Source organism: Terrabacter sp. Ter38 (assembly GCF_024519435.1).
Classification (GTDB): Bacteria; Actinomycetota; Actinomycetes; order Actinomycetales; family Dermatophilaceae; genus Terrabacter.
This window is the reverse complement of the sequence record NZ_JALJRZ010000007.1, coordinates 1-115,343: the sequence shown is the minus strand read 5'-3', so window position 1 is coordinate 115,343 and position 115,343 is coordinate 1. Positions and strand designations below refer to the sequence as shown.

The 115,343-nt window shown below is 72.0% G+C and carries 104 protein-coding genes, 1 tRNA gene and 1 riboswitch (1 of these 106 running past the window's edge); of the genes, 13 read left to right on the top strand and 92 right to left on the bottom strand.

Annotation, left to right across the window (positions count from 1 at the left end):
- The 18 genes from NR112_RS15305 to NR112_RS15220 all read right to left on the bottom strand — a co-directional run.
- Positions 1 to 675 carry the 5' portion of a branched-chain amino acid ABC transporter permease gene (locus NR112_RS15305; protein WP_256795168.1) on the bottom strand. Its footprint begins 315 nt before the window's first position, so 675 of the gene's 990 nt are visible here — the first part of the coding sequence; its start codon is at positions 673 to 675; its stop codon lies beyond the left edge, outside the window.
- Between the two features lie 112 nt (positions 676 to 787).
- Complete coding sequence (locus NR112_RS15300; protein ID WP_256795167.1) at positions 788 to 1,930, bottom strand: branched-chain amino acid ABC transporter substrate-binding protein; 1,143 nt, start codon at positions 1,928 to 1,930, stop codon at positions 788 to 790.
- Positions 1,931 to 2,081: 151 nt separating this feature from the next.
- On the bottom strand, positions 2,082 to 2,783 hold the full coding sequence (locus NR112_RS15295) for an ANTAR domain-containing response regulator (protein WP_374512547.1): 702 nt from the start codon (positions 2,781 to 2,783) through the stop codon (positions 2,082 to 2,084).
- A gap of 104 nt (positions 2,784 to 2,887) precedes the next feature.
- Positions 2,888 to 2,970, bottom strand: a tRNA-Leu gene (locus NR112_RS15290).
- A gap of 136 nt (positions 2,971 to 3,106) precedes the next feature.
- Complete coding sequence (gene pyk, locus NR112_RS15285) at positions 3,107 to 4,564, bottom strand: pyruvate kinase (protein WP_256795166.1); 1,458 nt, start codon at positions 4,562 to 4,564, stop codon at positions 3,107 to 3,109.
- A 183-nt stretch (positions 4,565 to 4,747) separates the two neighbouring features.
- Positions 4,748 to 6,205: a glutamate synthase subunit beta gene (locus tag NR112_RS15280; RefSeq protein WP_256795165.1), complete on the bottom strand. Its 1,458-nt coding sequence runs from the start codon at positions 6,203 to 6,205 to the stop codon at positions 4,748 to 4,750.
- Positions 6,198 to 10,763, bottom strand: coding sequence for a glutamate synthase large subunit (gene gltB / locus NR112_RS15275; RefSeq protein WP_256795164.1), 4,566 nt, complete (start codon positions 10,761 to 10,763; stop codon positions 6,198 to 6,200). Before gltB ends, NR112_RS15280 begins: the two co-directional genes overlap by 8 nt.
- A 202-nt stretch (positions 10,764 to 10,965) precedes the next feature.
- Positions 10,966 to 12,036 carry a prolipoprotein diacylglyceryl transferase gene (lgt, locus tag NR112_RS15270; RefSeq protein ID WP_256795163.1) on the bottom strand — a complete coding sequence of 357 codons (1,071 nt, stop codon included), beginning with the start codon at positions 12,034 to 12,036 and terminating at the stop codon, positions 10,966 to 10,968.
- Positions 12,033 to 12,833, bottom strand: coding sequence for a tryptophan synthase subunit alpha (gene trpA, locus NR112_RS15265; protein ID WP_256795162.1), 801 nt, complete (start codon positions 12,831 to 12,833; stop codon positions 12,033 to 12,035). Before trpA ends, lgt begins: the two co-directional genes overlap by 4 nt.
- Positions 12,830 to 14,089 carry a tryptophan synthase subunit beta gene (gene trpB / locus NR112_RS15260; protein WP_256795161.1) on the bottom strand — a complete coding sequence of 420 codons (1,260 nt, stop codon included), beginning with the start codon at positions 14,087 to 14,089 and terminating at the stop codon, positions 12,830 to 12,832. Before trpB ends, trpA begins: the two co-directional genes overlap by 4 nt.
- A gap of 2 nt (positions 14,090 to 14,091) precedes the next feature.
- Positions 14,092 to 14,919, bottom strand: a complete 828-nt coding sequence (gene trpC / locus NR112_RS15255) for an indole-3-glycerol phosphate synthase TrpC (protein ID WP_256795160.1) — start codon at positions 14,917 to 14,919, stop codon at positions 14,092 to 14,094.
- A gap of 5 nt (positions 14,920 to 14,924) precedes the next feature.
- Positions 14,925 to 15,194 carry an HGxxPAAW family protein gene (locus tag NR112_RS15250; protein ID WP_256795159.1) on the bottom strand — a complete coding sequence of 90 codons (270 nt, stop codon included), beginning with the start codon at positions 15,192 to 15,194 and terminating at the stop codon, positions 14,925 to 14,927.
- Positions 15,195 to 15,252: 58 nt separating this feature from the next.
- The gene (locus NR112_RS15245; protein WP_256795158.1) at positions 15,253 to 15,858 is read right to left on the bottom strand and encodes a Trp biosynthesis-associated membrane protein; all 606 of its coding nucleotides are present in this window, start codon (positions 15,856 to 15,858) and stop codon (positions 15,253 to 15,255) included.
- The gene (locus tag NR112_RS15240) at positions 15,855 to 17,438 is read right to left on the bottom strand and encodes an anthranilate synthase component I (RefSeq protein WP_256795157.1); all 1,584 of its coding nucleotides are present in this window, start codon (positions 17,436 to 17,438) and stop codon (positions 15,855 to 15,857) included. The genes NR112_RS15245 and NR112_RS15240 overlap by 4 nt, the downstream gene beginning before the upstream one ends.
- A 105-nt stretch (positions 17,439 to 17,543) precedes the next feature.
- The gene (gene hisI / locus NR112_RS15235; RefSeq protein WP_256795291.1) at positions 17,544 to 17,927 is read right to left on the bottom strand and encodes a phosphoribosyl-AMP cyclohydrolase; all 384 of its coding nucleotides are present in this window, start codon (positions 17,925 to 17,927) and stop codon (positions 17,544 to 17,546) included.
- A 90-nt stretch (positions 17,928 to 18,017) separates the two neighbouring features.
- Positions 18,018 to 19,829, bottom strand: coding sequence for an ABC transporter ATP-binding protein (locus NR112_RS15230; RefSeq protein ID WP_256795156.1), 1,812 nt, complete (start codon positions 19,827 to 19,829; stop codon positions 18,018 to 18,020).
- Positions 19,826 to 21,691 carry an ABC transporter ATP-binding protein gene (locus NR112_RS15225; protein ID WP_256795155.1) on the bottom strand — a complete coding sequence of 622 codons (1,866 nt, stop codon included), beginning with the start codon at positions 21,689 to 21,691 and terminating at the stop codon, positions 19,826 to 19,828. The genes NR112_RS15230 and NR112_RS15225 overlap by 4 nt, the downstream gene beginning before the upstream one ends.
- Positions 21,692 to 21,740: 49 nt before the next feature.
- On the bottom strand, positions 21,741 to 22,778 hold the full coding sequence (locus tag NR112_RS15220) for a GNAT family N-acetyltransferase (protein WP_256795154.1): 1,038 nt from the start codon (positions 22,776 to 22,778) through the stop codon (positions 21,741 to 21,743).
- Positions 22,779 to 22,854: 76 nt separating this feature from the next.
- Between NR112_RS15220 and NR112_RS15215 the strand changes: the two genes are divergently transcribed.
- Entirely contained in the window at positions 22,855 to 23,496 is a 642-nt protein-coding gene (locus NR112_RS15215) for a TIGR03085 family metal-binding protein (protein ID WP_256795153.1), read from the top strand.
- A 22-nt stretch (positions 23,497 to 23,518) separates the two neighbouring features.
- Here the strand turns inward: NR112_RS15215 and hisF are convergent, their stop codons facing one another.
- A complete protein-coding gene (hisF, locus tag NR112_RS15210; RefSeq protein WP_256795152.1) occupies positions 23,519 to 24,292 on the bottom strand; it encodes an imidazole glycerol phosphate synthase subunit HisF in 774 nt (257 codons plus the stop codon).
- A gap of 54 nt (positions 24,293 to 24,346) precedes the next feature.
- Here hisF and NR112_RS15205 point away from each other — a divergent pair, with 54 nt between their 5' ends.
- From NR112_RS15205 to NR112_RS15190, 4 genes are all read left to right on the top strand, one after another.
- A complete protein-coding gene (locus NR112_RS15205) occupies positions 24,347 to 24,934 on the top strand; it encodes a uridine kinase (RefSeq protein ID WP_256795151.1) in 588 nt (195 codons plus the stop codon).
- Positions 24,935 to 24,936: 2 nt separating this feature from the next.
- Positions 24,937 to 26,133: a CynX/NimT family MFS transporter gene (locus tag NR112_RS15200; RefSeq protein ID WP_256795150.1), complete on the top strand. Its 1,197-nt coding sequence runs from the start codon at positions 24,937 to 24,939 to the stop codon at positions 26,131 to 26,133.
- 174 nt (positions 26,134 to 26,307) lie between these two features.
- Positions 26,308 to 30,180, top strand: coding sequence for an IPT/TIG domain-containing protein (locus tag NR112_RS15195; protein ID WP_256795149.1), 3,873 nt, complete (start codon positions 26,308 to 26,310; stop codon positions 30,178 to 30,180).
- Between the two features lie 70 nt (positions 30,181 to 30,250).
- Entirely contained in the window at positions 30,251 to 30,733 is a 483-nt protein-coding gene (locus tag NR112_RS15190; protein WP_256795148.1) for a group II truncated hemoglobin, read from the top strand.
- A 90-nt stretch (positions 30,734 to 30,823) separates the two neighbouring features.
- Here NR112_RS15190 and NR112_RS15185 read toward each other — a convergent pair whose 3' ends face one another.
- The 9 genes from NR112_RS15185 to pnuC are packed head-to-tail and all read right to left on the bottom strand — an operon-like array spanning position 30,824 to position 37,222.
- Positions 30,824 to 31,375, bottom strand: a complete 552-nt coding sequence (locus NR112_RS15185) for a flavin reductase family protein (protein WP_256795147.1) — start codon at positions 31,373 to 31,375, stop codon at positions 30,824 to 30,826.
- Positions 31,372 to 31,884 carry a PH domain-containing protein gene (locus NR112_RS15180; protein ID WP_256795146.1) on the bottom strand — a complete coding sequence of 171 codons (513 nt, stop codon included), beginning with the start codon at positions 31,882 to 31,884 and terminating at the stop codon, positions 31,372 to 31,374. Before NR112_RS15180 ends, NR112_RS15185 begins: the two co-directional genes overlap by 4 nt.
- A 28-nt stretch (positions 31,885 to 31,912) precedes the next feature.
- Positions 31,913 to 32,758 carry an ATP phosphoribosyltransferase gene (gene hisG, locus NR112_RS15175; RefSeq protein WP_256795145.1) on the bottom strand — a complete coding sequence of 282 codons (846 nt, stop codon included), beginning with the start codon at positions 32,756 to 32,758 and terminating at the stop codon, positions 31,913 to 31,915.
- Positions 32,759 to 32,772: 14 nt separating this feature from the next.
- Positions 32,773 to 33,036 carry a phosphoribosyl-ATP diphosphatase gene (locus NR112_RS15170; RefSeq protein WP_256795144.1) on the bottom strand — a complete coding sequence of 88 codons (264 nt, stop codon included), beginning with the start codon at positions 33,034 to 33,036 and terminating at the stop codon, positions 32,773 to 32,775.
- Between the two features lie 44 nt (positions 33,037 to 33,080).
- Positions 33,081 to 33,551 (bottom strand): 6,7-dimethyl-8-ribityllumazine synthase, encoded by a 471-nt coding sequence (ribH, locus tag NR112_RS15165; RefSeq protein ID WP_256795143.1) that lies wholly within the window; start codon positions 33,549 to 33,551, stop codon positions 33,081 to 33,083.
- Positions 33,548 to 34,789 carry a 3,4-dihydroxy-2-butanone-4-phosphate synthase gene (gene ribB, locus NR112_RS15160; protein WP_256795142.1) on the bottom strand — a complete coding sequence of 414 codons (1,242 nt, stop codon included), beginning with the start codon at positions 34,787 to 34,789 and terminating at the stop codon, positions 33,548 to 33,550. Before ribB ends, ribH begins: the two co-directional genes overlap by 4 nt.
- On the bottom strand, positions 34,786 to 35,415 hold the full coding sequence (locus tag NR112_RS15155) for a riboflavin synthase (RefSeq protein ID WP_256795141.1): 630 nt from the start codon (positions 35,413 to 35,415) through the stop codon (positions 34,786 to 34,788). Before NR112_RS15155 ends, ribB begins: the two co-directional genes overlap by 4 nt.
- Positions 35,416 to 35,425: 10 nt before the next feature.
- The gene (ribD, locus tag NR112_RS15150) at positions 35,426 to 36,460 is read right to left on the bottom strand and encodes a bifunctional diaminohydroxyphosphoribosylaminopyrimidine deaminase/5-amino-6-(5-phosphoribosylamino)uracil reductase RibD (protein ID WP_256795140.1); all 1,035 of its coding nucleotides are present in this window, start codon (positions 36,458 to 36,460) and stop codon (positions 35,426 to 35,428) included.
- Positions 36,461 to 36,463: 3 nt separating this feature from the next.
- Entirely contained in the window at positions 36,464 to 37,222 is a 759-nt protein-coding gene (gene pnuC / locus NR112_RS15145; protein WP_256795139.1) for a nicotinamide riboside transporter PnuC, read from the bottom strand.
- 116 nt (positions 37,223 to 37,338) lie between these two features.
- Positions 37,339 to 37,469, bottom strand: a riboswitch (FMN riboswitch).
- Positions 37,470 to 37,755: 286 nt separating this feature from the next.
- Between pnuC and NR112_RS15140 the strand changes: the two genes are divergently transcribed.
- Positions 37,756 to 38,115, top strand: coding sequence for a YciI family protein (locus NR112_RS15140; RefSeq protein ID WP_256795138.1), 360 nt, complete (start codon positions 37,756 to 37,758; stop codon positions 38,113 to 38,115).
- 27 nt (positions 38,116 to 38,142) lie between these two features.
- Here the strand turns inward: NR112_RS15140 and rpe are convergent, their stop codons facing one another.
- From rpe to pyrR, 24 genes are all read right to left on the bottom strand, one after another.
- Positions 38,143 to 38,799, bottom strand: coding sequence for a ribulose-phosphate 3-epimerase (gene rpe, locus NR112_RS15135; protein WP_256795137.1), 657 nt, complete (start codon positions 38,797 to 38,799; stop codon positions 38,143 to 38,145).
- A gap of 30 nt (positions 38,800 to 38,829) precedes the next feature.
- On the bottom strand, positions 38,830 to 39,609 hold the full coding sequence (locus NR112_RS15130; RefSeq protein WP_256795136.1) for a class I SAM-dependent methyltransferase: 780 nt from the start codon (positions 39,607 to 39,609) through the stop codon (positions 38,830 to 38,832).
- Between the two features lie 51 nt (positions 39,610 to 39,660).
- Complete coding sequence (locus NR112_RS15125) at positions 39,661 to 41,196, bottom strand: RsmB/NOP family class I SAM-dependent RNA methyltransferase (RefSeq protein WP_256795135.1); 1,536 nt, start codon at positions 41,194 to 41,196, stop codon at positions 39,661 to 39,663.
- Positions 41,189 to 42,136: a methionyl-tRNA formyltransferase gene (gene fmt / locus NR112_RS15120; protein ID WP_256795134.1), complete on the bottom strand. Its 948-nt coding sequence runs from the start codon at positions 42,134 to 42,136 to the stop codon at positions 41,189 to 41,191. The genes NR112_RS15125 and fmt overlap by 8 nt, the downstream gene beginning before the upstream one ends.
- Position 42,137: 1 nt before the next feature.
- Positions 42,138 to 42,683: a peptide deformylase gene (def, locus tag NR112_RS15115; RefSeq protein WP_256795133.1), complete on the bottom strand. Its 546-nt coding sequence runs from the start codon at positions 42,681 to 42,683 to the stop codon at positions 42,138 to 42,140.
- Between the two features lie 39 nt (positions 42,684 to 42,722).
- Complete coding sequence (locus tag NR112_RS15110; RefSeq protein WP_256795132.1) at positions 42,723 to 44,057, bottom strand: MFS transporter; 1,335 nt, start codon at positions 44,055 to 44,057, stop codon at positions 42,723 to 42,725.
- On the bottom strand, positions 44,054 to 44,590 hold the full coding sequence (locus tag NR112_RS15105) for a transcriptional regulator (RefSeq protein WP_256795131.1): 537 nt from the start codon (positions 44,588 to 44,590) through the stop codon (positions 44,054 to 44,056). The genes NR112_RS15110 and NR112_RS15105 overlap by 4 nt, the downstream gene beginning before the upstream one ends.
- Before the next feature lie 76 nt (positions 44,591 to 44,666).
- Positions 44,667 to 45,209: a dihydrofolate reductase family protein gene (locus NR112_RS15100; RefSeq protein WP_256795130.1), complete on the bottom strand. Its 543-nt coding sequence runs from the start codon at positions 45,207 to 45,209 to the stop codon at positions 44,667 to 44,669.
- A 34-nt stretch (positions 45,210 to 45,243) separates the two neighbouring features.
- On the bottom strand, positions 45,244 to 46,512 hold the full coding sequence (locus tag NR112_RS15095) for a trans-acting enoyl reductase family protein (protein WP_256795129.1): 1,269 nt from the start codon (positions 46,510 to 46,512) through the stop codon (positions 45,244 to 45,246).
- 111 nt (positions 46,513 to 46,623) lie between these two features.
- Positions 46,624 to 48,660 carry a primosomal protein N' gene (locus tag NR112_RS15090; RefSeq protein WP_256795128.1) on the bottom strand — a complete coding sequence of 679 codons (2,037 nt, stop codon included), beginning with the start codon at positions 48,658 to 48,660 and terminating at the stop codon, positions 46,624 to 46,626.
- Positions 48,661 to 48,676: 16 nt separating this feature from the next.
- A complete protein-coding gene (metK, locus tag NR112_RS15085) occupies positions 48,677 to 49,900 on the bottom strand; it encodes a methionine adenosyltransferase (protein ID WP_256795127.1) in 1,224 nt (407 codons plus the stop codon).
- Positions 49,901 to 49,999: 99 nt separating this feature from the next.
- Complete coding sequence (coaBC, locus tag NR112_RS15080; protein ID WP_256795126.1) at positions 50,000 to 51,238, bottom strand: bifunctional phosphopantothenoylcysteine decarboxylase/phosphopantothenate--cysteine ligase CoaBC; 1,239 nt, start codon at positions 51,236 to 51,238, stop codon at positions 50,000 to 50,002.
- Between the two features lie 26 nt (positions 51,239 to 51,264).
- Positions 51,265 to 51,528, bottom strand: coding sequence for a DNA-directed RNA polymerase subunit omega (gene rpoZ, locus NR112_RS15075; RefSeq protein ID WP_045192274.1), 264 nt, complete (start codon positions 51,526 to 51,528; stop codon positions 51,265 to 51,267).
- A 101-nt stretch (positions 51,529 to 51,629) separates the two neighbouring features.
- A complete protein-coding gene (gmk, locus tag NR112_RS15070) occupies positions 51,630 to 52,250 on the bottom strand; it encodes a guanylate kinase (protein ID WP_256795125.1) in 621 nt (206 codons plus the stop codon).
- A complete protein-coding gene (gene mihF, locus NR112_RS15065) occupies positions 52,250 to 52,567 on the bottom strand; it encodes an integration host factor, actinobacterial type (RefSeq protein WP_020143992.1) in 318 nt (105 codons plus the stop codon). The genes gmk and mihF overlap by 1 nt, the downstream gene beginning before the upstream one ends.
- A 176-nt stretch (positions 52,568 to 52,743) precedes the next feature.
- Positions 52,744 to 53,199: a hypothetical protein gene (locus tag NR112_RS15060; protein WP_256795124.1), complete on the bottom strand. Its 456-nt coding sequence runs from the start codon at positions 53,197 to 53,199 to the stop codon at positions 52,744 to 52,746.
- Positions 53,200 to 53,248: 49 nt separating this feature from the next.
- On the bottom strand, positions 53,249 to 54,094 hold the full coding sequence (gene pyrF, locus NR112_RS15055) for an orotidine-5'-phosphate decarboxylase (protein WP_256795123.1): 846 nt from the start codon (positions 54,092 to 54,094) through the stop codon (positions 53,249 to 53,251).
- Between the two features lie 29 nt (positions 54,095 to 54,123).
- A complete protein-coding gene (locus NR112_RS15050) occupies positions 54,124 to 55,074 on the bottom strand; it encodes a dihydroorotate dehydrogenase (RefSeq protein WP_256795122.1) in 951 nt (316 codons plus the stop codon).
- A complete protein-coding gene (locus NR112_RS15045; RefSeq protein WP_256795121.1) occupies positions 55,074 to 55,964 on the bottom strand; it encodes a dihydroorotate dehydrogenase electron transfer subunit in 891 nt (296 codons plus the stop codon). Before NR112_RS15045 ends, NR112_RS15050 begins: the two co-directional genes overlap by 1 nt.
- Positions 55,961 to 59,299, bottom strand: a complete 3,339-nt coding sequence (gene carB, locus NR112_RS15040; protein WP_256795120.1) for a carbamoyl-phosphate synthase large subunit — start codon at positions 59,297 to 59,299, stop codon at positions 55,961 to 55,963. The genes NR112_RS15045 and carB overlap by 4 nt, the downstream gene beginning before the upstream one ends.
- On the bottom strand, positions 59,299 to 60,510 hold the full coding sequence (gene carA / locus NR112_RS15035; protein ID WP_374512521.1) for a glutamine-hydrolyzing carbamoyl-phosphate synthase small subunit: 1,212 nt from the start codon (positions 60,508 to 60,510) through the stop codon (positions 59,299 to 59,301). The genes carB and carA overlap by 1 nt, the downstream gene beginning before the upstream one ends.
- Positions 60,507 to 61,844, bottom strand: coding sequence for a dihydroorotase (locus tag NR112_RS15030; protein ID WP_256795119.1), 1,338 nt, complete (start codon positions 61,842 to 61,844; stop codon positions 60,507 to 60,509). The genes carA and NR112_RS15030 overlap by 4 nt, the downstream gene beginning before the upstream one ends.
- On the bottom strand, positions 61,841 to 62,839 hold the full coding sequence (locus NR112_RS15025) for an aspartate carbamoyltransferase catalytic subunit (protein WP_256795118.1): 999 nt from the start codon (positions 62,837 to 62,839) through the stop codon (positions 61,841 to 61,843). The genes NR112_RS15030 and NR112_RS15025 overlap by 4 nt, the downstream gene beginning before the upstream one ends.
- A complete protein-coding gene (gene pyrR / locus NR112_RS15020; protein ID WP_256795117.1) occupies positions 62,836 to 63,438 on the bottom strand; it encodes a bifunctional pyr operon transcriptional regulator/uracil phosphoribosyltransferase PyrR in 603 nt (200 codons plus the stop codon). Before pyrR ends, NR112_RS15025 begins: the two co-directional genes overlap by 4 nt.
- A gap of 187 nt (positions 63,439 to 63,625) precedes the next feature.
- Between pyrR and NR112_RS15015 the strand changes: the two genes are divergently transcribed.
- Positions 63,626 to 64,729 carry a DNA glycosylase AlkZ-like family protein gene (locus tag NR112_RS15015; RefSeq protein ID WP_256795116.1) on the top strand — a complete coding sequence of 368 codons (1,104 nt, stop codon included), beginning with the start codon at positions 63,626 to 63,628 and terminating at the stop codon, positions 64,727 to 64,729.
- Positions 64,730 to 64,850: 121 nt separating this feature from the next.
- Here NR112_RS15015 and nusB read toward each other — a convergent pair whose 3' ends face one another.
- Positions 64,851 to 65,264: a transcription antitermination factor NusB gene (gene nusB / locus NR112_RS15010; protein WP_020143981.1), complete on the bottom strand. Its 414-nt coding sequence runs from the start codon at positions 65,262 to 65,264 to the stop codon at positions 64,851 to 64,853.
- Positions 65,265 to 65,280: 16 nt separating this feature from the next.
- Complete coding sequence (gene efp, locus NR112_RS15005) at positions 65,281 to 65,844, bottom strand: elongation factor P (protein ID WP_020143980.1); 564 nt, start codon at positions 65,842 to 65,844, stop codon at positions 65,281 to 65,283.
- A gap of 273 nt (positions 65,845 to 66,117) precedes the next feature.
- Here efp and NR112_RS15000 point away from each other — a divergent pair, with 273 nt between their 5' ends.
- The gene (locus tag NR112_RS15000; protein WP_256795115.1) at positions 66,118 to 68,166 is read left to right on the top strand and encodes an AAA family ATPase; all 2,049 of its coding nucleotides are present in this window, start codon (positions 66,118 to 66,120) and stop codon (positions 68,164 to 68,166) included.
- 7 nt (positions 68,167 to 68,173) lie between these two features.
- Here NR112_RS15000 and NR112_RS14995 read toward each other — a convergent pair whose 3' ends face one another.
- The 19 genes from NR112_RS14995 to NR112_RS14900 all read right to left on the bottom strand — a co-directional run bounded on the left by NR112_RS14995 (position 68,174) and on the right by NR112_RS14900 (position 88,514).
- Entirely contained in the window at positions 68,174 to 68,467 is a 294-nt protein-coding gene (locus tag NR112_RS14995; protein ID WP_256795114.1) for a hypothetical protein, read from the bottom strand.
- A gap of 38 nt (positions 68,468 to 68,505) precedes the next feature.
- The gene (locus tag NR112_RS14990) at positions 68,506 to 68,844 is read right to left on the bottom strand and encodes a hypothetical protein (protein ID WP_256795113.1); all 339 of its coding nucleotides are present in this window, start codon (positions 68,842 to 68,844) and stop codon (positions 68,506 to 68,508) included.
- 299 nt (positions 68,845 to 69,143) lie between these two features.
- Positions 69,144 to 70,868, bottom strand: a complete 1,725-nt coding sequence (locus NR112_RS14985; RefSeq protein ID WP_308337154.1) for a ribonuclease J — start codon at positions 70,866 to 70,868, stop codon at positions 69,144 to 69,146.
- Between the two features lie 170 nt (positions 70,869 to 71,038).
- Complete coding sequence (gene aroQ, locus NR112_RS14980; RefSeq protein ID WP_020143975.1) at positions 71,039 to 71,476, bottom strand: type II 3-dehydroquinate dehydratase; 438 nt, start codon at positions 71,474 to 71,476, stop codon at positions 71,039 to 71,041.
- Between the two features lie 10 nt (positions 71,477 to 71,486).
- Complete coding sequence (gene aroB / locus NR112_RS14975) at positions 71,487 to 72,614, bottom strand: 3-dehydroquinate synthase (RefSeq protein ID WP_256795112.1); 1,128 nt, start codon at positions 72,612 to 72,614, stop codon at positions 71,487 to 71,489.
- The gene (locus NR112_RS14970) at positions 72,611 to 73,141 is read right to left on the bottom strand and encodes a shikimate kinase (protein ID WP_256795111.1); all 531 of its coding nucleotides are present in this window, start codon (positions 73,139 to 73,141) and stop codon (positions 72,611 to 72,613) included. The genes aroB and NR112_RS14970 overlap by 4 nt, the downstream gene beginning before the upstream one ends.
- Positions 73,135 to 74,355 (bottom strand): chorismate synthase, encoded by a 1,221-nt coding sequence (aroC, locus tag NR112_RS14965; protein ID WP_256795110.1) that lies wholly within the window; start codon positions 74,353 to 74,355, stop codon positions 73,135 to 73,137. The genes NR112_RS14970 and aroC overlap by 7 nt, the downstream gene beginning before the upstream one ends.
- A 93-nt stretch (positions 74,356 to 74,448) precedes the next feature.
- A complete protein-coding gene (locus tag NR112_RS14960) occupies positions 74,449 to 75,150 on the bottom strand; it encodes an A24 family peptidase (RefSeq protein WP_256795109.1) in 702 nt (233 codons plus the stop codon).
- An 8-nt stretch (positions 75,151 to 75,158) separates the two neighbouring features.
- Positions 75,159 to 76,019 carry a shikimate dehydrogenase gene (locus NR112_RS14955; RefSeq protein WP_256795108.1) on the bottom strand — a complete coding sequence of 287 codons (861 nt, stop codon included), beginning with the start codon at positions 76,017 to 76,019 and terminating at the stop codon, positions 75,159 to 75,161.
- Positions 76,013 to 77,236 carry an endolytic transglycosylase MltG gene (mltG, locus tag NR112_RS14950; RefSeq protein WP_256795107.1) on the bottom strand — a complete coding sequence of 408 codons (1,224 nt, stop codon included), beginning with the start codon at positions 77,234 to 77,236 and terminating at the stop codon, positions 76,013 to 76,015. The genes NR112_RS14955 and mltG overlap by 7 nt, the downstream gene beginning before the upstream one ends.
- The gene (gene ruvX / locus NR112_RS14945; protein WP_256795106.1) at positions 77,233 to 77,739 is read right to left on the bottom strand and encodes a Holliday junction resolvase RuvX; all 507 of its coding nucleotides are present in this window, start codon (positions 77,737 to 77,739) and stop codon (positions 77,233 to 77,235) included. Before ruvX ends, mltG begins: the two co-directional genes overlap by 4 nt.
- A 1-nt stretch (position 77,740) precedes the next feature.
- Positions 77,741 to 80,413, bottom strand: a complete 2,673-nt coding sequence (gene alaS / locus NR112_RS14940; protein ID WP_256795105.1) for an alanine--tRNA ligase — start codon at positions 80,411 to 80,413, stop codon at positions 77,741 to 77,743.
- 339 nt (positions 80,414 to 80,752) lie between these two features.
- Positions 80,753 to 81,805: an ABC transporter ATP-binding protein gene (locus NR112_RS14935; protein ID WP_256795104.1), complete on the bottom strand. Its 1,053-nt coding sequence runs from the start codon at positions 81,803 to 81,805 to the stop codon at positions 80,753 to 80,755.
- Positions 81,802 to 82,494: an ABC transporter ATP-binding protein gene (locus NR112_RS22980; RefSeq protein ID WP_256795103.1), complete on the bottom strand. Its 693-nt coding sequence runs from the start codon at positions 82,492 to 82,494 to the stop codon at positions 81,802 to 81,804. The genes NR112_RS14935 and NR112_RS22980 overlap by 4 nt, the downstream gene beginning before the upstream one ends.
- Positions 82,449 to 82,871, bottom strand: coding sequence for an ATP-binding cassette domain-containing protein (locus NR112_RS14925; protein WP_256795102.1), 423 nt, complete (start codon positions 82,869 to 82,871; stop codon positions 82,449 to 82,451). Before NR112_RS14925 ends, NR112_RS22980 begins: the two co-directional genes overlap by 46 nt.
- Positions 82,868 to 83,854, bottom strand: a complete 987-nt coding sequence (locus tag NR112_RS22975) for an ABC transporter permease (RefSeq protein WP_256795101.1) — start codon at positions 83,852 to 83,854, stop codon at positions 82,868 to 82,870. The genes NR112_RS14925 and NR112_RS22975 overlap by 4 nt, the downstream gene beginning before the upstream one ends.
- Positions 83,855 to 83,969: 115 nt before the next feature.
- Positions 83,970 to 85,745, bottom strand: coding sequence for an ABC transporter substrate-binding protein (locus tag NR112_RS14915; RefSeq protein ID WP_306217260.1), 1,776 nt, complete (start codon positions 85,743 to 85,745; stop codon positions 83,970 to 83,972).
- Between the two features lie 71 nt (positions 85,746 to 85,816).
- Positions 85,817 to 86,848, bottom strand: a complete 1,032-nt coding sequence (locus tag NR112_RS14905; RefSeq protein WP_256795287.1) for an ABC transporter permease — start codon at positions 86,846 to 86,848, stop codon at positions 85,817 to 85,819.
- Between the two features lie 271 nt (positions 86,849 to 87,119).
- Positions 87,120 to 88,514 carry a replication-associated recombination protein A gene (locus tag NR112_RS14900; protein WP_256795100.1) on the bottom strand — a complete coding sequence of 465 codons (1,395 nt, stop codon included), beginning with the start codon at positions 88,512 to 88,514 and terminating at the stop codon, positions 87,120 to 87,122.
- A gap of 17 nt (positions 88,515 to 88,531) precedes the next feature.
- Between NR112_RS14900 and NR112_RS14895 the strand changes: the two genes are divergently transcribed.
- Complete coding sequence (locus NR112_RS14895; protein WP_308337145.1) at positions 88,532 to 90,763, top strand: MMPL family transporter; 2,232 nt, start codon at positions 88,532 to 88,534, stop codon at positions 90,761 to 90,763.
- Positions 90,760 to 91,524, top strand: a complete 765-nt coding sequence (locus tag NR112_RS22970) for a GNAT family N-acetyltransferase (protein ID WP_256795099.1) — start codon at positions 90,760 to 90,762, stop codon at positions 91,522 to 91,524. Before NR112_RS14895 ends, NR112_RS22970 begins: the two co-directional genes overlap by 4 nt.
- Before the next feature lie 25 nt (positions 91,525 to 91,549).
- On the opposite strand, the gene NR112_RS14885 is transcribed toward NR112_RS22970, so the two are convergent.
- The 3 genes from NR112_RS14885 to aspS all read right to left on the bottom strand — a co-directional run bounded on the left by NR112_RS14885 (position 91,550) and on the right by aspS (position 94,445).
- Entirely contained in the window at positions 91,550 to 91,984 is a 435-nt protein-coding gene (locus NR112_RS14885; protein WP_256795098.1) for a VOC family protein, read from the bottom strand.
- Between the two features lie 9 nt (positions 91,985 to 91,993).
- Entirely contained in the window at positions 91,994 to 92,458 is a 465-nt protein-coding gene (locus tag NR112_RS14880) for an AraC family transcriptional regulator (protein WP_256795097.1), read from the bottom strand.
- A 157-nt stretch (positions 92,459 to 92,615) separates the two neighbouring features.
- Entirely contained in the window at positions 92,616 to 94,445 is a 1,830-nt protein-coding gene (gene aspS, locus NR112_RS14875) for an aspartate--tRNA ligase (RefSeq protein WP_256795096.1), read from the bottom strand.
- A gap of 163 nt (positions 94,446 to 94,608) precedes the next feature.
- Here aspS and NR112_RS14870 point away from each other — a divergent pair, with 163 nt between their 5' ends.
- Positions 94,609 to 95,697 (top strand): acyltransferase, encoded by a 1,089-nt coding sequence (locus NR112_RS14870; RefSeq protein ID WP_256795095.1) that lies wholly within the window; start codon positions 94,609 to 94,611, stop codon positions 95,695 to 95,697.
- A gap of 76 nt (positions 95,698 to 95,773) precedes the next feature.
- Here the strand turns inward: NR112_RS14870 and NR112_RS14865 are convergent, their stop codons facing one another.
- On the bottom strand, positions 95,774 to 97,273 hold the full coding sequence (locus NR112_RS14865; protein WP_256795094.1) for an MFS transporter: 1,500 nt from the start codon (positions 97,271 to 97,273) through the stop codon (positions 95,774 to 95,776).
- A 111-nt stretch (positions 97,274 to 97,384) separates the two neighbouring features.
- Between NR112_RS14865 and NR112_RS14860 the strand changes: the two genes are divergently transcribed.
- On the top strand, positions 97,385 to 98,125 hold the full coding sequence (locus NR112_RS14860) for a TetR/AcrR family transcriptional regulator (protein ID WP_256795093.1): 741 nt from the start codon (positions 97,385 to 97,387) through the stop codon (positions 98,123 to 98,125).
- A gap of 22 nt (positions 98,126 to 98,147) precedes the next feature.
- Here NR112_RS14860 and NR112_RS14855 read toward each other — a convergent pair whose 3' ends face one another.
- Positions 98,148 to 99,071 carry a LysR family transcriptional regulator gene (locus NR112_RS14855; RefSeq protein WP_256795092.1) on the bottom strand — a complete coding sequence of 308 codons (924 nt, stop codon included), beginning with the start codon at positions 99,069 to 99,071 and terminating at the stop codon, positions 98,148 to 98,150.
- Positions 99,072 to 99,144: 73 nt separating this feature from the next.
- Here NR112_RS14855 and NR112_RS14850 point away from each other — a divergent pair, with 73 nt between their 5' ends.
- The gene (locus tag NR112_RS14850) at positions 99,145 to 100,146 is read left to right on the top strand and encodes an EamA family transporter (protein WP_256795091.1); all 1,002 of its coding nucleotides are present in this window, start codon (positions 99,145 to 99,147) and stop codon (positions 100,144 to 100,146) included.
- Here the strand turns inward: NR112_RS14850 and NR112_RS14845 are convergent.
- The 14 genes from NR112_RS14845 to NR112_RS14780 form a co-directional block, all read right to left on the bottom strand.
- A complete protein-coding gene (locus NR112_RS14845) occupies positions 100,051 to 100,476 on the bottom strand; it encodes a YchJ family protein (protein WP_374512505.1) in 426 nt (141 codons plus the stop codon). The genes NR112_RS14850 and NR112_RS14845 overlap by 96 nt on opposite strands.
- Positions 100,473 to 101,150: an NUDIX hydrolase gene (locus tag NR112_RS14840; protein ID WP_256795090.1), complete on the bottom strand. Its 678-nt coding sequence runs from the start codon at positions 101,148 to 101,150 to the stop codon at positions 100,473 to 100,475. Before NR112_RS14840 ends, NR112_RS14845 begins: the two co-directional genes overlap by 4 nt.
- Before the next feature lie 7 nt (positions 101,151 to 101,157).
- Positions 101,158 to 102,930: a CTP synthase gene (locus NR112_RS14835; RefSeq protein WP_256795089.1), complete on the bottom strand. Its 1,773-nt coding sequence runs from the start codon at positions 102,928 to 102,930 to the stop codon at positions 101,158 to 101,160.
- 11 nt (positions 102,931 to 102,941) lie between these two features.
- Complete coding sequence (locus NR112_RS14830) at positions 102,942 to 104,072, bottom strand: glycosyltransferase family 4 protein (protein ID WP_256795088.1); 1,131 nt, start codon at positions 104,070 to 104,072, stop codon at positions 102,942 to 102,944.
- Between the two features lie 8 nt (positions 104,073 to 104,080).
- A complete protein-coding gene (gene murJ, locus NR112_RS14825) occupies positions 104,081 to 105,883 on the bottom strand; it encodes a murein biosynthesis integral membrane protein MurJ (RefSeq protein WP_256795087.1) in 1,803 nt (600 codons plus the stop codon).
- Positions 105,880 to 106,755 (bottom strand): hypothetical protein, encoded by an 876-nt coding sequence (locus NR112_RS14820; RefSeq protein WP_256795086.1) that lies wholly within the window; start codon positions 106,753 to 106,755, stop codon positions 105,880 to 105,882. Before NR112_RS14820 ends, murJ begins: the two co-directional genes overlap by 4 nt.
- Complete coding sequence (locus tag NR112_RS14815; RefSeq protein WP_256795085.1) at positions 106,752 to 107,696, bottom strand: copper transporter; 945 nt, start codon at positions 107,694 to 107,696, stop codon at positions 106,752 to 106,754. The genes NR112_RS14820 and NR112_RS14815 overlap by 4 nt, the downstream gene beginning before the upstream one ends.
- Positions 107,693 to 108,874: a putative cytokinetic ring protein SteA gene (steA, locus tag NR112_RS14810; protein ID WP_256795084.1), complete on the bottom strand. Its 1,182-nt coding sequence runs from the start codon at positions 108,872 to 108,874 to the stop codon at positions 107,693 to 107,695. The genes NR112_RS14815 and steA overlap by 4 nt, the downstream gene beginning before the upstream one ends.
- Before the next feature lie 140 nt (positions 108,875 to 109,014).
- Positions 109,015 to 110,808 carry a DNA repair protein RecN gene (gene recN, locus NR112_RS14805; protein WP_256795083.1) on the bottom strand — a complete coding sequence of 598 codons (1,794 nt, stop codon included), beginning with the start codon at positions 110,806 to 110,808 and terminating at the stop codon, positions 109,015 to 109,017.
- A 9-nt stretch (positions 110,809 to 110,817) separates the two neighbouring features.
- Positions 110,818 to 111,765, bottom strand: coding sequence for an NAD kinase (locus NR112_RS14800; RefSeq protein ID WP_256795082.1), 948 nt, complete (start codon positions 111,763 to 111,765; stop codon positions 110,818 to 110,820).
- Positions 111,762 to 112,562 carry a TlyA family RNA methyltransferase gene (locus NR112_RS14795; RefSeq protein ID WP_256795081.1) on the bottom strand — a complete coding sequence of 267 codons (801 nt, stop codon included), beginning with the start codon at positions 112,560 to 112,562 and terminating at the stop codon, positions 111,762 to 111,764. Before NR112_RS14795 ends, NR112_RS14800 begins: the two co-directional genes overlap by 4 nt.
- Complete coding sequence (locus tag NR112_RS14790; RefSeq protein ID WP_256795080.1) at positions 112,559 to 113,014, bottom strand: hypothetical protein; 456 nt, start codon at positions 113,012 to 113,014, stop codon at positions 112,559 to 112,561. The genes NR112_RS14795 and NR112_RS14790 overlap by 4 nt, the downstream gene beginning before the upstream one ends.
- A gap of 40 nt (positions 113,015 to 113,054) precedes the next feature.
- Complete coding sequence (locus NR112_RS14785; protein WP_256795079.1) at positions 113,055 to 114,113, bottom strand: HAD-IIA family hydrolase; 1,059 nt, start codon at positions 114,111 to 114,113, stop codon at positions 113,055 to 113,057.
- A gap of 108 nt (positions 114,114 to 114,221) precedes the next feature.
- The coding region (locus tag NR112_RS14780; RefSeq protein ID WP_256795078.1) for a lipopolysaccharide assembly protein LapB at positions 114,222 to 115,343 on the bottom strand (1,122 nt) is incomplete at its 5' end.

The window sequence follows — 115,343 nt, the reverse complement described above, 5'->3', positions numbered from 1 at the left end:
GATGACGCGGTCGCGGTTGACGCCCATGAGGGCGGCGGACTCGGGGTCCATCGCCACGGCGCGGATGCCACGACCGAGGCGCGAGCGCTTCACGAACTGGTCGAGGATGATCATGATGACGATGGCTCCGACGATGACGAAGACGTCGACGTTCGTGACGTGGTAGCCCCCGATCGTGAAGATCGGCTGGGGCGCGATGATCGTCGGCATACCGGCGTTGTTGCGCGAGTTGCGGACGTAGTCACGCAGGTTGTCGTCGAGACCCACCCAGCCGGTGATCCGGCTGCGCAGACCCATGATCTCGGCGAGGACGAACGAGGCGCCGATGGCCGAGATGAGCGCGATGAGCGGTGGTGCGTTGCGTTTGCGGAGCGGTCGGTAGGCCACTCGCTCGAGCAGCACGGCGATGAACCCTGACATCGCCATGGCCGCGACGAACATCATCGCCACCCAGAAGACGACCTGTCCGACGCCGGCCCCGGGACGGCCGCCGAGGAGCATGACCACCCACAGCGCTGCGAAGGTGCCGTACATGAACACCTCGGAGTGGGCGAAGTTGATGAGGCGCAGGACGCCGTAGACGAGTGTGTAGCCGAGCGCGACGAGCGCGTACACGGCGCCGATCGTCAGGCCCGTGATGGTGTACGCGAAGAAGTTGTCGATCAGGTTCTGCATCCAAGACCTCCTGGGCCGGGTGCGGTGGACGGGACCAGAGCTCGCGCGTCAACCGAACGGAGGGGCGGTCGGAGCGTACTGCCCCGACCGCCCCCCTTCGTTGACGATCGCGCTACTTGATCTCGCCGGTGCCGACGATCTTGCCGCCCTCGACCTTGTAGGCGAAGACCTTGATGTCGGCCGACTCGCCCTTGGCGTCGAACTTCAGCTGCTTCGTGACGCCCTTCTTGTCGTAGGACTTCACGAAGTCGACCATGCTCGAGCGGTCCTTGCCGGCGGCGATGCCGTCGAGCAGGATCGTGGCGGAGTCGTAGCCCTCACCGGAGTAGGTGTTGGGGTCCTCGTTGTACTTCGCCTTGTAGGCGGCCTGGAACTCCGGCGCCACGTCGGCGGGGACGCACGGGCAGGTGATGATGGTGCCCTCGGCGGCGTCCTTGGCGTTGTCGATGAAGGACTGGTCCTTGACACCGTCGGCGACGACGAACGTGCCCTTCCAGCCGGCGTCGCGCAGCTGCTTGATGAGCGGCGCGGCCTCCGGCGAGTAGCCACCGAAGAAGAGCGCGTCGGCGCCGGAGCTCGTCACCTTCGTGACGGAGGCGCTGAAGTCGGTCTGCTTCTGCTGGATGGTGTCGTTGCCGATGACCTGCGAGCCGAGGTCCTGACGGACGATGTCGGCCAGGCCCTTGCCGTACTCGGACGCGTCGTCGATGACGAAGGTCTTCGTCGACTTGATGGTGTCCTTGATGTACTTGGCGGCCGCGGGGCCCTGGGTGGCGTCGTTGCCGAGGGCGCGGAAGAAGGTCTTCCAGCCGTTCTCGGCGAGCTTCGGGTTGGTCGCGGACGGCGTGATCGTCACGAGGCCGGCCTCGTTGAACGCCGGGTCGGCGGCCTTGGACTCACCGGAGAAGGCGGGGCCGACGATGCCGACGACCTTCTTGTCGTCGATGGCCTTCTTGGCCAGCGCCGGAGCCTGCGTCGGGTCACCCTGCGAGTCGTAGTTCTCGAGCGTGACCTTGCAGTCGGCGTGCTTCTTGTTGTAGTCGTCGAGGGCGAGGTTCACGCCGTTCTGGATGTAGATGCCCAGGTTGGCGTTCGGGCCGGTGAGGGCACCGAACATGCCGATCTTGTAGTTGCCGCAGGCTGCAGCACCACCGCTGGCGGCAGGTGTAGCAGTGTCGCCACCCTTGGTGCCACAGGCGCCGAGGGCAAGCGCTGCGACCGCGAGCGGCACAGCGAACTTGAGGGTAGAACGCACGAGTGTCCTCCTGATGTCACACATCCCTCGGTCGAGGGCTGTCTGGAGACTAAGCCCCACCCTGCGCCGGGGTCACGACAAACTCGCGATGAGTGACCGTGTCGTGACCTGTTCCGACCGGGCTGCCGGACGATGTGCGGCCGAGCGTGCGTCAGGACGCCGGAAAGCCGTTGATGACGGCCTCGGCGACCTCCTTCATCCCGAGTCGGCGGTCCATCGCGGTCTTCTGGATCCAGCGGAAGGCGTCGGACTCGGTCAGCTTGAGCTGGCTCATGAGCACGCCCTTGGCGCGGTCGACGAGCTTGCGCGTCTCGAGCCGCTCGCCGAGGTCGGCGATCTCGGCCTCGAGGGCCTTGAGCTCCTGCCAGCGCGACGTCGCGATGTCGATGGCGGGCCGCAGGTCGTCGGCCGTGAACGGCTTGACGATGTAGGCCATGACACCGGCGTCGCGGGCCCGCTCGACGAGCTCGGTCTGCGAGAAGGCGGTGAGCATGATGACGGGGCACAGCTTGGCCTCGTGGAGCTGCTCGGCGGCCGAGAGCCCGTCGAGGACGGGCATCTTGACGTCCATGATGACGAGGTCGGGCCGGACCTCCTTGGCGAGCTCGACGGCCTGCTCGCCGTTGCTCGCCTGGCCGACGACGTCGTAGCCCTGCTCCCCCAGCATCTCGACGAGGTCGAGACGGATGAGCGCCTCGTCCTCGGCGACGAGGATGCGGGTGGCGCCGCTGACCGGCGCGGCGTTGCCGGCGTCCTCGGGTGCCGCAGTCGCCTCGGGGGCGGCCGGGACAGCCGAGGCCTCGGCTGCGGTGGCGGGGGTCGGCCTGGGGGTCGTGCTCTCGTCAGTGCTCACGGGCAAAGCGTAGCCGGGGCCACGTTTCCGGCGCGTTTCGGGACCGTCGACCCCGAGTCACGGTCGGCCCGGACCGGACGTGGGGGGCCGCGGGCGACCAACGGTGCCGAGGGCGGGACTCGAACCCGCACGGCCTTGCGGCCAGAGCATTTTGAGTGCCCCGTGTCTGCCATTCCACCACCCCGGCCGGAGTGCCGCGCCAGCATACCCGTGACGACGCGGGAGCCGCGGCCGGTGGCCGCCCGGCCCTCCCCGGGACGCACGTATGCCGCCGGGCCGGGCCGGCGGCATACGTGGTCTCGCGATCGCGGGGTCGGACGAGCTCAGCTCGTGACCTCCTCCGGCCGGTAGGCCGGGGCGGCCCGGTTGACCGCGTCGCCCACGCGGTGGACGCGCAGCGCGTTCGTCGAGCCGGGGATGCCGGGGGGCGAGCCGGCGACGATGACGACGCGGTCACCCTCGGCGATGCGGCCCTCCGGCATGAGCTTGAGGTCGACCTGCATGGCGAACTGGTCGGTGTGGAACATGCGCGGCACGAGGTAGGTCTCGATGCCCCAGACGAGCGCGAGGCGCGAGCGGACGCGGGGGTCGGAGGTGAACGCCAGCATGGGCAGCCGCGGGCGGATGCGGGCCATCCGCGTCGCCGAGCCGCCGGTCTCGGTGAAGGTGATGAGGAACTTCGCCCCGACGACCTCACCGATCTCGGCGGCGGCCTTGGTCACCGCACCCCCGACGGTCTTGGGGTTGGTCTTCATCCGGGCGATCTGGTCGTGGCCGTGCACCTCGGTGGACTCGATGATGCGCGCCATGGTGCGCACCGAGTCGATCGGCCAGGCGCCGACGGAGGTCTCGCCCGACAACATGAGCGCGTCGGCGCCGTCGAGCACGGCGTTGGCAGCGTCGGAGGCCTCGGCGCGGGTCGGCCGGGGGTTCTCGATCATCGACTCGAGCACCTGCGTGGCGACGATGACCGGCTTGGCCTCGCGGCGGGCCAGCTCGATGGCGCGCTTCTGCACGAGCGGCACGTCCTCGAGGGGCATCTCGACGCCGAGGTCACCGCGGGCGACCATGATCCCGTCGAAGGCGGCGACGATGCCCTCGAGGTTGTCGACCGCCTGCGGCTTCTCGATCTTGGCGATGACCGGGATGCGCTCACCGAACTCGTCCATGATCGCGTGCACGTCGACGATGTCGTCGGCCGAGCGCACGAACGACAGGGCGATCATGTCGACGCCGAGGCGCATCGCGAAGCGGAGGTCCTCGCGGTCCTTGTCGGACAGGGCAGGGACGCTGACGGCCACGCCGGGCAGGTTGATGCCCTTGTTGTTGCTGACCTGTCCGCCGATGACCGTCTCGGTGAGCACGTCGGTGTCGGTGACCTCGACCGCGCGCAGCATGACCTTGCCGTCGTCGATGAGCAGCACGTCGCCCGGGGTCACGTCACCGGGCAGCCCGTCGTAGGTGGTGCCGACGATGCTGTCGTCGCCGTCGACCTGGCGGGTGGTGATGGTGAAGCGCTGGCCGGGGCTCAGCGTCACCGGGCCGCCGGAGAAGCGCCCGGTGCGGATCTTGGGGCCCTGGAGGTCGACGAGGATGCCGACGGCACGTCCCGACGCGTCGCTCGCGGCGCGGCAGTCGCGGTAGACCTGCTCGTGCACGGAGTGGTCACCGTGGGAGAGGTTGAGACGGGCGACGTCCATGCCGGCGTCGACGAGGGCGCGGAGCTGGGTGGGCGATGAGGTCTTGGGTCCGATCGTGCAGACGATCTTGGCGCGACGCATGCTTCAACCTTATGGGTGCTGTGACGTGGGTCACCACGTGGGTTCGTCCTGTGGGACGCCCCGCGGCGTCGTCGGCGCGGGCTCCGTTGTGGCTCAGGGTGATCATGAGCGTATGCCGTGTCGCCGAGGCGGCGACACGGCATACGTCCGGGTGTGGCGCGGTGGCGTGATGCCCGCGGGCGGTCAGACCGTGACCGGGCGGTCGCTCGGGCCGATCGGACGCGGCAGCGAGCTCGAGCCGGTGAGCCACGCGTCGACGCCGGCGGCGGCGGCGCGCCCCTCGGCGATGGCCCAGACGATGAGCGACTGTCCGCGGCCGGCATCGCCGGCGACGAAGACGCCGGCGACCGAGCTCATGAAGTTCTTGTCCCGCTGGACGTTGCTGCGCTCGTCGAGGGCGACGCCGAGCTGCTCGACGACCCCCGGACCCTGCGGCCCGAGGAAGCCCATCGCGAAGAGGACCAGCTGGGCCGGGATCTCGCGCTCGGTGCCGGGCTTGGCCGTCGGGCGTCCGTCGACGAGCTCGACCTCGGTCAGGCGCAGGGCCGCGACGTTGCCGTCGTCGTCGCCGACGAACTCCGTCGTGCTGACGGCGTAGAGGCGCTCGCCGCCCTCCTCGTGGGCGCTCGCGACGCGGTAGAGCATCGGGTAGGTCGGCCACGGCTGGTTGCCCGGGCGGTCCTCCCCCGGCTGCGGCATGATCTCGAGGCTCGTGACGGACGCCGCGCCCTGCCGGTGCGCGGTGCCGATGCAGTCGGCGCCGGTGTCACCGCCGCCGATGACGATGACGTGCTTGTCGGTGGCCAGGATCTGGCCCTCGACCTGCTCGCCGAGCGCGGCCCGGTTGCCCTGTGGGAGGTAGTCCATCGCCTGGTGGATGCCGCCGAGCCGGCGCCCCGGGACGTCGAGGTCGCGCGGGACCGTGGCCCCGAGCGCGAGCACGACGGCGTCGTAGCGGTCGCGCAGCTGGCGACCGGTGATGTCGACACCGACGTCCATCCCGTTGCGGAAGCGGGTGCCCTCGGCCGTCATCTGGTCCAGACGCCGGTCGAGGACCGACTTCTCCATCTTGAACTCGGGGATGCCGTAGCGCAGCAGACCGCCGGGCTTGTCGGCGCGTTCGAAGACGGCGACCGTGTGGCCGGCGCGCGTCAGCTGCTGCGCGGCCGCCAGACCGGCCGGCCCCGACCCGACGACGGCGACCGTCTTGCCCGACAGGCGCTCGGGCGGGAGCGGCTTGACGAGGCCCTCGTCGAAGGCGCGCTCGATCGTCGTGACCTCGACCTGCTTGATCGTCACGGCCGGCTGGTTGATGCCGAGCACGCACGCCGTCTCGCACGGTGCCGGGCAGAGCCGACCGGTGAACTCCGGGAAGTTGTTCGTCGCGTGGAGGCGCTCGATGGCGTCGGACCAGTCCCCGCGCCAGGCGAAGTTGTTCCACTCTGGGATGAGGTTGCCCAGGGGGCAGCCGGAGTGGCAGAACGGGATGCCGCAGTCCATGCAGCGGCCGGCCTGGCGCTGGAGCTGGCCGAGCTCCTGCTCCTCGTAGACCTCCTTCCAGTCCCGGATGCGCACGGGGACGGGACGGCGGGCCGGGAGCTCACGCTCGCGGGTGGTGAGAAAGCCTTGGGGGTCAGCCACGGGAAGCCTCCATGATCCGGTTCCACACGTCGGGTCCGTCGAGGTCGAGGCCCTGTGCCTCGGCCTCGGTCCGGACGTCGAGCACACGCTGGTAGTCGCGCGGGAGCACGAGCGCGAAGCGCTCGCGCGCCGCCGCCCAGTCGTCGAGCAGCGCCCGCGCGACCGGCGACTCGGTCCACCTGACGTGGCCCTCGAGCAGCTCGCGAAGCGGCTCCTCGTCGTCGGGCCGCAGCGGCAGGAGGTCGACCATCTCGCGGTTGACGAGGTCGGCGTCGAGGTCGAGGACGTAGGCCACGCCACCGGACATGCCGGCCGCGAAGTTGCGCCCGGTGCGGCCGAGCACGACCGCGGTGCCACCGGTCATGTACTCACAGCCGTGGTCGCCGACACCCTCGACGACCGCGTGGGCGCCGGAGTTGCGCACGCAGAAGCGCTCGCCGACGATGCCGCGCAGGAAGAGCTGCCCGCTCGTCGCGCCGTAGGCGATGACGTTGCCGCCGATGACGTTCTCCTCGGCCACGAGCGTGGCGTCACGGTGCGGCCGGACGGCGACGCGGCCGCCCGACAGCCCCTTGCCGACGTAGTCGTTGGCGTCGCCGAACAGCTGCATCGTGACGCCCGCCGGCAGGAAGGCGCCGAAGGACTGCCCCCCGGACCCGGTCATCGTCAGCTCGATGGTGTTGTCGGCGAGACCGTGCGGGTGGGCCTTGGTCACGTGGTGGCCGAGCATCGTGCCGACCGTGCGGTTGACGTTGCGCACGGCGATCTCGGTGCGCACCGGCTCACCGGACTCGATGGCCGACAGGGCGCGGCTCAGCAGCTCGTTGTCGAGCGCCTTGTCGAGGCCGTGGTCCTGCGTGGCCGACTGGTGGAGCGTGCCGCCGGTCGGGTTGTCGGCCACGGCGAGGATGGGGCTGAGGTCGAGGCCGGAGGCCTTCCAGTGAGCGATGGCCTTGTCGAGGTCGAGGCTGCCGACCTGGCCGACGGCCTCCTCGATCGAACGGAAGCCGAGCGAGGCCAGGTGCTCGCGCACCTCCTGCGCGATGTACTCGAAGAAGGTCTCGACGAACTCCGGTTTGCCGGAGAAGCGCGAGCGCAGCTCGGGGTTCTGGGTCGCGATGCCGACCGGACAGGTGTCGAGGTGGCAGACGCGCATCATGATGCAGCCCGAGACGACGAGCGGTGCGGTGGCGAAGCCGAACTCCTCGGCGCCGAGCAGCGCGGCCACGACGACGTCGCGACCGGTCTTGAGCTGCCCGTCGACCTGGACGACGATGCGGTCGCGCAGGCCGTTGAGCACGAGGGTCTGCTGGGCCTCGGCGAGGCCGAGCTCCCACGGTGCGCCCGCGTGCTTGAGCGAGGTGAGCGGCGAGGCGCCCGTGCCGCCGTCGTGGCCGGAGATGAGGACGACGTCGGCGTGCGCCTTGGACACGCCGGCCGCGACCGTGCCGACCCCGATCTCGGAGACGAGCTTGACGTGGATGCGCGCCGCCGGGTTGGCGTTCTTGAGGTCGTGGATCAGCTGCGCCAGGTCCTCGATCGAGTAGATGTCGTGGTGCGGGGGCGGCGAGATGAGGCCGACGCCGGGCGTCGAGTGCCGCGTCTTGGCGACCCACGGGTAGACCTTGTGCCCGGGCAGCTGCCCGCCCTCGCCGGGCTTGGCGCCCTGCGCCATCTTGATCTGGATGTCGTCGGAGTGGGTGAGGTAGAGGCTCGTCACGCCGAACCGTCCGGACGCGACCTGCTTCACGGCAGATCGGCGCTCGGGGTCGAGCAGCCGGTCGATGTCCTCGCCGCCCTCGCCGGTGTTGGAGCGACCGCCGAGGTGGTTCATCGCGATCGCCAGGGTCTCGTGCGCCTCCTTGGAGATCGAGCCGTAGCTCATCGCGCCGGTGTTGAAGCGCTTGACGATCTCGCTGACCGGCTCGACCTCCTCGATCGGCACGGGCAGGCGCCCCGTGACCCCCGTCGGTCGGAAGCCCATGAGACCACGCAGCGTCATGAGGCGGGAGGTCTGGTCGTCGATGCGCCCGGTGTACTGCTTGAAGATGTCGTAGCGACGCTGACGCGTCGAGTGCTGGAGGCGGAAGACCGTCTCGGGGTCGAAGAGGTGCGGCTCGCCCTCGCGGCGCCACTGGTACTCGCCGCCGACCTCGAGGGTGCGGTGCGGCTGGTGGACGCCGTCCGGCGGATAGGCCCGGGCGTGGCGCTCGGCCGCCTCGCGGGCGATGACGTCGAGACCGACGCCGCCGAGCTGGCTGACCGTGCCGGTGAAGTAGCGGTCGACGAGCGGCTGGGCCAGACCGATGGCCTCGAAGACCTGGGCGCCGCGGTAGGAGGCGACGGTCGAGATGCCCATCTTGGACATGACCTTGAGGACCCCCTTGCCGAGCGCCTTGATGAGGTTGGCGACGGCCTTCTCGGGCGTGACGCCCTCGATCTCGCCCGCCCGGACGAGGTCCTCGACGGTCTCCATCGCCAGGTAGGGGTTGACGGCGGCGGCGCCGAAGCCGATGAGCAGGGCCACGTGGTGGACCTCACGGACGTCGCCGGCCTCGACGAGCAGACCCACCTGGGTGCGCGTCTTCTCGCGGATGAGGTGGTGGTGGACGGCAGCCGTGAGCAGCAGCGACGGGATGGGCGCGAGGTCACGGCCCGAGTCCCGGTCGGAGAGCACGACGAAGCGGGCTCCGCGGCGGATCGCCTGCGAGACCTCGGCGAAGATCTCCTCGAGGCGGTCGCGCATCGCGGCCGCTCCCCCGGTGACGTCGTAGAGGCCGCGGACGACGTGCGTGGCGTAGCCGGGCAGGTCGCCGTCGGCGTTGATGTGCACGATCTTGGCGAGCTCGTCGTTGTCGATGACGGGGAAGTCGAGGACGAGCTGGCGGGCGTGGCTCGGGGATGCCGACAGCGCGTTGCCCTCGGGGCCCATGTACGTGCCGAGCGAGGTGACGAGCTCCTCGCGGATCGCGTCGAGCGGTGGGTTGGTGACCTGCGCGAAGAGCTGGGTGAAGTAGTCGAAGAGCAGACGCGGTCGCGAGGACAGGACGGCGATGGGCGTGTCGGTGCCCATCGAGCCGAGCGCCTCGCCACCCGAGCGGGCCATCGGCGTCAGCAGGATGCGCAGCTCCTCGGCGGTGTAGCCGAAGGTCTGCTGACGACGCGCGACCGAGGCGGCGGTGTGCACGATGTGCTCGCGCTCGGGAAGGTCCTCGAGCCGGATCAGCCCTGCGTGCAGCCACTCGGCGTACGGCTTGGCCGCCGCGAGCTGGCTCTTGATCTCCTCGTCGCTGACGATGCGGCCGTGCTCGGTGTCGACGAGGAACATCTTGCCGGGCTGCAGCCGGCCCCGCTGGACGATGGTCCCGGGGTCGAGCTCGAGCACCCCGGACTCCGACGCGAGCACGACGAGGCCGTCGTCGGTGACGGTGTAGCGGCCGGGACGCAGGCCGTTGCGGTCGAGGACCGCTCCGACGAGCGTGCCGTCGCTGAAGCAGACGTTGGCGGGACCGTCCCACGGCTCCATGAAGGTCGAGTGGAACTCGTAGAAGGCCTTGCGGGCGGGGTCCATGGTGGCGTGGTTCTCCCACGCCTCGGGGATCATCATGAGCACGGCGTGCGGGAGCGAACGGCCACCGAGGTGGAGCAGCTCGAGCACCTCGTCGAAGCTCGCCGAGTCCGACGCCTCCGGCGTGCAGACCGGGAAGATGCGCTCGAGGTCGCCCGGGATGATGTCGGACGTCAGGAGGCTCTCTCGGGCGTGCATCCAGTTGCGGTTGCCCTTGACGGTGTTGATCTCGCCGTTGTGGGCGATGAAACGGTACGGGTGCGCGAGGGGCCACGACGGGAACGTGTTGGTCGAGAAACGCGAGTGCACGAGGGCGAGCTCGCTCGCGAAGCGCGGGTCCGACAGGTCCGGGAAGAACGGCTCGAGCTGGCCGGTCGTCAGCATGCCCTTGTAGACGATGGTGCGGGAGCTGAGCGAGGCGAAGTAGACGTCGACCTCGTGCTCGGCGCGCTTGCGCAGGCAGAACGCGAGCCGGTCGAGTCCGAGGGCCACCTGACGACCGATCGAGCTGCTGACGAAGAGCTGCTCGAAGAACGGCATGCAGTCGCGCGCGACGGTGCCGACGAGGTCGGCCTCGACGGGGACCTCGCGCCAGCCGAGCACCTTGAGGTTCTCGGCGACCGCGATCTCCTCGATCCGCGCCTTGGCGGCGGCGCGCTCGATGGGGTTCGGGGGCAGGAAGGCGATGCCGGCGGCATACGCCCCGCTGTTGGGGAGCGTGAAGGGGACGGTCGCCCGGAAGAACTCGTCGGGGATCTGCGTCAGGATGCCCGCGCCGTCACCGACGAGCGGGTCGGCGCCCGTGGCACCCCGGTGGTCGAGGTTGCGCAGTGCCGTGAGGGCGTGGTCGACGATGTCGTGCCCCGCCGTCCCCCGCATCGTCGCGATGAGGGCGACGCCGCAGGCATCGTGCTCGAACTCGCGCCGGTAGAGACCGGAGTTCTCCGGGTGTGCACTGAAGAGGGCACGGGTGGGGGTGTGCGGCGGCATCTTCACCGTCCTTCTGCTGGGTCCCAGGCGGGCGACCGCGACGGGGCCACGCGACATGACTGAGGGCATGTGGACGGCACTGGCCACAGGCGTTGCTGACGACGATATCGGAGGGACCGCTCGTCCTACCTGTTGATACGGCGGATTCCGAATCGTGAGACGCCGTGCTCAGGGCCACGCACGAGACAGGACGCAGACCGCGTCAGGACTGCGCCGGACGGTCCGCCTTCGCCTCGCTGCCCACGGTGTGGTTCGGCCGGTCCGAGGCGGCCTGCACCGAAGGATCTTCGGGGTCGTCGGCGCCCGTCTCGTCGGCCCGCGCGTCGACCGGGTCGCCATCTGCCCCGTCGTCGTGGGGGTGCTCACCCTCTCCGGCACCGGTCGGCTGGTCCGGCGACACGGGGACCGGGGGCTGCTCCATCCGGGCGAACCGCCGCCACAGGTAGACGCCGAGAAGGAAGACGAGGATCGAGACCCACGTGTTGACGCGCTGACCGAGGATGAGGTTGGCCGAGTCGGTGCGCATGTTCTCGATGACGATGCGCCCGATCGGGTAGCCCATGACGTAGGCGGCGAAGACCTGGCCGGCCTGGAGCCGGCGATGACGGCCGAGCCAGATGAGGAAGGCCGCGAGCAGCAGGCACCAGATGGCCTCGTAGAGGAACGTGGGGTGGAAGTAGCCCTTGACGACGGGGTTGCCCTGGGCGTCGACGACGGCCCGCCCGACCGAGGTGTCCCACTCGTAGATGCGCAGCCTCCATGGCAGGTCGGTCGGTGCGCCGTAGATCTCGTTGTTGAACCAGTTGCCGAAGCGGCCCATGGCCTGAGCGATCGCGAGGCCGGGAGCGGCGGCGTCGACGAAGTCGCGGAAGGCGACGCCGTTCTTGCGGCAGCCGATCCACGCGCCGACGGCGCCCAGCGCCACGGCGCCCCAGATGCCGAGCCCGCCCTCGTAGATGGCGAACGCCTTCCACGGGTCGCCGTTCTCACCGAAGTACGGCTGCGGCGTCGTGATGAGGTGGTAGATGCGTCCGCCGACGATGCCGAACGGCACCGCCCACGCGGAGATGTCGATGGCGACGCCCTTGCGGTGCCCGCGGGCCTCCAGACGCTTCTGCGTCAGCCAGACCGCGACGACGATGCCGGCGAGGATGCACATGGCGTACCCGCGGATCGGCAGCGGGCCGAGGTGCCAGACCCCCACGCTCGGCGACGGGATGTCGGCGGGCAGGACGGCGCCCAGCGCGGCCGGGACCCCGGCGAGGAGGCTCATGACCGGCCCCGGCGGACCCCGTCGGCGAGCTCGCGGGCCAGCGAGCCGAGCGCCTCGAGCCCCTGCTCGTCGGAGTCGGCCTCGGTGAGGCAGCGCACGAGGGCCGAGCCGACGATGACTCCGTCGGCGTAGCGGCCCACCTGTGCGGCCTGGTCACCGGTCGAGACGCCGAGCCCGACGCAGACGGGCAGGTCGGTGTGCTCCCGAGTGCGTGAGACGAGGGCGTCGGCGGCCTCGCCGACGCTGGCGCGGGCACCGGTGACGCCCATGACTGCGGTCGCGTAGACGAAGCCGCGGCACTGGGAGGTCACGGCCTCGAGGCGCTCGGGCGTCGAGCTCGGTGCGACGAGGAAGACCTTGTCGAGGCCGTGGGCGTCGGCAGCAGCGATCCAGTCGCCCGCCTCGTCCGGGATGAGGTCAGGAGTGATGAGCCCGGCTCCCCCGGCAGCCGCGAGGTCGGCGGCGAAGCGCTCGACGCCGTAGCGCAGGACGGGGTTCCAGTACGTCATGACGAGCGCACCCGCGCCGGCGGCCGAGACCTCGCGGGCTGCGGTGAAGATGTCGGTGAGGTGCACGCCGGCCGCGAGGGCCCGCACGGCGGCGTCCTGGATGACGGGGCCGTCCATGACCGGGTCGCTGTAGGGCACCCCGATCTCGATGATGTCGACGCCGGACTCGACGAGGACCTTCATCGCGGCGATCGACCCCTCGACCGACGGGAAGCCGACGGGGAGGTAGCCGATGAGTGCGGCGCGGTCGTCGGCGCGGCACTTCTCGATGATCGTGGCGACGCTCACTGCTGCACTCCCATGCCCTTGGCGCCGTCGTCGTCCGGCAGGCGCGGCGAGCCGTCGTCGCCGATGAGGCCGAACCACTCGGCAGCCGTGTGGACGTCCTTGTCGCCGCGCCCCGAGAGGTTGACGAGCAGGACGGCGTCGGGCCCCAGCTCGCGGCCGACCTTCATCGCGCCGGCGAGCGCGTGCGCGCTCTCGATGGCGGGCAGGATGCCCTCGGTGCGCGAGAGCAGCGAGAAGGCCTCCATGGCCTCGACGTCGCTGATCGGGCGGTACTCCGCCCGACCCGACTCGAGCAGGTGGGCGTGCTCAGGTCCGACGCTGGGGTAGTCGAGACCCGCCGAGACGCTGTGCGACTCGACGGTCTGGCCGTCCTCGTCCTGCATGACGTAGGTGAAGGCGCCGTGGAGCACGCCCGGGATGCCGGCCGAGAAGCGCGCCGCGTGCTTGCCGGACTCGACGCCCTCGCCGCCCGCCTCGAACCCGATGAGCCGAACCGATCGGTCGTCGATGAAGCGATGGAAGATCCCCATCGCGTTGGAGCCGCCGCCGACGCAGGCGAGGACGGCGTCGGGCAGCCGACCGACGAGGTCGAGCACCTGCTGGCGCGCCTCGACACCGATGACGCGGTGGAAGTCGCGGACCATCTCGGGGAAGGGGTGCGGCCCGGTGACGGTGCCGAGGACGTAGTGCGTGGTGTCGACGTTGGCGACCCAGTCGCGGAACGCCTCGTTGACGGCGTCCTTGAGCGTCTTGCTCCCGTTGTCGACCGCGACGACCTCGGCGCCGAGCAGGCGCATCCGCGCGACGTTGAGCGCCTGGCGCTCGGTGTCCTTGCGACCCATGTAGACGACGCACTCGAGTCCGAGCAGGGCGGCCGCCGTGGCCGTCGCGACGCCGTGCTGGCCGGCGCCGGTCTCGGCGATGACGCGCGTCTTGCCCATCCGCTTGGTCAGCAGGGCCTGGCCGAGCACGTTGTTGATCTTGTGCGAGCCGGTGTGGTTGAGGTCCTCGCGCTTGAGGATGACGCGGGCCCCGCCACAGTGCTCGGCGAAACGCGGCACCTCGGTGATGATGCTGGGGCGCCCCGTGTAGGTGCGCTGGAGACGCTCGAGCTCGCCGACGAACTCCGGGTCGACGACGGCCTTGCGCCAGACCTCCTCGAGCTGCTCGAGGGCGGGGATGAGCGCCTCGGGGACGTAGCGGCCGCCGAAACCGCCGAAGCGGCCGTATGCCGGCACGTTGGATGTCGTGGTCATGCTCACTCTCCTGCCGCGCCGGGTCGGGCCGAGGCCCGGACCGCGGTCGCGGCGTCGATGAAGCCGCGGATCGCGGCCTCGGGGGCGCCGTCCTTGACGAGGGCCTCGCCGACGAGCACGGCTCCGGCTCCGGCGCGGACGTAGGCGGCGACGTCGGCCGGCCCGCTGACCCCGGACTCGGCCACGCCGACGACGCCCTCGGGGACGCGCGGCAGCAGGTCGGTCACGGTGCGGGGGTCGACCTCGAGGGTCTTGAGGTTGCGGGCGTTGACCCCGACGAGGACGGGGTCGAGTGCGAGGGCCCGGTCGAGCTCGGAGGCGTCGTGGACCTCGACGAGCGCGGTCATGCCGAGCTCGCGGGCCTGGTCGTGCAGGTCACGCATGAGGTCGTCACCGAGAGCCGCGACAATGAGCAGGATGAGGTCGGCGCCGTGGGCGCGGGCCTCGGTCACCTGGTAGGCGTCGACCATGAAGTCCTTGCGCAGCAAGGGAGTCCGGACCGCCGCGCGCACCGCGTCGAGGTCGGCGAGGCTGCCGGAGAACCGGCGCTCCTCGGTGAGCACGCTGATGGCGCTCGCGCCCCCGGCGGCATACGACCGCGCCAGCAGGCCGGGCTCGGGGATGTCCGCGAGTGCACCCTTGCTCGGGCTCGACCGCTTGACCTCGGCGATGACGGCGACGCCCTCGGCGGAGCGGATGCCGGGCATCGGGTCGAGCGCCGGGGGCACCGACGCGAGCCGCGCCTCCAGGTCGGCGGGCGACAGCGCGGCGCGACGGCGTCCGAGATCCTCGCGGACGCCGCTGATGATCCCGTCGAGAACCGTCGGCACTGCTCTCAGCTCTTGCCGAGGGTCTCGGCGCCCGTCTCGTCGGGGGCGTCGACGACCGAGCCCGCTTGCGCGTGGTGCCCCTTGTTGCCGTAGCCGGCCATGGACATGGTCTTGCCCGCGGCGACACCGGCCACGATGACGACGGCACCGATGATGCCGAGGACGAGGCTGGGGATGACGACCGCGACCGCAGCGATGGCCGTGCCGAGCAGGATGACTCCGACTCCGGTCCAGGCTGCGGTGCTGTGACCGTGGTCCTCGTGCTGCTCTTCCATGGCGTCCTCTCTGGTCCGGTCGGCGCCACTCGCGTGCGGGCCGACGACGTTCATTCTGTCAGGTCTCGTCAGGGGCGTCGCGCAGGGTCGGGTCCCGGCCCTCGGACAGCTCGTCCCACGTCGTGCGGACCTCTCCACGGGGCCCGCTCTCGGGCTTGTCGCCCCGCTCGTAGCGACCCGAGAGGCCGGCCCACGTGGGGCTCGACACGGCTGCCGCGGCGGACCCGAGGACCAGCAGGAGGGCGGCCGCGACGGCCAGCCAGACCCACCCGGTGCTCGCTCCGGTGGCGGCCGGAGCCGTCGTCCGAGCGAGCTCGCGGGCGACCGCGTCGGCGACGGTGTCGACCGGGCGCAGCGCGACGAGGACCGTCATGGCCAGGGCACCGAGGGAGGCCAGCACGATGACGGCCGCGGCGACGGCCCGGATGATGCGGCCACCTGTCATGAGCCCGAGCAGGGCCACGACGCAGACGGCGGTGAGACCGACGACCCCGGGCGCTGCGGTGCCGCCGGTCACGTCGGTGACCGCCTGGCTGAGGACGTCCTTGGACTCGCCACTCGCCCACGGGCGCGTCGTGAGGCCGAGCAGCAGGGCCGCGGGGACGAGGACGACGAGGGCTGCACGCTTCTTGTCGAGGGCACCGGGGTGGGTCCAGGAGGTCATGGGCGGTGGTCTCCCAGCGGTCGCAGGCCCGCGGCGGCGGCCACGGCGCGCAGGGCGGCGGCGGCCTTGTTGACCGTCTCCTCGTACTCGAGGTGCGGCACCGAGTCCGCGACGATGCCCGCACCGGCCTGGACGTGCGCGCGACCGTCCTTGATGAGCGCGGTGCGGATCGCGATGGCCATGTCGAGGTCGCCGGCGAAGTCGAGGTAGCCGACGACGCCGCCGTAGAGACCGCGCCGCAGCCCCTCGTAGGCGTCGATGAGGGCCATGGCGCGCGGCTTCGGTGCCCCGCTCAGCGTGCCCGCGGGGAAGGTGGCGACGAGCGCGTCGTAGGCGTTCTGGTCCTCGCGCAGGTCCCCGACGACGGTCGACTCGATGTGCATGATGTGGCTGTAGCGCCGGATCGACATGAAGTCGACGGTGTCGACGGTGCCGGCGCGGCAGATGCGCTGGAGGTCGTTACGCGCGAGGTCGACGAGCATGAGGTGCTCCGCCCGCTCCTTCGCGTCGCCGAGCAGCTCCTCGGCGAGGTGCGCGTCGTGGTCGGGACTCTTGCCCCGCGGGCGCGACCCGGCGATGGGGTGGGTGATCGCCTGGCGTCCCGTCACCTTGATGAGCGCCTCGGGGCTCGAGCCGACGATGTCGTACGCCGTGCCGTCGGGGTGCGGGATCCTCAAGAGGTACATGTACGGGCTGGGGTTGCTGACCCGCAGCGCGCGATAGACGTCGAGGGCGTCGGCCCGACAGGGCACGGTGAAGCGCTGGGAGACGACGATCTGGAAGGCCTCGCCGGCCCGGATCGCCTCCTTGGCCTCCTCGACCATCTCCTCGTACTCGGCCTGCGTGTGGCTGCTCGTCGGGTTGATCGGGGTGGGCTCGATGGTGGCCACCGTGCTCGGAGCGGGGGCCGCCAGCTCGTCGGCCATCCGGTCGAGGCGGCTCACGGCATCGGCCCAGGCATCCTCGATGCGCTCGTCGGTCGCGTCGTGGTTGACGGCGTTGGCGACGAGCAGCAGGGAGCCGTCGCTGTGGTCGAAGACCGCGAGGTCGGTGGCGAGCATCATCGCGACCTCGGGCAGGTCGAGCTCGTCGCGCCCGCCGTCGGGGACCTTCTCCCAGCGGCGGACGGCGTCGTAGGTGATGGCTCCGACGAGTCCCCCGGTCAGGGGCGGCAGACCCGGCGTCCGAGGCGTCGCGAGGGCGGCGACGGTGTCGCGGACCGCCACGGTCGGGTCACCGTCGGTGGGCAGCCCGACGGGCGGCTCGCCGATCCAGTGGACCCGTCCGTCCTTCTCGGTCAACGTCGCCGCGCTGCGCGCCCCGACGATCGAGTAGCGCGACCAGACGCCGCCGTGCTCGGCGGACTCGAGCAGGAAGGTGCCCGGGGCGTCCTTGGCGAGCTTGCGGTAGACGCCGACCGGCGTCTCCGCGTCGGCGAGCACCCGGCGGACGACCGGGATGACACGACGGTGCTCGAGGGCCAGCTCGGTGAAGACCTCGAGGCTCGGCCACGTGCGTCCCCACGCGAGGTCGGCGTGTGGCGCGGGCGCAGCGGCGAGCGAGGTGTTCGAGTCGGGCACCGAGCCATTCTGGCTCACCCGGTCGTATGCCGCGTCCCCGCCTCACCCGTCGAACCCGCACCTCCGCTCACTCGAGTGGGACGGAGCGCTCACTCGACGTGCGGGTCAGGCGGCGGGGGTGGGGTCGGGCTCGCCGACGGTGGCGGGCAGCTGGCGCGCGTCGAAGCACGTGCGGTCACCGGTGTGGCAGGCCGCGCCCTCCTGGTCGACGGTGACGAGGAGGGCGTCACCGTCGCAGTCGAGGCGGACACCCTTGACCCACTGGACGTGGCCGCTCGTGTCGCCCTTGCGCCAGTACTCCTGCCGGCTGCGCGACCAGAAGGTCACCCGGCCCTCCCCGAGCGTGCGACGCAGGGCCTCGTCGTCCATCCAGCCGACCATGAGCACGTCGCCCGTGTCGTGCTGCTGCACCACGGCGGCGACGAGGCCGTGCTCGTCGCGCTTGAGCAGCGCGGCGATCTGCGGGTCGAGGATGGTGGGGTCGGGCATCGGGTCGAGGGCGTCGGTCACCCGCCCATTGTGCCGGGCCGGTCCACCCCGCCGACGGTCCGGTCCACCCTGCCGCTGGCTCGGCCGCGGTCAGACGGCCTGCTGCTGCGCGACCCACGACTCGTGGAGCTTCGAGTACACGCCACCGAGCCGGACGAGCTCCGTGTGGTGGCCACGTTCGACGATGCGGCCGGCGTCGACGACGATCACCTCGTCGGCCGCCTGCGCCGTCGAGAGCCGGTGCGCGATCGCGATGGAGGTGCGGCCGCGGGTCAGCGAGTCGAGGGCACGCTGGATCCGCACCTCGGTGCTCGGGTCGACGGCCGAGGTCGCCTCGTCGAGGACGAGCAGGTCGGGGTCGGCGAGGTAGGCACGGGCCAGCGCCACGAGCTGGCGCTCGCCCGCCGAGAGCGACTCCCCGCGCTGACCGACGGCGGTCGCCAGACCGAGCGGCAGGGTCGCGACCCACGGGTCGAGGCCGAGCTCGGTGAGGGTGAGTCGCACGTCCTGCTCGCTCGCCTCGGGCCGTCCGAAACGGAGGTTGTCGAGCAGGGTGCCGTCGAAGAGGAACCCCTCCTGCGGGACGAGCACGACCCGGGACCGCAGGGACGAGAAGCGGATCGTGCGCAGGTCGACACCGTCGAGCAGGACGTGGCCGCTGCTCGAGTCCATGAGCCGGGTGAGCAGCTTGGCGAGGGTCGACTTGCCCGAGCCGGTCTCGCCGACGATCGCGACGCGGCTGCGCGGCGCGATGGTGAGGTCGATGTCATGGAGCACGGGCGCGCCACCGGGGTAGGCGAACCCGACCTCGTTGAACTGCACCGTGATCGGCCCGCGTGGGAGCGTGACGCCCGCGTCGCCGGGGTCGGAGACGTCGGCCGGCGTGTCGATGATGCCGATGACCCGGCGCCAGCCGGCGACGGCGTTCTGCATCTCGTTGAGGATCTCGGTGGCCTGCTGCACCGGCTGGGTGAAGAGGTTGACGAGGAAGAGGAAGGCGAGCAGCTCGCCCAGGGTCAGGCTGCCGCCGGCCGCGAGGACGGTGCCGACGACGAGGACGACCGCGGTGGTGAGCCCGGAGACGAGCTGACCGGAGGTGAACGCCACGACCGAGCGGGCCTGGGCGCCGATCGCGGCCTTGCGGTGCGCTTCGACCGCGGCGTCGATGCGCTCGGCCGTGCGGTCCTCGACGCCGTAGGCGCGGATGGCCTGAGCCCCGACGACGGCCTCGGAGATCGCGCCGAGCATGTCGCCGACGCGCTCACGGACCTTGGTGTAGGCGCGCCCGACGATGCCCTGGAACTTGCGGATGATGACGAAGAGCGGCACGAAGCAGAGCCACACGACGAGGGCGAGCAGGGGGCTGTAGACGACCATGAGGACCGTCGCCAGCGAGATCTGCGCGAGGTTGATGAGGAGCATGAGCCCGCCGAACTGCACGAACATCGAGATCGTGTCGACGTCGGAGGTCACGCGCGAGACGAGCGACCCACGCCGCTCGGTGTTCTGGGTGAGCATCGCGAGGTCGTGGATGTGGCGGAACGCCCTGAGGCGCAACGTCGCCAGACCGTTCTCGGACGAGCGGAAGAGGCGGATGTTGACGAAGTAGGCGGACACGGCCGTCACGGCGACACCGACGAGGGCGATGCCGATGTAGACGGCCACGACCTGCGTGTCCGGACCACCCTCGGCGAGGAGGCCGTTGTCGGTGATGCGCTGGACGACGAACGGCACGAGCACCCGGCCGAGGGTCGAGAGCACGGCGAGGAGCACCGTGACCCAGATGCCCTTGCGCAGCTCGGGCGAGAGCTCGACCCCGCGACGCAGCGTCTGCCACGTCGTCATCTCCTTGCCCGTCGCGACACCGTGGTGCTCGACGAGGACCTGGGACCGCATGCTCATCGGGAGACCTCCTCGGCCGCGTCGGCGCCACGCCCGTGCTCGTCGTGCTCCTCTGCGGCCGCGATGGCCTCGCGCTCCGCGGCCTCGCGGGCGTATGCCGTCACGAGCCGTTCGTAGCCGAGGCACCGGCCCAGCAGCGCGTCGTGGGAGCCGTGGTCGACGACGCGACCGCCCTCCATGTAGACGACCTCGTCGGCGAGCAGGATCGTGGCCATGCGGTAGGCGACGACGAGGACCGTCGTGCCCGAGCTCGCCTCGCGCAGCCGGGCGAGGATGGCCTGCTCGACGCTGGGGTCGACGGCCGACGTGGCGTCGTCGAGGATGAGCAGCTGCGGCTCACGGATCACGGCACGGGCCAGGGCGATGCGCTGGCGCTGCCCACCGGAGAGGCTCGCGCCGCGTTCGCCGACGTGGGTCTCGAGGCCGTCAGGCAGCCGCCCGACGAAGCCGGCGCCCTGGGCGACGTCCAGCGCACGCCAGACGCTCTCGTCGTCGCGCTCGGCCCCGAGGGTGATGTTGCCGCGCACGGTGTCGTCGAACATGAACGTCTGCTGCGCGACGAGCGCGGCGACGTCGCTGACGCCTCCGCGGCGCACCTCGCGCAGGTCGACGTCGTCGACGAGGACGGCTCCCGAGTCGGGGTCGACGAGGCGCATAACGAGGTTGGTCAGCGTCGACTTGCCGCTGCCGGTGGGACCGACGATGGCCACCGTCGCGCCGGGCGCGACGTCGAGCGTGACGTCCACGACAGCGGGGTTGAGGTCGGGCTCGCCCGTCTCGGACTCGATCTCGTAGGCGTACGCGAGGCGCTCGGCCTGCAGGTGGCTGGCGGCACCGGAGGGCAGCGAACGGTCGCCGAAGGTCATGCTGCCCGTCGCGTCCAGGACGGCCGAGACGCGCTTCCAGCCGACGACGGCGCGGGGCAGCTCGGCCAGGACCCAGCCGAGAGCGCGGACGGGGAAGGCGAGGATCGAGAAGAGGTAGGCGACCTGCACGACCTGGCCTGCCGTGAGCTGGCCGCTGCTGACCCGCAGGGTGCCGACGAAGAGCACCGCCAGCGTGCCGATCGTCGGGATGGCCTCGATCGCGGGGTCGAAGCGGCCGCGCGTGCGGCCGACCTCGATGTTGGCGTCGCGCAGCTCGTGGGTGACGACGCGGAAGCGCTCGGCCTCGTGGTCCTCTCGCCCCAGAGACTTGACGACGAGGGCGGCCTCGAAGCTCTCGTGGGCGACCTCGGAGACGTCGGCGCGCAGCTGCTGGGCGCGGGTGACGCGCGGCGACATGGCCCGCTGGAAGGCGACGTTGGCCAGGAAGAGCATGGGGAAGACCGTGAGCCCCACGAGCGCGAGCCACGGGTCGACGATGACCATCTGGACGATGCCGAAGACGAGCATGACGACCACGCCGAGAGCCATCGGCAGCGGCGCGAAGATGTTCCACGTCGCCTCGACGTCGGCGTTGGCGTTGGAGAGCAGCTGGCCGGACGGGTGCCGGTGGTGCCAGCTGAGGGGCAGCCGGAGGTACTGGCGCGTGACCTGTCGGCGGTACATCGCGCCGAGGTTGAACATGGCGACGCCGCCCGCGATGCGGCGACCGATGACGCCGACGATCGTCGTGAGCACGACCGCCGCCATGACGCCGCCGATGAACCACAGCTGGGACGCGGTGACGTGCCCGGCCGCGATGGCGGGCGCGACGGCGCGCTCCACGACGAAGCCGATGGCCGCGGCCGTGAGGCTCGTCATGACGCCGTAGACGACGCTGCCGACCACGGCCAGGGCGAACCAGCGGGGCTGGCCCTTGATGCCCCGAGCGATGACAGCGCGACCCTCCCGAAGGGTCGAGGTGGGCGGGACGTTCACGGTGTGCGGCTCCCCTGGTGACGTGCTCTGTGGTCGACCCCTCAGCCTCTCACGCGTCACCGACGGCTCTGACATCCGGCCGTCTGGCCCAGAGCCACTCCGCTCCCGCGTCCCCCGGCGCTTCCGGCTCGTCGGCCCGCTCGAACCCGAGACGCGCCAGGACCCGGTGGCTGGCGACGTTGCCGGGCTCCGTGTGGGCGGTCACGGACAGCCCGGCCGCCTCTAGCGAGCGCACCATCCCCGACAGGACGTCGGTCATCAGACCCCCTCCCCGCGCCTGCGCGACGAGCCCGTAGCCGACCTCGACGACGCCGTCCTCGGGAGGCCCGAAGCAGCCGATCGAGCCGACGGCCAGCCCGTCTGACCTCCTGACGATGTGGCGGGGGGACCACGCGTCGGGGCCGGACGTCAGCATCCCGACGGCGTCGAGGTCGTCCTCGCGCGGGTAGCCCTCGGCCCACCCCTCTCGCGTCTCCCCCGCCCGCATCGCCGTGGCCTCCTCGGACGTGATGGGCACGAGGCGGGCCTCACGGGTCTCGATGGGCGCCGGACCGATCGGCTGGGCCGGCGCGCCGGTCCGGACCCAGTGCCGCAGGACCCCGTCCCGCTCGTCCTCGAGGACGCCGCCGCACGACCTGATGGTCCGCGCGGACGCGGTGTTCGCCGCGTCGCACGTCACGAGGACCGGGTCGATGCCGCGGGACGCGGCGAGCTCCAGCCCGAGACCCAGCGCCGTGCGGGCGATCCCCTGGCGCCGGAACGCCGGCGAGACGGCATACCCGATGTGTCCGCCCTCGACGAGGAGGGACGGGGTGAGCGCGTGTCGCACGGCGATCGTGCCGACGACGCGACCGTCACGGACCACCCACCGGTTCGACGACGCCACGCGGCCCTCAGGCAGGGCCGCGTCCGACCGCTCCATCCGGCCGAGCCAGTCGACCCACTCCTCGAAGGTGTCCCGGTCACGCAGCACCTCGCGGTCGGCCGCGCGGTAGCTCGAGCCGTGGATGGTCTCACCGGCGAAGTCGTCGACCATCTCCCACCACGAGTCGGAGAGGTCCACGGTGGGGCGCACGAGCTCGATCACCGTCCGACCCTAGGGACCCTGCGCCCGCACGTGCCACCGGATTGGGGCGGCGCCGCGCCCCTGAGAGGATGGACCCATGACGCGACACGCCCAGTCCGAACGCCTCCAGCTCTGCGACGAGCTCGACCGGCTCGGCCCCGACGAGCCGACGTTGTGCGAGGGGTGGGACACGCGTGACCTGGCGGCCCACCTGCTGGTCCGCGAGCACCGGCCCGACCTGACCGCCGGACGCTTCGTGCCGTTCCTCGCGGGTCACCTCGAGAAGGAGCAGGCCAAGATCGCGCACGGCGACTACGCGGCGCTGGTCGACCGCGTCCGCCGAGGTGCCCCGGTGTGGAACCCGATGGCGCACCCGAAGGTCGACGAGGTGACCAACCTCATCGAGTTCTTCGTCCACCACGAGGACGCGCGCCGCGCCCAGCCCGGGTGGGAGCCGCGCGAGCTGTCGCCCCAGCTGTCGGGCAAGCTCTGGACGGCGCTCAAGCGCTCGGCACGCCTGATGTTCCGGAAGGCGCCCACGGGGATCGTGCTCATCGCCGAGGGTCAGGGCCGCCACGCCGCCAGGCTGCCCGACGAGCACGGCACCGTCGTGCTCCGCGGGACGGCCGCCGAGCTCGTGCTCTACGCCTACGGTCGCAAGAGCGTGGCGCGCGTCGAGTTCGAGGGCGACGCCGACGACATCGCGGCCCTCCAGCAGACCGACCTCGGCATCAGCTGATCCTCTGGACCGGCCGGCGCGCTCAACGGACCGTCACACCGGCTGCGCGCAGGGCGTCCTTGACGTCGCCGACGGTGAGCTCGCGGAAGTGGAAGACGCTCGCCGCGAGCACGGCGTCCGCGCCGGCGGCGACCGCGGGCGCGAAGTGCTCGACCCGTCCGGCGCCCCCGCTCGCGATGACGGGCACCGACACGGCCGCCCGCACGCGCCGGATCAGCTCGAGGTCGAAACCGTCCTTCGTGCCGTCGGCGTCCATCGAGTTGAGCAGGATCTCGCCCGCCCCGAGCTCCGCGGCCCGCGCGCACCACTCGACGGCGTCGAGGTCGACCGGGGTGCGCCCTCCGTGCGTCGTCATGACGAAGTCGTCGGTGGGCCGTCGGTCGTCACCGACGCGCCGACGGACGTCGGCCGACAGGACGAGCACCTGTGCGCCGAACCGGGCCGCGATCTCGGAGATCAGCTCGGGTCGGGCGAGGGCGGCGGTGTTGACCCCCACCTTGTCGGCGCCGGCGCGCAGCAGCCGGTCGACGTCGTCGACGGTGCGCACGCCGCCACCGACGGTGAGCGGGATGAAGACCTGCTCGGCCGTCCGGCGCACGACGTCGTAGGTGGTCTCCCGGTCACCGCTGCTGGCCGTGACATCGAGGAAGGTCAGCTCGTCGACACCCTGGTCGTCGTAGACCTTCGCGAGCTCTACGGGGTCGCCGGCGTCACGGAGGTTCTCGAAGTTGACGCCCTTGACGACGCGCCCCGCGTCGACGTCGAGACAGGCGATGACTCTCGTGGCGACCGGCATGTGACAAATCTAGGGCAGCCCGGGTGACGGTCACGGGTCGGTAGGGTCGCGCCCATGTGGGACGAGGTGACGCGGCCGCCGCGCGACGAGCACGTCTCCTCCGTCGTGTCCCTCGCGCTCGCGGCGGAGCCGCGCTGCGGGGACGTCGTGGTCATCGCCCTCGACGGGCCGAGCGGCGCCGGCAAGACGACGCTGGCCCGCGGGATCGAGCTCGCGCTGGCGCCGACGGGTCCCGTGGCCGTCGTGCACATGGACCACCTCTACCCGGGCTGGGACGGGCTGGCCCAGGCACCCGGGCTGCTCGCGGCGCAGGTGCTGGAGCCGCTGGCGCGCGGCGAGCGGCCGACCTACCGGCTGTGGAGCTGGGTCCGCGAGCGGTGGTCGGGCACGCGCGACGTGCCACCGTGCCGCTTCCTCGTCGTCGAGGGGTGCGGCTCCAGCGTGGAGCCCGCGGGATCGTATGCCGCCGTGTCCGTCTTCGTGGACGCCGACACGGCGTTGCGGATGCGCCGCGGGATCGACCGCGACGGCGAGGCCTACCGGCCACAGTGGCAGCGCTGGGCCGACCAGGAGTCGGCGCTCTTCAGCGCCGACGCGACGAGGGAGCGCGCCGACCTCGTGCTCGACACATCTAGTCTCTGATGGTGCTTCGACGAGACCGACCGCTCCGCCCCCTTCCGCCCGTCTGGGTCATGGCGCTCGCGCTCGTCGCCGTCGCCGCGAACCTCCGGATCGCGATCACGAGTGTCCCTCCGCTGCTCGACGCGATCTCCGCCGACCTCGGCCTCAGCCACGCCGCGGCCGGGGCGCTCACGACCCTTCCGGTTCTCTGCATGGGGCTCTTCGCACCCATCGCGAGCCGGATCGCCCACCACACCGGGGCGGCCGCCGCGGTCCTCGGCGCGGTCATCAGCATCCTCGTGGGCACGGCCAGCCGGTTCGCCGGCGACCACGTCGTCGTGCTCTACGCGGGAACCTTCCTCTGCGGCGTGGGGATCGCCGTCGCCGGCACCCTGCTGCCGAGACTCGTCAAGACCTTCTTCCCGCCCGAGCGCACCGGTCTCATCACGGGTCTCTACATGCTCGCGATGATGGGTGGGGCGGCGCTCAGCTCCGCGCTCGCCGTGCCGCTCGCCGATCGCCTCGGGAGCTGGCAGGGCTCGCTCGGGTCGTGGTCGGTCGTCGCCCTCGTCGGCGCCCTCGCCTGGGCCCCGTTCACCGTCCGGGCCAACCCGCACCACACGCCCGACGAGGAGGGTCCCGGCCGGCTGCCGTGGCGACACCCGACGGCCTGGCTCGTCGCCGGGTACCTCACGCTGCAGTCGTGGTGCTTCTACTCGGCCGTCACGTGGCTCGCCCCCACGTACGTCGAGCACGGGTGGTCACGAGAGTCCGCCGGCTACCTCGCGGCGGTCTTCAGCGGAGCCCAGATCGTCTCCGGCCTGCTCGGGCCCGTCGTCAGCGACCGCACCCGGGACATGCGCCGTCTCCTGTGGCCGGCCGCCGTGCTCGGGACCATCGGCGCCCTCGGCATCTGGCGGTTGCCCCTCACGGCGCCCTGGGTGTGGGCGGTCGTCACCGGGCTCGGCCAGGGCGCCGCCTTCTCCCTCGCGCTCGTGCTTCTCGTCCGCTACGCCCGTACCCCCGAGGCGAGCGGGCGGCTGACCGGCATGGCCTTCCTCATCTCCTACGGCCTCGCCTCGATCGGACCCCTGGCGATGGGGCTCGTGCGCGACGTGACCGGAAGCCTGTCGCTCGTGTGGGGCATCCTCGCCGCGATCGGGGTCGTCCAGCTCTTCGTCGTCCAGCGCCTGCGGCCCGACCTGCGCCGCGTGGAGTGAGCGCCGCCTGAGGGTCGGGTGACGCCGCGACCGGGCCTTTGGTACGCCGCCCGACCCCACATCTGGGGCCCGTGGTGCGCTTGGGACGAGGCAATTGGGGCGAAACGGCGTACAAGGGGTGATTTGCCCGTGCAGAATGCTCGCCGGACGTGCTGACTGCAAGGAGACGGACGAATGCTGCCCCGCCCCACCCCGCTGCCCGAGCGAGACCGCGTCGTCGACCGCAGGAGCACCGCGCGCCTGCTCTCCGGCCTCGTCGTGACGACCCTCCTCGTTGGAGTGCCGGGCCTCGCGGCCGCGCCGACGGCGTCCGCGGCCTCCGTCTCCGCCGTCTCGGCGGCACCGTCCGTCGCCGCTGTCACCGGCACCGCCCCCACGGCGGTCAGCCTCTCCGTCGTGGCCGGCCCGACCCGAGGAGGCACGACGGTCGAGCTGTCGGGCACCGGCGTGGGCGCCACGACGACGGCCTGGTTCGGCTCGACGGTCGTCACCCGCATCACGAAGGTCTCGAGCACCCGTGTCCGGGTCGTCACCCCGGCCCACCCCGCCGGCGTGGTCAGCGTCCGCGTCACCACCCCGGCCGGCACGTCGCCCATCTCGTCACGCGCCAGCTTCGCCTTCGACGCCGTCCCGACCGTGTCCACCCTGTCGTCCCGCACCGCCACGACGCGGGGCGGCAGCACCGTGACGCTGACCGGCACCGGCCTCAACCGCACGAGCGTCGTGCTCTTCGGCGCCACCCCCGCGACGGGCCTCACCCGCCTGTCGGCGACGCAGGTCCGCGTCACGGTGCCCGCGCACGCGGCAGGCCCCGTCGACGTCCGAGCCACGACCCCGGGCGGCACCTCCCCCGTGTCCTCCGCCACGCGCTTGACCTACACCGCTCCCCCCGTCATCACCCCGCCGGCGGTGACGGGCCTCTCCGTCGCCGCCGGTCCAGTGCGCGGGGGCACGGTCGTGACCCTGACGGGCACCCGGTTCACCGGTGCGACCGCCGTGACCTTCGGCGCGACGACGGCGCGCTTCACGGTGGTGTCCGCGACCCAGATCCGCGCCACCTCGCCGGGCCGCCCGGCCGGCCTCGTCAACGTGCGGGTCCGGACCGCCGCCGGCATCTCGACCGGCTACTCCGCGAACAGCTTCGCCTACGAAGCGGTTCCGACCCTGACTGGCATCTCTCCCGCCACGGGCCCCACGGCTGGTGGCGTCACCGTGACCCTGACGGGGACCGGTCTCAGCCGTGCCACGAGCGTCGCCTTCGGCTCGTCGGCCACCACGAAGGTCGTGCCGGTCTCGGCGACCACGCTCCGCGTCACGAGCCCGGCGCGTCCCGTGGGGACCGTCGACGTACGCGTGACCACGCCGGGCGGCACCTCGGGCGTGACCGCACGTGCCCGTTACGGCTACCAGGCACCACCGGCCGTCACGTCGCTGTCGACCACGGCCGGGCCGGTCCGCGGTGGCACCGTCGTCACGCTCACCGGGACCCGGTTCACGGGCGCGACCCGGGTCGACTTCGGCGGCACGGCAGCCCGCTTCAGCCTCCTCTCGGCCACGAGCATCCGGGCCACGACACCCGCCCACGCGGCTGGGGTCGTCGCCGTCACCGTGACGACCCCCTACGGCACGTCGCCCCAGCACACGTCGAGCACGTTCGCGTTCGAGGCGGTCCCGGCCATCACCTCCCTGTCGCCCCAGACCGGCCCCCCGGCCGGTGGCACCGTCGTGACGCTGACCGGCACCGGTCTGAGCCGGGCGACCGCCGTCCGCTTCGGCTCGGTCGCGGCGACCACCGTCGTCCGCGTCTCGGCGACGACGCTCCGCGCCACGACGCCGCGCCATGCCTCCGGACCCGTCGACGTCCAGGTCACCACGCCGGGTGGCACCTCGGCGACCGGGGTCGGCGCCCGCTTCGCCTACGGCTCACCCCCGGTCGTCGGCGCGCTGTCCGCCACGGCGGGCCCGCTCCGCGGCGGCACCGTCGTGACGATCACCGGCGCCCACCTGTCCGACGCCACCTCGGTGCGCTTCGGCGCCGTCGCAGCGACCGGCCTCGTGCGGGTCTCGGACACCAGCCTGCGGGTCACCGCCCCAGCGCAGGCCGAGGGGACGGTGTCCGTACGCGTCACCAATCCCAACGGAACGAGCCCGGAGTCCGCGGGCGGCCGGTTCACCTACGTCGGCGTGCCCGCGGTGTCCGCCCTGTCGATCCCGGCGGGGCCGCTGCGCGGCGGCGTCGTCGTCACCGTCACGGGCACCCGCCTCGGCCTCGCGACGGGCGTGGACTTCGGCGGCGTGGCCGGCACCGGGATCGTCCGGGTGTCCGACACGACGCTGCGGATCACGGTGCCTGCGCAGGCCGTCGGCACCGTCGACGTCCGCGTCACCACCCCCGGCGGCGTGTCGCCGACCGCCACCGCAGCCCGGTTCACCTACCAGGCCGTGCCGACCGTCTCCGCGGTCTCCCCCACCCTGGCACCCACGAAGGGCGGCGGCACCGTCGTCCTCACCGGGACGGCATACGACCGCGTCTCGTCCGTGACGTTCGGCGGCGTCGCCGCGACCGCGGTGACGCGCCTCTCGGCGACCCAGCTGCGCGTCACCCTGCCGGTCCACGCCGAGGGCGACGTGGACGTGCGCGTCACGACTCCCGGTGGCACCTCGCCCGTCGTGCCCGCGGGCCGCTTCAGCTTCCAGGACCCGCCCGTCGTCGCCTCGGTCTCGCCGGCCTCCGGTCCGCTCGCAGGCGGCACGGTCGTCACCCTGCGCGGCACGTCGTTCACCGACGTGCGCAACGTCCTCTTCAACGGGGTCGCGGCGACCTCGTTCACCCGGGTCTCGGCGACCCTGGTGACCGCGGTGGTCCCGGCCCGCATCGCGACCGGGCCGATCCCGATCCGCGTCACGACGCGCGCCGGCACCGTGGTGCGCACCGACGGCTTCACCTACGTCGCCGGCGCGACGCTGCAGCCCGGACAGTGGCTCTCCTCCGGCACGGCGCTGCGGTCGTCGACCGGGGCCTACCTCGCCACGATGCAGGCAGACGGCAACCTCGTCATCACCACCTCGGCAGGTGTCCGACGCTGGACGAGCGCCACGCCGGGCGCCGGCAACCGCCTCTCGGTCCGGGCCGACGGCAACGTCGTCATGGTCAGCGTCGACGGCACCGTCGGGTGGTCGAGCGGGACCAACGGCTGGACCGACGGTCTGCTCACCCTGACCAACGACGGCCTGCTACAGGTCCGGCAGGGCACGACGACGGTGTGGGACCACCGCGGCTACCGCTACGACCGGATGCTGCCCGGGCAGGTGCTGCGCTCCGGTGAGTCGATCCTGTCGACGAGCGAGGCGTGGCAGCTGACGATGCGCACCGACGGCAACCTCGTGCTGAGCTCGGCCGCCGGGGTGCGGCAGTGGGCCACCTTCACGACGGGCACGGGCAGCACCGCCACGATGCAGACCGACGGCAACTTCGTCGTGCGCAACTCGCGCGGCGTGACGGTGTGGTCCACCGGGACGAGCGGGAGCGGCTCGGTGGTGCGCGTGCTCGGCAACGCCAACGTCGCGATCTACCGCTCCACCACCGTCACGTGGGCCATCACCGGCGGGCCGGCCCCCAACGCCTGGAAGTGCTACTCCCGCGCGACGCAGGACTGCATCGAGCGGTTCGGCTACTACGGCCAGCGTGCGTGGAACTACCCCGTCGACCCGTGGGGCAACAACTGCACGAACTTCTCCGCGTACCGCCTCTCGCGTGACGGCGTGAAGAACCCCGGCAACCTCGGCAACGCGACGAACTGGGACACGAACGCCCGGGCCAAGGGCTTCGCCGTCGACCAGAAGCCCCGCGTCGGCGACATCGCCCAGTGGAACTCCAACCACGTCGCGTACGTGGACTGGGTCAGCGCAGACGGCGACACCGTCGCGATCTCCGAGAGCGGTTACGGCGGAACGGTTCTCGGAGCGACCTACACGTCGATGAGCGGTCGGCGCATCCTCGAGCGAGGCAGCTACTCCTGGCCCTCGAACTTCATCCACTTCCGCTGACGGCGAGCCCTCCGGACCCCACGCGGTCCCGGGCCTTGTCGCGTCGCCCGCGGGATGGGAGCCTGCGACGGTGACCCGGACCATCTACGACGCCGTCGGCGGGATGCCTGCGCTCGTCGCCCTCGCCCACGCCTGGCACGAGCGCGTCCTTGACGACCCCGTCGTGTCGCACGCCTTCTCGCACGGCTTCCACCCCGACCACACCGAGCGGCTCGCGGCGTACTGGGCCGAGGCGCTCGGCGGCCCGCCCACCTACTCGGGGTCCGTGGCCAGCGACTCGACGGTCGTGCGGATGCACTCGGGCAACGGCCCGCACCAGGAGATGGACGAGCGGGCGCTCGAGTGCTTCGAGCGGGCCGTCGATGACGCCGGTCTCGCGAGCGACCCGGACGTGCGCGACGCCCTCGTCGCGTACTTCGGCTGGGCGGTGGGCTACATGAGCAGCTACCACGGGTCGGCCGACGAGGTGCCCGACGGCCTGACCGTGCCGCAGTGGTCGTGGGACGGGCTCGTCGACGGCACCGACGCCCGTCCCGCGCAACACACCGAGTAGGTCACAACCCACCGGGATCGGATCGCGGTGGGTTGTGACCTACTCGGTGTGTTGCGTTCTCTGTTGGGAGGGCGTGCCTGCTGGGTCAGGTCAGCCCCAGTAGTCGTCGATCGCCGCGGGCCCCTCCTCGGTCCCGGCCGACGTCCGCCGCTCGGTGACCGTGAGACGTCCCCGGTAGAAGAGCATCGGCCGGCCCGACTCGCCGTCCTCGAGGTCGAGGACGCGCCCGACGACGACGTCGTGGTCGCCCGCGACGTGCACCTGCTCGACCGAGCAGTGCACGCGCATGAGCACGCCGGGAAGGCTCGGGCCACCGTGCGGTGACGGCTCCCAGTCCAGGGAGTCGAACCGGGCGCCGCCGGCCGAGCCGAAGCGCGCGATGAGATCGCGCTGCTCGTGTCCGAGCACGTTGACGGTGAAGCGGCCGTCGTCACGCATGCGCGGCCACGACCGGCCACGGTGGTCGGCGCAGAAGAGCACGAGCGGCGGGTGCAGGGAGACCGACGCGAACGACTGGCAGGCGAACCCGACGGGCTCACCGCCCTCGGCGAACCCGGTCACGATCGTCACCCCCGTGGCGAAATGGCCGAGCGCGTGGCGCATCCGTTCCGGCGTCGGCTCACCCGTCGGCTCACCCGTCATGCCGGGTCCTGTCGCGGTCCGGGCTCACGCGCCTCGCCGAACGCCTGGACGAGTGCCGCGAGACGGGAGGCCTCCCGGCCGGCGAGCGGACCATCGGCCTTCTGGATCGCCATGACGGCGACGGTGTCGCCGTCCTCGAGGTCGAGGGTGACCCAGGGCTCGCCCCCGCCGAACTGGATGCCGACGACCTCGGGCCACTCGAGCGTGCGGGTCAGCACGAGGTTGCGCACGACGAGCCCGGCCGGGCTCGGCACCGCGCGGATCGACGCGTACCGCCAGGCGAGGAAGGCGATGACGACGCCCAGACCGAAGAACATGATGCGGTCGCCGAGGCCCCACCGACCGTCGACCTGCGCCGGCATGACGACGGCGATGATGCCGAAAAGGGCGAGCGAGGACCAGACCGCTCCGAGCGCGACGGCCCGGCCGCGATGGGGGCGGAAGGGCGCCCACGCGGCCGAGTCGGCGCCCGGGTCGTGCTCCGGCCGCGACGAGGGCTGCTGCGTCATCGGTTCACGTCCGTCATCCCCGTCGTCGTCACAGCCGGCAGGCGGCGATGTCGGTCACGAGGATCGCCCGCGCGCCCAGGTCGTAGAGCTCGTCCATGAGTCGGTTGCGCCCGTTGCGTGGCACCATGGCACGCACGGCGACCCACGCCTCGTCCTGCATCGGCGAGACCGTCGGCGACTCGAGGCCCGGGGTCAGCCGGCAGGCCCGGTCGACGAGGTCCTTCGGGCAGTCGTAGTCGAGCATGACGTACGTGCGAGCCGTGATGACGCCGGCGATGCGCCGCTGGAGCACCTCGATGGCCTGGTCCTCCCCGGGGCGGTCGCCGCGGATGAGGACGGCCTCGGACCGCAGGATCGGCTCGCCGAACACCTCGAGGCCCTGCTGTCGCAGTGTCGTCCCGGTCTCGACGACGTCGGCGATGCAGTCGGCGACCCCGAGGGTGATGGCCGTCTCGACCGCGCCGTCGAGGCGCACGACCTCCGCCGAGATCCCACGGGCGGCGAGGTCGGAACGCACCAGGCCGGGATACGACGTGGCGACGCGCTTGCCCGCGATGTCGTCGACGGTGGCCACGTGGCCGGGCTTGCCGGCATACCGGAAGGTCGAGGCGCCGAAGCCGAGCGACATGACCTCGACGGCGCTCGAGCCCGAGTCGAGGAGCAGGTCACGACCGGTGACGCCGGCGTCCACCGTGCCGGACCCGACGTAGACCGCGATGTCGCGGGGGCGCAGGTAGAAGAACTCGACGTCGTTCTCGGCGTCGGCGACGACGAGCTCCTTGGCGTCACGGCGTACGCGGTAGCCCGCCTCGCGCAGCAGCTCGACGGTCGCGTCGGAGAGAGAGCCCTTGTTGGGCACGGCGATTCGCAGCATGGAGTGAACAGTCCTCAGAGGTGGGCGTAGACGTCGTCGAGCGAGATGCCCTTCGCGAGCATGAGGACCTGCAGGTGGTAGAGGAGCTGGCTGATCTCCTCGGCGGCCTCGTCGTTCGACTGGTACTCGGCAGCCATCCACACCTCGGCCGCCTCCTCGACGATCTTCTTGCCGATCGCGTGGACGCCGGCGTCGAGCTGCGCCACGGTGCCCGAACCCTCGGGTCGCGTCTGCGCCTTCTCGGCCAGCTCGGCATACAGCTGCTCAAAGCTCTTCACGGTGCCACAGCCTACGGGCCGCGCAGCCGTGTCCCGGACGGTGCTCACGTCGTGGCGACGCCGCGCAGGGCGACGACGGTCGCCACGGCCGCGGACGCGGCCTCGTGGCCCTTGTCCTCGGCGGAACCGGGGAGCCCGGCGCGGTCGAGCGCCTGGGCCTCGTCGTCGCACGTGAGCACGCCGAAGCCGATCGGCGTGCTCGTGCGCACCGAGACGTCGGTGATGCCGACCGTCGCGGCCTGGCAGACGTAGTCGAAGTGCGGGGTGCCGCCGCGGATGACGACCCCGAGCGCGACGAGCGCGTCGTAGCGCTCGGCGAGGGTCGCGCACGCGACCGGCAGCTCGAACGTCCCGGGCACGCGGACGACGTCGACGTGCGTGACCCCGGCGTCGGCGAGGCCACGACGCGCGCCGTCGAGGAGGCCGTCCATGACCTGGTCGTGCCAGCTCGCCGCGACGACGGCGACCCGCAGCCCGGTGCCGTCGGTGCTGATGGTGGGGGCGCCGTCCTTCATGCCGTCTCCTTGCCGTGCCGGTCGCTGGGGACCGGGATGTCGTGGCCCATGCGCTCGCGCTTGGTCGTGAGGTACTGCTCGTTGTCCGCGCCCATCGGTCCGTGGAGCCTCTCGACGGCGACGACGTCGAGCCCGAGCTGGCGCAGCGCCGAGACCTTGTTGGGGTTGTTCGTCAGGAGCACGACCTGCGTCGCACCGAGGTCGTGCAGGATCGCGGCACCGGCGGCGTACTCCCGCGCGTCGACGGGCAGGCCGAGGGCCGTCTGCGCATCGACGGTGTCCGCGCCGGCGTCCTGCTGGGAGTACGCACGGAGCTTGTCGACGAGCCCGACCCCCCGGCCCTCGTGACCACCGAGGTACACGACGACGCCGCCGTCGCGCCCGACGCGCGCGAGGGAGGCCTGGAGCTGGGGGCCGCAGTCGCAGCGCAGCGACCCGAATGCGTCGCCGGTCAGGCACTCGGAGTGCAGGCGCGTGACGACGGGCCCGCTGCGGCCGCGGCCCTGCAGCCCGCGCGGGCTGACCAGGGCGACGTGCTCGTCGCCCGTCAGGGTGTCGCGGTAGCCGTGGGCCGTGAACGTGCCGTGCACCGTCGGGATGCGGGTGGTCGCGAGGCGCTCGACCCGGTCGAGGCGCTGCCGGTGGTCGATGAGCTGCTCGATGGTGATGACGGGCAGTCCGAACTCGCGGCCGAGCCCGACCACCGCGTCGAAGCGCATCATCGTCCCGTCGTCGTGGACGAGCTCACCGATGACGCCGACCGGCGAGAGGCCCGCGAGCCGGGTCAGGTCGACCGCCGCCTCGGTGTGACCCGGACGGGTCAGCACGCCTCCGTGCCGGGCGCGCAGCGGCAGGATGTGTCCCGGCCGGATGAGGTCGGCGGCCACCGAGTCGACGTCGGCGAGCACCCGGACGGTGTGCAGGCGGTCCGCCGCGCTGATGCCCGTGGTGACCCCCGACGCGGCATCGACGGACACCGTGTAGGCGGTCCGCAGCGGGTCGCGGTTCTCGGCGACCATGAGCGGCAGCTCGAGCCGGTCGGCGATCTCGTCGGGCATCGGCGCGCAGAGGTAGCCGGACGAGTGGCGGATGGTCCATGCCATCCAGTCCTCGGTGGCGGTCTCCGCCGCGAGGACCAGGTCGCCCTCGTTCTCGCGGTCCTCGTCGTCGAGGACGAGGACGGGACGGCCCGCCTGCAGCGCTTCGAGGGCCTCCTCGACGGTGGAGAGGGTGGTCATGACTCGACCTCCTGCCGGTCGGTCCGTCGGTCGGTCTGTCGGTGGCTGAGCAGTCGCTCGACGTACTTCGCGATGACGTCGACCTCGAGGTTGACGACGTCGCCGACCCCCTTGTGCCCGAGGGTCGTCAGGTCGAGCGTCGTGGGGATGAGCGAGACACCGAACGCGTCGTCGCCGACGTGGGCGACGGTGAGGGAGACCCCGTCCACGGTGATCGAGCCCTTCTCGACCACGTATGCCGCGAGGACCGGCGGGAGCGTGAAGTCGACCGTCTCCCAGCGGTCCCCGGGCGTTCGCGCCGTGATGGTGGCAGTCCCGTCGACGTGGCCCTGGACGACGTGACCACCGAAGCGGCCGTCGGCCGGCATGGCGCGCTCGAGGTTGACGCGGTCGCCGGTCGCCAGGGCCCCGAGACTGCTGCGGGCGAGGGTCTCGGCCATGACGTCGACCGTGAAGCCAGAGGCGTCGTGCTCGGTCACGGTGAGGCAGACGCCGTTGACGGAGATGGAGGCGCCGTGGGTGGCGTCGCTGACGACGAGGGGGCCGTCGATGCGCAGCACGGCCGAGTCGGCGCCGTGCTCGATGGCGGCGACGGTGCCGAGCTCCTCGACGATTCCGGTGAACATGTCTGTCTCCTCAGGGTTCTGCGTGCACTGGCGGGTGGGCGCCGGCGTGGATGCGGACGTCTCCGCCGACCACCGTCACGTCGACGAGATCGAGGCGTCGGACGTCCGCGATGGAGGTGATGCCCAGGTCGGCCACGGCAGCCCGGCCCGAGCCGAGCAGCGCCGGGGCCACGTAGGCGTAGACGTCGTCGACGAGACCTGCGCGCAGGAACGCCGCGGCGAGCGTGGGGCCCCCCTCGAGCCAGACGTCACGGATCCCGTCGTGCCACAAGCGGTCCAGCGCCTCCCTCGGGTCGCGGGTGGCCAGGTGCAGCACCTCCCCCGGAGCCTCGTGGAGGCGCGCTCCGGCTGGAGGTCGACGCTCCCCCATGACGACGCGAAGGGGCTGCTGCGGCGCAAGCCCGCCACCCGGCATGCGCCGCACGGTCAGACGGGGGTCGTCGGCGAGCACGGTGCCCGTGCCGACGAGGACGGCGTCGCGCGTCGCGCGCAGCCCGTGGACGTCGGCTCGCGCCGCCTCCCCCGTGATCCACTGGCTGCTGCCGTCGGCCGCCGCGCTCCTGCCGTCGAGGGTCGTGGCGAGCTTCCACGTGACGAGCGGTCGGCCGAGGGCCACGCAGCGAGCCCACCGGTCGTTGAGGGCGGCCGCCTCGTCGGCGAGCACGCCTCCGGTCACGTGGATGCCGGCGGCGTGCAGCACCTCGGCGCCTCCCGCCGCATTCGGGTTGGGGTCCGACTGCGCGAAGACGACCCGCGACACGCCGGCCTCGACGAGCGCCTCGGCGCACGGTCCGGTGCGGCCCGTGTGCGAGCACGGCTCGAGGGTCACGTAGGCGGTCGCCCCCCGTGCAGCAGCACCGGCCGCGTGCAGGGCCTCGATCTCAGCGTGCGGCGTGCCGGCGCCGTGGTGGTGCCCCTCCCCGACGACCACGCCGTCGGGAGCCACGATGACGCAGCCGACCCGCGGGTTGGGGTCGGGCCACGGCCCGGACGCGGCGAGCCGGAGAGCTCGTCGCATCCACGCCGGGGCAGCCGTGTCACCCATGGGTCAGCTCGACGTCCCGGTCAGCTGCGGCTCGAGGTCGGGCTTGCTGACCCGCGAGACCTTGACCCACTGGGTGAAGCCGTAGATGACGAAGAGGCCGTAGAAGGTGTAGAGCACGCCGGTCGGCACGTAGTCGGTGGCGAAGGCGAACGGCACGCCGACGAGGTCGACAGCGATCCAGGCCAGCCAGAACTCGTTCCAGCCGCGCGCCATCGCGTACGTCGCGACGATCGAGCCGACGAAGATCCAGGCGTCGCACCAGTAGAACCACCACTCGGGCGTGAAGAACGGGTTCGGCGAGAGGTTCCACAGCCAGACGAAGGCCTGGTGCACGACGACCGTGCCGACGAGCCAGAAGACGACGACGGCGACGCGCTCGCGGCTCGTGGCCCAGCGGGGCGTGATCGCCACGCCGCTCGCGTCGTCCGCGTGGTTGAGCCTGCGGACCTGCGACCAGCGCCACCAGCCGTAGATGCTCGTGATGATGAAGAAGACCTGCCGCCCGGCCTGACCGAAGAGCGGGATGCGCTCGTCGGCCCCGAAGACGGCACCCAGGTAGACGAAGAACAGCATGATGTTCGCGAGGATCCCCACCGGCCACGCCCAGACCCACCGGCGCATGCCGAGGTAGGCGGAGGCAAGCCCGATGAGGACGCCGATCAGCTCGAGCCAGTGCAGCTGGTACGGCCCGATCGGGATGGTGGCGTCGATGGCCTGTTGGAAGACGTTCTTCGTCTCGTCGGCCAGAGCAAGAGCCTGCATGTGGTGTTCGTCCTTGGTCGTTCGTCGTGGCACGGACGAACTCCGGGGTGACTCCACACGCCCACGTGGTCCGGACCCGGACGGACGATGCCGACGGCCCAGGCCACGACGGCCTGTTTCGTGCTGCCTCCCATCCGGACTTTCACCGTCGGTCCCGGAATTTCACCAGGTCAACCGGCCGCTGGATGCGGTCGGGTCGCGGACTGTCACCGCCGGCTCGGAATTACACCGACCCCGGAGCACGTAGAGCCAGTATGCACCCGCGTCCGTCGGCCGCGCACGCCGCGACCGCGTGACGGGCGCCACGACAGCCAGGGTCACCGTCCGTGGGACGCCGCGTCCCCGTTCCGCGCTGCCGGCCCCGCTGGAGCGACAGGTGGACGGTAGCCGGGTCTCCGGGGTCGACGAGGGCGTACCGGGACCACGCGGGATCCGTGGGCGAGGATCCTGGCTCGTGTCGAAAACACCCGTCGCCGTTCGTGTAGTAGGCATGACGCGGACAACAGGGTCCGCCGCAACCGAAGGAGCCCGTCGTGGCCGAGTACCTCCTCTACTTCAACCAGCAGTGGGTGGGTGACCACTCCGAGGAGTGGTTCCGCGGTCGCGGACCGCTCGCGATGGCGGTCGTCAACGAGATGAAGGCCGCCGGCGTGTACGTCTTCGCCGGGGGTCTCGAGGAGGAGGACGGTCCCGTCTACCACGCCGACCCCACCAGCGGCAGCGTGATGATCACCGACGGACCGTACGTCGAGACCAAGGAGTTCCTCGGTGGCTTCGCCATCGTGAAGGTGCCCGACGACGAGACGGCGAAGATGTGGGCAGGTCGGATCGCCGAGGCGTGTGGCTGGGCGCACGAGGTCCGGCGCTTCAAGCCGCAGCCGAAGGTCGACTGACCGCGGCGGGTCGCCGCGGCCGTCGGGTCAGTGCCGGTGCGTGAGAGCCAGCGCGCGGAGCTCGTCCACGGCGACCGCGGCGTCCTCGGCGCCGTACACCGCTGAGCCGGCGACGAACACGTCGGCGCCCGCCTCGGCGCACTGCTCGATGGTGTCGGCGCTGACGCCGCCGTCGACCTGGATCCAGATCTCGCCGCCGTGGCGGCGCACCGCCTCGCGCACCTGGCGGACCTTGGGCATCTGGTCGGCCATGAAGGACTGCCCTCCGAAGCCGGGCTCGACCGTCATCACGAGGACCATGTCGAGGTCCGGCAGCAGGTCCTCGTAGGGCGCGAACGACGTTCCGGGCTTGAGCGCCATCGACGCTCGAGCACCCGCGGCGCGCAGGGTCCGCGCCAGCGCGCGCGGGTCGCGTGCCGCCTCGACGTGGAAGGTCACCGACTGGCACCCCGCCTCGGCGTAGGCCGGCGCCCACCGGTCGGGGTCCTCGATCATGAGGTGGGCGTCGATGGGGATCGGGCTGACCGCGAGCAGGGCCTCGACGACGGGCAGCCCGAGGGTGAGGTTCGGCACGAAGTGGGCGTCCATGACGTCGACGTGCGCCCAGTCGGCGTTCGAGATGCGCCCGAGCTCCGCCGCGAGGTTGGCGAAGTCGGCGGACAGGATGCTCGGTGAGATCTGCACGCGCACAGCCTAGGGGCCGCGTGGCAGGCCTCAGGCAACGCCCTTGGTCCACACCGAGACGTGCGACTCCGACTCCGCCGTGAAGGCGGTGCGGTCCCAGTCCGCCCAGCGGTGCGTCAGGGTCAGGCCCGCGATGCGCGCCATGAGGTCGAGCTCCGACGGCCACACGTGACGGTGCGTCGAGGCGGCATACCTCGCCAGCTCCCGACCCTGGGCATCCTGCTGGCCCTCCCGGACGTAGTGGTGCGAGACCGACAGCTGCGACACGACGTCGACGGTGTCGAAGCCGACGTGGCGCCTCCCGACGTGGAAGGGCACGGCAGTCTGGCCCGGCGGCATGCGGCGCAGCTGCGGCACGAAGACCTCGACGACGAAACACCCTCCGGCGGCAAGCTGTTCGGCGACCGTGCGGAAGCACTCGACCTGCTCGTCCTGGGTCAGCAGGTTCGTGATGGTGTTGTAGACGAGGTACGCGAGGCGGTAGCCACTGCCCACCCGGGTGGTCGCCATGTCACCGATCGTCACGTCCAACCGGTCACCACCCGGCTTGCGTCGCAGCTCGGCCACCATCGCCTCCGAGACGTCGACGCCCTGCACCTCGACGCCGCGCTCCGCCAGGGGCAGCGCGACCCGCCCGGTGCCGATGGCGAGCTCGAGCGCCGGACCCTTGCCGGCGAGCTCGTGGAGCACGTCGACGGTCGGGCCGAGGACGGCCGGCTCGAACATGTGGGCCGACCCCGCGTCGTACGTCGGAGCCACCCTCTCGTCGAAGGGGCTGGGCTCGAGGTCGTCGGTCGCGTATGCCGTCACGGCCCCACCCTGCCCACGGCCGGGTCCCGCGCGCGACCGGTTTTCGGGCCTCTACCGCTTGCGCAGCAGGGCGAAGAACATGGCGTCGGTGCCGTGGACGTGCGGCCAGAGCTGGACGTAGGGTCCGTCGCCGAGACCCGGCAGCTCGCGTCCGGTGGCATCGACGAAGAGCGGGCGCACGTCGACGAGCTCGACGTCGTCGCGTCGCTTGAGGATGTCGGTGACGACGAAGCGCGTCTCGTTGAGGTGCGGGCTGCACGTCGCGTAACCGACGAGTCCTCCGGTCGCGGTGGCCTCGATGCCGGACTCGAGCAGCTCGCGCTGGAGCCCGGCCAGGGCCGCCACGTCGCCGGGTCCGCGCCGCCAGCGCGCCTCGGGTCGGCGTCGCAGTGCTCCGAGACCCGTGCACGGGGCGTCGATGAGGACGCGGCTGAAGCCGCCGGGTTCGAGGTCACCGAGCTCCCGGCCGTCCCCGTGTCGCACCTTGAGGCTCGTGTCCAGCTCGCGCGCCTCGGCGCGGGCCGCGGCCAGGGTCTGCCACACGAGGTCGGCGCGGTGCTCGCTGATCTCGTTGGCCACGAAGGGGATCCGTCGCTCGATGGCAAGCGCTGCGAGCAGTCCCGCCTTGCCGCCCGGGCCCGCGCAGAGGTCGAGCCACCGCTCGTGCTCGGCGGCCTCACCCTCGGTGGCGGCGGCCGCGAGGGCGAGGACCAGCAGCTGCGAGCCCTCGTCCTGCACCGCTGCCCGTCCGTCGCGCACGGCCGAGATGGCTCCCGGGTCGCCCTCAGGCAGCGTCGCGCCCACGGGGCTGAGTCCGGAGCGCTCCGCGCCGGCGTCCTCGAGCTCGTCGAGCGAGGCCAGGCCGGGTCGCGCGACGAGCGAGACCTTGGCGGCGGCGTTGTCGCTCTCGAGCAGCGCGGTCAGCGACTCCTCGACGTCGTCCGGGCCTGCGGCGCCGTGCCCGATGAGGGCCGCTCGGAGGGCCTTGGCGATCCACGCGGGGTGCGACGTGCGCAGCGCGAGGCGCTCGACGGGGTCGACGACGTCCTGGGTGACCACGTCGATCCACTCGTCGCGATCGCGCTCGCTGATGCGCCGCATGACGGCGTTGACGAAGCCGGCCGCCCCGGCCCCGTTCACCTGCCGGGCCAGGGCCACGGTCTCGTCGACGGCGGCGTGGCTGGGCACGCGCATCCCGAGCAGCTGGTGCGCACCGAGCCGCAGGGTGTCGAGCACGTTGGCGTCGATCCTGTCGACGGGGCGACCCGCGGCGGACGCGATGATCGCGTCGTACAGGCCGGAGAGGCGCGTCGCCCCGTAGACGAGCTCGGTGGCGAAGCCGGCGTCCCGTCCGCTGATCCGCTTGTCGCGCAACAGCTTCGGCAGCGTGAGGTTGGCGTAGGCGCCGTCGGCGACCTCACGCATCGCCGTGTAGGCGGCGAGCCTCGGCGCATCCGTGCGCCGGGCCCGCTCCGACGGCCGCTGCTCCGAGCGGTGTCCGGCGGAGCGCTCGCGCGCCTGCGGCCGCTGGCGTTCTCCCCGTCGCCCGTCGCCCGATCCACCGCCGCCGCGTCGCTCGTCACTCATCGCCGACCCCTTCCCCCACCTCGATGCGCGTGCCTCGGGCCCAGTCGGCGGCCGCCATCGGCTTCTTGCCGTGCGCCTGCACCGTGCCCAGACGGACCGGGCCGGTGCCCGTGCCGACGAAGACGGCCCGCTTCGTCACGAGGAGCGTGCCGGCTCCGAGTGCCTCGGCGCCGGGGACCTCGGCGGCGTCGGCGGGGCGCACGGGCGAGACCTTGAGCCGCTCGCCGCGGAAGGTCGTCCACGCCCCCGGCGCCGGCGTGCAGCCGCGCACGAGCCGGTCGACCGCGGTCGCCGGACGCGTCCACACGATCCGGGCGTCGTCGACCTCGATCTTCGGCGCGAGCGACACCCCCTCGCTCGGCTGCGGCACGGCGACGAGGTCGCCGGACTCGAGCCCGTCCAGGGTCGCGACGAGCAGGCCGGCCCCTGCGGTCGACAGTCGACCCAGCACGTCGCCGGCGGTGTCGGTGGGCCGGATCGTCTCGGTCATGACGCCGAGGACCGGGCCGGTGTCGAGACCACGCTCGATGACGAACGTCGACGCACCGGTCACCTCGTCGCCCGCCATGATCGCGTGCTGGACCGGTGCCGCGCCACGCCAGGCGGGCAGGAGCGAGAAGTGCAGGTTGATCCAGCCGAGACGTGGGACGGCGAGGGCGTCGGGTGGGATGAGGTTGCCGTAGGCCACGACCGGGCACGCATCGGGCGCGAGCGCCGTGAGGGCGTCGATGAAGTCGGGATCCTTGACGCGGGTGGGGGTGAGCACCGGAATCCCGAGCTCCTCGGCCCGACGACGGACCGGCGAGGCCTCGAGCCGCCGTCCTCGGCCCGAGGGGGCGTCGGGGCGGGTGACGACGCCGACGAGCTCGTGGCTCGACGACGCGACGGCATCGAGGCTCGGCACCGCCGCCTCGGGGGTGCCTGCGAAGACGACTCTCATGTCACATCGCCCGGCCGAAGGTCGAGTGAGGGCTGATGCGCACCTCGGGCGGGTCGTCGGCGAACCACTCCGCCGCGCGGATGGCCCGCATCGCCTCACGGCGCGCCTCGGGGTCGAGCCGGTCGAGGAAGAGGATGCCGTCGAGGTGGTCGGTCTCGTGCTGGACGCAGCGGGCGAGCAGCTGCGTGCCCTCGAGCACGACGGGCTCGCCCCACATGTTCTGCCCCTTGGCCACGACCGACAGGGCCCGCTTGGTGTCGAACGCCAGGCCGGGGATCGAGAGGCACCCCTCGGGACCGTCCTGCTCGTCGTCGGAGAGGTCGAGGACGGGGTTGACGAGGTGGCCGAGCACGCCGTCGACCCAGTAGGTGAACACGCGGAGGCCGACACCGATCTGAGGGGCCGCGAGGCCGGCGCCGGGGGCGTCGAGCATCGTGTCCTCGAGGTCCTTGACGAGCACGCGCAGCTGCTTGTCGAAGTCGGTGACCTCGGCGGCGGCGGTCCGCAGGACCGGGTCACCGAAGAGTCGGATGTCCTTGATCGACACAGGTCTCCAGGGGTCGGGAAGGCGTGGGGCGCCGCCAGTCTAGGACCGCCGCGGCTCGTCGGCCTCGGCGCCGGCCGCTGCGCCGGTCACGTCGCGGGTCACGTCGCGGGTTGCGGCGCCTGCCACGGACCCGGCCGCGGACGGGTCCTCGCTGCTGCGCCCCAGCTCACGGACCGATCGCGACAGCAGCGCGGAGAGGGAGATGACGACGTAGACCCCTGCGCTGACGAGCATCAGGACCTCGGTGTCGACCGTCGTCGCGAGCCACCCGTAGAGGAATGTCCCGATGGGGATGGCGACGAACGACCCCAGCGCGTCGTAGCTCGACACCCGCGAGAGCACCGAGACGGGGACGTGCTCGTGCAGGGCCGTGCTCCACCCGACGCCGAAGACCTCGACGGCCGCGCCGGCGAGGAAGAAGCCGATGGCGACGGGCACGATCGCCGGTGCGAGGCCGAGGAGCACCATCGGGACGGCGAGCACGCAGATGGCGAGCATCCCGGCGCGCAGCGGTCGCCGCAGCTGCAACCGCAGCATGACGAGGGTCATCAGGACGGTGCCGGTCGCCTCGGCGCTGAGCACGAGGCCCCAGCCGGCCTCTCCGATGGACGCGGTCGAGCTCGCGATGAGCGGGCCGAGCACGCCGAGGACACCGGCGTGGATGGCGTTGGTCAGCCCGAAGGCGAGCACGATGACCCAGAGCCACTCGCGCCGGGTGAACTCGCTCCATCCCTCCCGCAGCTCGCGCACCATCGAGTGGTGCGCCCGGCCTTCCTCCTGGGACCGCCGGGGCAACCCGACGCGCGTCAGGCAGACGATGGCGACGGCATACGTCAGGGCATCGACGGCGAGCGCCCACCCGGGTCCGACGCCGACGACGAGCAGGCCGGCGACCGCGGGTCCGATGATGGACAGGCCGCTCCGGCTGAACGACAGCAGCGCGTTGGCCTGCTGGAGCCGCGACCGGTCGACGACCAGCGGGACGATGCCCATCATCGCGGGCATCGTGAACGCCGACACCGCGCCGTTGACGCCCTCGAGAACGGTCAGCTGGGTCAGCGTCGCGTCCCCGCTGATGATGAGGTAGGCCGCGAGCGCCTGGGTCAGGCACGTGAGCACGTGCGAGACCTGGAGCACGACGATCCGCGAGAAGCGGTCGGCGATGACGCCACCGACGAGGAGGAAGACGACCATCATCAGGGTCCGCACGCCGAGCACCTGGGCGAGGGCCGCGGCCGACTGGTCGATGTGCAGGACGGCGAACGCGAGGGCGACCGGCACCATGACCGAGCCTGCGGTCGAGACCGTGCGGGCCGTGAAGTACCACGCGAAGCGCCGGTCGGACAGCACCCCGAACGACGCCTGGACCTTCATGACGCCTCCTTCCCGTCCCGGAGCCTGAAGGCAGCGACGGACAGGGCGGCCCGTACGGTGCCCTCGGTCCGTGGCGGGCGGGCCGAGGCATGCAGCAGGGCGCTCGCCTCGTCGACGAGCGCCGTGACCTTCTCCCAGACCTCCGGCTCGACCCACAGGTCGGCGTCGGTGAAACGGCCGCGCGCGCCGGGAGCGCGCTCGAGGAAGCGCCGGGGGATCATGTCGGCGAGCACCCGGACGTAGGCGAGCCGGTCCTCGTCACGCGTGGCCTGCGGGCGCACGACCGGCGCGTCCCAGGGGTGGCGGTACTTCTTGGCCCTGCCTCCGCGCACCGTCTCCTCCCCCGCGACCTCGAGCAGGCCGGCGGCGTGGAGCAGGCGCAGGTGGTAGCTGGCGTTGGCCTGCGTGACGTCGAGCTCGCGCGCGACCTCGGCGGCGCTCAGCTCCGCGCCGGTCAGCAGCGAGAGCATCTGCAGTCGCAGCGGATGGGCCGTGGCGCGGAGCTCGGTGATCCGCTCTTCCTCCAAAGACATGTTGGGGAGTATGCCGCCCAACACCGCCAACCGTCAAGCATTCCTTTGGAGGTCGTTCCCCCAAAGTTGGGAGTCGTCAGCCCTGGCCGTAGGCGAGGTGCACGACGCCGCTGTCGTAGGCCTCGGTCTCGAGCAGGCGCAGCCCCGACACGGACTCGTCGGTGAAGAGCCGCTCCCCCGTGCCGAGCACGACGGGGAAGACGAAGAGGTGCAAGCCGTCGACGAGCCCGTCGCGGAGCAGGGCCCGGACGAGCGTGCCGCTGCCACTGACGTAGAGCGAGCCGTCCACCTCGTCCCGCAGGCCGCGGATCGCGTCCGCGTCGTACGGGCCGAGGACGCGGGAGTTGTTCCAATCCGGATCACGCAACGTCGAGGAGACGACGTTCTTGCGGGCCCCGTTGAAGAAGGACGCGCCTGGGTCGTCGTCGTCGCTGCGGGCCGACCAGGCGGGCGCGAACATCTCGTACGTCCGGCGCCCGAGGAGCAGCTCGGAGCCCGGACCGGTGAGGCGAGCGATCGCCTCGCCCATCTTCGGGTCGAAGGGGAACTCGGCCGTCCAGCTCGGGCTCTCGTACACCCCGTCGAGCGAGATGAACTCGTGAACCTCGATGCGTCCCATGTGGTGCCTCCTGTCAGTGGTGGGTGGTCGGTGTTCAGTGGTTGGGTCGGTCGTCGCGTTCTACGTCGAAGGTGAAGCCCTGGGTCCGAAGCCGCTCGACGAGGACCTCGCCGAGGGCCGTGGCGGGCGTGCAGACTCCGGCCCGGCGCGGCAGGCCGTCGTCGAGCGCCAGGGCGAGAGCGGTCTGGCCCAGCATGACCGCCGTGCCGCCGTAGCCCGGGTCGTAGTCGGCGCCGACCCGCGTGCGGTAGTGCGCGCCCGTCGTCGTCGTGGAACGGATCTCGAGGCGGAAGCGCCCGGCGGCCTGGTCCTCGGGGCTCGGGCCCTCGCCGGGCTGGGGCAGGAAGCGGTCGATGACGGCTCGCGTCGGGCGGAACGCCATACCGGCCACGACCCCGCCGAGCCCGACCGCCATCCCGCCGGCCAGGACCGGCGACATGGGGCTCGAGCCGAAGTCGGTCGCCTCGCGGTAGCGCAGGTCGCGACCGTAGGACCAGTCGGTCAGGGTGTTCGACAGTCGCACGATCCGGGTGTTGAACGACGCCATGACGAACGGCCCGGTCCATCGTCCCGTCGACGGGTCGCGGTCGACGGGCACGAGCCGGCGCAGCCGGCCGAGGACACCGCTGGCCGGGGGACGACCCGAGGACGGCTCCTCCGAGCGTCGGGGGCTCAACGCGTACGAGTCGCCGAGCACGCGACGGGCGTCGGCGTCGGCACGAGCCGTGATCGCCTGCTGGCGGACGGAGTCGATGGTGCCGCCCGAAAAGCCACCCCTGAGGGACCGGACGAGCAGCGTCGTCTCGGCGAGCGTGCCCTCACCGTCCGCGGCCACGCGCTGGGCCGTCGTCAGGACGCCGAGGTCGGAGGGGATGGCGTCGAAACCGCACGCGTGCACGATGGCGGCGCCGGTCTCGCGGGCCCGGGCGTCCAGCTCGTCGAGGGACCAGCGCACGAAGAGCACCTCACCGGTGAGGTCGGCGTAGTGCGTCCCCGACTCGGCGCAGGCCCGCGCCACCTCCTTGCCGTACGCCGCGTACGGGCCGACGGTCGTGGCGAGCACGCGCGTGCGCCCGGCGAGGGCGCGGAGGGCAGGAGCGTCCGTCGCGTCCACCGCCACGAGCTCCCAGGACGCCGCGGGCCGGCCGAGCTCGATGCGCAGCGCCTCGAGCTTGGGACGCGACCTGCCCGCCAGGGCGATCCGGACGTCGGGCCCCGCGTGGGCGGCGAGGTGGGCGGCGGTCAGTGCCCCCACGAAACCGGTGGCGCCGTACAGGACGATGTCGAGCTCGCGTTCGGGCATGCCGTCACTCTGTCACGGCGTCGTGCCCGTGGCGCCGCCGAGGCGCCGCCGCGACGCCGCCGCGACGCCAGCGAGATGCGACCGAAACGCGACCGGAGACGCGACGGCGGATCAGAACGTGTCGAGCGGGTCGACCCGCACGGCCACGACGTCCGTCTCCTTGCGAGCCGAACGGAAGGCCTTCAGCGCCAGCAGGGCTCGGGTCAGCGACTGGGTCTCGGAGGCGGGCACGCGGACGAGCACGTGGTGGTCGGCGACCGCACGCTCGGGTTCCCCGTCGGCCGGGGCACGCCGGGGAGGGGCACCCGCGTGCGAGAGCCGGACGGGGCCGAGCACCTGGGCGACGTCGGGCAGGTCGGCCTGCCCGAGCGCCTCCTCGAGCGGGCGCCGGCCACCGGTCAGCTGGGCCACGCGCACGGCCGGCGGAAGGCCGAGCTCACGCCGCTCCGCCAGCTCGCGGGCCGCGAGCCACGCGGGGTCCCACCGCACGAGCGCCTCGACGGCCGGCAGGGCCACGGCCTCCGGGGCGCCGCTCAGGACCACGGCACGTCCCTCGCGGGCCAGCGCCGCCGCAGCCATCCACCTTCGGACGGCCTCGAGCGGCGCGTCGAGCACGGGCAGGTCGAGGCTCGCCCACGCATCGAGCAGCAGCACGGCGGTGTAGCCGCCGTCGGCGACCGGCTCCGCTCCCGGCGTCGCGATGACGAGGGACGGCTCGCTCCCGACGGTCGCGAGCACCTCCCCGGAGCCGGACGTGTGGACCGGGAAGCCGGGGAAGGCGCGCCCGATCTCCTCTGCCGTGCGCCGGGCGCCCGTGATCGAGGAACGCAGCCGACGTGAGCCGCAGTGGCCGCACTCGAAGCCGTGGTCGCTCAGCGCCAGGCCGCACCACCGGCAGGCCGGGGCCGTCCCCGGGGCGCCGAGGGCGACCGGCCCCTGGCAGCGGACGCACCGCACCGGAGTGCGGCACTCGGCGCAGCTGAGGGACGGGAGGTAGCCGCGCCGCGGCACCTGGACGAGCACCGGGCCGTCGACGAGGGCGTCCTTGGCGACGCGCCAGGCACGTGAGGGCAGATGGGCCCGGGCCGCCGGCCCGTCGCGCTCCTCGTCGACCCCCTCGCCCGCGATGGTGACGCGGGGCGCGGCGGCCCGAACGGTCGGGACGTCGGCCTCGACGGGCACGAGCTCGCCCGCCTCGACGGCCACCTGGACACGCAGGCTCCGCCCGAACCCTCCGGTGAGCAGGGCGGCGCCGGTCGCGGACGCCCTCAGCCCGAGCACGACCCCCACGTGGTGGTAGGGCGCCCGCGGCTCGGCGAGCAGGTCGTCGCCGTCGTCCCACCACGCGACGAGGCCGAGCTCGCGGACGGGGGCGAAGGCCGCGGCGCGCGTCCCGATGACGACCCGGACGTGACCGCGGAGGACCTTGAGCCACGCGGTGTAGCGCGCCTGCGGGCCCTGGTCGGAGGTCAGGCGCACGTGGCGCCCCTTGCCGAGCACGGCGGTCAGGGCGACGTCGAGCCGGTCGACGTCGCGGTGGTCGGGCACGACGACGAGCGCGCCCCGGCCCGCGGCCAGCGCCGTGGCCACGGCGACGGCGAGGGCGGCGGGCCAGTCCGCGTCTCCCGTGCGCCCCGGCAAGGCGGACCACGCCGCAGCGGGACCCTCCCCGGACGCGACCCGACGCAGCCAGGCCGGACCGGCAGGGTAGGCCGCCCACGACCCCGCGTCGGGTGCTGCGAGCTCCTCCTGGGGCGGGCACTCCATGGCCAGGTTGCGCTCGGCCGTGGCGTGGCGCTTGGGCACCGCGAGGCGCAGGACGTCGCTCAGGGTGCCGGCATACCGGTCCGCGACGGCCCGGCAGAGAGCGAGGACCTCGGGAGTCAGCACCGGCTCGGGGCTGACGACCCGGCGCAGCGGCGTCAGCCGGCCGTCGTGCTGCGGCTGGTCACGGCGCTCGACGACGAAGCCGTCGAGCTCACGACCCGAGAAGCGCACCCGGACGCGCGCGCCGGGCACGGCGTCGGCGTCGAGCTCCGCGGGCACGGCGTACTCGAAGACGCGGTCGAGGTGCGCGAGCGGGGTCTCGACGACGACGGCAGCGACCGGCCGTCCGGCCGGTCGCTGCTTGGTCTCGTCGTCGCCCACGGGGGCGAATCTAGCCTCAGCCGGAGACGGCCGTGCGCAGGGCCTCGACGCGGTCGGTGCGCTCCCACGTGAACGCGTTCTCGACCCCGTCGGCCTTGGTGCGGCCGAAGTGGCCGTACGCGGCGGTCGGGCGGTAGATCGGACGCAGCAGGTCGAGCGCGTCGACGATGGCAGCCGGGCGCAGGTCGAAGACGTCGCCGATGGCCTGCTGGATCTTGTCGACCGGGACGGTCTCGGTGCCGAAGGTCTCGATGTAGAGGCCGACCGGCTGCGCCTTGCCGATGGCGTAGGCGACCTGGACCTCGCAGCGACGGGCGAGGCCCGCGGCGACGACGTTCTTGGCGACCCAGCGCATGGCGTACGCGGCCGAGCGGTCGACCTTGCTCGGGTCCTTGCCCGAGAAGGCACCGCCGCCGTGGCGGGCCATGCCGCCGTAGGTGTCGACGATGATCTTGCGGCCGGTCAGGCCGGCGTCACCCATCGGGCCACCGATCTCGAAGCGGCCGGTCGGGTTGATCAGCGCCCGGTAGCTCGACACGTCGAGGTCGGTGCCGCTCTCGCGCAGCTCGGCGAGGACGGGCTCGATGACGTGGGCCCGGATGTCGGGTTCGAGCATGCCCTCGAGCGAGACGTCGGGGGCGTGCTGGGTCGAGAGCACGACGGTGTCGAGCGAGACCGCTCGGTCGCCCTCGTAGGCGATGGTGACCTGCGTCTTGCCATCGGGGCGCAGGTAGGCGAGCTCGTCGCTCTTGCGCACCTGCGTGAGGCGCTCCGAGAGGCGGTGGGCGAGGTGGATCGGCAGCGGCATGAGCTCGGCCGTGTCGTCGCACGCGTAGCCGAACATCAGGCCCTGGTCGCCGGCGCCCTGCTTGTCGAGCAGGTCGTCGTCGTCACCCGTGCGGTGCTCGTGCGCCGTGTCGACGCCCTGGGCGATGTCGGGCGACTGCGCGCCGATGGAGATCGAGACGCCGCAGGTACGCCCGTCGAAGCCCTTCTGCGAGCCGTCGTAGCCGACCTCGAGGATGGTCTCGCGCACGATCTTCGGGATCTCGACGTAGGCCGTCGTCGACACCTCGCCGGCGACGTGGACGAGCCCGGTCGTGACCATGGTCTCGACGGCGACGCGGGCCTGCGGGTCGTCGGTGAGGAGCGCGTCGAGGATCGAGTCGCTGATCTGGTCGCAGATCTTGTCCGGGTGCCCCTCGGTGACGGACTCGGACGTGAACAGACGTGCGGACACTTGCTCTCCCTCGGTCGGGTGCGTGGTGATGTGCTTCGTGGTGTGCGTGCCGGGCGCGCGGCGACGGTCGGGTACGCGTGTGGGGCGAGAGTCTAGTGCTCAGTCCAGCAGGGGCGAGACGGTGTCCCACAGCGCGTCGGCGACGGCGTCCTTGGAGGTGGGGCCGACCGTGGTCGCCTCGTCGGTGCCGCGCCGGAGCAGGTGCACCGTCGTGTCGTCCTTGCCGAAGGTCAGGTCGGTGCCGACCTCGTTGACGACCTGGAGGTCGCTGCCCTTGCGGACGAACTTCGCGCGCGCATGGTCCATGACACTGCCGTGGGCGTCGCCCGTCTCGGCGGCGAAGCTGACGATGAACGGCGTGCCCGTCCCACGGGCGTCGCGGTCCGCGACGAGCCCACGGACGATGTCGGGGTTCTCGACGAGCTCCACCCGCAGGCCTGCGTCGGGGTCGGACGACTTCTTGATCTTGCTCTCGCTCACGAGCGCCGGGCGGAAGTCGGCCGGCGCGGCGGCCATGACGACGACGTCGGCGTCCGACGCCGCCTCCTCGACCGCCCGCTGCAGCTCGAGCGTCGTCTCGACCCGGACGACGTCGATGCCGTCGGGCACGGGGAGGGAGACGTTCGCGGCCACGAGGGTGACCTTCGCCCCGCGCTCGGCGGCGGCGCGCGCGATGGCCACGCCCTGCTTGCCGGACGAGCGGTTGCCGAGATAGCGCACCGGGTCGAGCGGCTCCCGCGTGCCACCGGCGGACACGACGACGCGGCGGCCCTCGAGGTCGCGCAGCGGTGCCTCGGCGACCGCGGACCCGTCACCTGCGACGATCGCGAGGCAGGCGGCATACAGCGCCTCCGGCTCGGGGAGGCGCCCGGCGCCGGAGTCCTTGCCGGTGAGGCGACCCACGGCCGGCTCGATGACGTGCGCTCCGCGCGAGCGGAGCGTGGCGACGTTGGCCTGCGTGGCCGGGTGCTCCCACATCTCCGTGTGCATCGCCGGCGCGAAGGCGACCGCGCACCGGGCCGTGAGCAGGGTGTTGGTGAGCAGGTCGTCGGCCAGACCGTGTGCAGCCTTGGCGATCAGGTCGGCCGTGGCCGGCGCCACGACGACGAGGTCGGCCGACTGGCCGATGCGCACGTGCGGGACCTCGTGCACCGACGTCCACACCTCGGTGCTGACCGGCTTGCCCGAGAGGGCCGACCACGTCGGCGCCCCGACGAACTGGAGCGCCGCCGCGGTGGGCACGACCGTGACGTCGTGCCCGTGCTCGGTGAAGAGCCGGAGCAGCGAGCAGGCCTTGTAGGCGGCGATGCCGCCACTCACCCCGAGGACGACGCGCATCGGCTGCTCCGGACCCGTCGGGGTGCTCAGGCCTCGGTGGGCGTCGAGGTCAGCAGGCCCTCGTTGATCTCACGCAGCGCGATCGACATCGGCTTCTCGTGGACCTCGGTCTCGACGAGCGGGCCGACGTAGTCGAGCAGGCCCTCCTGCAGCTGGGAGTAGTAGGCGTTGATCTGACGGGCGCGCTTGGCGGAGTAGATGACGAGCGCGTACTTCGAGTCGGCGGCGGTCAGGAGGTCGTCGATCGGCGGGTTGGTGATGCCGATGGGAGCAGCCTGGGTACCGGACACAGTGATCTCGTTTCGTTGGTTTCAGCGGGCGTGAGGTGCGTGCCGCGACGTCGACGCCGGAGCGGTCGTGGGCCGTCGGCTGGCACACATCACGTCGGGACTCACCGGTCGGCGCGTCCCGATCTCATCAATGATACGAGTTCTTCGCTGGCCCGACGAACATCGTCGTTGACGACGACCTCGTCGAACTCGCTCTGGGCCGCCATCTCTCCCCGTGCGGTGGACAGGCGACGCTCGCGCTCGGCCTCGTCCTCGGTGCCGCGGCCGACGAGCCGGCGCACCAGCTCGTCCCAGCTCGGCGGGGCGAGGAAGACGAAGAGCGCCTCGGGCCACGTGTCGCGCACCTGCCGCGCGCCCTGCAGGTCGATCTCGAGCAGGGCGTCGCGGCCCTCTCGGATGACGCGCTCGACGGGACCCCGCGGCGTGCCGTACTTGGCGACACCGTGGACGACGGCGTACTCGAGGAACTCCCCCGCCTCGACGAGACGGTCGAACTCGTGGTCGTCGACGAAGTGGTAGTGCACCCCGTCGACCTCGCCCGGTCGCGGGCGGCGGGTCGTCATCGAGACGGAGAACCAGACGCCCGGGAAGTGGGTGCGCACGTAGGCCGCGATGGTGCCCTTGCCGACCGCTGTGGGGCCGGCGAGCACGGTGAGCCGACCACGCCTGGGGGCTGCTGCGTCGTGCTGGGGCTCCGCGGGCGATGTCGGGTCAGTCGACATCACGGCTTCTCGAAGCGGTGGAGCAGGGCGGCGACCTGGTTGGCCCCGAGGCCGCGCACGCGTCGAGACTCGGCGATGCCGACCTCGGCCATGATCGCCTTGGCACGGACGCGTCCGACGCCGGGCATCGACTCGAGCAGCTCGGTGACCTTCATCTTGCCGATGACCGGGTCGGCCTTGCCGTCCTCGAGGACCTCGGAGAGCGAGCCGCTGGAGTACTTGAGCCGGTTCTTGACCGCTGCTCGCTCCCGACGTGCGGCTGCAGCCTTCTCCAGTGCTGCGGCCCGTTGCTCAGGGGTGAGCGGTGGAAGCGCCACGGTCTTCGGTCTCCTCGCTGCCTGCGGGAGCGCCCTGCGCCCCCTGTCGTTCTGCACGTCTCGCGTGTTGTCTCCGCCGAACCTAGCGATCCGGCCGTGCGCGCCGCAACGCGGGCCCGGCCGGCGGGTCCCTCGGAACGTCTCCCGAAGGCGCTCGGATGCCGTTCACGCCCGGCTCAGCGACCGAGGTCGATCCCGCACGTCTCCTTGGCGTGCGTCTCGATCCGCTTGGCGGAGCTCTCGAAGCCCTGCATCCGTCTCGTCAGGCCAGCGAGGTCGGGCTGGGCCACCGTGAACGTCGTGACGAGGACCTGCAGCTGTGCCCAGTCCGCCTTGACCTCCTCCGGGGCGCTCGCCTCGATGGAGGTGATCGTCGCGACGAAACGGGCCGCGGCTGCAGGATCCTTGAGCGTCGAGCTCGCATCCTTCCAGTCCGCCTCGGCGGCCGTCAGCGCATCGCAGTAGGAGCCGGTCGACCCCGACGAACAGGCCCCGAGTGAGGTGGCCGTGAGCAGGAGCGCGAGGGCCACCGAAGGGCCTTTGCGCAGGGCCGTCGTTCGCATCCCCACACCGTATGCCGTGTCGTCGGCCCCGGTGGCGAGGAGTCGGCGTACGCGTCGCGCGCGAGTCATGCCGCACGGCATACCCGGCGGGGAAGTTCCTGTGACGAGGGTGCGAGCGTCAGGCCGGCCGGAGCGCCTCGGCGACCTCCACCGTCCGGGCGACGAGACGGCTCGGGTCCGGACCGGCGGCGAGGATCTCGCGGCTCGATGCCGCGAGCACCTGGCCACGGGCCGCGCCGAAGGTCGAGGCGAGCGAGTCGACGGTGCCGCCCTGGGCACCGAAGCCCGGCGCGAGCACCGGCGTCGCGGCACTCACGAGGTCGAGCCCGAGGTCCTGCACGGCACGGCCGACCGTGGCACCGATGACGAGTCCGATGCTGCCCAGCTCGGTCCGGCCTCGCGCCGGGGCGTTGTCAGCCGCCGCGCCCTCGACGACGGACGCAGCCACGGACCGGCCGTCGCGCACCGCGTGCTGGACGGTCGCGCCCTCCGGGTTCGAGGTCAGGGCGAGGACGAAGAGCCCGCGCCCCGTCTGCTCGGCGAGGTCGATCGCGGGGCGGAGCGACTCGTAGCCGAGGTACGGGCTGACGGTGAGCGCGTCCGGAGGGGCGACGGCGTCCGGGCCGAGGTAGGCCTCGGCGTAGGCGCCCATGGTCGAGCCGATGTCGCCGCGCTTCGCGTCGAGGATCGTCAGGGTCCCGGCCTCGTGCAGGTCGGTCAGCACGCGCTCGAGAACGGCCAGACCCCGACTGCCGAAGACCTCGAAGAAGGCGGACTGCGGCTTGACGGCGGCGACCCGGCCGGCGAAGGCCTCGACGCACGTCAGGGCGAAGCGCTCGAGGCCGGCGACGTCGTAGGACAGTCCCCACGACTCGACGAGCCCCCGGTGGGGGTCGATGCCGACGCACAGCGGGCCGTGGGCTGCCATGGCGTCGTGGAGGCGGGCCCCGAAGGCCTGGGTCATCGTTCGGTCTCCTTCACGGTTCGGGTGGCTCAGCGGCCGTGGGCCACGGCGACAGCGTCGGTGAAGCGCTCGAAGCCCTTGGCGTCGAGCAGCTCGCAGAGCTCGCGCAGGACACGGACCGGCGCCGACGGGTCGTTGAAGACCGCGGTGCCGACCTGGATCGCGCTCGCACCGGCGGCGACGAGCTCGAGCGCGTCACGGCCCGTGCGCACGCCTCCGACGCCGATGATCGGGACGGTGCGGATGCGGCCCTCGAACATCGCCTGACGCACCTGCCAGATGGCCCGGACCGCGACCGGTCGGATGCCGGGTCCCGAGAGGCCGCCGGTGACGCCGCCGAGCTGCGGGCGCATCCGGTCGGTGTCGATGACCATGCCGAGCAGGGTGTTGATCATCGTGAGACCGTCGGCGCCGGCCTTGACGCAGGCGGCCGCGATGGCGGTGATGTCGGTGACGTCCGGGCTCAGCTTGGCGAACACCGGGATGTCGCGCGGCAGCTGCTCGCGCACGAGCGCGATGACCTTGGCCGAGGCGAGCGGGTCGCAGGCGAAGACGAGGCCGCGGTTGGCGACGTTGGGACACGAGATGTTGACCTCGACGCCGATGACGGCGTCGAAGGCCCGGCTCGCGCGCAGCGTGGCCGCGACGTGGGCGTACTCGGTGCTCGAGCTGCCGGCGATCGAGGGCAGCACGCGCGCGCCGACGGACTGGAGCCACGGCAGGTCCTCGTCGACGAACGCCTCGATGCCCGGGCCCTGCAGGCCGATCGAGTTGAGCATCCCGGAGGGAGTCTCGGCCATCCGAGGGGTGCCCCGGCCGGACCGCGGGTCGGCCATGACGGACTTGGTGACGAACGCCCCGAGGTCGGCGACGTCGAAGAAGCGGTGCAGCTCCCTGCCGTTCGCCGCGCAGCCCGAGGCGGTCATGAGCGGGTTGGGCAGCCGGTGGCCGCCCCCGAGGTCGACGGAGAGGTCCACCATCAGTGGCCACCCACCTTCGGGGCGCCGACGGCATCGTCGGGGACGCGGGCATGACCTCCGTCGAAGGAGTCCCAGCGGACTCGGTCGCCGCGGAAGACCGGCCCCTCGACACACGAGCGCGCCATCCGGGTGCGGCCGTCGGCGCCGACGACCGGCATGACGCACGTCATGCACACGCCGACCCCGCAGGCCATCGACTCCTCGACGGCGACCTGGGCGACGGCGCCGTGCGCCTGGGCGACCCGGGTGATCGACTCGAGCATCCCCATCGGCCCGCAGCCGTAGACGACACCGGCCTTCGTGCGCTCGATGATCTCCGGCAGCGGGTCGCTGACCCAGCCCTGCTGACCGGCTGAGCCGTCGTCGGTCGTCACCGTGACGCCGTCGCAGCTACGACGGGCCTCGACGACCCCGAAGAGGCGGTCCTCACTTGCGGCACCCAGCACCATCTCGACGTGGCAGCCGCGCTCGCGCAGCTCGGCGGCGAGCCAGAAGAGCGGCGCGCTGCCGTAGCCACCGCCGACGAGGACGCAGGCCACGGGGTCGGTCGGCAACGGGAACGCCTTGCCGAGCGGGCCGACGACGTCGATGGTGTCGTGCGGCGCGCGGTCCACGATCCACCGGGTGCCGGTGCCGACGGCCGAGACGACGATCTCGACGGTGCCGCCGTAGGTGCCGCTCGGGCTGACCTTGTGGATCGAGAAGGATCGGCGCAACAGGGTGCCGGACGTCTCGCCACCGACGGCGAGCGCGACGAACTGACCCGGGCGGGCCAGCTCGGCGACGCCGGGGGCGACGAGGGTGAGGTGCTGGTACGCGCCGACCCGCCGGGTCGCGATGACCTCGGCGACCACCTGCGTCACCCGGGCGCGCAGCTGACGCTCGCTCATGCGGTCGCTCCCGCCGTCGCCGGGACCGCTGCCGTGCCGCGACCGTAGAGGTCGAGGTCGCGCGCGTGGTCCTGCAGCGACTTGACGCGGATCTCCTCGGTGAGCCCCGCCTCGATGCCGAGGACGGCGGCAGCGAGCGTCGCGATGGTCGTGATGATCGGCTTGTCGGCGCTCGTCGTGGCTGCCCGGATCGCGTAGCCGTCGGCACGGGCGTCCTGGCCCGACGGCGTGTTGACGACCATCTGCACCGTGCCCTCGCGGATGAGGTCGACGATCGACTTCTCCCCCGGCGCGTCACCGTCGCGCTCGGTGATCTTGCGGACCAGCGTCGCGGGGATGCCGTTGCGCTTGAGCACCGCGGCCGTGCCGCTCGTGGCGAGGATGGTGAAGCCGAGGTCGACGAGGCGCTTGACCGGGAAGAGCATGGCGCGCTTGTCACGGTTGGCCACCGACACGAAGATCGCTCCGGTGCGCGGCAGCGCCGACCCGCCACCCTGCTGGGCCTTGGAGAAAGCCGAGCCGAAGTCGACGTCGATCCCCATGACCTCGCCGGTCGAGCGCATCTCCGGGCCGAGGAGCGAGTCGACCGCCACTCCCTCCTTCGTGCGGAAACGCTTGAAGGGCAGCACCGCCTCCTTGCACGAGACGGGCGCGTGGTCCGGCATCCGTCCGCCGTCGCCGGTCGGGGGCAGCATGCCCTCCTCGCGCAGCTCCTTGATCGTGGCCCCGAGCATGACCCGGGCCGCGGCGCTCGCGATGGGCACGCCCGTCGCCTTGGCGACGAACGGCACCGTGCGCGAGGCGCGGGGGTTGGCCTCGATGACGTAGAGGATGTCCTGGGCCAGTGCGAACTGGACGTTCATGAGGCCGCGGACGCCAATGCCCTCGGCGAGCTTGCGCGTCGCCACGCGCACCCGTTCGAGCTCGCCGTCGCCGAGCGTGGCGGGTGGCAGCGTGCACGAGCTGTCGCCCGAGTGGATGCCGGCTTCTTCGACGTGCTCCATGATCCCGCCGAGGTACATGTCCTCGCCGTCGAAGAGCGCGTCGACGTCGATCTCGATCGCGTCGTCGAGGAAGCGGTCGATGAGGATCGGGTGGTCGGGCGAGGCCTCGGTGGCCTTCTCGACGTAGGTGACGAGAGAGTCGTCGTCGTAGACGATGACCATGCCGCGGCCACCGAGGACGTAGGACGGTCGCACGAGCACCGGATAGCCGATCTCGCGCGCGACGAGGAGTGCCTCGTCCGAGCTGTAGGCCGTGCCGTGCTTCGGGGCGATGAGGCCGGCCCGGGCGAGCACCTGCCCGAAGGCACCACGGTCCTCCGCGAGGTGGATCGCGCTCGGCGACGTGCCGACGATGGGCACGCCCTCGTCCTCGAGCGCCTGCGCGAGTCCGAGCGGTGTCTGACCGCCGAGCTGCACGATGACGCCGGCGATCGGCCCGGCCTGGCTCTCGGCGTGGATGACCTCGAGGACGTCCTCGAGCGTCAGCGGCTCGAAGTAGAGACGGCTGCTCGTGTCGTAGTCGGTCGAGACCGTCTCGGGGTTGCAGTTGACCATGACCGTGTCGAAACCCTTGTCGCGCAAGGAGAATGACGCGTGCACGCAGGAGTAGTCGAACTCGACACCCTGCCCGATGCGGTTGGGTCCCGAGCCGAGGATGATGACGGCCGGGCGCTCACGCGGCGCGACCTCGGTCTCCTCGTCGTAGGAGCTGTAGTGGTAGGGCGTCGTCGCGGCGAACTCGGCCGCGCACGTGTCGACGGTCTTGTAGACCGGGCGCACCCCGAGGGCGTGGCGCACACCGCGGACCACGGCTTCCGGCATCCGTCGGACGGAGGCCACCTGGGCGTCGCTGAACCCGTGGCGCTTGACGAGGCGGAGCAGCTCCGGCGTCAGCTGGGGGGCGTCGGCGAGCATCGTCGCGACGTCGTTGACGAGCGCGATCTGGTCGAGGAACCACGGGTCGATGCCGGTGGCGTCGTGGACCTCCTCGACGCTGCACCCCCCGCGCAGCGCCTGCTGCACGAGCACGATGCGGCCGTCGGTCGGGATCCTGGCCTCATCGAGCGCGCGCTCGGCCACGACCTTCGTGATCTCGCCGTCCCAGTGGAAGCTCGCACCCTTCTTCTCGAGCGAGCGCAGGGCCTTCTGCAGCGCCTCGGTGAAGTTGCGCCCGATCGCCATGGCCTCGCCGACCGACTTCATCGTCGTCGTCAGCGTCGGGTCGGCCGCCGGGAACTTCTCGAAGGCGAAGCGCGGCACCTTGACGACGACGTAGTCGAGCGACGGCTCGAAGCTGGCCGGGGTCTCGCGGGTGATGTCGTTGGGGACCTCGTCGAGCGTGTAGCCGATGGCCATCTTCGCCGCGATCTTGGCGATCGGGAAGCCGGTCGCCTTGGAGGCCAGGGCGCTCGACCGCGAGACGCGCGGGTTCATCTCGATGACGATGATGCGTCCGTCGTCGGGGTTGACGGCGAACTGGATGTTGCAGCCGCCGGTGTCGACGCCGACCTCACGGATGACGGCGATGCCGATGTCGCGCAGCCGCTGGTACTCGCGGTCGGTGAGCGTCAGGGCCGGCGCGACGGTGATCGAGTCGCCCGTGTGCACGCCCATCGGGTCGAGGTTCTCGATGGAGCAGACCACGACGACGTTGTCGGCGTGGTCGCGCATGACCTCGAGCTCGTACTCCTTCCAGCCGAGGATCGACTCCTCGAGGAGCACCTCGGTCGTGGGGCTGTACTGGAGTCCGGCACCGCCGAGGAGGCGCAGGTCCGCCTCGTCGTAGGCGAAGCCCGACCCGAGGCCGCCCATCGTGAACGACGGGCGCACGACGACCGGGTAGCCGAGCTCGTCCGCGGCGGCGAGCAGCTCGTCCATCGAGTGGCAGATGAGGGACTTCGCCGACTCCGCACCACACCGCTCGACGACGCCCTTGAACTTCTCGCGGTCCTCGCCGAGCTGGATCGCCCCGACGTTGGCCCCGATGAGCGGGCAGCCGTACTTCTCGAGGACTCCGTTCTCGTGCAAGGAGATCGCGCAGTTGAGCGCCGTCTGCCCGCCCAGAGTGGCGAGGACGGCGTCGGGGCGCTCCTTGGCGATGATCGCCTCGACGACCTCAGGGGTGATCGGCTCGACGTAGGTGGCGTCGGCGAACTCGGGGTCGGTCATGATCGTCGCCGGGTTGCTGTTGACGAGGATGACGCGGATGCCCTCCTCGCGCAGCACGCGGCAGGCCTGGGTGCCGGAGTAGTCGAACTCGCAGGCCTGGCCGATGACGATCGGCCCCGACCCGATGACGAGGACGCTCTTGATGTCGTCGTTCTTGGGCATCAGGCGCTGACCTCCGTGGTCTGGTGGGTGGTCTGTCTGGTGGTCATGAGCTCCACGAAGCGGTCGAAGAGGTAGGCGGCGTCGTGCGGGCCGGCGGCGGCCTCGGGGTGGTACTGCACGGAGTACGCGGGGCGGTCGAGGCACTCGAGCCCCTCGACGACGTCGTCGTTGAGGCACACGTGCGAGACACGGACGCGGCCGTATGCCGTGTCGCTGTCCTCGTCGAGTGGCGCGTCGACGGCGAACCCGTGGTTGTGGGCCGTCACCTCGACCTTGCCGGTCGTACGGTCCATGACCGGCTGGTTGATGCCGCGGTGGCCGTACTTCAGCTTGTACGTGCCGAAGCCGAGCGCGCGGCCGAGCAGCTGGTTGCCGAAGCAGATGCCGAAGAACGGGATGCCGCGGTCGAGCACCTGACGCAGGAGCGCGACCTCGCGCTCGGCGGTGGCCGGGTCACCGGGACCGTTGGAGAAGAAGACGCCGTCGGGGCCGGACTCCCCCACCGCGAGGACGTCCTCGATCGTGGCGGTGGCCGGGAGCACGTGCACCTCGATGCCGCGCTGCGCCATGAGCGCCGGGGTCATCGCCTTGATCCCGAGGTCGACGGCCGCGACGGTGAAGCGCGTGTCGCCGACGGCCGGGACGGCATACGGCTCGGAGGTGGTGACCTCGGCGGCCAGCGCGGCCCCGGCCATCTGCGGGCTCGTGCGGACCGCGTCGAGCAGCTCGGCCTCGGGGCGCTCGGCCCCGTCACCGCTGAAGATGCCGACGCGCATCGCGCCGCGCTCGCGCAGGTGGCGGGTCAGGGCCCGCGTGTCGATGTCGCAGATGCCGACGACGCCCTGGTCGACGAGCTCGTCCTCGAGGTCGCGCGTGGCGCGCCAGTTCGACGACCGGATGGCGGGATCGCGCACGACGTAGCCGGCGACCCAGATGCGGCTGCTCTCGTCGTCCTCGGTGTTGACGCCCGTGTTGCCGACGTGGGGCGAGGTCATGACGATGACCTGCCGGTGGTAGCTCGGGTCGGTGAGCGTCTCCTGGTAGCCCGTCATGCCGGTCGAGAAGACCGCCTCGCCGACGGTCTCGCCCAGAGCACCGTAGGACGACCCGCGGAAGGTGCGGCCGTCCTCGAGAACGAGGGTCGCCGCCACGCGGGTGCGTGTGGGCCACCCGTCACGGGTGGGCACGGTCAGGGGGGTCTGGGTGGTCACAGGTCTGCTCCCGAGGTCGTCGCGTTCGTCAGTTCTCGTCGGGTGTCCGCGCCGTTGCGGACGTCGTGGGTGACGCGTCCCGCGTGGACCGTCGCGAGGACGGCACCGTGCAGGGTGCGCCCGTGCCACGGGTTGTTGCGCGAGCGGCTGCGGCTCGTGGCGGCGTCGACCGTGACCTCGCGGTCGGGGTCGACGAGGGTGATGTGGGCTGGGCTGCCGACGGCGAGCTCCCTTCCCTGGTGGGCGAGCCCGCCGATCCGTGCCGGCGCGGTCGACATGACCCGTGCCACGTCGGCCCAGTCGAGCAGGCCGGTTCGCACCATGACGTCGCTGACCACCGAGAGGGCCGTCTCGAGGCCGAGCATCCCGAAGGCCGCGTCGACGAAGGCGTGCTCCTTGTCGTGACGGGCGTGGGGGGCGTGGTCGGTGGCGACCGCGTCGATGGTGCCGTCGGCGAGGGCCGCGCGCAGGGCCTCGACGTCCTCGGTCGGACGCAACGGCGGGTTGACCTTGTAGACGGGGTCGTAGCCGACCAGGAGGTCGGTCGTCAGGACGAGGTGGTGGGGCGTGACCTCGGCCGTGACGTCGATGCCCTGCGCCTTCGCCCAGCGGATGACCTCGACGGTCCCGGCGGTCGAGACGTGCGCGACGTGGACGCGGGAGCCGGTGTGGCGGGCCAGCATGACGTCGCGTGCGACGATCGACTCCTCGGCGATGCCGGGCCAGCCGGGCAGGCCGAGCCGACCGGAGACCTCGCCCTCGTGGCAGCAGGCCTCGCGGCCGGCGAGGCGCGGGTCCTGCGCGTGCTGGCTGACGACGCCCCCGAAGGGCTTGATGTACTCGAGGGCCCGGCGCATGATCCGCGCGTCGTGCACGCAGTGGCCGTCATCGCTGAAGACGCGCACCTTCGCCCGCGAGCGGGCCATGAGACCGAGCTCGGCGAGCTCGGCACCCTCGAGGCCCTTGGTCACGGCGCCGACGGGCACCACCTCGGTGAGCCCGCAGGCGCGTCCGAGGTCGAGCACGCGTTCGGCGGCCTCGGCGGTGTCGGTGACGGGGCTCGTGTTGGCCATGGCGAAGATGGCGGTGAAGCCGCCGGCGGCCGCCGCAGCGGACCCGGTGGCGATCGTCTCGGCATCCTCCCGGCCCGGCTCGCGCAGGTGCACGTGGAGGTCGACGAGGCCGGGCAGCGCGACGAGGCCGTCGGCGTCGAGCACCTCGGCGTCCGACGGCGCCGAGACCGAGCCCACCTCGGTGATGACGCCGTCCTCGACGAGCAGGTCGGCCGGGTCGGCGCCGAGCAGCCGGGAGCCGCGGATCACGAGGCGGGTCATCGGACGGCTCCTTCGGTGGCGCTGGCGGGCATCGGCGCGGGCGTGTCCTCGCCGGCGAGCAGGTGGTAGAGCACGGCCATCCGGACCGCGACGCCGGCCGAGACCTGGTCGAGCACGACCGACTGCGGGGAGTCGGCCGCCTCGGGGGCGATCTCGAGGCCGCGGTTCATCGGGCCGGGGTGGAGCACGAGCACGTCGTCGTTGCGAGCGACGAGCCGCTCGAGCCGGTCGCGTGTCAGGCCGTAGCCGACGGTGTACTCGCGCGCCGTCGGGAAGTAGCCGCCGCTCATCCGCTCGCGCTGGACGCGGAGCATCATGACCGCGTCGACCGACCCGTGCTCGCCCTCGCCGTCGAGGACGGGGTCGAGGTCCCAGCTCGTCGCGAAGCCGTCGGCCGCGCTCCACGCCCCGATGCCGCTCGGCATGAGCGTCGGCGGCGCGACGACGGTGACCCGGGCACCGAGGGTCTTGAGGGTGATGATGTTGCTGCGGAAGACCCTGGAGTGGGTGAGGTCGCCGACGATGACGACGTGCTTGCCATCGAGGTCACCGAGCCGAGACCGCAGGGTGTACGCGTCGAGCAGGGCCTGGGTCGGGTGCTCGTGGGTGCCGTCGCCCGCGTTGATGACGCTGCAGCGCACCCACTGGGCGACCTGGTGGCAGGCGCCGGACGCGTGGTGCCGGATGACGAGCGCGTCGACCGCCATGGCGTCGACGGTCATCGCCGTGTCCCGGAGGCTCTCGCCCTTGCTCGTCGAGGAGCCCTTGGCCGAGAGGTTGATGGTGTCGGCCGACATCCACTTGCCCGCGATCTCGAACGAGCTGCGGGTCCGGGTCGAGTCCTCGAAGAAGAAGTTGATGACGGTGCGTCCGCGCAGGGTCGGCACCTTCTTGACCTCGCGTCGCTGGAGGTCGTGCATCGACGCCGCAGTCTCGAGGATGTCCTCGACCTCGGCCCGGCTGAGGTCGGCGGAGGAGATGAGGTGCTTGGTCATCGTGCGTCACCCCCGCTGATCCGCACGACGTCGAGGCCGTCGACCTCGGCGACCCGGACGTGCACCCGCTCGGCGCTCGAGGTCGGCAGGTTCTTGCCGACGTGGTCGGCGCGGATCGGCAGCTCGCGGTGGCCCCGGTCGACGAGCACGGCGAGGCGCACGGCGCGGGGGCGCCCGAGCTCGGAGAGCGCGTCGAGCGCGGCACGGATGGTGCGACCGGAGTAGAGGACGTCGTCGACGAGGACGACGACCTGGTCGTCGATGCCGCCTGCCGGGATGCGCGAACGGTGAGCCGTGCGCACCGGGTTGCGGCGCAGGTCATCGCGGTGGAGCGTGATGTCGAGCTCGCCGACGGGGACCACGGTCCCCTCGACCTCCTCGATGCAGGCGGCGAGACGGCGGGCGAGCGGGACCCCGCGCGAGGGGATGCCGAGCAGGACGAGACCGTCGCTGCCCTTGTTGCGCTCGAGGATCTCGTGACCGATGCGCCGCAGCGCCCGGGAGATGTCCCCCTCGCTCATGACGTCGCGAGCGTCCTCGGGGATGCTCGAGCGGTCGGTCGATGACTGGTCGGGTGCACTCAGGTCAGGGCAGGGCATCGCCGCTGGACCTCCTTCCCCGCCTCACAGGACGGTGGTTAAAGGATGTCTACGGCGCCGAGTGTAACGTCCGTCTCCGCACGCCCCGACACCGCGCCACACCGTGAGAACGGCCTGAGCGGAAGCGACGAGGCGTCCTGCCGCGACCCGGACCCCGATCGTCCGCCATCGCGGTTAGCCTCCGAGGGTGTCGATCACCTGGGCCGGGGCCCTGTCCTGGCGGCTGCAGCAGCAGCTCCTCGATCCCGTTCGCGACGTGTCGATCGCCGAGGTCGTGCGCCGGCTCGGCGCCGTGCCGGCCAAGGAGGAGCGTCTCGCCGAGCTCACCGTGCGCCTGCGGCGCGCGCACTCACGCCCCGGGGAGGTCGCCGAGGGACTCGTCGAGGGCAGTCTCGTCAAGGCGTACGCGTTCCGTGGCGGCACCCACTACCTGACCCCGCAGGACGGCGGCGCCTACCTCACGGTGCGCGCAGCCGGCCGCCAGTGGGAGCGGAGGAGCTGGCAGGAGTACTACCGGCTCGGGCCGAAGGACTGGCCGGCGTTCCGCGCTGCGGTGCGCGAGGCGCTCGCCGAGGGTCCGCTCACCGTCGCCGAGCTCGGCTCCGCCGTGACCCGGCGCCCGGCGTACCGCCACCTGCGCCCCGTGTTCGACGAAGGGGCCGTCACCCTGAGCAAGGCGCTGACGTGGCAGGGCGACATGGGTTTCGGACCGCCGCGCGAGGGACGGGCGACGTTCCAGCGGCTCGACGCCGACCCGCGCTGGGCGGGCACGTGGGACCTCGCCGAGGCGGGCCCGCACGTGGTGCGGGCCTACCTGCACGCGTACGGCCCCGCGACGCCCGAGCACGTCCACTACTGGCTGGGCGGCGGCCTCAGCGCCGGACGGCGCCGGGTCGACGGCTGGCTGGCCGACCTGCGCGACCGTCTGGAGCCCGTCGAGGTCGAGGGCAGGACGGCATACGTGCTCGTGGAGGACGCGGACAGCCTGCGCGCCGCCGAGCCGACGGACGTCCTGCGGCTGCTCCCGGGTCACGACCCGTGGGTCATGGGACCGGGCACCAAGGACGAGCACGTCGTGCCCCCGGACCTCCGCACGGCGGTGACACGCGGCGCGGACCTCGTCGTGCGCGGAGGGCTCGTGTGCGGCACGTGGTCCGTCGTCCGCGACGAGCTGCGCGTCGGGTGGGCCTCCGGCCACGGCACGCCGCCGCGGACCGCGCTCGACGACGAGGCCGCACGGCTGGCCGGGGTCCTCGGGCGACCGCTCGAGCCGGTCGTCACGACGGGCTGACCGCCCCGGACCGCCCGCGGACTGCCCCCCGACTGCCCCGGACCGACTGCGCACCGACGGCGAAGGGCACCCACCGGCAACGGTGGGCGCCCTTCGGTTGCCGGCGCCTGCGGCGTCTGCGTCAGACGATGGTCGCCTTGACCTCGGCGATGCGCGCCAGCAGTCCGTTGACGAAGGCGGGCGACTCGTCCGTCGAGAGGTCGGTGGCGAGCGCCACGGCCTCGGAGATCGCGACGCCGTCGGGGATCTCGTCGTTCCAGAGGACCTCCCACGCGCCGAGGCGCAGGATCGCGCGGTCGACGGCGGGCATCCGGTCGAGGGTCCAGCCCTGGCTGTAGTCGGTCAGCGCCGCGTTGATGTCGTTCCAGCGCCCGACGACGCCGCGCACGAGCTCCGCGGTGTACGGGTTGTTCGCCGCCCGCGACTCACGGTCGCCGAGGCGCTCGTCGAGGAGCGTCTCGGCGTTGAGGCCGCGCTGGTCCGCCTCGAAGAGGATGTCGAGCGCCCGGGTTCGGGCCTTGCTGCGTGCTGCCAAGGGAATTCGCGTCCGCTCAGTCGTTGACTCGGCCGAGGTACGAACCGTCACGGGTGTCGACCTTGACGCGGGTGCCGGACTCGAGGAAGAGCGGCACGTTGATCTGGGCGCCGGTCTCGAGGGTGGCCGGCTTGGTGCCGCCGGTCGAGCGGTCGCCCTGCAGGCCCGGCTCGGTGTGCGTGATCTCGAGGACGACCGACGCGGGCAGCTCGACGTAGAGCGGCAGGCCCTCGTTGGTGGCGACGAGCGCGTTCTGGTTCTCGAGGAGGTAGTTGGCGGCGTCGCCGACGACGGTCTCCGACACGTTGAGCTGGTCGTAGGTGTCGGTGTCCATGAAGACGAAGTCGGTGCCGTCCTTGTAGAGGTACTGCATCGTCCGCTTGTCGACGTTGCTCGTCTCGACCTTGGTGCCGGCGTTGAACGTCTTGTCGACGACCTTGCCGGAGAGGACGGCCTTGAGCTTGGTGCGCACGAACGCCGGGCCCTTGCCGGGCTTCACGTGCTGGAACTCGACGACGGACCAGAGCTGTCCCTCGATGTTGAGCACCATGCCGTTCTTCAGGTCGTTGGTCGAAGCCATCGTCACAAACCACTTTCGTATGCCGGCCGGTCGGGGCGGGCGCCTGTGGGCACGCCGGATCGCCGGGCGTTCACTGTCTCGGGGAGTTGCCGCACGAGTCTAGCCGGGCCGCCACCGGATCGCGGAATCGCGCACACCCGTCGCCGTCCTCGCCGGTGTACGCTGACCCGTTCCCCCCGCCCCGCAACACACCGAGCAGGTCACGACCCACCGGCGTCCGACCCCGGTGTGTCGCCAGCCTCTCGGTGTGTTCCGCTGCAGAAAGGTTCTCGCGTGCCCTCGCCCGACCCAGGACTCGCCACCGAGCTCGCCCGGGAGCAGGCCTACCTCGACGACGCGCGGGAGCAGCTGGCGCGGATGCGCCGGCTCGCGGAGTCGCTCGACGCGTCCACGGCGAGCGACGCGATCTCGGGCGAGGTCCTCGGCTGGGTGCTGGCCCGACGCATCGCGTCGTTGCAGGACGACCCGCGCACGACACTCTTCTTCGGACGCATCGACGTCGACCCCGCGGCCGGACCCGCCGAGCAGTTCCACATCGGACGTCGCCACGTCTCCGACGCGGCGGGCGACCCCGTCGTCGTCGACTGGCGCGCCCCGATCTCGACCGCGTTCTACCGGGCGTCGCCGCTCGACCCGATGGACGTCGTGCTGCGGCGTCGGTTCGGGGTCGACAAGGGTCGCCTGACCGCCCTCGAGGACGAGCACCTGCGCGAGCCCGAGCAGTCCGCCTCGTCGGCAGGCTCGCTCCTCGCGGCGGAGATCGAGCGCCCCCGCACCGGTCCGATGCGCGACATCGTCTCGACGATCCAGCCGGAGCAGGACGAGATCGTCCGCAGCGACGTGGCCGTCAGCGTGTGCGTGCAGGGCGCGCCGGGCACGGGCAAGACGGCCGTCGGGTTGCACCGGGCGGCCTGGCTGCTCTACTCCTTCCGCGACCGTCTCGACCGCGCCGGCGTTCTCGTCGTCGGCCCGAACCGTGCCTTCCTCGACCACATCGGCGCCGTCCTGCCGTCGCTCGGCGAGGTGCGCGTCGGCCACGCGACCATCGAGAGCCTGCTGGACCACGGCCGGGTGCGCGCCGACGAGCCGGCGGACGTCGCCGCCCTCAAGGGCGACCCACGTCTCGCGTCGGTGCTGCGTCGCGCGGTCTGGTCGAGCATCGTGCGCCCCACGGAGGCGGTCGTCGTGCCGCGCGGCGTGCGGAAGTGGCGCGTGCCGGCCCACGAGGTGGCCGACATCCTCGACGAGCTCGCTGCCCGCGGCGTGCGCTACTCCGCCGCGCGCGACCTCCTTCCCCAGCGGCTCGCCCACCACGTCCTGCTCGAGATGGAGCGCGCCGGCGAGGCGCCCGACGACCGGGTGCAGGACGCCGTCGCCAGGTCGGCCGCCGTCAAGACGTACGTCTCGTCCGTCTGGCCCGCCCTCGACCCGCAGCGAGTGCTGCACCGGTTGTGGTCCGACACCGACGCGTTGCGTGCCGCTGCCGGCGATGAGCTGACCGACGAGGAGCAGTCGATCCTGCTGTGGGACAAACCGCCCCGCACCAAGGGCGCCGCCCGCTGGTCACGCGCCGACATGGCCCTGCTGGACGAGGTCGGCGACCTGCTGCGTCGCGTGCCGAGCCTCGGCCACGTCGTGCTCGACGAGGCGCAGGACCTCTCCCCCATGCAGCTGCGCGCCGTCGGCCGCCGGTGCTCGACGGGCTCGGTCACGGTGCTCGGCGACATCGCCCAGGGCACGACACCGTGGGCGACCTCGTCCTGGGACGACGCGATGCGTCACCTCGGCAAGGAGGACCACGACCTCGTCGTGCTCGACCGCGGCTTCCGGGTCCCGGCCGCCGTCATCGAGTACGCCGCGCGTCTGCTGCCTGTCATGGCACCGGGCCTCGGCGCCCCGGTGTCGGTGCGCGACAACCCGGGACGGCTCGAGATCCGTCCCGCAGCGGTGGGCGAGCTCGATGTCGAGGTCGTGCGGGCGGTCGAACGCGCTACGGGTGCGGCCGGCTCGGTCGGTGTCATCGCGCCCGACGCCGACGTCCAGCGGGTCTCGGCCGCCCTCGCGAGAGCTGGCGTCCCCCACGGCCGGCTCGACCGGGACCACGGGGACGACGAGGACCACCAGGTCGAGGTCGTGCCCGCCAGCGTGGCCAAGGGTCTGGAGTTCGACCGCACCGTCGTCGTCGAGCCGGCTGCGATCGCCGCGGCCGAGCCCGACGAGCGCACCGGCCTGCGGCGCCTCTACGTCGTGCTGACCCGAGCCGTGACCGGGCTGACGATCGTGCATGCCCAACCGCTGCCCGAGGCGCTAGGCGCCGCCTGACCCCGGCTCACCCGAGCCCTTGGTGGGAAGCCCACCTCTCCGCGGCCCGGTCCGCAGCGGCCGCGACCAGTGCCGCGAGCTCGGGGCGGTCCGGCACGGTGAACGACACGTAGGCCCCGCGCCCGCCCTCGACGGGCCGGCCGTACGCCTTGGCCGCGAGGTGGCCGTCCGGGAGCATCCGGACGTTGAGGGTGTCGAGCCGGAACTCCTGACCCCGGCGGGTGTCGTTCCAGCGCAGCGGCCCCGGGATCGTCACGTTGATCGCCATCGCGCTGACCACGAGGTCTTCGTCCTCACTCATGGGAGCAGGTTCCCACGAGCCCCGGCGCCGGGTGGGGTTCAGACGCCGATCGTCAGCGCCGCGGTGTACCCGGACGAGGTGCTGCCCGACATCGTCGCCGGCCGGTGGATGCCACGGTCGTCACCGAAGACGGTGTCGCGCTGGAGACTGACCTGCGAGAGGTTGCCGACGCTCTGCTCGTCGCCGCTCGTGGCACAGACCACCTCGCAGGTGGATCGGGGCAGGGCGATCTGTGAGGTCTTGACGATGGGGCCGCTCGACGTCGCGTCGCTCACCTTCGAGTAGACCTCGACGTGGATGTGCGGCCAGCGGCCCGAGCGGCAGGCCGGGAAGATCGACGTGAAGGTCGCCGTGCCCGACTCGTCGGTGGCCTGCACGCCGCTCTTTCTCGTCGGCCGCGTCCTGGCTGTACATCGAGTAGCTGCCGTCGCGGTCGCAGTGCCAGACGTACACGGCGGCACCGACGAGGGCCGAGCTCGTCGCGAGATCCTTCACCGTGAGCGTGACGGTCAGGGGTACTTCCTCGGCCGTCGCCGAGCCGCTCGACGCAGCCGACGGGGTCCCGGTGCTGCACGCCGTGAGCGCGCCGGGACCCCGAGACCGCCGAGGAGGGTCAGGGGGCACGACGCCGGTCGACGAGCGTCTCGGTGCTCGCCCCTGCACCCTGCGCGAGGGCTTACGCGTCGACGATGACCGGGATGATGAGCGGGCTCCGCCGCGCCTGGCGGTGGACCCACGTGGACATCGCGCGGCGGACGAGCTCCTCGACCTGCTCGATGTCCTCGATGCCCTCCTTGGCGGCTGTGGTGAGAGCCTTCTGGATGGCCGGGGTGGCCTTGGCGAAGTCCCCGGGCTCGTGCTCGAAGCCGTGCGCGAGGTAGTCCGGTTCCTCGGAGAGCATGCCCGTGTCGGGGTCGACGATGCACACGATGGTGATCACCCCTTCCTCGGCCAGGGTCCGGCGCACGTGCAGCGACTCCTCGGTCGCCCCGCCGACGGTCATGGCGTCGACGTAGACGAGCCCGGCAGGAACGGTGCCGGTGATCGTCGCCCGGCCGTCGACGAGATCGACGACGGCGCCGTCGTGCCCGATGAGGGCGCGCTCGGCGTCGACGCCCGTGCGGATGGCGATGTCGGCGTTGGCTCGCAGGTGGCGCCACTCCCCGTGGACGGGCAGCACGCTGGAGGGCTGGACGATGTTGTAGCAGTACGCGAGCTCACCCGCGCTCGCGTGGCCCGAGACGTGCACCTTGGCGTTGCCCTTGTGCACGACGTTCGCACCCCAGCGGGTGAGCTCGTTGATGACGCGGTAAATGGCGTTCTCGTTGCCGGGGATGAGGGAGCTGGCGAGCAGCACGGTGTCGCCCTCGGTGATGCGGATCGGGTGGTCCCGGTTGGCCATCCGCGACAGGGCCGCGAGCGGCTCCCCCTGCGACCCGGTGCAGACGAGCGCGATCTGGTGGGCAGGCAAGCGCTCGAGCTGCTTGAGGTCGACGACCAGGCCCTTGGGGATGGTGAGGTAGCCGAGGTCAGCGGCTATGCCCATGTTGCGCACCATCGACCGGCCGACGAAGGCCACCTTGCGGCCATGGTCGCGGGCCGCGTCGAGGACCTGCTGGATGCGGTGCACGTGGCTGGCGAAGCTCGACACGATGACCCGGCCCGGAGTCGTGCGGAACACGGCCTCGATCGCCGGCGAGAGCTCGCCCTCCGACACCGTGAAGCCCGGCACCTCTGCGTTCGTCGAGTCGACGAGGAAGAGGTCGACGCCCTCCTCGCCGAGGCGGGCGAAGGCCCGAAGGTCGGTCACGCGCCCGTCGAGCGGGAACTGGTCCATCTTGAAGTCGCCGGTGTGCAGCACGAGGCCGGCGGCGGTGCGGATCGCGACGGCGAGCCCGTCGGGGATGGAGTGGTTGACGGCGACGAACTCGCAGTCGAAGGGCCCGAAGGAGCGGCGGTCGTCCTCGCTCACCTGCACGGTGACGGGGGTGATGCGGTGTTCCTGGAGCTTCGCCTCGAGGAAGGCCAGGGTGAGGCGGGAGCCGACGACGGGGATGTCCGGTCGCTCGCGCAGCAGGTAGGGCACGCCCCCGATGTGGTCCTCGTGGCCGTGCGTGAGCACGATCGCGTCGATCTTGTCGAGGCGGTCCCGGATCCAGGAGAAGTCCGGCAGGATGACGTCGACGCCCGGCTGGTGCTCCTCGGGGAAGAGGACGCCGCAGTCGACGACGAGCAGCCGCCCCGCGTGCTCGAAGACCGTCATGTTGCGACCGATCTCACCGAGCCCACCGAGGGGCACGATCCGCAGGCCGTCGCGAGGCAGCGCCGGGAGGTCCTGGGACCGTCGCGAGCTGCGCCCCCGACCTCGGGAGTGCTGCCGGCGGCCGCCGCCGGCGCTCACCGGCCGCTCCGGGGACGCGAGGTGAACGCCGCGGGCTGGGCGGTGGGCGGGTTCGTTGTCATGGTGATCTTTCTGGTGCTGGGGACGGAGACCCGCGGTGTGGGGGCCCGCGTCGGCGGTACTGGTTGGGGGTGCGATGGGTCGAGGCGTCGCGACGCCGGCCCGCGAGGTCAGACGAGGGCGCGCAGGGCGAGCAGGTAGGACTGCAGCCCGAAGCCGGCGACGGTGCCGGTCGCGACCCCGGCCACGACGGACGTGTGCCGGAACTCCTCCCGCGCCGCGGGGTTGCTGAGGTGGACCTCGACGAGGCTCCGACCACTCGTCGTCACGATGGCGCAGGCGTCGCGGACGGCATACGAGTAGTGGGTGAAGGCGCCTGGGTTGAGCACGACGTCGGCGCCGACGTCGACGGCCTCGTGCAGCCAGTCGATGAGCTCGCCCTCGTGGTTGGTCTGGCGGCAGTCGGCGACGAGCCCGAGCTCGCGCGCCTCGCGCTGCACCGCGGCGTGCACGTCGTCGAGCGTGTCGGAGCCGTAGACCTCGGGCTCGCGGGTGCCGAGTCGGCCCAGGTTGGGGCCCGACAGGACGAAGACCGTGGGTGCCGTCATGGGCGCGAGTCTAGTGAGCGCTCGCGTCGGGGCGCCGCGACACGAGGCCGTAGGCCGCCTGGAGCAGGGCGTCGTCGGGGCCGGCGAGGCGCGCGGGCCGGGCCAGGCCGTCGAGCACGACGAAGCGGAGCGTGGAGCCGCGGGACTTCTTGTCGCGCCGCATCGCGCTGAGCAGCTCGTCCCAGCGTCCGGCGGCATACGTCGTCGGGAGGCCGAGCGACTCGAGGACCGAGCGGTGCCGCGCGACGAGCGCGTCGCCCTCGGGACCGGTCAGGTGACCGGTGAGGCGGGCGAGCTCGGCGACGTAGACCATGCCGACACCGACCGCCTCGCCGTGCCGCCACGAGTAGTGCTCGACCTGCTCGATGGCGTGGCCGAACGTGTGGCCGTAGTTGAGGATCTCGCGCAACGAGCTCTCGCGCAGGTCTGCGGCGACGACCTCGGCCTTGACGCGGACGGCGCGCTCGATGAGCTCACGCAGGTGCGGGTCGGCGACGCTGCGCACGCGGTCCGCGCCGCCTGTCACGGACGCCTCGACGAGGTCGAGGATCACCGGGTCGGCGATGAAGCCGCACTTGACGACCTCGGCCAGCCCCGCGACGAGGTCGGCCTCGGGCAGGGTCGCGAGGACGTCGACGTCGCAGAGCACACCGGCCGGAGGGTGGAAGGCCCCGACGAGGTTCTTGCCCTCGGCGGTGTTGATGCCGGTCTTGCCCCCCACGGCCGCATCGACCATCCCGAGCAGGGTCGTCGGCACCTGGACGACGCGCACCCCGCGCAGCCAGGACGCGGCGACGAAGCCGGCGAGGTCGGTGACCGTGCCGCCACCCACTCCGACGACGGCGTCGGTGCGGGTGAAGCCGGCCCGGCCCAGCTGGGCCCAGAGCGCCGCCGCGACCTCGGCCGTCTTGGCGGCCTCTGCGTCGGGCACCTCGGCGACGTGGACGGCATACCCCAGGCCCTGCAGGGCCGCGGTGACCCGCGAGGTCAGCTCGGTCAGCGTCGGGGGATGGACGACGAGGACGCGCTCGACGTCGTCGCCGAGGAGGTCACCGACGCGGTCGAGCACGCCGGACCCGATGACGACGTCGTAGTCGTCGCCGACGGGGATCGTCGTCGGCTCGACTGCAGTGCTCACGCGCGGGCCGCCTCGAGCTCGGCGACGACGACGTCGACGACCTCCTCGGGCGTGCGTCCCGCGGTGTCGACGCGCACGGTCGCGACGCGCTCGTACGTGGGGCGACGGTCGTTCATCATCCGCACCCACGACGCGCGGGGGTTGACCGACAGCAGCGGGCGCGAGCGGTCGAAGCCGATCCGCTTGCTCGCGTCGGCGATGGCGACGTCGAGGAAGACGACGGCGTGGCCGGCGAGGGCGACCTCGGTGAGCGGGTCCATGACGGCACCCCCGCCGAGCGAGACGACGCCCGCTTCCTCCGCGAGCGCACGCGCCACCTCGGCGCGCTCGAGGTCGCGGAAGACGGACTCGCCGTCGTCGACGAAGATGTCGGAGATCGAGCGCCCTTCCGCGGCCTCGATGGCCGCGTCGACGTCGTGGAAGGCCACGCCGAGCCGCGCCGCGAGGGCCTGGCCGACCGTGGTCTTGCCGGCGCCGGGCGGCCCGACGACCACGGCGACGGGGCGGGTCACGTGGTCGTTCACCATGTGCGCAGCCCCTCCCGGATGCCGTCGAGGTACGCGGTGTGGTTGCGTGACGTCTCGGCCACCGAGTCGCCCCCGAACTTCTCGAGGCACGACTGGGCCAGCACGAGAGCGACCATCGCCTCGGCGACGACGCCGGCAGCCGGCACGGCGCACACGTCGGAGCGCTGGTGGATGGCCGTGGCGGCCTCCCCCGTCGCGACGTCGACCGTCGACAGGGCGCGGGGCACGGTGCTGATCGGCTTCATCGCCGCGCGGACGCGGAGCACCTGACCGGTCGACATGCCACCCTCGGTGCCGCCGGCACGGCCGGTGCGACGGGTGATGACGCCGTCGACCATCTCCATCTCGTCGTGCGCCTCGGAGCCACGACGGCGGGCCGTCTCGAAGCCGTCGCCGACCTCGACGCCCTTGATGGCCTGGATGCTCATGAGGGCCTGGGCGAGCTGCCCGTCGAGCTTGCGGTCCCAGTGGACGTGCGAGCCGAGGCCCGGCGGCACGCCGTAGGCGAGCACCTCGACGACGCCCCCGAGGGTGTCGCCGTCCTTCTTCGCCGCGTCGACCTCGGCGACCATGGCCGCTGACCCCGACGGGTCGAAGGCGCGCACCGGGTCGGCGTCGAGACGCTCGACGTCGTCGGGGGTCGGCAGGGACGCGCCGTCGGCCACCCCGGCGGTCCCGATCGACACGGTGTGCGAGACGAGACGGATGCCGTAGGACTGCTCGAGGAACCGTGCGGCGATCTCACCGAGGGCCACGCGGGCCGCGGTCTCGCGGGCCGAGGCGCGCTCGAGCACCGGGCGGGCGTCCTCGTGGCCGTACTTCTGCATGCCCACGAGGTCGGCGTGGCCGGGCCGGGGGCGGGTCAGCGGCTTGTTGCGCGCGACCTCCCTCTCGGCGTTGACGTCGTCGGAGGCGGCGAACGCCGCGTCGCTGACGGCCTCGGGGCTCATCACGGTCGTCCACTTGGGCCACTCGCTGTTGCCGATGCGCACGGCGATCGGCGAGCCGAGCGTCAGGCCGTGGCGCAGGCCGCCGAGGAACTCGACCTCGTCCTGCTCGAACGTCATCCGCGCGCCGCGGCCGTAGCCGAGCCGGCGGCGGGACAGGGCGGCCTGCAGGTCCTTCGCGCCGACCTCGACGCCGGCGGGGAGCCCCTCGATCATGGCGACGAGTGCGGGACCGTGCGACTCACCGGCCGTCAACCAACGCAACATGACCCGATCCTCCCACGCGGTCCGTCGCTGCCCCCGACCCGCCCGCTCCGCGGGACCACGCGGTTCGCGACCGGTTCCGCCGCTCCGGGTCGGTCACACGAGCGGGCGCACCTGGACGACGAGCGAGATGAGCAGGCCGAGCAGCATCCACGGGCCGAAGGCGATGTCGTCCTTGCGGGTGCCGCGCCGGAGGACGAGCCGCACGAGCCCGTAGACCCCCGCCAGGATGAACGCGGCGTACGACGCGACGAGGGTCGTGGACACGCTGACGTAGCCCGTCGCGAGACCGACGAGCCCGGCGAGCGTCACGTCGCCGTATCCGAAGCCGCTGCCGAGCAGTGCCGCCACGAGCGCGAGGACGAAGTAGATCGTCCACAGGACGGCGCCGGCGATCGCCGCCCGACGCAGCGCCTCCCAGTCGCCCGACGCGAGGGACGCCAGCGCGAGCTGTCCGACGAGAAGGGGGTAGGCCGGGCGCGTCAGTCCGCGCGGGAGTCGGTGGACGTCCGCGTCGACCCAGGCCAGGGCGACCGCGACGAAGGCGAACGCGAGGTAGGCGGGCGTCAGCGCCCACTCCGACAGTGGACCGAAACGCCAGCCGAGCAGGCCCCAGAGCAGCGCGAGCGCGACGGGCACGACCACCGAGGGCACGCGCGGCAGCGGTCCCTCCTCGTCGTCGAGCCGGTAGCCACCCGTCGCGAGACGGCGACGGAGCACCTCTCCGACGAGCGCCCCGGCGACGGCGAGCGCCAGGACGAACCACCACGGCGCACCGGGGGCCTCGACCCACGTCATCGGCGGGATCACCGCTCCGCACGCCGATCGAGCAGCGCCGCCCGGAGGGCGGCCGACATGGCGCTGAGCGGTGCCTCGTGACCCGTCATGAGGCGTACCTGTTCGGTGGCCTGGTGCAGGAGCATGTCGGTGCCCTCGGCGACGCTCCAGCCCCGCTCGCGGGCTGCGCGCTGGAGGGGCGTCCGGCCGGAGCCGTAGACGACGTCGAGGACGACGGGGCGCTGGTCGCGGTGGGTCACGACCGGGAGGCCGTCGAGGTCGGGCACCGACGCGGGTGGGACGGTGCTGACGACGGCGTCCACCTCGGCTGCCGCGGCCCACTCCCCCAGGCCGACGGTCTCGACGACCAGTCCGGCGGCCTCGGCCTGTCCGAACGTCTCGGGACGGACCCGGTCGCGGACCATGAGGACGACGCGGCCGCCGGGTGCCAGCGTCGCGATCGCCGAGCGGGCGGTCGCCCCCGACCCGACGACGAGCAGGCTCGTGGGGTCGGTGCACCCGGCGAGGCGCAGCGCCGTCGTGAGGCCGTGGACGTCGGTGTTGTGGGCCGTCCAGGCGGACGGGTCGTCCGTGCCGCGCACGAGGGTGTTGGCGGCACCGGTGGCCGCCGCGACCGGCGTCACCGTGGTCGCAGCGCCGAGCGCGACCTCCTTGAGCGGCATCGTCAGCGAGAGGCCGACCCAGGTCCCGTCGAGCCCCGCGAACGCGTCAGCGAAGCCGGACGCGTCGACCTCGCGCCGCTCGTAGGACCAGTCGTGCAGGGCAAGGGCCGCGTAGGCCGCCCGGTGGAGCGCGGGCGAGAGCGAGTGGCCGATCGGGCTGCCCCACACCGCACAGCGCCGGGCGACTCCGCGCCCCTCGCTCAGCACTTGCCCTTGTTGTCGGTGCACCATTTCTGGAACTGGGCCACGTTGCGCTGGTGCTCCTCGTACGTCGCGGCGAACTTCGTCTCGCCGGTGGCGAGGTTGACCGTCACGAAGTAGAGCCACGGGCCGGCCACCGGGCTGGCGGCCGCCTCGAGGGCGCTCTCGCCCGGGTTGGAGATCGGGCCGGGAGGCAGTCCGGTGAAGCGGCGGGTGTTGTACGGGTTGTTGCTGTCGAGCATCTCCTGCGTCGGCACGCCGCGCTTCTTGAAGATGTAGTTGACCGTCGAGTCGAAGCCGAGGGACATCTTGGCCGCGAGACGGTTCTCGACGACTCGGGCGACCTTGGCGCGGTCGGAGTCGAGCTTGGCCTCTCCCTCGACGAGGCTCGCGACCGTGACGACACGCTCCATGCGGTCGGGCGTGATGCCGAGGGCGTCCAGTCGCTTCGTCGACTCGGCAACCATCTGCTTGAGCTGGTCGAGCGCCGTGGCCGTCGGGCCGAACTCGTAGCTCGCCGGAAAGAGGTAACCCTCGAGGTTGCCCTTGGCCGACGGCGGCAGGCCGAGCTCGTCGACCTTCTTGGCCGCGGCGGTGTACTGCGCCACCGGGATGCCCGACGACGCGGAGAGCTTGGCGTAGATCTCCGTCGCCCAGAGCCCCTCGGGGATGGTGACGCGGGTGACGAGGCGGTTCTTCGGGTCGGCGAGGATCGCGAGGGCGTCGGACGCCTTCATCTGCTTCTTCATCTCGTAGACGCCCGGCTGGATGCCGGCGCTCCGGGGGTCTTTGTTGGCAGCCTCGATGAAGGCCTTGCTCGACTTGACGATGTCCTGCTCGGCGAGGGTCTTGGCGATCGCGCTGCCGCCCGCGCCCTGGTCGACGGTGACGCGGATCTGGCCCGTGCCCGGTCCCGGGTAGTCGTTGGACTCGAGGAAGCCCTCGACGACGGGCTTGAGCGCCTTGTAGGCGACGGCGACGCCACCACCGATGACGGCGAGGGCGAGGACGATGACGACGAGCCGTCGGAAGACGGACGGCTTGCCCTTCGCAGCTCCGGACGAGCCGCCCTCGCCGGCGCGACGGCTGCTGCGCTTGCGAGCTGCGAGCTCCTGCTCGCGCACCTCGCGCCGGCTCATCGGGGGCGCAGCGTGCGCCTCCTCGAGGTGCTCGACGGTCTCCTCGTGGTCGCCGAAGATGGATGTCTCGAGATGGTCCTTCATCGGCGACGTTCCTTCTTCCGTTTGCCCCCCGGCGTGACGGTCTCTCCGGGCGGCCTGCCCGACAGCGCTTCGGTGTCGAGGGCCGACTGCAGGATGAGCACCGCAGCGGCCTGGTCGACGACGGCCCGTTGTCCTCGGCCCGGGACGCCGCTCTCGCGTAGTCTGCGGTGCGCATCCACGGTGGTCAAGCGTTCATCGACCATCCGCACCCCCACCGTACCCAGACGGGCCGCGAGCCGACCGGCGTAGTCGCGCGCGATGCGGGCGGCCTCACCCTCGTCGCCCGACAGCAGCCGCGGCAGGCCGACGACGACCTCGATCGCCCCCAGCTCCTGCGTCAGGGCGACGATGGCCTCGACGTCGCTGTCGGCGGCGACGTCGCGCGGAAGGGTGCGCACCGGGTGGGCGAGCACGCCCGAGGCGTCCGACGCGGCGACGCCGACGCGGGCGTTGCCCACGTCGACGCCGACGCGAGCACCGGAACGGGCGCGGGGATCGGGCAAGTCAGGCACCTCGGTTGCGGAGCTGGTCCTCGACGGTGCCCAGAGCCACCGAGACACGTGTCGCATCGGTGCCCCCACCCTGGGCGAGGTCGTCCTTGCCGCCACCGCCCCCGCCGAGCGCCTGGGCGGCGAGCTTGACGAAGGCACCGGCCTTGAGGCCGATCTCGCGGGCACGCTCGTTCGTCGCGACGATGACGACCGGGCGACCGGAGGCCACCGAGGCCATCGACACGAGCACCGGCCGGTCGTTGCCGAGGCGGCCGCGCACGTCGGTGACGAGCTTGCGCAGGTCGTCGCCGGTGACCCCGTCACCCGCGTCGTGGCTGACGAACGTCACGCCGGCGATGTCGCGAGCCGACTGGACGAGACCGGACGCGGCCCCGAGCACCTGGCTCTGGCGCACGGCGGCGATCTCCTTCTCGGCATCGCGCAGCCGTCCGAGGATGGTCGCGATGCGGTCGGGCAGCTCGTCCCGGCGGACCCCGAGCGTGTCGGTGAGCTGGCTGACGATGGTGGCCTCTCGGGCGAGGTGGGAGTACGCGTCTGCGCCCACGAGCGCCTCGACGCGTCGCACGCCGGAGCCGATCGAGCTCTCCCCCAGCAGCTTGACGACACCGATCTGGCCGACGCGAGGCGTGTGCGTGCCGACACACAGCTCACGCGACCACTCACCGATCGAGACGACACGGACCCGCTCGCCGTACTTCTCGCCGAAGAGCGCCATGGCGCCGAGCTTCTTCGCCGCGTCGATGTTCATGACGTCCGCCGTCACGGCCAGGTCGTCGAGGAGCACGGCGTTGATCCGCGCCTCGATCTCTCCCATCGCCGCGGCCGGGACGGCCTGGAGCGACTTGAAGTCGAAGCGCAGGCGGCCCGGGGAGTTCTCGGACCCGGCCTGCGTCGCCGTGTCACCGAGCTCGTCGCGCAGGGCCTGGTGCACCATGTGGGTCGCCGTGTGGGCGCGCGAGATCGACCGGCGGCGGACGACGTCCACCTCGGCCTCGGCGTCCTCGCCCAGACCGGCCTCACCCTCGAGCACCGTCGCGCGGTGCACGACGAGGCCGGTGATGGGTCGCTGGACGTCGGTGACCTCGATGAGGGCACCGTTCGCGAGGCGGATGCGCCCGTGGTCGGCCTGCTGACCACCGGACTCCGCGTAGAGCGGCGTCCGGTCGAGCACGATCTCGATCTCGTCACCGGGACCGACGCGGTCGACGACGGCCCCGTCGCGGATCAGCCCTCGGATGCGGGTGTCGGTCAGCGTCTGGTCGTAGCCGGTGAACTCGACGTCGTGCCCGAGGGTGTCGGACAGCTGACGGTAGACGCTCGTGTCACCGTGCGCCGACCGCTTCGCCCGAGCGTCGGCCTTGGCCCGGTCGCGCTGCTCGCTCATGAGCCGGCGGAAGCCGGGCTCGTCGACCTGCAGCCCCTGCTCCGCGGCCATCTCGAGCGTCAGGTCGATCGGGAAGCCGTAGGTGTCGTGCAACGCGAACGCCTCGGCCCCGCCGAGGGTCGTCGCGCCGGACGACTTGGCCCGCGCCACCGCCGTGTCGAGGATCGTCGTACCCGAGCTCAGCGTGCGTCGGAAGGCGTCCTCCTCGGCGTACGCGACCGTGCTGATCCGGTGGAAGTCGGTCTCGAGCTCCGGGTAGGAGGCCTTCATCCGCTCCATGCTGACGGGCAGCAGCTGCTCGAGGGTGGGGGCCTCGACGCCGAGCAGGCGCATCGAGCGGACCGCACGGCGCAACAGGCGGCGCAGGACGTAGCCGCGGCCCTCGTTGCCGGGAGTCACGCCGTCGCCGATGAGCATGAGCGAGCTGCGCACGTGGTCGGCGACGACGCGGAAGCGCACGTCGTCCTCGTGGTCGGCGCCGTAGCGACGGCCTGTCAGGTCCTCCGCCGCCGCGATGACCGGGAAGACCTCGTCGGTCTCGTAGATGTTGTCGACGCCCTGGAGCAGGAAGGCGACACGCTCGAGCCCCATGCCGGTGTCGATGTTGCGCTTGGGCAGCTCGCCCGCGATGTCGAAGTCCTCCTTCGACCGGACGTTCTCGAGCTCGTACTGCATGAAGACGAGGTTCCAGAACTCGAGGTAACGGTCGCCCGCCTCCCAGTCACCGTCGGCGCCGAACTCGCGGCCGCGGTCGAGCAGGATCTCGGAGCAGGGGCCGCCGGGACCGGCGACGCCCATGTTCCAGTAGTTGTCCTTGCGCCCGAGTCGCACGATGCGGTCGTCGGACAGGCCGGCGATCTTCTTCCAGAGCGCGATCGCCTCGACGTCCTCGTGGTAGACGGACGCGTAGAGATCCCTCTCCTCGAACCCGAGGCCGCCCTCGGCCTGGCTACGGGTGATGAGCTCCCACGCGAGCTCGATGGCGCCTTCCTTGAAGTAGTCGCCGAAGCTGAAGTTGCCGTTCATCTGGAAGAAGGTGCCGTGCCGTGTGGTCTTGCCGACCTCCTCGATGTCGAGGGTCCGCACGCACTTCTGCACGCTCGTGGCGCGTGAGAACTGCGGGGTCTCCTGACCGAGAAAGTAGGGCTTGAAGGGGACCATCCCGGCGTTGACGAACAGCAGGTTCGGGTCCTCGTGCACGAGCGGGGCGCTCGGCACGACGGTGTGGCCGCGGCTGCCGAAGTACGAGAGCCAACGACGCCTGATCTCAGCGGTTTCCATGATGAGTCCTTGGGGTCGACGGGTGTGGTCTGCGGGATCCCTTCCGCGCGTGCGGGCGGGCGGGGCGGGGTCAGCGAGGCGCCCTCACTCGGGCGCGGCTGACCCCCGGGGAGCTCGCCTCGCCGGCTGCAGGCCACCCCTGCGGGGCTGCCTGGGTCCCTCGTGGGCCACGGTCATCGTCCTTCGGTCGTCGGCGCACGCTCACGCCGAGGTGGTTCAACCCTAACGGACCGCGTGAGGGTCGTCCCACCACCTTTGCCCGGTATGCCGCTGGGCCGGCTCCCCGTGCGGGAGCCGGCCCAGCCGCATACGTCGCGCCATCGGCGCCCAGCCTGTGGATCAGGCCGAGTGCTCGACCTCGGCGACGAGGTCGGTCTTGACCTCCGGGAAATGGCACGCCTGCAGATGGACGCCGCCCTCGCGGAAGGTGCGCGTCGACTCCTCCGACGTCGCCGAGACGAGCGGCGGCTCCTGCTGGGCGCAGATGTCCTGCGCCTTCCAGCACCGGGTCCGGAAACGGCAGCCGCTCGGCGGGTCGATCGGGCTCGGCACGTCGCCGACGAGGCGGATGCGCTCCTTGGGGGCGATGCCGCGCGCGACGTTGATGTCGGGCGCCGCCGAGAGCAGGGCCTGGGTGTACGGGTGCTCCGGGGCCTCGTAGATCTTCTTCTTGTCGCCGTACTCGACGATCTTGCCGAGGTACATGACCGCGACCTGGTCGCAGAAGTGGCGCACGACGCCGAGGTCGTGGGCGACGAAGATGAACGCGAGGTCGAGCTCGTTGCGCAGCTTGGCCAGCAGGTTCATCACCTGAGCCTGGATCGACACGTCGAGGGCCGACACCGGCTCGTCGGCGATGATCAGCTTCGGCTCGACCGCGAGGGCGCGGGCGATGCCGATGCGCTGGCGCTGGCCGCCCGAGAACTCCGACGGGTAGCGGTTGATGTGCTCCGGGTTGAGGCCGACGAGCGCGAGCAGCTCCTGCACGCGGGCCTTCTCCTTGCCCTTGTGCAGGCCGTGCACGCGCAGCGGCGTGGTGAGGATCGCCCCGACCGTCTGCCTCGGGTTGAGGGAGGAGTACGGATCCTGGAAGATCATCTGGACGTTGCGACGGATCTCGCGCAGCTCGTGCTCCTTGAGGTGCGTGATGTCGCGCCCCTCGAACTCGACGGTGCCGCCGGTGGGCTCGTCGAGCCGCGTCACGAGTCGGGACGTCGTCGACTTGCCGCAGCCGGACTCGCCCACGAGGCCGAGGGTCTGGCCCTCCTTGACGGTGAAGCTGATGCCGTCGACGGCCTTGACCGTCGCCTTGACCATCTTCAGGCCCTGGACCTCGCGGAACGGGAAGTGGCGCTGAAGGTCGGTGACCTTGAGCAGCGTCTTGTCGCTCATCGAACTCCCTCGTCGTGCTGCAGCGTGGCCACGGGGTCGGTCAGGTGACAGCGGATCTCACGGTTGGACAGGCCCGGCGTCGGCCGCCACTCGGGCAGCACGGTCCAGCAGGCGTCTCCCTCGACCTGCGTCTTGAACTCGCAGCGCGGGTGGAACGAGCAGCCCGACGGGAGGTTGAGCAGGCTGGGCGGCGTGCCCTTGATCGCCTTGAGCTCCTCGAGGTCCTCGGAGTGCGAGGGCAGCGACTGGAGCAGCCCGTAGGTGTAGGGGTGCGACGGCTGGGCCAGCACCTCCTTGGCACTGCCCTTCTCGACACCGCGACCGGCATACATCACGAGGATGTCGTCGGCCGTCTCCGCCACGACCGCGAGGTCGTGCGTGATGAGGATGACCGCCGAGCCGAACTCCTTCTGGAGGTCGTTGACGAGGTCGAGGATCTGCGCCTGCACCGTGACGTCGAGTGCCGTCGTCGGCTCGTCGGCGATGAGCAGCTTCGGGTTGTTGACGAGACCGAGCGCGATCATCGCGCGCTGACGCATGCCGCCCGAGAACTCGTGCGGGTAGGAGTTGGCGCGGCGCTGCGGGTTCGGGATGCCGACGAGGTCGAGCATCTCGACGGCACGCTTCATCGCGACCTGCTTGCTCACCTTGTTGTGCGCCCGGTAGGCCTCGGCGATCTGCCCGCCCACCTTGTGGAACGGGTGGAGCGAGCTCTGCGGTCCTGGAAGACCATCGCGGCCTTGGTGCTGCGGATCTTCTGGAAGGTCGAGCTCGGTGCACCGACGAGCTCGATGCCGTCGAGCTTGATGCTGCCGGTGATCTGGGTTCGCTTGGGGTTGTGCAGGCCGAGCACCGCCATGCTGCTGACCGACTTGCCGGAGCCGGACTCGCCGACGATGGCGAGAGTGCGGCCGAGGCGGGCCTGGTAGGTCAGGTTGGAGACGGCCTTGACCACGCCTTCCTCGGTGGGGAAGGCCACCGAGAGGTCGTTGACGTCGAGGACGACGTCGCCGGCGTCACGGGCTTCGGCGGTCTGGGTCGAGATGGTGTTGACGGTCGCGGTCACGAAAGCCTCACTCGCGGGTCGATGAAGGAGTACGCGATGTCGACGACGAGGTTCATGACCACGACGACGACGGCTCCGATGAGCACGGTGCCCATGATGACCGGGAGGTCGAAGGACCGGAGGGCCGCGAGGCCACGACGGCCGATGCCGTCGACGCCGAAGATCTGCTCGGTGATGAGCGTGCCGGTCAGCAGGGCGGCGATGTCGAGACCCAGGATCGTGGCGATCGGGCTCATCGCGGCACGGAAACCGTGCTTGAACAGGACCGTGCGCTCACTGATGCCCTTGGAGCGCGCCGTGCGGATGTAGTCCATCGAGAGCGTCTCGATCATCGAGTTGCGGGTGTATCGCACGTAGGAGGCCGACGTGACGAGCCCGAGGATCAACGCCGGTGCGAGCATGCCCATGAAGTACGGGCCGACACCGGCGGATATCGCGGAGTACTGCGGCAGGACGTTCCACAGGATGACGGGGTAGAGCGCGACGAGGAGCGCGAGGACGTAGTACGGGATGGAGCCCAGCACCTGCGAGGCGCCGACGAGCCCGCGGTCGGACGCGGAGCCGCGGCGGACCGCCGCAAGGATGCCGAACGTCACACCGACGGTCACGAACACGACGGCGGCCATCAGGGCCAGCACGACCGTGTTCGGGAAGCGGGTGAAGAGCTCCTCGTTGACGGAACGACGCGTCACGAAGGAGAAGCCGAGGCAGGGAGCGCCGCAGTGGACGGTGTCACCGGCGTACACGAAGTCGCGGCCGACGAAGAGTCCCTTGAAGTAGGTGAGGAACTGCTCGATGAGGGGCTTGTCCAGCCCGATGCTCTTGGTGATGGCCTCGAGCCGTGCGGGGTTGCACTTGGTCTCGGGGCACATGGCCTGGGCCGGGTCGGACGGGCCCGCGAAGAACAGCAGGAACGCCGAGACCAGGGTGGCCATGATGACGCTCAGGGCGAGAGCCGACCGCCTGAGGATGTACGTGAGCACGTTTTGCCTTCCAAACGAGGTGGGCGCCGGTGGTGGGGGCCCGGGAAAACCCGGACCCCCACCACGGCTGTCAGTTCAGATCTTGCTCCCCCGGAGGGGCGCTGTCACTGACGACTTACTGGTCGAGCCACACGTCGGTGAGGTCCGGCATACCCTTGTTCGGGTTGTTGTGGACGTTCTTGACCTTCATGCCGAAGACCGAGTTGCCCTTGTCGTTGTTGTCCGGGATGGCCAGCAGGTAGTTCTCCGTCAGCCACTTGTCCATCTTGCCCCACTCCGGGCCCTGCTCCGTGATGGAGAGGTTCTGGATGCGCTTGATCTCGGCGTCGATCTTGGCGTCGGAGAAGTTACCGAAGGTCGTACCACCCTGCGAGAGGGCGATCGTGCCGATGGTGGGCGGGATGATCGAGTCGGCGGACGGCCAGTCGAAGCACCATCCACGCGGCGACTGGAGCATGTTGTACTTGCCCTTGGGGTCGCCGACGATCTTGCGACGCTCGGCTCCGGGAACACCGATGTCCTGAACCTTGAAGCCGGCGGCCTCGAGCTTCTGCTTGCGGACCTGGTTGACCTTCTGCGCGATGTCGTCGTCGTTCGTGTAGTAGTAGATGAGCTCGAACGGCTTGTCGGGGCCGTAACCGGCCTTGGCGAGCATGTCCTTGGCCATGGTCGGGTTGCCGTCGCCCTGACCGTTCATCTTGACGCCCGGGGCAGCCTCGGCCTCGTAGTCGAGGTGACCGGGGATCTGCGGCGGGATGATCGTGCTGGCGGGCGAGAAGGAGTGCGTCGTCTCGCCGCCGGCCTTGTGGATCGAGTCGAAGGGCCACGCCACGGCGATCGCCTTGCGGATCTCGATCGGGATCTTGCGGGCGTCCAGGTTGACCATGAGCACGCAGGAGGACGGGCCCTCCTCGAACTGGGCCTTCTTGTCGCCCTCGATCTGCGGGATGAGGGACGAGTCGATGGCGTCCCAGTTGAGGCTCGTCGCGTCGTCGCCGTTGGAGGCGAGGATGGCCGTCTGCGTCTTGATGACGTCGACGCCCCACTTGAAGTGGAAGCCGTCCGGGTAGTTGTGACGTGCCGGGTCGGTGGCGGGGTCCCAGTTGGGGTTGCGCTTGAGGACCAGCTCGGTGCCCGGGGTGTACTTGTCGAACATGTACGGGCCGGTGGCGAGCGGGTGCAGCTGGTAGTCGGCCTTCTTGTCCTTCGCCTCGGGGATCGGCGTGAACTGGTTGAAGGAGACGAAGTAGGGCAGCGTCTCGAAGCGCTTCTCGAGGTGGAAGACGACGGTCTTGTCGTCGGGGGCCTCGACACCCTTCCAGTTCTTGTCACCCTTGTAGGGGCCCTGGTAGTCGGCGCCACCCTTGAAGAACTCGCGCTGGTACGTCGGGCCGTTGGCCGCGAGGTCGGGGTCGAACGAGCGCTTCGCAGCGAAGACGATGTCGGCGGCCTTGACCGGCGTGCCGTCTTCGTACTTGATGCCGTCCTTGAGCGTGAACGTCCACGTGAGGCCGTCCTCGGACGCCTTGCCGAGGTCGGTGGCGAGGTCCGGAACGAGGACCTGCTTGCCGTCACGGCTGACGTAGGTCGTCAGGGCGCGGTGCGTCAGCGAGAAGATGACGGCCGTGTCCTGGTAGAACTGGTCGCTCGGGTCCATGTTGGCGGGCGTCGAGGAGTAGGGCACCGTGAGGATGCCACCCTTCTTCGCGCCGGGGATCTCGGGGGCGGGGCCCTTGGCGTTGGGGTCGAGGGCGGCACCTGCGGTGTCGACCTTGCCGCCCGTGCCGTTGGTGCCACCGGCACCGCCGTTGTTGGCGGCAGGCGCGCCGCAGGCCGCGACGAAGCCGAGGGAAGCCGCGGCTCCCACGGTCAGGACTTTGGTCCAGCGCATTGTTGTTTGCTCCCTTTTGTGCTTGTCCCGGCGCTTTGCCGAGAACATCTGGTGACCGTGACCCGGTGGGGTCAGCGGCGGCTGGTGGGGTCGAACGCGTCGCGGATCGAGTCGCCGAGCAGGCTCAGGGCGAGGACGAGGAGCGACAGGCCGATGACCGACGGCCAGAGCCACAGCGGGTAGGTGGCGAAGAGGTTCTGCGCGTCGGCGATGGTGCGACCCCACGACGCGGTGGGCTCGACGAGACCTGCGCCGAGGTAGCTCAGCGTCGCCTCGTAGGTGATGTAGGCCGGGACGGCGATCGAGGCCGAGACGATGATCGGCCCGACGAGGTTGGGCAGGATCTCGCGGAAGAGGATCGAGCGGGTCGGCACGCCGATGGCTCGGGCTGCCTGGACGAACTCGCGCTCGCGCAGGCTCTTGACCTCACCGCGCACGAGGCGCGCCAGGCCCATCCACCCGAAGACGACGAGGATGACGATGAGGACCCAGAAGCGGATCGCCGAGGTCTGCTCGGGCGTCAGGTCGTTGCCGGCCGCGATGCGCTTCTGCATGATCGGGATGATCGCCAGGACGAGCAGCAGGATCGGCAGCGACAGGAAGAAGTCGATGATCCAGGAGATGACCTTGTCCGTGGCGCCGCCGAGGTAGCCGCCGACGAGGCCGAGCGCGACGCCGACGATGGTCGAGGCGAAGGCCGCGACGAAGCCGATGATGAGCGACGGCCGCGCGCCGTAGGCCCAGCGGGCGAAGAGGTCGCGACCGAGTCGCGGCTCGACACCGAGCCAGTGGGCGGAGCTGGCCCCGACCGTCGGCAGACCGTTGAAGTCGACGAGCTCCGTGTGCACGGTGCTCGGGTCGGCCTTCGCGCCGGTGATGGGGTCGACCGCCTCGAGCGAGACGAGGAACGGCGCGAAGATCGCGACGAGCAGGAAGAACAGGATGATGGCGGAGCAGATGATCGCGACCTTGTCCCGCTTGAGCCGGGCCCAGGCCACCTGACCGGGAGAACGTCCGGTGCGGACCTCCTGGTGCTCAGGTGGGGTCGTCGAAGACGTCTCCTCGGATTCCTCGATCAGCGTTGCTGCTGAGGGCTCCGGCATTGCGTTCAACGCGTTGTCTCCATCCTTGTGGGATCACATCCGACCCGGGGATTCGTCACCCGGGCCGCCCCCGGGAGCACACCAGATGATCCGGATGCCACCCCCGCCGGGACGACGCGAGCCTGCCACACAGTCTCGCGCTGTCCAAGCATCGAGACGTGCATGGATGACAAATCGTTACCGAGTACCGCGTCCCGCGACACAATGTCCGTCCACGCGCGACAGGCCCGAAACAATCCCCGACCACGCACCCGCCGACACGTCTCTCCGGTCACTCTCCGCGCGTGCGCCCCAGACGTCCCGAGAGCCATTCCCAGCGCGCCCGGAGGCGCTCCTCGAACCCGCGGTCGGTGGGGCGGTAGTAGCTGACGGAGTCGTGGAGGTCGTCCGGGAGGTACTGCTGCGCGGCGACCCCGTCAGGCTCGTCGTGGGCATAGACGTAGCCCTTCCCGTGGCCGAGGCGCTCGGCCCCGGCGTACCCGCTCCCCCGCAGGTGCGCGGGTACGACGCCGCCGCGCCCCGCGCGTACGTCGGCGATCGCCTCGTTGATGCCGAGGTATGCCGCGTTGGACTTGGGTGCCATGGCGTTGTGGACGACCGCCTGGGCGAGGATGATCCGCGCCTCCGGCATGCCGATCTGGGCCACCGCGTGCATCGCGGCCACGGCCGTCTGGAGAGCGGTCGGGTCGCCCATGCCGACGTCCTCGCTGGCCGAGATGACGATGCGTCGGGCGATGAAGCGCGGGTCCTCCCCGGCCTCGAGCATCCGGGCGAGGTAGTGCAGGGCTGCGTCGACGTCGCTGCCGCGCATCGACTTGATGAGCGCGCTCGCCACGTCGTAGTGCTGGTCGCCGGCGCGGTCGTAGCGGACGGCCGCCTGGGCGACGGCCTGCTCGACGTGCGCGAGGGTGATCTCGACGGGCTCGTCGGACATCCGGCCGGGGGGCTGCGCGTCGAGCGCGACGCCGGCGGCGGCCTCGAGGGAGGTCAGCGCACGGCGCGCGTCGCCGCCGGCGATCCGGACGAGGTGGTCGGTGGCGTCGACGGCCATCGTGTGTGCGCCACCGAACCCCCGCTCGTCCGCGAGCGCGGCGGCGAGCAGCTCGGCGATCTCCCCGTCGGACAGGGACTCGAGGGTGACGAGCACCGAGCGCGACAGCAGGGGGGCGATGATGCTGAACGACGGGTTCTCGGTGGTGGCCGCCACGAGGATGACGGTGCGGTTCTCCACGCCGGGGAGCAGGGCGTCCTGCTGGGCCTTGGTGAAGCGGTGGATCTCGTCGAGGAAGAGCACGGTCTGGCGGCCGTAGAGGTCGCGCTCGCGCACGGCCGACTCCATGACCGACCGGACGTCCTTGACACCGGCCGTCACGGCCGAGAGCTCGACGAAGCGGCGCTCCGCCGCGGTCGCGACGAGGTGGGCGAGCGTCGTCTTGCCCGTCCCGGGCGGCCCCCAGAGGATCGCGGACAGCGGACCAGCGGCACCGCCGGAGCCCTCGATGAGCCGGCGGAGCGGGCTCCCCGGCCGCAGCACCTTCGTCTGGCCGCGCACCTCCTCGAGCGTGCGCGGCCGCATCCTCACGGCGAGCGGGGCGTGCCCGGCGGATGCCGGCTGCTCCGCGCGGTCGGCGGCAGAGGCGGCACCGAACAGGTCGTCTGAAGTCACTGTGGAAGGCTATCCACGTGCGGAACCCCTCTTCCGGGCCGACGGCCCCCGACGCGACCGACACGCGGGCCGCATCCGATGCGAAGGTCACGCGGATGGCGCGGCTCGGCAGGCTCATCGCGCGCCATCCCGGACGGTGGGTGATCGCCTGGGTCCTCATCACCATCGCCTGCTTCGCCGTGGCGGTCGGAGGCGTCACCGGCGAGTCGCTCTTCAACCGGCTCCACTCCGGTGCTCCCACCGTCGACTCGGAGTCGACCGAGGCACGTCAGATCATCGAGCAGGCGCAACCGGCGCTCGAGACCCTGACGATGCAGGTCACGGGAGCCGACCTCACCGACGCCACCGTCGTCGCCGACGGTGCCGCCGCGACGAAGGGCGTGACGCAGGTGCCGGGCGTCAGGCAGGTGCGTTCGCCCCTGCTCGCCCCGGGCGGGCTCACGGACCCGACCGTGGCACCGCTGCTGAAGGGCGGCACCCCGGCGGCCGGCGGCTTCGTCACCGTCGTGGACTTCGAGCCGGGTCTCGGCAAGAAGGCGCAGGACGAGGCCGAGGCGGCCGCCGAGAAGGCGCTCCTCGAGGTGCCGACGGCGATGAACGCCCAGGGCAGTGTGGGTAGTCCGAGCAAGATCATCACGGCCATCACGACCACCGTCGAGCGCGACCTCATCCGCGGGGAGGGCATCGCCCTGCCGTTGACCTTCATCGTCATGTTCTTCGTGTTCGCCGGATTCATCGCGGCCGGCATGCCGATCGTGGGGGCCTTCGTGTCGATCGGCGGCGCCCTCCTCTCGCTCTTCGCGTTCTCGCACGTCGTCGAGCTCGACGCCACCGTCGTCAACATCGTGACGCTCCTCGGCCTCGGCCTCTCCATCGACTACGGCCTGCTCACCGTGAGCCGCTTCCGTGAGGAGCTGGCGAGCCGCGAGCACCGGACCCCCTCGCCCGAGGAGGTGTCCCGCGCCGCCGAGCGCACGGTCGCGACGGCGGGACGCACCGTCCTGTTCTCCGCGCTCATCGTCGCCATCGCACTGTCGGGCCTGCTCCTCTTCGAGGCCTCGATCATGCGGGCCATCGGCGTGGCGGGCGTGAGTGTCGTGCTCGTGGCGATGATCGTCGCGATCACGCTCGTTCCGGCGCTCTGCGTCATCGGCGCCAGGCGCCTGGCCCGCACGTCGGCGGCGCCCACGTCGGACACCGGGGTCTTCTCCCGGCTGGCCGCGGGGGTGCAGCGACGGCCCGTCGCCGTCATCATCACCGTCGTCACGGTGCTGGTCGTGCTGGCGCTGCCGACTCTGTCGATGCGGCTCACCTCGTCCGGCACCCAGCTGCTGCCGGTCGACGCCCCCCAGCGGGTCTTCTTCGAGCAGCTCGCCCGCGACTACCCCGCTCTGTCGGCCCCGGAGGTCACGGTCGTCGCGCGCTCGTCCGACACGTCCGCCGTGACGAGCTGGGCCGACCAGTTCCGCGACGACCCCGGCGTCGAGTCGCTTGCGGTGACCCCTCTCGGAACGACCGACCACAAGGTCGACATCCGTGTCGCCGGGGAGCCGACCTCCGACGAGGCGCAGGAGCTCGTGGCGAGGATCCGCGCGACACCCGCGCCCTTCGAGACGCTGACCACGGGGCAGGCGGCCGCGCAGATCGACTTCCTCGACTCCATGGCCGCCCGCGCTCCGTATGCCGTGGGGCTCGTCGTGCTCGGCACGCTCGTCCTGCTCTTCCTCATGACGGGCTCGCTCGTCATCCCGGTCAAGGCGCTGCTGCTCAATGTCCTCTCCCTCGGCGCCGCGCTCGGGGTCGTCGTCTGGATCTTCCAGGAAGGGCACCTCGAGGGGCTGCTCAACTTCTCCTCGGTCGGGGCGGTGGAGTCGATCGTGCCCTTCCTCGTCCTCGCGTTCGGCTTCGGCCTGTCGATGGACTACGAGGTGTTCCTGCTCTCGCGCATCGTGGAGTTCCATCGTGAGGGTCACGAGAACGACCGCGCCGTGTCGCTCGGCCTGCAGCGCACCGGTCGCATCATCACCTCGGCCGCCCTGCTCATCTGCATCGTCTTCGCCGGCTTCGTCGCCGGTGACATCCTCATCATCAAGGAGATGGGTGTCGCCCTCGTGGCCGCCGTCCTCATCGACGCGACCCTCGTGCGGATGTTGCTCGTCCCTGCGACGATGACGGTGCTCGGCCGGTGGAACTGGTGGGCGCCTGCGCCGTTGCGTCGCCTCCACGAGCGCTTCGGGATCACGGAGTGAACGCCGTCGTCGCGGCGCACGGGCTCGACGGTCTGCTGGACGCGACCGGCGGCCATCCCTTCGTGCGGTGGGAGGTCACGGACGACCTCGCCGCGACGTGGTGGGGCGCGGCCGACGCCGTCGCCTTCCAGCGGACCCGCAAGGCCGTGCGACGCACCATCAACGTGCTCGGTGGAGACGACGGCGTGACAGCACTCCTCGACCACCTGCCGGAGATCGCGGCGACCGTCTCGCCCGACCGTCGCGCCTTCTCCGTCAGTGTGCCGCAGCACCTCGAGCCACACCTCCGGGAGCGCTACCGGGTCATGGACGGCGGCGACTGGGAGTGGTTCCACACGACTACCGCTCCCGCCGAGCACCCGTCGCACGAAAGGGTGGTCGTCATCGACGGCGTCGCGCGCGCCGACGAGGTGCGGGCCTTCCTCGAGGCCCACTCCCCCACGGCCGACACCGAGCCCGGCCACGGCGAGCGGTGGTTCGCCGTGGAGGACGTCGACGGTTCCCTCTGCGCGGTGGCCGCCTGGGGCGCCACCCGGGCCGGTGCGCCGCACCTGTCGTCCGTCGCCGTCGACACGCGCCTGCGGGGGCAGGGGCTCGGCCGCACGATCGTCGGCGCCGTGACCCGGCTGGCCGTCGCCGAGACGGGCGTCTGCACCCTCGGGATGTACTCCCACAACGTCGTCGCCCGAGGGCTCTACCTGTCGCTCGGCTACGACCGGCTGTGCGCCTGGTCGAGCCGCCCGGTCGTCATCGACCGCTGACCGGGCGGCGCACCGCGCTGCGGCGTCAGGCGAAGTCGGCCGCGGTGACGGTCCGGTCGGCCGGCTCCACGAGCACGACCCAGTTGCCCGAGTTGTCGCGGCAGACCGCCTCGGTGCCGTACGGACGGGCCGACGGGGGCTGGAGGAACTCGACGCCCTTGGCCGACAGGTCGGCATACGTCTGCTCGCAGTCGTCGACGGTGAGGCCCAGACCGTTGAGTCCGCCGGCGTCCTGTGCCCGCTTCATCGCGGTGACGAGCTCGTCCGGGAAGGGCGGGCCGGGGATGGCGAGGCTGACCTGCAGCTCCGGCTGGCTCGGGTGCACGACGGTGCACCAGCGGTAGCCGTCGCCGAGGGTGATGTCGTCCTTCTCCTCGAACCCGAGGACGTCGACGTAGAAGCGCTTGGACTCGTCGATGTCCTTCACGAAGACACTGACGATGGAGATGTTGGTGATCATGTGACCACGCTAGGACGGGTCCGCCACCTCGTGCTTCTCCTGGGTTGCGGACCCTGCGGGCGCGCTCTCCGCCAGGCCCCACATGAACAGGACGCAGCCCGGGATGTGCGGCGCTCCGGTCGCGGCGTACCTCGCCTGGTACTCGGTGGGGCTCTCCCCCACGACCGTGCGGAACCGGCTGCTGAACGAGCCGAGGCTCGAGAAGCCGACCGTGTGGCACACCTCGGTGACGGTGAGGTTCGTGGCGCGGAGCAGGTCCTGGGCGCGCTCGATGCGGCGGGCCGAGACGTACGCGGCCGGCGTCACGCCGTACGTCGCGCGGAAGAGCCGGAGGAAGTGGTACTTCGAGAGGCCGGCCGCCGCGGCGAGCCGGTCGAGGTCGAGGGGTACGGCGTACTCACGGTCGGCGAGGTCGCGGGCGCGACGGAGGTGGACGAGCACGTCGTCCGGTGCACGCGTGATCTGCTCCGCCACGTCCCCATCCTGCCGGAGCCGCCGCCGGTCCGGGTCGCGCGGGCCTTCGTCGTGCGTGGCCTCGTCGGTGACCCCGGCCGACGAGAACGTATGCCGCCCGCCCGGGTCGGGTGGGCGGCATACGTCCTCGGTCGGCGGCGGAGGGCCGCCTCCCGGCTCAGCTCTGCTTCGGGTTGACCTCGGGGGCACCCTGCGTGGCCGGCGCAGAGGCCGCGGGCGTCGCGTCCACGCCGGCCTCCTTGCGCTGGGCGGGCGTGATCGGGGCCGGCGCCGCGGTCAGTGGGTCGTAGCCGCCACCGGACTTCGGGAACGCGATGACGTCGCGGATCGAGTCGGTGTGGGCGAGCAGGGAGACGATGCGGTCCCAGCCGAACGCGATGCCGCCGTGCGGCGGGGCACCGAAGGCGAACGCGTCCAGGAGGAAGCCGAACTTCTCCCGGGCGTCCTGCTCCGACAGGCCCATGACAGCGAAGACGCGCTCCTGCACGTCGCGGCGGTGGATACGGATCGAGCCGCCGCCGATCTCGTTGCCGTTGCAGACGATGTCGTAGGCGTAGGCGAGCGCCGGCCCCGGGTCGGTGTCGAAGGTGTCGAGGAACTCGGGCTTGGGCGAGGTGAAGGCGTGGTGGACGGCCGTCCACGCACCGGCACCCACCGCGACGTCGCCGGAGGCGACGGCGTCGGCCGCCGGCTCGAAGAGCGGGGCGTCGACGACCCAGAGGAAGCTCCACGCGTCCTCGTCGATGAGCTCGCAGCGCCGCCCGATCTCGAGACGGGCGGCGCCGAGCAGCGCACGGGACGGCTTGGCCGCACCGGCGGCGAAGAAGATGCAGTCCCCCGGTTGGGCGCCGACGTGCTCGGCGAGGCCGGCGCGCTCGGCGTCGGTGAGGTTCTTTGCGACCGGGCCGCCGAGCTCGCCGTCCTGCTGGACGAGGACGTAGGCGAGGCCACGGGCGCCGCGCTGCTTGGCCCACTCCTGCCAGGCGTCGAGCTGCTTGCGCGGCTGGCTCGCACCACCGGGCATGACGACCGCACCGACGTAGTCGGCCTGGAAGACGCGGAAGGTGGTGTCGGCGAAGTAGGCGGTGCACTCGACGAGCTCGTTGCCGAAGCGCAGGTCGGGCTTGTCGGAGCCGTAGCGGGCCATCGCGTCGGCGTAGGTCATCCGCTGGAACGGGGCCTCGAGCTCGACGCCGATGAGGCGCCAGAGCGCCTGCACGATCGACTCGCCGAGCTCGATGATGTCGTCCTGCTCGACGAAGCTCATCTCGATGTCGAGCTGGGTGAACTCCGGCTGGCGGTCGGCACGGAAGTCCTCGTCGCGGTAGCAGCGGGCGATCTGGTAGTAGCGCTCCATGCCGGCCACCATGAGCAGCTGCTTGAACAGCTGGGGGCTCTGCGGCAGGGCGTACCACGAACCGGGCGCGAGGCGCGCGGGCACGAGGAAGTCACGGGCGCCCTCGGGCGTGGAGCGGGTCAGGGTCGGCGTCTCGATCTCGACGAAGTCGCGGGCGCCGAGCACGGCGCGCGCGGCGGCGTTGACCTTGGAGCGCAGTCGGATCGCGGCGCCCGCCGAGCTGGCACCGGGTCGGCGCAGGTCGAGGTAGCGGTGCTTGAGGCGCGCCTCCTCGCCGACGGTGACGCGCTCGTCGATCTGGAACGGCAGCGGGGCGGCCGGGTTGAGCACCTCGAGCTCGCTGACGATGACCTCGATGTCGCCGGTGGGCAGGTCGGGGTTGGCGTTGCCCTCCGGACGCTCGCGCACCTCACCGGTGACCTTGACGCAGAACTCGTTGCGCACGTCGTGGGCACCGCCCTGGGCGAGCACCTCGTCACGAGCGACGACCTGGGCCACACCCGAGGCGTCGCGCAGGTCGAGGAAGGCGACCCCGCCGTGGTCTCGACGCCGCGCCACCCAACCGGTGAGGGTGACGGTCTGGCCTGCGTGGTCGGCGCGGAGAGTGCCGGCCTCGTGAGTGCGGAGCACGGAGGGTCCTTCCGGGACGTGGTTCCCGCGGCCCGAGGGCCGCCGGGGCTGAGCGAGGTGGTGCGCGAGGTGGTGAGCGCAGGTCGTGCGCAGGTGCCCGGCAGCTGGTCGGCCGTGGGCACCGAGGACCAATCCTAGACCGCCTGCGCCTAGGCTCTTCGCCGTGCAGCACTTCCGCAACCGCGACCTCGACGGGGTCCGAGGTCTCGCGATCCTCCTCGTCCTCGCTGCCCACTCCGGACTACCGGTCCGCTGGGGTGGGCTGTCCGGCGTGACGCTCTTCTTCGTCCTGTCGGGCTACCTCATCACGAGCCTGCTCATCAGGGAGTGGGACCGCTGGGGATCCGTCAGCCTGTGGCGCTTCTGGGGACGGCGCGCGCTGCGCCTGCTGCCCGCCCTCGTGCTGCTGCTGCTGCTCGCTCCCGTGCTGCTCTGGGCGACCGGGGACGAACGGCTCTCGACCTACCCGACGGCGGCGCTCGCGTCGCTCTTCTACGTCGGCAACTGGGTGCGCGTCGCCGGGACGGACCTCGGGGTGCTCAACCATCTCTGGTCGCTCTCGGTCGAGGAGCAGTTCTACGTCGTCTGGCCGGCGATCTTCATCGTCCTCATGACCTGGCTGCGCAGCCGAGCGCTTGCGGTGGTCCTCAGCCTCGCCGCCCTCGCGACCTTCTACTCGGTGTGGACTGTCGGCAGCGAGATCCGCCTCGACGTCTCGACCGAGACGAACGCGTTCGCCCTGCTGCTCGGCGTGGCGCTCGCCTTCTCACTGGCCGCCGTGCGATCTCGCGGCTGGGAGCTGCCGGCCACGAGCCCGCTCATCCCGTTCGTCGTCATGGTCGCCGTCTCGGCCTTCCCCGGGCGCGGGCTCGAGGTGGACCATCCCCTCTTCCGACCCCTCGGTGCCGTCTACGCCGTGGTCGGGGTGTGGCTCGTGTATGCCGCCGTGTCGGGTCACTCGCGCGTCGTGGGCTCCCGCATCATGGTCTTCTTCGGCACCATCAGCTACGCGCTCTACCTGTGGCACCAGACGTTCATCAACAGCCGGCTCCTCGGCGAGCACACGACGCCCCGCAACCTGCTGCTCGTCGCGGCCGCCGTGCTCGTCTCGTGGCTGTCGTGGGTGCTCGTCGAGCGCCCCGTGGGTCGCCTGCGCGGACGCCTCCGGCTCGACCAGCCGTCACGCCGCCAGCAGCAGTTCGCCGACGTCCCCGACCGGCAGCCCGCGGTCCCCGCGACGCCCACGGCATAGGGGCGGAGGGCGGAGGGTCCGGTCCGGCCGGTCGCCGACGCGACGTCCGCGGCCACGTCTCCGCCGCCGACGCCGCCTACGCGGTCTGTCGTGCTCCCGCACCCACCACGTCAGCCTGGGCATCCGGCACGTCGTGCTCCTCGACGCTGCGGGAGTCGGTGAGGGTGAGTGCGCCCCACGTGGTCACGACCCCGACGACGACGGCGAGCACGGCATACGTCACCCGCTCACCGTGGAAGAAGGACGAGACGAGCTCCGGACTCCACGTGCCGGCGGGGAGGGTGGTCGTCACGAGCACGGCGACGAGGGTGCCCACGACGGCGGTGCCGACGCTCGTGCCGACCTCCTGGGCCGTGTCGTTGAGCGCGGTACCGATCGAGGTGCGGTTGGCGGGCATCGCCTCGACGAGGGCCACGGCGCAGATCGTCATGACCGTGCGTAGGCCGACGGTCAGGACGACCATGGCGACGGCGATGGCCGCGTAGCCCCGGTCGACGCCCCAGGCCATCCCGACGAGCGCGACGACGAGCAGGCCCGCGCCGACGAGGCACGCGATCCGGTGCCCGAAGCGGCGGACGAGCCACTCCGAGAGCGGGGTCGCGAGGACCATCGTCATGATGAGCGGGAGGTTGGCGAGGCCAGCACGAACAGGGCTCCAGCCCCATGCGTACTGGAAGTGCAGGATGAGCCCGAACATGACCCCGGCCATCGCGATCGAGGTCCCGGCCTGCGCCAGCGTGGCCCCGCGCACGGTCCCGGACGAGAAGATCGACAGGTCGAGCATCGGCGAGGCGGCACGGCGCTCGTGGCGGACGAACGCGACGAGAGCGAGCGCGGAGCCCAGGACGGCCGCGAGCGTGGCCGCGGACGTCCACCCGTGCTCGACGCCGCTGGTCAGGGCGTAGCAGCCGAGTCCGATGGCCGCGATGCTCAGCAGGGCACCGGGCAGGTCCAGCCGGTCGGCGGTGAGGTCCTCGGGCCGGTCGGCCGGGACCCCCAGCCGCACGCCGACCCAGGCCACGAGGGCGATGGGGGCGTTGACGAGGAGGAGCCACTCCCAGCCGACGTGGGCGAGCGCCGTGCCCCCGAGCAGCGGACCGAGGACGAAGCCCGACATCCCGACGACGATCATGACGGTCATGGCCCGCATCCGCAGGGCCTGGTCGTCGAAGAGCCGGAAGACGAGGGAGTTGGTGATCGGGGCCATGGCCGCGGCCGCGACGCCGAGGGCGGCGCGCAGGGCGATGAGCTCACCGGTTGTCGTGACAGCGGCGACGCCGAGGCTGATGACGCCGAAGCCCGCGAGGCCCCAGAGGAGCACCCGGCGTCGGCCGAGCCGGTCCGCCGCCGAGCCGGCGGTGAGCAGCAGTCCCCCGAACGTCAGCGAGTAGGCCCCGGTGACCCACTGGAGCGCGGTGGTGCCGCTCCCGAGGTCGCGGCCGATCGTCGGGAGCGCGATCGTCAGGAGGGTGTTGTCGACCATCTCGACGAAGAAGGCGAGACAGAGCGCGAGCATCGGGATCCACGCAGCGCGGAGCGAGGGGTAGGTGCGGCTCGGCGTCATGGTCACGGTCATGGGCCGTCTCCTCTCATCGAACAACGTTCGGCGATCGAACGTTGTTCGATGTTATAGAACGATGTTCGATGAACGCAAGCCCGGCCCGGGATCCTGTGATGGGATGGGCGCATGAGCCCCCAGCGACAGCACGCCGCTCGGCCCTCCCGCGAGGCTCGGGCCCCACGTGAACGGCCCCCCGGGGGGCGACGCCGGGCCTCACACTCGCTCGAGGCCGTCCTCACGGAGGCCGTCGCCCTGCTCGACACGAGCGGCGAGCAGGCCCTGACGTTCCGTGCCCTCGCGGCCCGCCTCGGTGGTGGCGCCGCGAGCATCTACTGGTACGTCTCGAGCAAGGACGAGCTGCTCGACCGAGCCGCCGACCACGTGCTGGCCGATGTGCTCGCCGCCGTGGAGCACGTCGGGGTCAGCGACCCCGTCGACGACCTCCGGACCATCGCGCTGGCCCTCTTCGACGCGATCGTCGAGCGGCCCTGGCTCGGTGCCTACTTCATGCGCGACACGGGGGTTCAGCCCAACGGCCTGCGCCTCTACGAGCGGCTGGGACAGCAGGTGCTGCGGCTGGAGCTCACGCCACGTCAGAGCTTCCACGCGGTCTCGGCCGTCGTCGGCTTCGTCGTCGGCACGGCGGCCGACATGGGTCAGCAGACACCCGAGGCGGTGCTCTCCGGCGAGGTCGACCGTGACGAGCACCTCGCCCGCTACGCCGCCCAGTGGCGCGCTCTCGACGCGGCCGAGTTCCCCTTCATCCACCACGTCGTCGACGAGTTCGCGGACCACGACGACGCCGAGCAGTTCCGGGCCGGTCTCGAGCTCATCCTCGCCGGGCTGCGCCTCCAAGCGGCCGGCTGACGCGTCGCGTCCCCACCTCCGGTCACCCTTCCGAGAAGGGCCGGAGGTCGCGGGAGGCTTCTGCCGCAAGGCAGTCCACGGCCACGGCCAGCGCGGGGCTCGCCGTCATGGTGCTTCGCCAGATGAGGCTCACGGTGCGCTCGGAGACCGGGTCGACGATGGGGACCGCGGCGACCCCCGCGGGCAGCGGTCCCCGGCCGAGGCGGGGCACGAGGGCGATGGCCTCCCCCGCCCCGACGAGCGCGACGTGCGTGGCGAACTCGAGCGCGACGTGCGCGATCCGGGGGGACCGTCCGATGTCGGCATACATCTTCTGGAGCCACTGGTGGCAGATGGAGCCGGGAGCGACGCTGGCCCAGTGCTCGTCGAGCACGTCCCGCACGCCGATGCTCCGTCGCGTCGCGAGCCGGTGGCCCACGTGGACCAGGACGTCCGCGCGGTCCCGGCCGAGGTGGCGCACCTCGAGGTGGTCGGGGATGGCGAGCGGCAGCGGCTCCCAGTTGTGCACGAGGGCGAGGTCATGGGTGCCGGCCGCAACCGCGTCGACGGCGTCCCAGGGGTCGATCTCGTCGGGCCGCAGGACGACGTCCGGCGAGGTCGAGCGGAGGCGGCCGAGGGCGCCCACGACGACCCCCCGGTACGCCGTGGCGAACGTCGCGAGGCGCACCGTCCCGACCGTCTCACCGCTGTCCCCGTGCAGCCGGGACTCGAGTCGCTCCATGTCCGCGAGCAGGGACCGCGCCGCGTCGGACAGGGTGCGACCGGCCTCGGTGAGCAGGACGCCGCGCCCCTGCCGTTCGAGCAGCTGCACCCCCGTCTGGGTCTCGAGGCGCTTGATCTGCTGGGACACCGCGCTCGGGGTGTAGTCGAGCGCGGCTGCGGCGGCGCCGACCGAGCCGTGCGCCTCGACGGCGACGAGGGAACGCAACGCGACAGGATCGATCATGCAGCGATGCTACACATTCATGAGCAGAACAGTTTGATGGACGTGAACGGTCATCGGCCCCCACGATGAGGACATGCGCCGCCGTGACACCGCCCTTGCCGTCCTCGTCGCCCTGATCTGGGGCACGAACTTCGTCGCCGTCCGCACCGGCCTCGACTCGGCGCCGCCGTTCCTCTTCCTCGCCGTGCGCTTCGTCGTCGTCTGCGTCCCCGCGGTCTTCCTCGTCCGCCGGCCGCGACTCCCCTGGCGCGACCTCGCACTCATCGGGCTCTTCACGAGCCTCGGCCAGTTCGCCCTCATGTACCTCGCGCTGCACCTCGGCATGCCGCCCGGGCTCGCCTCGCTCGTGCTCCAGGCGCAGGTTCTGCTCACCGTCGTCATCGCCGCGGTGTGGCTGCGCGAGCGCACCTCGCCGGCGCAGCGCCTCGGCGTCGCCCTGGGCGGGGCGGGACTGGTGACGATCGCGGTCGGGCGCGGGCTGTCGGCGCCGCTGCTCCCTCTCGTCGTCCTCGTCCTGGCCGCCGTGTCGTGGGCGGTCGGCAACGTGCTGACGCGCCGGGCCGGGGCCCTCACGGGTCCGGGCGCCGGGCTCGGGGTCACGGTCTGGTCGGGGCTCGTCGTGCCGCTACCGGCCCTGGCCCTCTCGTTCGCCTTCGAGGGGCCGACGGCCGTCGGGGCGGCCCTGCGCCACCTCCAGTGGCAGGCCGTCGCCGCGACCGCCTTCACGGCCTACCTGTCGTCCCTCGTCGGCTACGGGATCTGGAACACCCTGCTCAGCCGCCACCCCGTGGCGAAGGTGACGCCGTTCGCGATGCTCGTCCCGGTCTTCGGCATGCTCGCGGCCGCGGTCGCGTTCCACGAACGCCCCAACGCCATCGAGCTGACCGGCGGCCTCGCGCTCCTGGCCGGTGTCGGTGTGGCGGTCATCCGCGCACGCGGCGGCGTGACGGCGCCCCCGCCGGCCGTCCCTGCCGACGCGTCACCCGTGCTCGCCGTCGACGTAGAGCCAGCGGCCGCCCCGGCGGGCGAACCGGCTCATCTCGTGCAGCTCACCCCGACGCAGGGCGCCCGCTGACGGCTCCGTCCACCGGGCCACGAACTCGACGACACCGTCGTCGTCGCCGAGGCCGCCGCGCTCCGTGCGCAGCACCGTCAGGCCCGTCCAGCGCGTGTCCGGGTCGATCACCACCCGCTCGGGTCGCGTCCGTGGGTGCCAGGTGCGCACGAGGTATGCCTCGTCCCCCACGGCGAACGCCGTGTAGCGCGATCGCATCAGCTCACCGGCGGTCCCGGCCGGCCGCTCCCCCGCGTGGAGCGGGCCGCAGCACGCGGCATACCCCAGCTGGTCCGGGCCGCCCCCGCACGGGCACGATCCGGAGACGCCCGGACCGAACGCCCCGCTCACGACCGCTGGGCGCGTTGCGCCTCGCGGGCGGGCCACGGCGCGTCGTGCGGGCGCAGCGTCGACCACCCGCGTCCGCGCGACAGCCCGGCGGAGAGCAGGCCGACGAGCGTGGCCGAGTTGCTGATACGTCCCTCGAGCGCCGCGTCGACGGCGTCATCGAGGGACACCCAGAGCGGCCGGATCCCGAGCTCTTCGGCGGTGCGCTGGTGGGCGTCGGCGGCAGCGACCTCGTGGAGGCCGCGTGCGAGGAAGATCCGCACCGTCTCCGGGAAGGCGCCGGGCGACGTGACGTCGTCGGCGAGCACGTGCCACTCGTCGGCGGTCAGGTCGACCTCCTCGACGAGCTCTCGCGCGGCGGCCTCCCAGGGCGGCTCGCCGTCGACGTCGAGCAGGCCGGCGGGGAGCTCCCACACGTGGCCACCGCTCGCGTGGCGGTACTGCCGGATGAGCAGCACGTGCGGGGCACCGTCGAGCTCGCGCAGGGCGAGCACGGCGACGGCCCCGGGGTGCGTGACGAAGTCACGCGTCACGACACCCCCGGCGCCGAGGTCGACCCGCTCGCGCACGACGTCGAAGATGATCCCCTCGAAGGGCGTCGACGACTCGACCACCGGCTCGGCGGTCCACTCCTCGACGAGGTCGGATGCGGTGCCTCGCGGCGCGGACAGGCTCACCCTCGGGTCAGTCGGCGTCCGGGGCGGCACCCGACGCCGAGACGGAGGCGAGCTCGTCGTGCCCGGTCCGTGCGCCGGCGTCCCGCTCGGCGTGGCCGGCGTCGACCGCGGCGCGGTGCCGCTCGACCTCGACGAGTCGCTCGCTGCGCTGGCGCTCCAGGGCGGCCCCGACGAGACCCGCGAAGAGCGGGTGCGCGCGGTTGGGGCGCGACAGGAACTCCGGGTGCGCCTGCGTCGACACGTAGTAGGGGTGCACCTCGCGCGGCAGCTCGACGAACTCGACGAGCGTCCCGTCGGGCGAGGTGCCGGAGAAGACGAGACCCGCCCTCTCGAGGTCGGCACGGTAGGAGTTGTTGACCTCGTAGCGGTGGCGGTGGCGCTCCTTGACCTCGGCCTCGCCGTAGGCCCCACGGATGACGCTGCCCTCCTTGAGGGCGGCCGGGTAGAGGCCGAGGCGCATCGTGCCGCCGAGGTCGCCGGCGCCCTCGACGAAGGCCTTCTGCTCCTCCATCGTGGCGATGACGGGGTGCTCGGTCTCGGGGTCGAACTCCGTCGAGCTCGCGTCCTGGTTGCCGAGGACGCTGCGGGCGTACTCGATGACCATGCACTGCAGGCCGAGGCAGATGCCGAGGGTCGGCACCTGCTTCTCGCGGGCCCACGTCAGCGCGCCGAGCTTGCCCTCGATGCCGCGGACCCCGAAGCCGCCGGGGACGAGGACGGCGTCGACGCCGCCGAGCGCCTTCTGGGCGCCGGCCGGGGTCTGGCACTCGTCGCTGGCCACCCAGCGGATGTTGACCTTGGCGTCGTGGTGGAAGCCGCCGGCGCGCAGCGCCTCGGTGACCGAGAGGTAGGCGTCGGGCAGGTCGATGTACTTGCCGACGAGGGCGATCTCGATGTCGTGCTCGGGGTCGTGGACCCGCTCGAGCAGCTCGTCCCACTCGGTCCAGTCGACGTCACGGAAGTTGAGCCCGAGACGGCGGATCACGTAGGCGTCGAGGCCCTCGCGGTGCAGCACCTTGGGGATGTCGTAGATGCTGGGCGCGTCGACGCAGGCCGCGACCGCGGTGACGTCGACGTCGCACATGAGCGAGATCTTGCGCTTGATCGGGTCGGGGATCTCGCGGTCGGCGCGAAGCACGAGACCGTCGGGCTGGATGCCGACCTGACGCAGGGCGGCGACGCTGTGCTGGGTCGGCTTCGTCTTGAGCTCACCGCTCGGTGCGAGGTAGGGCACGAGCGAGACGTGCAGGAAGAAGCTGTTGTCGCGCCCGATGAGGTGTCGCACCTGGCGCGCCGCCTCGAGGAACGGCAGCGACTCGATGTCGCCGACGGTGCCGCCGATCTCGGTGATGATGACGTCCGGGGCGTCCGGACCTCCGGTGGCGAGCGCGCGCATCCGGGCGACGATCTCGTTGGTGATGTGCGGGATGACCTGGACCGTGTCGCCGAGGTACTCCCCCCGCCGTTCCTTGGCGATGACGTTGTTGTAGACCTGCCCGGTCGTCACGTTCGCACTACCGACGAGGTTGACGTCGAGGAATCGCTCGTAGTGGCCCACGTCGAGGTCGGTCTCGGCTCCGTCGTCGGTCACGAAGACCTCGCCGTGCTGGAACGGGTTCATCGTCCCGGGATCGACGTTGATGTAGGGGTCGAGCTTCTGCATCGTGACCCGCAGGCCCCGCGATCTGAGAAGTCGTCCGAGGCTCGAGGCGGTGAGCCCCTTGCCGAGAGAGGAGGCGACGCCCCCGGTCACAAAGATGTGCTTCGTCGTATCCACCACGGGCTTTGAGTCTACGTCACTCCGCGGGTCTGCGTGACGTAGCGCTCCACCCACCGGCGCGTCTCGTCGTCGGGAGTGGGCCATCCGGCGGCCCGGACTCGTCCTGCGGCACCCTCCCGGAGCCGGGCGTCGGCGTCGGCGAGCAGGCGGTCCACCTCGGCGGCCACGGCGGCCGGGTCCCCGACGGGGACAAGCGAACCCGCGTCCCCGACGAGATCAGGCAGACCGCCGGTACGGGTCACGACGACCGGCAGCCCAGCCCCCATGGCCTCCTGCACGACGAGCGCCCGGGCCTCCCAGCGGCTCGTGAGGACGAACACGTCCGCCGCCCGGAGCCACTCCGACACATCGGTACGCGCCCCCACGAACCGGACCTTCGCCCCGGTCTCCTCCCCCTGCCGTATGCCGTCCGCCTCCTCCTGGAGACGGGCACGGAGCCGCTCGTCGCCGTCGCCGACGACGACCCACGTGGCGGCGGCGTCGGAGCACCGCGCGGCCGCGAGGAGGGTCAGGAGGTCCTTCTGGGGCGCGATGCGCGAGACCGTGAGCACGACGGGGCGGTGGGTCGGCAGGCCGGCTCCGGCCAACAGGGCGGCGCGTTCGGTCGGTTCGAGTGCAGGACGCTCCAGCAGGTCGGCGACCGCGGCGGAGGGCACGAGGGCGAGCTCGGTGCGCCGGGCACCGAGGGCGTCGGCGAGCTCGACGAGGTCGGCGCTCGCGCCGGTCACGAGGTCGGCCCGGTGCAGGGACCAGGAGAGCAGCCGTCGGGCGGCCGAGGCCGCGGCGCGCGCGGCGGAGGAGCCCGGCACCGGCGGGAGGTCGTTGTGGAGAGAGACCACGAGACGCGGGCGTGGCCGGGCCCGGGCGACGGCCACGGCAGCGACGACGGCGGCCTGGTGGCCATGCGCGTGGACGACGTCGACGGTGCCCGCCAGGCGCATGATGCGGTGCCAGTCCACGAGACCCCGGGGTGCGCGTGCCCCGCCGTGGACCGGCCAGAGCCGATGGGCGTCGGCCCAGTCGAAGGCCCGCGCCGTCGACTCCGCCGTCACGACCTGGACGTCGTGCCCCTGCTCGCGCAGTCCCGTCACGAGGGTGTCGACGTGCGCACCCACCCCACCGGCCGCGTGTCCGAGCACCATGAGCACCCTCATCGCGTCTCCGGAGGGCCGGCCGGGTGCCGGTCCTGCTCGGCCACAGGGGTGGACATCGGCGCGGACGACGGAGCGGTCGTCGGCGCAGGCGGGGTCGTGGACGTCGGCGCGGTCCCAGCGGTCCGGGACGGCCGCCGCAGCCGGGCGACGACCGAGCGGTCGACGAGGAGCACGACGACGACGAGGGTCACGGTGGCCGCGAGCGCCACGGCGACGCCCTGCGCGGCGGCGACGAGGAGTCCGTCCGCGGTCCAGAGGCCGCCGAGCCACCAGCCGAGGATCGCGGCTGACGCGGCGCCGAGCAATCCGGCTGCGACGGGGCGCGCCGGTACGGTCAGGGCCGCGCGGCCCCAGCTCCGCGCGACGAGGACCGCGAGCGCGACGGCCCCGGCCACGAGCCCGATGCTGGTGCCGAGGGCGAGGGCGCGCACGGTCGTCGCGGGTCCGGCCGCGCCCTCGAGGGCCACGAGCGGGACGACCGTCGTCGCGAGCCACGCGACGGCGACCACGGCGCCCGCGACCCGGGCACGGCCTCGCACGTAGGAGGCCCGGGTCAGCAGGCCGATCGCGCAGAGGCCGACGATGCCCGGGGCCACGAGCACGAGCGCGTCGGGGATGGCGGACAGGGCCACGGCCCCGTTGCCGTCCACGCGCCCGGCGTCGAGCAGGGCGAAGAAGGCGCCGACCGGTCGGGCGACGGCCACGAGCAGGCCCCCGGCCAGCAGACCGGCCAGGAGGGTGGCCAGCCACGTCCGCCGCAGCACGTCCACGGCGGCCGACCCCGGGGCGAAGGTCAGCGGCGCTGCTGCGCCTGTCTCCGGCTCCGGACCACCGGACTGCGCGCTGCCCGCGAGCGTCGGGAAGGCTGCGGTGGCGAGCGGGACGGCGAGGACGGCATACGGGAGCAGGGAGACGGCCTGGACGTAGGTGTACACGTTGAGCGTCCCGGGCCCGCCGCGGTCGTTGGCGAGGCGGATGAAGACGAGCGTCGCCAGCTGCTGGCCGGCGACGGCGAGGAGCCCGGCAACGGCGAGCCGCCGGACGCGGGCGCCGACGCCGTGCGGGAAGCGGGTCGTCAGCGCCAGGTGGACCCCGGCGCGACGCACCGGAACGAGCAGCGGCAGCGACAACGCGACGACCCCGAGGGTCGTGCCGACGGCGAGCACCGTGGTCGCGCCCGCCGGGACCTGTGCGATCGGGGCGGCCGGGTCGCCGGCGACGGCGGCGTAGGTCACGTAGGTGGCGATGACGACGAGGCTCGACATGAGCGGGGCGATCGCGGCCGCGACGAACCGGTGGTGAGACTGGAGCACACCGCCGAGCACGATGCCGACGCCGTAGAGCGGGATCTGGATCGCGAAGACCCGCAACAGGTCGGCGCCGAGACCCACCGCCCCTGGACAGGTGTCACCGGCTCCCAGCAGCCCCCGTGCGATCGGCTCCGCGGCCAGGGCCACGACCAGGCCCAGCGGCACGAGCACGACGACCACCCACGTCAGCAGCGCGGAGGCCGTGTGGTCGGCCTCGACCCTGTCGCCGCGGGCCAGAGCACCTGCCACGAGAGGCACGGCCACCGCCGCAAGCACTCCGCCGGCCGCGATCTCGAAGAGCACGTTGGGGACCGCGTTGACCGACTGGTAGACGCTCCCGACGCAGGTCGCACCGACGGAGTGGGAGAAGACGAACCATCGTCCGAAGCCGACGACCCGGGCGACGAGCGTGATGACCGCGATCGTGCCTGCGGCGGCGAACAGTCCGCGCCGTGAGGCAGATCCGCCCCCTGCGGTCCGGTCGGTCATCGGGCGACCCGGCCCCACTCGTCGAGCCGGCGCAGGGCAGGGTGGGCCTCGATGACGCGGGTGAAGCTGACGCGCTCCGAGGCCAGCGTCAGGGCGGCGAGACCCGTGAGGGCGACGACCCGGCCCACCAGCCCGGTGCGCTCGAGGAGCGCGAGACCGACGAGCGCCCCGGCGGCGTTGGCGCCGGTGTCGCCGAGCATGGCGGTGGCGCGGAGGTCCTCGCGGAGGACCCCGAGCGAGGAGCCCACGGCGGCGGCCGCGGGCAAGCCTCCCACGAGCGGGAGACCCGCGGCCACAGTGACCTTGAGCGCCCGTCCGGGGCGCAGGTCGAAGAGGTTGACGGCGTTGGCGCCCCCGGCGACCACGGCCCCGCCGACGAGGGTGGCCAGCAGGCCGGGACGGGAGGGACGGCTCGCGTCGGAGAGCGCGGCACCGACCAGTCCCGTGACACCGAGACCCACGATCTTGACCGCGCCCGTCGTGACCTCGCCTCGTGCCAGCGCCCCGAGGTGGCCCTTGAGGCCCTTGTCGGACGCGCCTCCGGCGAGGTCGTCGAGCGCCCCGAGTGCACCCGCGGCGACGACGACGACGACGGAACGCATCGAGGCGCGGCTCGGTCCGTCGGTCAGGCGCGCGGTGGCCGCTGCTGCGGCGGCACCGGCAGCAGCGCCGGCCACGGCGCCGCCGACCCAGGCCGGTCCCTCGAGCAGGGTGACGGGGTCGCCGGCGTGGTTGGTGCGTTCCCACGGCCGGCGGAGGGCTGGGGGCGCCGCTCGGCCGAGGCGCAGGGCAGCCCACGAGGCCACTGCCGAACCGAGCAGGGCAGCCAGGGACGCCGAGGCGGTCGAGTTCGCGCGGCGGCTCGACCTCACGGAAGCACCCGCGGGACGGTGGCGGTGGCTCCGGCCGCGACGCCGAAGTGTCCGACCTGCTCGTCGAGGGCGTCCTCGACCGCGAGGATCACCGTGGCGGGTCCGTCACCGGCCCGGGCGTGGTCGACGGTGGAGACGATCCCGGCCGTCTCGGACTTCTCACGCACGGCCTGGACGGCGTTGGACGTCACGGGCTGGCCCGCAGCAGCAACCGTCTCGCCACCGGCGACGACGGTCGATCGCGTCGAGCCGGCGAAGGACGAGACCAGAGCGCGAATGGCGTCGGAGCGGGACTCGACGACGGACTCGGTGCCGGCGTAGTCCGCGGACACGACGACCGCGAGGTCGGCAGGTGCCAGGTCGGCCACCGAGCTGTCCACGAGGTTGGCGTCGACGAGCACCTTGAGGGCGGCGGTGCGCTGGGCCGAGGTGCCGGCGTCGCTCGTCGAGACGACGAGGTCGGTGAGCACCTGCACGAGCAGCTCGTCGCCCGTCGCGGTGGAGCTGACCCCGAGGGCCGACGCGGCCTCCTTGGCCGCCTGTGCCCGGTCGGCGGTCTGGGTGGGGTCGAACCAGTCGGGGCTCAGCGTCACCGTGCCGGTGAGGCCGGCGCCGCTCTGGGTCACGACTCCCTCGAGGTTCGTGGTCATCGTGCCGTCGGCGGAGGGCAGCACGACGACGACCGCGCGGTGACCGGACAGCCGGCCCTTGACGACCCGCTGCTGGACGGCGGTCGCGTAGTCGTCGGATGCATCGACGAGCTTCTCGCTCGTCGTCAGCTTGTCGTTGAGGGCCTGCTTCTCGGTGCGCAAGGCGGAGACCTGGTCGCTCAGCTGGTTGCCGAGGTTGGCCTGCAGGGGGCCCGCCCCGAGCACGATGCCCACCGCGAGGGCGAGGAAGACCGAGATGATCGAGACGAGGTGGTAGCGGAAGTCGATCACGTGAAGATCCCAACGATGGCGGTCCAGAGGTCGTCCCAGCGGGCGGCGAGGACCTGCAGCCACGCCTGCCCGGCCGGCGTCGACGCGAGGGCTGCGCAGAAGGCGAGCACACCGGCGAGCAGCATCGTCACGAGCAGTCGGCCCGGGATGCGGGCGCGGTAGAGCTGGCTCACGCCCTTGGCGTCGACGAGCTTGCTGCCGACGCGCAGGCGCGTGAGGAACGTCGACGCCTGTCCGTCGCGACCCTTGTCGAGGAACTCGACGAGGGTGACGTGGGTCCCGACGGCGACGATGAGCTCGGCACCGGAGTCGTCGGCGAGGAGCATCGCGACGTCCTCGCTCGTGCCCGCGGCGGGAAAGACGACCGGCGTGATCCCGAGAGCCTCCACCCGGGCGAGGCCGGGGGCGCGCCCGTCGCGGTAGGCGTGCACGACGATCTCTGCGCCGCAGCGCAGGGCCCTGTCCGAGACGGAGTCCATGTCGCCGACGATGAGGTCGGGCTGGTGGCCGGACTCGAGGATGGCGTCGGCGCCGCCGTCGACCCCGATGAGGATCGGGCGGTACTCACGGATGTAGGGCCGCAAGGTCTCGAGGTCCTCGCGGTAGTGGTAGCCGCGCACGACGATGAGGCAGTGCCGGCCGTCGAGCTGGGTGGTGATGGGGGGCACGCCGATGCCGTCGAGGAGGAGGTCACGCTCCTTGCGGATGTACTCCATCGTGTTCGTCGCGAAGGCCTCGATCTGCACGGCGAGCCCGGCCCGCGCCTCGTGCATCTGGGCTTGGACGGCCTCGACGTCGAGCAGCGTGCCCGTCGCGACCCGGGTCTCCCCCGACCACAGGTCGGCACCGTCGAGGCGCACCGTCTGACCGTCGGTGAGTGCCATGACCGCCGGGCCGGCGGCGTCGAGCACGGGGATGCCGGCCTCGACGAGGATCTGGGGTCCGAGGTTCGGGTAGCGACCGCTGATCGAGGCGCTCGCGTTGACGACGGCTGCAGGGCGCACGGTGACGAGAGCGTCCGCGCTCACCTTGTCGAGGTCCGCGTGGTCGATGACGGCGATGTCGCCCGGCTGCAGCCGCTTCGTCAGCGCCTTGGTGCGCCGGTCGACGCGCGCGGTGCCGACCACGCCGGGACCGGTGTCCCGGGCGTGCGAGCGACGTCGGATGGAGAGGGCCATGATGGCCTCAATCGTGCCACGTCGGTGGGTCGGCGACCCCATCGGTCCGGGCCGTGGCCCGGCTCGGACGACGCCCCGGACGACCTTCGGGACGGAGCTCCGACGGCTGCGCTGGGCGCAGGACGGTGCCGCGACGGGACTCAGGCGCGTGCGCCGCTGCGGGCGCTCGGACGCGTGCCCACCCGGGCACCGCTCGTCTGCTCGAGCAGGTCTCCGGCATGGGCCAGTCCCGCCTCGGAGTCGGGGTCGCCGCCCATCATCCGCGACAGCTCCCGCAGCCGGGCGTCACCGTCGACGACGGTGACGCTGCTCGAGGTGATGCGGCCGTCGTCGGCCTTGTGCACGACGAGGTGGCGGTCGGCGAACGCTGCCACCTGGGCGAGGTGGGTGACGACGATGACCTGGGCGTGCTCGGCGAGGGCAGCCAGCCGGGCACCCACGTCGAGGGCCGCCCGACCGCCGACACCGGCGTCGACCTCGTCGAAGACGAAGGTGGGTGGCCCGCTCGCCGCCTCACCCAAGGCGCTGCGCGAGCCGACGACCTCGAGAGCGAGCATGACGCGGGAGAGCTCACCGCCCGAGGCGGCCCGGGCGACGCTGCGCGGCGCGGCTCCGGGATTGGCCGCGAGCAGGATCTCGACGTCGTCGATGCCGTGTCGGGCCAGTCGCACGCGGTCACCGTCGGGCAGGGCCACGCCCTCGGGGTCGGTGCGCCGGCGCAGCTCGACGTGGACGACGGCCTTGCCCATCGCCAGGTGCGAGAGCTCCTCCGAGACACGGGTGCCGAAGTCGTCACCGGCGGCACGGCGAGCCTCGGACAGTGAGAGGGCGGCCGCGACGACCGACGACTCGAGCTCGGCCACCTCGGCGCCGAGCCGCTCGACGCGGTCGTCGGCGGTCACGAGCTCGTCGAGGCGTGCCGCCCCGCGGCCGGACCACTCGAGCACCTCGTCGACGGTCTCGCCGTACTTGCGCGTGAGGACCCCGAGCGCGGCCCGCCGCTCCTGCACGAAGCCGAGCCGCTCCGGGTCGAGGTCGACGTCCTGGAGGTATGCCGTGAGGTCGGCCGACAGGTCCGTCACGAGCGTGCCCACCTCGTGCAGGCGCTCGTCGAGCCCGGCGAGAGCCTGGTCGTGCGCCGTGGCCGGGCCGAGCGCCGCCCGCGCCGACCCGATGAGGTCACGGACGTTCGGAGCCGGCTCGGCGGCATACTCGTCGCCGCTGAGATCGGCGAGCGCCTGGGCTGCGGCCAGCCGGAGCGTGTCGGCGTGCGCGAGGCGCTCGTCCTCGGCCCGCAGCGCGACGTCCTCGCCGGGCTGGGGGTCGACGGCCTCGATCTCCTCGAGCGAGGCGGTGAGCGAGTCGATCTCGCGGGCGCGCTCTCGCGCCTCAGACACGAGGCGCTCGTGCTCGCGGGCCGACGCACGCCAGCGGTCGTAGAGCTCGCCGACGCGGTCGCGGAGTGCCGTGAGGTCGGAACCTCCGAAGTCGTCGAGCACGACGCGGTGGGCATCGCCCTGTCTGAGCCGCCACTGGTCCGCCTGACCGTGCACGGCCACGAGCATCTGGCCGAGCTCGGCGAGCACGGAGACCGGCGCCGTGCGACCCCCGACGTGGGCGCGCGACCGGCCGGCCGCGGCGATGGTGCGGGCGATGACGAGCTCGCCGTCCTCGTGGTCGGCACCGGCCTCGTCGGCCCGGACGAGAGCCGGGTGGTCCAGGGGCAGCTGCACGACGCCCTCGACGAGCGCCGAGGCCGAACCGGTGCGCACGAGGCCGGAGTCGGCGCGCTCCCCGAGCAACAGGCCGAGCCCCGACACGACCATGGTCTTGCCGGCGCCGGTCTCACCCGTGAGCACGTTGAGCCCGGGGCTCAGGTCGAGGACGGCGTCGTCGATGACACCGACGCCCCGGATCCTCATCTGGCTGAACACGGGTCCACCTTAGGGCCGGCCACCCTCACCGTCGTCGACGTCGTCCACGGGCGAGGCGGTGTCGCCGTTGCCGCGCCACCCGGCGACCGAGAGGTCGAACTTCGCGACGAGACGGTCGGTGAACGGTGCGCTCGTCAGCCGGGCGAGGCGGAGCGGGCGCAGCCCCCGGCGGACCTCGATGCGGGCCCCCGGGGGGAGGTCGACGTGACGTCGGCCGTCGCACCACATGACTCCTGCGCCCTCGGTGGCCGCCTTGATCTCGACGGCCAGGTGGGTGTCGGGGCCCAGCACGAGCGGTCGGGCGAAGAGCGCGTGGGCCGCACTGGGCACCAGGAGCATGGCCTCGACCTGCGGCCAGACGACCGGCCCGCCGGCCGAGAAGGCGTACGCCGTGGAGCCCGTAGGCGTGGAGACGATGACGCCGTCGCAGCCCCAGCTCGACAGCGGGCGCCCGTCGACCTCGACGGTGACCTCGAGCATCCGCTCGCGGGCGGCCTTCTCGACGCTGACCTCGTTGAGGGCCCAGCTGCTCGCGATGAGGTCGCCGTGCAGCTTCGCGTCGACGTGGAGCGTCATGCGCTCCTCGACGGCGTAGTCGTTGCTCGCGATGTGCTCGACCGTGGCGTCGAGGTCGTCGCGCTCGGCCTCCGCCAGGAAGCCCACGTGGCCGAGGTTGACCCCGAGGAGCGGCACGTCGACGCTGCGGGCGAACTCGGCTCCGCGCAGGATGGTCCCGTCGCCGCCGAGCACCACGACGAGGTCGCACCCCTCCGCGACCTGCTCCTCGGCGGACGCGATGTGCACGCGCGAGCTGTCCTTGAGGTCGAGGGCCTCGGCCTCGTCGGCCTGGAGGGACACGTCGATGCCGAGATGGGTGAGGCGTTGCACGACGCCCTTGGCGACCGTCAGTGCCTCGGGGCGCCTCGGGTGGGCCACGAGCAGGATGCGGCGCGTCACGGGACTCCTTCCAGGTCGACGGCCTCCAGCATGTCATCCATGGCCGTCACCGAGGCGCCCGGGACGGGTCTCGGGGCGAGCCAGAACAGGAACTCCCGGTTGCCGTCGCCCCCCGCGATGGGGCTGGCCGTCGCGCCGTGGAGGTGCAGGTGGAGGTCGGTCGCGACCTGGGCCACGTCGCGCAGCACCCGGCGGCGCTCGTGCGGCGAGGTGACGACTCCGGTACGGCTGAGCCGCTCGCGGCCCACCTCGAACTGCGGCTTGACCAGGACGACGACGTCGCCGTCGCCGGTGACGAGAGGTCGGATGGCGGGCAGGGCGATGGCGAGCGAGATGAAGCTGAGGTCGGACACGACGAGGTCGAAGAGGCCGCCGAGCGCGTCGACCTCGACGTCACGGATGTTGGTGCCCGGAAGGTCGCGCACGCGCGGGTCGGCACCGATCGACGCGACGAGCTGGCCGTGGCCGACGTCGAGGGCCGTCACGTGGGTGGCGCCGCGCTCGAGGAGCACCTGGGTGAAACCACCCGTGCTCGCACCGACGTCGAGGCACCGCCTGCCGTCGACGGGGACCGGCCACGTGTCGAGGGCATGGAGCAGCTTGACGGCCGCGCGGCCCACCCAGCGGTCGGGCTCACGCGTCAGCTCGATGGCCGACGAGTCGTCGACGGTCAGCGCGGGCTTGCCGGCCGGGCGGCCGTCGACGAGCACCACGCCGGCGGTGACGAGCTCACGAGCCTGGGTGCGCGATCGGGCCAGACCGCGGGCGACGAGCTCGACGTCGAGACGACGGGTCACGCGCCACCCAGACCGCCGAGGCGACTCTGCAGGCTGCGGTGGGCGTGCTCGCCCGACTCGATCCGCTCGGCGAACGACCCGGCCTGCGACTCGGCCAGACGCATCATCGCCTCGTCGACCGCCTGGTCACCCGTCAGGGGTGGGGTGGGCACGTCTGGCGTCGCGTCCAGCGGAGCGTAGGGCACCTCGGCCGTCGAGGTGTCGTCGTCGCTCCGGGAGTCGCCGTCGCCGGCGTCCCTGTCGTCATCGTCCTCATGGGCGACGTCCTCGAGGTCATCTCCTGACACGTCTGCATCGCTGACGTCGTCGGACTGGTCGTCGGAGTCGTCCCACTCGTCGACCGCGTCGTCACTCTCGCCGGTGCCCGAGTCCATCGGGTCGAGATCCTCGGCGACCTCGAGCGGTTCGCCGGACCCGAGATCGTCGCGTCGAGAGTCGCTGTCGCCGAACATGTGCTGCCTCCGTGCCGAGTGGTTGTCCGCTGCGGTCACGCTACCGGGTCGAGGTCGGTGAGTCGTCGAGCAGGCCGTCGAGCGTCGCTGCCGCCCGACGGAGGTGCTCGGAAGGTGCTCCCTCGTCGCGGGACGCCAGCAGGGCCGCCAGGCCCGCTCGCACCACCTCGATCGGGTCCGCGCTCCCCCGCTCGACGACGAGATCGTCGCCGTCGAGCACCACCCGTGCGGCGCCGTAGCTCCAGCCGCCGGCGTCGGCCAGCGGGGCGGCATACGGCCTCAGGAGGTCGGCCAGGGAGGCGACGACGTAGGTGGGCGACGACGCGCTCGCCACGAGGTCGGAGGGTCGGTCGACGCCGGTGAGGACCCAAGCCGAGTCCAGGTCGGCGGCCTCGGCGCCGACGATGTCGGTGCCGATACGGTCGCCGACTGCGAGCGTTCTGGCGGCGAGGGTGCCGAGGCGCTCGAGGGCGAGGCCGTAGAGCGGCGGGTGCGGCTTCCCGACGACGAGTGGGCGACGTCCGAGAGCGAGGGCGAGGAGGTCGACGTAGGCACCGTTCCCCGGGGACTGGCCCCACGGCAGCGGCAGGGTCGCGTCGTCGTTCGTCGCGACCCACGGCATACCGGTCGTCAGGAGTCGCGCCGCCGTCTCGAAGTCGCGCACGCGCAGCTCCTTGCCGAAGCCCTGCAGCACGGCATCGACCACGTCCGGCCCAGGTCCCTCGTCGTCGCCGACGACGACGGGGGTGAGGCCCGCATCACGCAGCGCCTCGACGACACCCTCGCCGCCCAGCGCGAGGACGGCAGCTCCCGGTGACAGGTCGGTGGCGAGCCGGGCGGCCCCCGCCTGCGCGCTCGACACGACGTCGGATGCCGTCGCGGGCGCACCGAGGCCGGCGATCTGGGTGGCCACCTCGCTCGGGATGCGGGACGCGTTGTTCGTCGCATAGACGACTCGAACTCCCCGAGCCACGATGTCCTGCAGCGCCTTCGCGGCACCCGGGACAGCATCCGCTCCGCGGTAGACGACACCGTCGAGGTCGCACACCACCCCGTCGTAGCGCGCGATGAGCGGTTGCGTCGATGTCTCCGTGTCCATGGGTCCTCCTGGGCCAGACCCTACGGCCGGATTCGTCCGCGAGACCTGTCCGTCCGGAACGCAGAACGGGCCCGACCGTGGAGGTCGGGCCCGTTCCGGGTGAGGCACTCAGCGCTCGTCGTGATCGTCCTCGTCGTCGTCGTCCGCGTCGTCGTCGTCCGCGTCGTCGTCGTCCGCGTCGCTGTAGAGCTCCGGACCGTCCTCGTCCTCGTCGCCGAGCAGGTCGGTGACGTCGACACCGTCGAGCTCCTCGAGCCGCTCCGCCGCATCAGTGGTCAGCTCGTGGTCGGCATCCGCCGCCCGGGCGAACCAGTCGCGCGCGACCTCGAGGTCGCCGGCGGCGAGCTTCGCGTCCGCGAAGGCATAGAAGAGCCGCGCCGCGGAGGGGCGGTTCGGGTTGATCCGCTTGACCAGATCGCTGAGGCCGGCGACCGCGGCATCCAGCTGACCCAGGTCACGGCGGATCCCGGAGACGACGATCGCCAGCTCGACACGGTCGTCGATAGCCAGGTTGGCGGCCTCGTCGGACTGGGCGAGCTCGAGCGCCTTGTCGTGACGTCCGAGGGCCCGCTCGCAGTCGACCATGAGCGGGAGCAGGTGACTCGAACCCGAGAGACGCCGGACCGTGCGGAACTCCCCGAGCGCCCGCGCCCAGTCGCCGAGGCGATACGCCACGAGACCGAGGGACTCACGGGCCGCCGGCACGCGTCCGGCGCGGCGCACCGCGGTCTCGGCGTGGGCCAAGGCCGCCTCGGGCTCGACGTCGAGCAGCTCGGCCACCATGACGAGGTGCTGGGCGACGCCCTCGGCGTTCTCCTTGGACAGCGTGCGCAGCTGGTTCTTGACGCCCCGGTCTACCTCTTGTCCGGTGACGCCCTCGCGGATGGCGGGCTCGGGCTTCCTCGGGGACTTCGGGGTCAGTCGAGCGCCACCGCGACGGTCGTCGTCCTGGGGACGACCCGAACCGCCTCGAGGACGATCGTCGAAACGTCGGGGACCACGGTCGTCGCGCCCGCCACCGGAGCGACGGTCGTCGGAGCGGTACCCACCGCGGTCGCTGCTGCCACCGGAGCGACGGTCGTCCGACCGGTAGCCGCCGCGGTCGCTGCTGCCACCGCTCGACGGGCGGTAGCCGCCACGGTCGCTGCTGCCACCGGAGCGACGGTCGTCCGACCGGTAGCCGCCACGGTCGCTGCTGCCACCGCTCGACGGGCGGTAGCCGCCGCGGTC

What these genes read in the sequence shown, in the direction of transcription:
- mltG (WP_256795107.1), bottom strand. Translation starts at nt 77,236, where the DNA reads ATGAAGGACCATCTCGAGACATCCATCTTCGGCGACCACGAGGAGACC.
- NR112_RS15215 (WP_256795153.1), top strand. Translation starts at nt 22,855, where the DNA reads ATGACGCGACACGCCCAGTCCGAACGCCTCCAGCTCTGCGACGAGCTC.
- efp (WP_020143980.1), bottom strand. Translation starts at nt 65,844, where the DNA reads ATGGCTTCGACCAACGACCTGAAGAACGGCATGGTGCTCAACATCGAG.
- alaS (WP_256795105.1), bottom strand. Translation starts at nt 80,413, where the DNA reads ATGGAAACCGCTGAGATCAGGCGTCGTTGGCTCTCGTACTTCGGCAGC.
- pyrR (WP_256795117.1), bottom strand. Translation starts at nt 63,438, where the DNA reads ATGCCCTGCCCTGACCTGAGTGCACCCGACCAGTCATCGACCGACCGC.
- ribB (WP_256795142.1), bottom strand. Translation starts at nt 34,789, where the DNA reads ATGACCACCCTCTCCACCGTCGAGGAGGCCCTCGAAGCGCTGCAGGCG.
- NR112_RS15105 (WP_256795131.1), bottom strand. Translation starts at nt 44,590, where the DNA reads ATGTCTTTGGAGGAAGAGCGGATCACCGAGCTCCGCGCCACGGCCCAT.
- NR112_RS15125 (WP_256795135.1), bottom strand. Translation starts at nt 41,196, where the DNA reads ATGAGTGACGAGCGACGCGGCGGCGGTGGATCGGGCGACGGGCGACGG.
- NR112_RS15245 (WP_256795158.1), bottom strand. Translation starts at nt 15,858, where the DNA reads ATGACCTCCTGGACCCACCCCGGTGCCCTCGACAAGAAGCGTGCAGCC.
- NR112_RS15060 (WP_256795124.1), bottom strand. Translation starts at nt 53,199, where the DNA reads ATGACTCGCGCGCGACGCGTACGCCGACTCCTCGCCACCGGGGCCGAC.
- NR112_RS14935 (WP_256795104.1), bottom strand. Translation starts at nt 81,805, where the DNA reads ATGAGCGACAAGACGCTGCTCAAGGTCACCGACCTTCAGCGCCACTTC.
- carB (WP_256795120.1), bottom strand. Translation starts at nt 59,299, where the DNA reads ATGCCCAAGAACGACGACATCAAGAGCGTCCTCGTCATCGGGTCGGGG.
- hisI (WP_256795291.1), bottom strand. Translation starts at nt 17,927, where the DNA reads ATGCCCGACCCCACCATCCTCGACCCGCAGATCGCCGCGCTGCTCAAG.
- NR112_RS14995 (WP_256795114.1), bottom strand. Translation starts at nt 68,467, where the DNA reads ATGAGTGAGGACGAAGACCTCGTGGTCAGCGCGATGGCGATCAACGTG.
- NR112_RS14960 (WP_256795109.1), bottom strand. Translation starts at nt 75,150, where the DNA reads ATGACGTGGGTCGAGGCCCCCGGTGCGCCGTGGTGGTTCGTCCTGGCG.
- coaBC (WP_256795126.1), bottom strand. Translation starts at nt 51,238, where the DNA reads ATGCGCGTCGTCCTCGGGGTGAGTGGCGGCATCGCCGCCTACAAGGCC.
- NR112_RS15185 (WP_256795147.1), bottom strand. Translation starts at nt 31,375, where the DNA reads ATGACGGGTGAGCCGACGGGTGAGCCGACGCCGGAACGGATGCGCCAC.
- NR112_RS14970 (WP_256795111.1), bottom strand. Translation starts at nt 73,141, where the DNA reads ATGGTGAACGACCACGTGACCCGCCCCGTCGCCGTGGTCGTCGGGCCG.
- murJ (WP_256795087.1), bottom strand. Translation starts at nt 105,883, where the DNA reads ATGACCGACCGGACCGCAGGGGGCGGATCTGCCTCACGGCGCGGACTG.
- NR112_RS15205 (WP_256795151.1), top strand. Translation starts at nt 24,347, where the DNA reads ATGTGGGACGAGGTGACGCGGCCGCCGCGCGACGAGCACGTCTCCTCC.
- ribH (WP_256795143.1), bottom strand. Translation starts at nt 33,551, where the DNA reads ATGAAGGACGGCGCCCCCACCATCAGCACCGACGGCACCGGGCTGCGG.
- hisF (WP_256795152.1), bottom strand. Translation starts at nt 24,292, where the DNA reads ATGCCGGTCGCCACGAGAGTCATCGCCTGTCTCGACGTCGACGCGGGG.
- trpB (WP_256795161.1), bottom strand. Translation starts at nt 14,089, where the DNA reads ATGACCACGACATCCAACGTGCCGGCATACGGCCGCTTCGGCGGTTTC.
- pnuC (WP_256795139.1), bottom strand. Translation starts at nt 37,222, where the DNA reads ATGCAGGCTCTTGCTCTGGCCGACGAGACGAAGAACGTCTTCCAACAG.
- aroQ (WP_020143975.1), bottom strand. Translation starts at nt 71,476, where the DNA reads ATGACGGCACCCACGGTCTTCGTCCTGTCGGGCCCCAACCTGGGCCGA.
- NR112_RS15025 (WP_256795118.1), bottom strand. Translation starts at nt 62,839, where the DNA reads ATGACCAAGCACCTCATCTCCTCCGCCGACCTCAGCCGGGCCGAGGTC.
- NR112_RS15195 (WP_256795149.1), top strand. Translation starts at nt 26,308, where the DNA reads ATGCTGCCCCGCCCCACCCCGCTGCCCGAGCGAGACCGCGTCGTCGAC.
- NR112_RS15250 (WP_256795159.1), bottom strand. Translation starts at nt 15,194, where the DNA reads ATGGAAGAGCAGCACGAGGACCACGGTCACAGCACCGCAGCCTGGACC.
- hisG (WP_256795145.1), bottom strand. Translation starts at nt 32,758, where the DNA reads ATGCTGCGAATCGCCGTGCCCAACAAGGGCTCTCTCTCCGACGCGACC.
- NR112_RS14915 (WP_306217260.1), bottom strand. Translation starts at nt 85,745, where the DNA reads ATGCGCTGGACCAAAGTCCTGACCGTGGGAGCCGCGGCTTCCCTCGGC.
- NR112_RS14865 (WP_256795094.1), bottom strand. Translation starts at nt 97,273, where the DNA reads ATGACCGTGACCATGACGCCGAGCCGCACCTACCCCTCGCTCCGCGCT.
- NR112_RS14850 (WP_256795091.1), top strand. Translation starts at nt 99,145, where the DNA reads ATGCGCCGCCGTGACACCGCCCTTGCCGTCCTCGTCGCCCTGATCTGG.
- fmt (WP_256795134.1), bottom strand. Translation starts at nt 42,136, where the DNA reads ATGAGAGTCGTCTTCGCAGGCACCCCCGAGGCGGCGGTGCCGAGCCTC.
- NR112_RS14790 (WP_256795080.1), bottom strand. Translation starts at nt 113,014, where the DNA reads ATGTTCGGCGACAGCGACTCTCGACGCGACGATCTCGGGTCCGGCGAA.
- pyk (WP_256795166.1), bottom strand. Translation starts at nt 4,564, where the DNA reads ATGCGTCGCGCCAAGATCGTCTGCACGATCGGACCCAAGACCTCATCG.
- NR112_RS15155 (WP_256795141.1), bottom strand. Translation starts at nt 35,415, where the DNA reads ATGTTCACCGGAATCGTCGAGGAGCTCGGCACCGTCGCCGCCATCGAG.
- gmk (WP_256795125.1), bottom strand. Translation starts at nt 52,250, where the DNA reads ATGTCGACTGACCCGACATCGCCCGCGGAGCCCCAGCACGACGCAGCA.
- steA (WP_256795084.1), bottom strand. Translation starts at nt 108,874, where the DNA reads ATGGCCCTCTCCATCCGACGTCGCTCGCACGCCCGGGACACCGGTCCC.
- NR112_RS14905 (WP_256795287.1), bottom strand. Translation starts at nt 86,848, where the DNA reads ATGCCGGAGCCCTCAGCAGCAACGCTGATCGAGGAATCCGAGGAGACG.
- NR112_RS15100 (WP_256795130.1), bottom strand. Translation starts at nt 45,209, where the DNA reads ATGGGACGCATCGAGGTTCACGAGTTCATCTCGCTCGACGGGGTGTAC.
- NR112_RS14860 (WP_256795093.1), top strand. Translation starts at nt 97,385, where the DNA reads ATGAGCCCCCAGCGACAGCACGCCGCTCGGCCCTCCCGCGAGGCTCGG.
- ribD (WP_256795140.1), bottom strand. Translation starts at nt 36,460, where the DNA reads ATGGGTGACACGGCTGCCCCGGCGTGGATGCGACGAGCTCTCCGGCTC.
- NR112_RS14855 (WP_256795092.1), bottom strand. Translation starts at nt 99,071, where the DNA reads ATGATCGATCCTGTCGCGTTGCGTTCCCTCGTCGCCGTCGAGGCGCAC.
- NR112_RS14885 (WP_256795098.1), bottom strand. Translation starts at nt 91,984, where the DNA reads ATGATCACCAACATCTCCATCGTCAGTGTCTTCGTGAAGGACATCGAC.
- NR112_RS15230 (WP_256795156.1), bottom strand. Translation starts at nt 19,829, where the DNA reads ATGAGCATGCGGTCCCAGGTCCTCGTCGAGCACCACGGTGTCGCGACG.
- NR112_RS14830 (WP_256795088.1), bottom strand. Translation starts at nt 104,072, where the DNA reads ATGGTGCTCGGACACGCGGCCGGTGGGGTGGGTGCGCACGTCGACACC.
- NR112_RS15030 (WP_256795119.1), bottom strand. Translation starts at nt 61,844, where the DNA reads ATGACCCGCCTCGTGATCCGCGGCTCCCGGCTGCTCGGCGCCGACCCG.
- NR112_RS15045 (WP_256795121.1), bottom strand. Translation starts at nt 55,964, where the DNA reads ATGAGCGAGCGTCAGCTGCGCGCCCGGGTGACGCAGGTGGTCGCCGAG.
- NR112_RS15050 (WP_256795122.1), bottom strand. Translation starts at nt 55,074, where the DNA reads ATGGTGGACCTCTCCGTCGACCTCGGGGGCGGCCACCGGCTGCCCAAC.
- gltB (WP_256795164.1), bottom strand. Translation starts at nt 10,763, where the DNA reads ATGCCGCCGCACACCCCCACCCGTGCCCTCTTCAGTGCACACCCGGAG.
- NR112_RS15180 (WP_256795146.1), bottom strand. Translation starts at nt 31,884, where the DNA reads ATGACGCAGCAGCCCTCGTCGCGGCCGGAGCACGACCCGGGCGCCGAC.
- NR112_RS15095 (WP_256795129.1), bottom strand. Translation starts at nt 46,512, where the DNA reads ATGCCCGAACGCGAGCTCGACATCGTCCTGTACGGCGCCACCGGTTTC.
- NR112_RS15110 (WP_256795132.1), bottom strand. Translation starts at nt 44,057, where the DNA reads ATGAAGGTCCAGGCGTCGTTCGGGGTGCTGTCCGACCGGCGCTTCGCG.
- lgt (WP_256795163.1), bottom strand. Translation starts at nt 12,036, where the DNA reads ATGAGCCTCCTCGCCGGGGTCCCGGCCGCGCTGGGCGCCGTCCTGCCC.
- aroC (WP_256795110.1), bottom strand. Translation starts at nt 74,355, where the DNA reads ATGTTGCGTTGGTTGACGGCCGGTGAGTCGCACGGTCCCGCACTCGTC.
- pyrF (WP_256795123.1), bottom strand. Translation starts at nt 54,094, where the DNA reads ATGACCCAGGCCTTCGGGGCCCGCCTCCACGACGCCATGGCAGCCCAC.
- NR112_RS14785 (WP_256795079.1), bottom strand. Translation starts at nt 114,113, where the DNA reads ATGGACACGGAGACATCGACGCAACCGCTCATCGCGCGCTACGACGGG.